The sequence below is a fragment of the Streptomyces sp. NPDC023541 genome (genome assembly GCF_055559995.1).
In genome coordinates this window covers 144,311-257,107 of sequence record NZ_JBVHJO010000007.1, presented here as the reverse complement: position 1 = coordinate 257,107, position 112,797 = coordinate 144,311, and the positions used below count along the sequence as shown (strand labels likewise).

At 73.1% G+C, this 112,797-nt stretch carries 101 protein-coding genes and 1 tRNA gene (2 of these 102 only partly in view); 52 read left to right on the top strand and 50 right to left on the bottom strand.

What is annotated here, in order from left to right; all coding sequences use genetic code 11:
* From ACZ3X1_RS19690 to ACZ3X1_RS19665, 6 genes are all read right to left on the bottom strand, one after another.
* On the bottom strand, window positions 1–2,888 hold the 5' portion of the coding sequence (locus ACZ3X1_RS19690) for a type I polyketide synthase (RefSeq protein ID WP_467280430.1). The gene continues 3,565 nt to the left of window position 1, outside the view; the window shows 2,888 of its 6,453 coding nt (coding positions 1–2,888); it begins with the start codon at window positions 2,886–2,888; its stop codon lies beyond the left edge, outside the window.
* 53 nt (window positions 2,889–2,941) lie between these two features.
* Window positions 2,942–3,337, bottom strand: coding sequence for an acyl carrier protein (locus tag ACZ3X1_RS19685; protein WP_356812701.1), 396 nt, complete (start codon window positions 3,335–3,337; stop codon window positions 2,942–2,944).
* Window positions 3,334–3,861, bottom strand: coding sequence for an FcoT family thioesterase (locus ACZ3X1_RS19680; RefSeq protein WP_356812700.1), 528 nt, complete (start codon window positions 3,859–3,861; stop codon window positions 3,334–3,336). Before ACZ3X1_RS19680 ends, ACZ3X1_RS19685 begins: the two co-directional genes overlap by 4 nt.
* A gap of 2 nt (window positions 3,862–3,863) precedes the next feature.
* A complete protein-coding gene (locus tag ACZ3X1_RS19675; protein ID WP_467280428.1) occupies window positions 3,864–5,060 on the bottom strand; it encodes a cytochrome P450 family protein in 1,197 nt (398 codons plus the stop codon).
* Between the two features lie 54 nt (window positions 5,061–5,114).
* The gene (gene scoE, locus ACZ3X1_RS19670; protein WP_390076406.1) at window positions 5,115–6,005 is read right to left on the bottom strand and encodes a (3R)-3-[(carboxymethyl)amino]fatty acid oxygenase/decarboxylase; all 891 of its coding nucleotides are present in this window, start codon (window positions 6,003–6,005) and stop codon (window positions 5,115–5,117) included.
* Window positions 6,006–6,070: 65 nt separating this feature from the next.
* The gene (locus ACZ3X1_RS19665; protein WP_467280427.1) at window positions 6,071–6,781 is read right to left on the bottom strand and encodes a lysophospholipid acyltransferase family protein; all 711 of its coding nucleotides are present in this window, start codon (window positions 6,779–6,781) and stop codon (window positions 6,071–6,073) included.
* A gap of 188 nt (window positions 6,782–6,969) precedes the next feature.
* On the opposite strand from ACZ3X1_RS19665, the gene ACZ3X1_RS19660 reads away from it, so the two are divergent.
* Window positions 6,970–7,221 (top strand): acyl carrier protein, encoded by a 252-nt coding sequence (locus ACZ3X1_RS19660; protein WP_030649152.1) that lies wholly within the window; start codon window positions 6,970–6,972, stop codon window positions 7,219–7,221.
* A gap of 75 nt (window positions 7,222–7,296) precedes the next feature.
* Here the strand turns inward: ACZ3X1_RS19660 and ACZ3X1_RS19655 are convergent, their stop codons facing one another.
* From ACZ3X1_RS19655 to ACZ3X1_RS19610, 10 genes are all read right to left on the bottom strand, one after another.
* Window positions 7,297–9,057, bottom strand: coding sequence for a beta-ketoacyl synthase N-terminal-like domain-containing protein (locus ACZ3X1_RS19655; RefSeq protein WP_467280425.1), 1,761 nt, complete (start codon window positions 9,055–9,057; stop codon window positions 7,297–7,299).
* A 2-nt stretch (window positions 9,058–9,059) separates the two neighbouring features.
* Window positions 9,060–15,293 (bottom strand): type I polyketide synthase, encoded by a 6,234-nt coding sequence (locus ACZ3X1_RS19650; protein WP_467280424.1) that lies wholly within the window; start codon window positions 15,291–15,293, stop codon window positions 9,060–9,062.
* Between the two features lie 105 nt (window positions 15,294–15,398).
* Window positions 15,399–16,583, bottom strand: a complete 1,185-nt coding sequence (locus ACZ3X1_RS19645; protein WP_467280423.1) for a beta-ketoacyl synthase N-terminal-like domain-containing protein — start codon at window positions 16,581–16,583, stop codon at window positions 15,399–15,401.
* The gene (locus ACZ3X1_RS19640) at window positions 16,580–17,809 is read right to left on the bottom strand and encodes a beta-ketoacyl-[acyl-carrier-protein] synthase family protein (RefSeq protein WP_467280422.1); all 1,230 of its coding nucleotides are present in this window, start codon (window positions 17,807–17,809) and stop codon (window positions 16,580–16,582) included. Before ACZ3X1_RS19640 ends, ACZ3X1_RS19645 begins: the two co-directional genes overlap by 4 nt.
* Window positions 17,810–17,821: 12 nt before the next feature.
* Window positions 17,822–18,568, bottom strand: coding sequence for a 3-oxoacyl-ACP reductase FabG (fabG, locus tag ACZ3X1_RS19635; protein ID WP_356815916.1), 747 nt, complete (start codon window positions 18,566–18,568; stop codon window positions 17,822–17,824).
* Window positions 18,568–18,834, bottom strand: a complete 267-nt coding sequence (locus ACZ3X1_RS19630; protein ID WP_467280421.1) for an acyl carrier protein — start codon at window positions 18,832–18,834, stop codon at window positions 18,568–18,570. The genes fabG and ACZ3X1_RS19630 overlap by 1 nt, the downstream gene beginning before the upstream one ends.
* Window positions 18,835–18,879: 45 nt before the next feature.
* Window positions 18,880–19,674 (bottom strand): SDR family oxidoreductase, encoded by a 795-nt coding sequence (locus ACZ3X1_RS19625; RefSeq protein WP_356815915.1) that lies wholly within the window; start codon window positions 19,672–19,674, stop codon window positions 18,880–18,882.
* Between the two features lie 9 nt (window positions 19,675–19,683).
* A complete protein-coding gene (locus ACZ3X1_RS19620; RefSeq protein ID WP_356815914.1) occupies window positions 19,684–20,640 on the bottom strand; it encodes a beta-ketoacyl synthase N-terminal-like domain-containing protein in 957 nt (318 codons plus the stop codon).
* A gap of 11 nt (window positions 20,641–20,651) precedes the next feature.
* Window positions 20,652–21,857, bottom strand: a complete 1,206-nt coding sequence (locus tag ACZ3X1_RS19615) for a beta-ketoacyl-[acyl-carrier-protein] synthase family protein (RefSeq protein ID WP_467280420.1) — start codon at window positions 21,855–21,857, stop codon at window positions 20,652–20,654.
* Between the two features lie 3 nt (window positions 21,858–21,860).
* Window positions 21,861–22,664, bottom strand: coding sequence for an alpha/beta fold hydrolase (locus ACZ3X1_RS19610; RefSeq protein ID WP_467280419.1), 804 nt, complete (start codon window positions 22,662–22,664; stop codon window positions 21,861–21,863).
* Between the two features lie 234 nt (window positions 22,665–22,898).
* Here ACZ3X1_RS19610 and ACZ3X1_RS19605 point away from each other — a divergent pair, with 234 nt between their 5' ends.
* The 7 genes from ACZ3X1_RS19605 (at window position 22,899) to ACZ3X1_RS19575 (ending at window position 32,348) form a co-directional block, all read left to right on the top strand.
* Window positions 22,899–23,843 (top strand): sterol desaturase family protein, encoded by a 945-nt coding sequence (locus ACZ3X1_RS19605; protein WP_467280418.1) that lies wholly within the window; start codon window positions 22,899–22,901, stop codon window positions 23,841–23,843.
* Window positions 23,840–25,489: an MFS transporter gene (locus ACZ3X1_RS19600; protein ID WP_362625600.1), complete on the top strand. Its 1,650-nt coding sequence runs from the start codon at window positions 23,840–23,842 to the stop codon at window positions 25,487–25,489. Before ACZ3X1_RS19605 ends, ACZ3X1_RS19600 begins: the two co-directional genes overlap by 4 nt.
* Before the next feature lie 23 nt (window positions 25,490–25,512).
* Window positions 25,513–26,160, top strand: a complete 648-nt coding sequence (locus ACZ3X1_RS19595; protein WP_467280417.1) for a 4'-phosphopantetheinyl transferase family protein — start codon at window positions 25,513–25,515, stop codon at window positions 26,158–26,160.
* Between the two features lie 95 nt (window positions 26,161–26,255).
* A complete protein-coding gene (locus tag ACZ3X1_RS19590; RefSeq protein WP_467280416.1) occupies window positions 26,256–27,851 on the top strand; it encodes an isocitrate lyase/phosphoenolpyruvate mutase family protein in 1,596 nt (531 codons plus the stop codon).
* Window positions 27,848–28,975, top strand: coding sequence for a phosphonopyruvate decarboxylase (aepY, locus tag ACZ3X1_RS19585; protein WP_467280415.1), 1,128 nt, complete (start codon window positions 27,848–27,850; stop codon window positions 28,973–28,975). Before ACZ3X1_RS19590 ends, aepY begins: the two co-directional genes overlap by 4 nt.
* Window positions 28,972–30,087: a 2-aminoethylphosphonate aminotransferase gene (locus ACZ3X1_RS19580; RefSeq protein ID WP_362625595.1), complete on the top strand. Its 1,116-nt coding sequence runs from the start codon at window positions 28,972–28,974 to the stop codon at window positions 30,085–30,087. The genes aepY and ACZ3X1_RS19580 overlap by 4 nt, the downstream gene beginning before the upstream one ends.
* A gap of 62 nt (window positions 30,088–30,149) precedes the next feature.
* Complete coding sequence (locus ACZ3X1_RS19575) at window positions 30,150–32,348, top strand: FAD/NAD(P)-binding protein (RefSeq protein WP_467280413.1); 2,199 nt, start codon at window positions 30,150–30,152, stop codon at window positions 32,346–32,348.
* A gap of 73 nt (window positions 32,349–32,421) precedes the next feature.
* Here ACZ3X1_RS19575 and ACZ3X1_RS19570 read toward each other — a convergent pair whose 3' ends face one another.
* The 4 genes from ACZ3X1_RS19570 to ACZ3X1_RS19555 form a co-directional block, all read right to left on the bottom strand.
* Window positions 32,422–32,883 (bottom strand): hypothetical protein, encoded by a 462-nt coding sequence (locus ACZ3X1_RS19570; protein WP_467280412.1) that lies wholly within the window; start codon window positions 32,881–32,883, stop codon window positions 32,422–32,424.
* A gap of 72 nt (window positions 32,884–32,955) precedes the next feature.
* Window positions 32,956–37,074: a golvesin C-terminal-like domain-containing protein gene (locus ACZ3X1_RS19565; protein WP_467280411.1), complete on the bottom strand. Its 4,119-nt coding sequence runs from the start codon at window positions 37,072–37,074 to the stop codon at window positions 32,956–32,958.
* 217 nt (window positions 37,075–37,291) lie between these two features.
* Window positions 37,292–37,831, bottom strand: coding sequence for a hypothetical protein (locus ACZ3X1_RS19560; RefSeq protein WP_356811824.1), 540 nt, complete (start codon window positions 37,829–37,831; stop codon window positions 37,292–37,294).
* A gap of 314 nt (window positions 37,832–38,145) precedes the next feature.
* Window positions 38,146–39,423 (bottom strand): M6 family metalloprotease domain-containing protein, encoded by a 1,278-nt coding sequence (locus tag ACZ3X1_RS19555; RefSeq protein WP_356811825.1) that lies wholly within the window; start codon window positions 39,421–39,423, stop codon window positions 38,146–38,148.
* A 273-nt stretch (window positions 39,424–39,696) separates the two neighbouring features.
* Here ACZ3X1_RS19555 and ACZ3X1_RS19550 point away from each other — a divergent pair, with 273 nt between their 5' ends.
* The 3 genes from ACZ3X1_RS19550 to ACZ3X1_RS19540 all read left to right on the top strand — a co-directional run bounded on the left by ACZ3X1_RS19550 (window position 39,697) and on the right by ACZ3X1_RS19540 (window position 42,965).
* Window positions 39,697–40,449 (top strand): TetR/AcrR family transcriptional regulator, encoded by a 753-nt coding sequence (locus ACZ3X1_RS19550; protein ID WP_356811826.1) that lies wholly within the window; start codon window positions 39,697–39,699, stop codon window positions 40,447–40,449.
* A 39-nt stretch (window positions 40,450–40,488) separates the two neighbouring features.
* Window positions 40,489–42,027 (top strand): MFS transporter, encoded by a 1,539-nt coding sequence (locus tag ACZ3X1_RS19545; protein WP_356811827.1) that lies wholly within the window; start codon window positions 40,489–40,491, stop codon window positions 42,025–42,027.
* 119 nt (window positions 42,028–42,146) lie between these two features.
* Window positions 42,147–42,965, top strand: coding sequence for a dioxygenase family protein (locus ACZ3X1_RS19540; protein ID WP_467280410.1), 819 nt, complete (start codon window positions 42,147–42,149; stop codon window positions 42,963–42,965).
* On the opposite strand, the gene ACZ3X1_RS19535 is transcribed toward ACZ3X1_RS19540, so the two are convergent.
* Window positions 42,962–43,606 carry a Uma2 family endonuclease gene (locus ACZ3X1_RS19535; protein ID WP_467280409.1) on the bottom strand — a complete coding sequence of 215 codons (645 nt, stop codon included), beginning with the start codon at window positions 43,604–43,606 and terminating at the stop codon, window positions 42,962–42,964. The genes ACZ3X1_RS19540 and ACZ3X1_RS19535 overlap by 4 nt on opposite strands.
* 576 nt (window positions 43,607–44,182) lie before the next feature.
* On the opposite strand from ACZ3X1_RS19535, the gene ACZ3X1_RS19530 reads away from it, so the two are divergent.
* Window positions 44,183–45,160, top strand: coding sequence for a sigma-70 family RNA polymerase sigma factor (locus ACZ3X1_RS19530; RefSeq protein ID WP_356811830.1), 978 nt, complete (start codon window positions 44,183–44,185; stop codon window positions 45,158–45,160).
* Between the two features lie 100 nt (window positions 45,161–45,260).
* On the opposite strand, the gene ACZ3X1_RS19525 is transcribed toward ACZ3X1_RS19530, so the two are convergent.
* A complete protein-coding gene (locus tag ACZ3X1_RS19525; protein WP_467280407.1) occupies window positions 45,261–46,229 on the bottom strand; it encodes a helix-turn-helix transcriptional regulator in 969 nt (322 codons plus the stop codon).
* A gap of 63 nt (window positions 46,230–46,292) precedes the next feature.
* Here ACZ3X1_RS19525 and ACZ3X1_RS19520 point away from each other — a divergent pair, with 63 nt between their 5' ends.
* Complete coding sequence (locus tag ACZ3X1_RS19520; RefSeq protein WP_467280406.1) at window positions 46,293–47,855, top strand: MFS transporter; 1,563 nt, start codon at window positions 46,293–46,295, stop codon at window positions 47,853–47,855.
* Window positions 47,856–48,117: 262 nt separating this feature from the next.
* On the opposite strand, the gene ACZ3X1_RS19515 is transcribed toward ACZ3X1_RS19520, so the two are convergent.
* Entirely contained in the window at window positions 48,118–48,888 is a 771-nt protein-coding gene (locus ACZ3X1_RS19515; protein WP_467280405.1) for a DUF6227 family protein, read from the bottom strand.
* Between the two features lie 192 nt (window positions 48,889–49,080).
* Here ACZ3X1_RS19515 and ACZ3X1_RS19510 point away from each other — a divergent pair, with 192 nt between their 5' ends.
* The gene (locus ACZ3X1_RS19510; protein ID WP_467280404.1) at window positions 49,081–49,722 is read left to right on the top strand and encodes a vitamin K epoxide reductase family protein; all 642 of its coding nucleotides are present in this window, start codon (window positions 49,081–49,083) and stop codon (window positions 49,720–49,722) included.
* 116 nt (window positions 49,723–49,838) lie between these two features.
* On the opposite strand, the gene ACZ3X1_RS19505 is transcribed toward ACZ3X1_RS19510, so the two are convergent.
* On the bottom strand, window positions 49,839–50,249 hold the full coding sequence (locus tag ACZ3X1_RS19505; RefSeq protein WP_467280403.1) for a rodlin: 411 nt from the start codon (window positions 50,247–50,249) through the stop codon (window positions 49,839–49,841).
* Between the two features lie 277 nt (window positions 50,250–50,526).
* Between ACZ3X1_RS19505 and ACZ3X1_RS19500 the strand changes: the two genes are divergently transcribed.
* A complete protein-coding gene (locus ACZ3X1_RS19500; RefSeq protein WP_467280402.1) occupies window positions 50,527–50,973 on the top strand; it encodes a hypothetical protein in 447 nt (148 codons plus the stop codon).
* A gap of 144 nt (window positions 50,974–51,117) precedes the next feature.
* On the top strand, window positions 51,118–51,357 hold the full coding sequence (locus ACZ3X1_RS19495; RefSeq protein WP_356811837.1) for a chaplin: 240 nt from the start codon (window positions 51,118–51,120) through the stop codon (window positions 51,355–51,357).
* Between the two features lie 109 nt (window positions 51,358–51,466).
* Here ACZ3X1_RS19495 and ACZ3X1_RS19490 read toward each other — a convergent pair whose 3' ends face one another.
* From ACZ3X1_RS19490 to ACZ3X1_RS19465, 6 genes are all read right to left on the bottom strand, one after another.
* Window positions 51,467–51,814: a hypothetical protein gene (locus ACZ3X1_RS19490; protein WP_356811838.1), complete on the bottom strand. Its 348-nt coding sequence runs from the start codon at window positions 51,812–51,814 to the stop codon at window positions 51,467–51,469.
* Between the two features lie 176 nt (window positions 51,815–51,990).
* On the bottom strand, window positions 51,991–53,091 hold the full coding sequence (locus tag ACZ3X1_RS19485; RefSeq protein ID WP_467280401.1) for a chaplin: 1,101 nt from the start codon (window positions 53,089–53,091) through the stop codon (window positions 51,991–51,993).
* Between the two features lie 121 nt (window positions 53,092–53,212).
* Window positions 53,213–53,446, bottom strand: coding sequence for a chaplin (locus ACZ3X1_RS19480; RefSeq protein WP_467280400.1), 234 nt, complete (start codon window positions 53,444–53,446; stop codon window positions 53,213–53,215).
* Between the two features lie 240 nt (window positions 53,447–53,686).
* Window positions 53,687–54,097 carry a rodlin gene (locus ACZ3X1_RS19475; protein WP_030031071.1) on the bottom strand — a complete coding sequence of 137 codons (411 nt, stop codon included), beginning with the start codon at window positions 54,095–54,097 and terminating at the stop codon, window positions 53,687–53,689.
* Window positions 54,098–54,215: 118 nt separating this feature from the next.
* Window positions 54,216–54,335 (bottom strand): chaplin, encoded by a 120-nt coding sequence (locus ACZ3X1_RS19470; RefSeq protein WP_467280399.1) that lies wholly within the window; start codon window positions 54,333–54,335, stop codon window positions 54,216–54,218.
* Window positions 54,329–54,466: a hypothetical protein gene (locus ACZ3X1_RS19465; protein ID WP_467280398.1), complete on the bottom strand. Its 138-nt coding sequence runs from the start codon at window positions 54,464–54,466 to the stop codon at window positions 54,329–54,331. The genes ACZ3X1_RS19470 and ACZ3X1_RS19465 overlap by 7 nt, the downstream gene beginning before the upstream one ends.
* 176 nt (window positions 54,467–54,642) lie before the next feature.
* Here ACZ3X1_RS19465 and ACZ3X1_RS19460 point away from each other — a divergent pair, with 176 nt between their 5' ends.
* The 9 genes from ACZ3X1_RS19460 (at window position 54,643) to ACZ3X1_RS19420 (ending at window position 66,024) form a co-directional block, all read left to right on the top strand.
* Entirely contained in the window at window positions 54,643–55,731 is a 1,089-nt protein-coding gene (locus ACZ3X1_RS19460; protein ID WP_467280397.1) for a DUF3344 domain-containing protein, read from the top strand.
* Window positions 55,732–55,750: 19 nt separating this feature from the next.
* Window positions 55,751–56,938 carry a glycosyltransferase gene (locus ACZ3X1_RS19455; protein WP_467280396.1) on the top strand — a complete coding sequence of 396 codons (1,188 nt, stop codon included), beginning with the start codon at window positions 55,751–55,753 and terminating at the stop codon, window positions 56,936–56,938.
* Complete coding sequence (locus tag ACZ3X1_RS19450; protein ID WP_467280395.1) at window positions 56,935–58,470, top strand: exopolysaccharide biosynthesis polyprenyl glycosylphosphotransferase; 1,536 nt, start codon at window positions 56,935–56,937, stop codon at window positions 58,468–58,470. Before ACZ3X1_RS19455 ends, ACZ3X1_RS19450 begins: the two co-directional genes overlap by 4 nt.
* The gene (locus ACZ3X1_RS19445) at window positions 58,470–59,840 is read left to right on the top strand and encodes an O-antigen ligase family protein (RefSeq protein ID WP_467280394.1); all 1,371 of its coding nucleotides are present in this window, start codon (window positions 58,470–58,472) and stop codon (window positions 59,838–59,840) included. The genes ACZ3X1_RS19450 and ACZ3X1_RS19445 overlap by 1 nt, the downstream gene beginning before the upstream one ends.
* 254 nt (window positions 59,841–60,094) lie before the next feature.
* Entirely contained in the window at window positions 60,095–61,963 is a 1,869-nt protein-coding gene (murJ, locus tag ACZ3X1_RS19440; RefSeq protein ID WP_467280393.1) for a murein biosynthesis integral membrane protein MurJ, read from the top strand.
* Window positions 61,953–62,729, top strand: coding sequence for a polysaccharide deacetylase family protein (locus ACZ3X1_RS19435; RefSeq protein WP_467280392.1), 777 nt, complete (start codon window positions 61,953–61,955; stop codon window positions 62,727–62,729). Before murJ ends, ACZ3X1_RS19435 begins: the two co-directional genes overlap by 11 nt.
* A gap of 5 nt (window positions 62,730–62,734) precedes the next feature.
* On the top strand, window positions 62,735–64,045 hold the full coding sequence (locus tag ACZ3X1_RS19430) for a glycosyltransferase (protein ID WP_390076451.1): 1,311 nt from the start codon (window positions 62,735–62,737) through the stop codon (window positions 64,043–64,045).
* Between the two features lie 72 nt (window positions 64,046–64,117).
* Complete coding sequence (locus ACZ3X1_RS19425; RefSeq protein WP_467280559.1) at window positions 64,118–64,885, top strand: YveK family protein; 768 nt, start codon at window positions 64,118–64,120, stop codon at window positions 64,883–64,885.
* Window positions 64,882–66,024 (top strand): GNAT family N-acetyltransferase, encoded by a 1,143-nt coding sequence (locus tag ACZ3X1_RS19420; RefSeq protein WP_390076453.1) that lies wholly within the window; start codon window positions 64,882–64,884, stop codon window positions 66,022–66,024. The genes ACZ3X1_RS19425 and ACZ3X1_RS19420 overlap by 4 nt, the downstream gene beginning before the upstream one ends.
* A gap of 74 nt (window positions 66,025–66,098) precedes the next feature.
* Here ACZ3X1_RS19420 and ACZ3X1_RS19415 read toward each other — a convergent pair whose 3' ends face one another.
* Both ACZ3X1_RS19415 and ACZ3X1_RS19410 read right to left on the bottom strand, forming a co-directional pair.
* A complete protein-coding gene (locus ACZ3X1_RS19415) occupies window positions 66,099–67,673 on the bottom strand; it encodes a glycoside hydrolase family 26 protein (protein ID WP_467280390.1) in 1,575 nt (524 codons plus the stop codon).
* A gap of 51 nt (window positions 67,674–67,724) precedes the next feature.
* The gene (locus ACZ3X1_RS19410; RefSeq protein WP_356811848.1) at window positions 67,725–67,940 is read right to left on the bottom strand and encodes a hypothetical protein; all 216 of its coding nucleotides are present in this window, start codon (window positions 67,938–67,940) and stop codon (window positions 67,725–67,727) included.
* 27 nt (window positions 67,941–67,967) lie between these two features.
* Here ACZ3X1_RS19410 and ACZ3X1_RS19405 point away from each other — a divergent pair, with 27 nt between their 5' ends.
* The 5 genes from ACZ3X1_RS19405 to ACZ3X1_RS19385 all read left to right on the top strand — a co-directional run bounded on the left by ACZ3X1_RS19405 (window position 67,968) and on the right by ACZ3X1_RS19385 (window position 73,242).
* The gene (locus ACZ3X1_RS19405) at window positions 67,968–69,221 is read left to right on the top strand and encodes a carboxylate--amine ligase (RefSeq protein WP_467280387.1); all 1,254 of its coding nucleotides are present in this window, start codon (window positions 67,968–67,970) and stop codon (window positions 69,219–69,221) included.
* Window positions 69,222–69,298: 77 nt separating this feature from the next.
* On the top strand, window positions 69,299–70,603 hold the full coding sequence (locus tag ACZ3X1_RS19400) for an NAD(P)-binding domain-containing protein (RefSeq protein ID WP_467280558.1): 1,305 nt from the start codon (window positions 69,299–69,301) through the stop codon (window positions 70,601–70,603).
* 25 nt (window positions 70,604–70,628) lie between these two features.
* Complete coding sequence (locus ACZ3X1_RS19395) at window positions 70,629–70,898, top strand: hypothetical protein (RefSeq protein WP_356811850.1); 270 nt, start codon at window positions 70,629–70,631, stop codon at window positions 70,896–70,898.
* Between the two features lie 12 nt (window positions 70,899–70,910).
* The gene (locus ACZ3X1_RS19390; RefSeq protein ID WP_467280386.1) at window positions 70,911–72,998 is read left to right on the top strand and encodes a SpoIIE family protein phosphatase; all 2,088 of its coding nucleotides are present in this window, start codon (window positions 70,911–70,913) and stop codon (window positions 72,996–72,998) included.
* A gap of 70 nt (window positions 72,999–73,068) precedes the next feature.
* Window positions 73,069–73,242: a hypothetical protein gene (locus ACZ3X1_RS19385; RefSeq protein ID WP_356811851.1), complete on the top strand. Its 174-nt coding sequence runs from the start codon at window positions 73,069–73,071 to the stop codon at window positions 73,240–73,242.
* 42 nt (window positions 73,243–73,284) lie between these two features.
* Here the strand turns inward: ACZ3X1_RS19385 and ACZ3X1_RS19380 are convergent, their stop codons facing one another.
* Window positions 73,285–73,722, bottom strand: a complete 438-nt coding sequence (locus tag ACZ3X1_RS19380; protein WP_467280385.1) for a DUF6299 family protein — start codon at window positions 73,720–73,722, stop codon at window positions 73,285–73,287.
* A gap of 155 nt (window positions 73,723–73,877) precedes the next feature.
* Here ACZ3X1_RS19380 and ACZ3X1_RS19375 point away from each other — a divergent pair, with 155 nt between their 5' ends.
* Complete coding sequence (locus ACZ3X1_RS19375; protein ID WP_356811853.1) at window positions 73,878–74,480, top strand: DUF4352 domain-containing protein; 603 nt, start codon at window positions 73,878–73,880, stop codon at window positions 74,478–74,480.
* 57 nt (window positions 74,481–74,537) lie between these two features.
* The gene (locus tag ACZ3X1_RS19370) at window positions 74,538–75,032 is read left to right on the top strand and encodes a DUF5949 family protein (protein WP_356811854.1); all 495 of its coding nucleotides are present in this window, start codon (window positions 74,538–74,540) and stop codon (window positions 75,030–75,032) included.
* A 106-nt stretch (window positions 75,033–75,138) separates the two neighbouring features.
* On the opposite strand, the gene ACZ3X1_RS19365 is transcribed toward ACZ3X1_RS19370, so the two are convergent.
* Together ACZ3X1_RS19365 and ACZ3X1_RS19360 are read right to left on the bottom strand one after the other, a co-directional pair.
* Window positions 75,139–76,386 (bottom strand): cytochrome P450, encoded by a 1,248-nt coding sequence (locus tag ACZ3X1_RS19365; protein WP_467280384.1) that lies wholly within the window; start codon window positions 76,384–76,386, stop codon window positions 75,139–75,141.
* 98 nt (window positions 76,387–76,484) lie between these two features.
* Window positions 76,485–77,639, bottom strand: coding sequence for a low temperature requirement protein A (locus ACZ3X1_RS19360; RefSeq protein WP_467280383.1), 1,155 nt, complete (start codon window positions 77,637–77,639; stop codon window positions 76,485–76,487).
* A 196-nt stretch (window positions 77,640–77,835) separates the two neighbouring features.
* Between ACZ3X1_RS19360 and ACZ3X1_RS19355 the strand changes: the two genes are divergently transcribed.
* Both ACZ3X1_RS19355 and ACZ3X1_RS19350 read left to right on the top strand, forming a co-directional pair.
* Window positions 77,836–78,165 carry a hypothetical protein gene (locus tag ACZ3X1_RS19355; protein WP_467280557.1) on the top strand — a complete coding sequence of 110 codons (330 nt, stop codon included), beginning with the start codon at window positions 77,836–77,838 and terminating at the stop codon, window positions 78,163–78,165.
* A 42-nt stretch (window positions 78,166–78,207) separates the two neighbouring features.
* On the top strand, window positions 78,208–78,420 hold the full coding sequence (locus tag ACZ3X1_RS19350; protein WP_356811857.1) for a hypothetical protein: 213 nt from the start codon (window positions 78,208–78,210) through the stop codon (window positions 78,418–78,420).
* A 22-nt stretch (window positions 78,421–78,442) separates the two neighbouring features.
* Here ACZ3X1_RS19350 and mscL read toward each other — a convergent pair whose 3' ends face one another.
* The 8 genes from mscL to ACZ3X1_RS19310 form a co-directional block, all read right to left on the bottom strand.
* Window positions 78,443–78,937: a large conductance mechanosensitive channel protein MscL gene (gene mscL / locus ACZ3X1_RS19345; RefSeq protein ID WP_362625529.1), complete on the bottom strand. Its 495-nt coding sequence runs from the start codon at window positions 78,935–78,937 to the stop codon at window positions 78,443–78,445.
* A gap of 123 nt (window positions 78,938–79,060) precedes the next feature.
* Window positions 79,061–79,681: a hypothetical protein gene (locus ACZ3X1_RS19340; RefSeq protein ID WP_390076466.1), complete on the bottom strand. Its 621-nt coding sequence runs from the start codon at window positions 79,679–79,681 to the stop codon at window positions 79,061–79,063.
* 126 nt (window positions 79,682–79,807) lie between these two features.
* Window positions 79,808–80,593, bottom strand: coding sequence for an orotidine-5'-phosphate decarboxylase (gene pyrF / locus ACZ3X1_RS19335; protein WP_467280382.1), 786 nt, complete (start codon window positions 80,591–80,593; stop codon window positions 79,808–79,810).
* Window positions 80,594–80,609: 16 nt separating this feature from the next.
* Entirely contained in the window at window positions 80,610–81,170 is a 561-nt protein-coding gene (locus tag ACZ3X1_RS19330) for a carboxymuconolactone decarboxylase family protein (protein ID WP_467280381.1), read from the bottom strand.
* Between the two features lie 123 nt (window positions 81,171–81,293).
* A complete protein-coding gene (locus tag ACZ3X1_RS19325; protein ID WP_356811861.1) occupies window positions 81,294–82,127 on the bottom strand; it encodes an S-methyl-5'-thioadenosine phosphorylase in 834 nt (277 codons plus the stop codon).
* Window positions 82,128–82,200: 73 nt separating this feature from the next.
* Window positions 82,201–82,515, bottom strand: coding sequence for an FmdB family zinc ribbon protein (locus ACZ3X1_RS19320; RefSeq protein ID WP_030662497.1), 315 nt, complete (start codon window positions 82,513–82,515; stop codon window positions 82,201–82,203).
* Between the two features lie 67 nt (window positions 82,516–82,582).
* Window positions 82,583–83,959 (bottom strand): MFS transporter, encoded by a 1,377-nt coding sequence (locus tag ACZ3X1_RS19315; RefSeq protein WP_467280380.1) that lies wholly within the window; start codon window positions 83,957–83,959, stop codon window positions 82,583–82,585.
* A gap of 367 nt (window positions 83,960–84,326) precedes the next feature.
* Window positions 84,327–85,829, bottom strand: a complete 1,503-nt coding sequence (locus ACZ3X1_RS19310) for a potassium/proton antiporter (protein ID WP_356811864.1) — start codon at window positions 85,827–85,829, stop codon at window positions 84,327–84,329.
* Window positions 85,830–86,140: 311 nt separating this feature from the next.
* Between ACZ3X1_RS19310 and ACZ3X1_RS19305 the strand changes: the two genes are divergently transcribed.
* Window positions 86,141–89,020: a penicillin acylase family protein gene (locus ACZ3X1_RS19305; RefSeq protein ID WP_390076472.1), complete on the top strand. Its 2,880-nt coding sequence runs from the start codon at window positions 86,141–86,143 to the stop codon at window positions 89,018–89,020.
* Here ACZ3X1_RS19305 and ACZ3X1_RS19300 read toward each other — a convergent pair.
* Window positions 89,015–89,629: a 5-formyltetrahydrofolate cyclo-ligase gene (locus ACZ3X1_RS19300; RefSeq protein WP_467280379.1), complete on the bottom strand. Its 615-nt coding sequence runs from the start codon at window positions 89,627–89,629 to the stop codon at window positions 89,015–89,017. The genes ACZ3X1_RS19305 and ACZ3X1_RS19300 overlap by 6 nt on opposite strands.
* Window positions 89,630–89,720: 91 nt before the next feature.
* On the opposite strand from ACZ3X1_RS19300, the gene galU reads away from it, so the two are divergent.
* The 7 genes from galU (at window position 89,721) to ACZ3X1_RS19265 (ending at window position 95,219) form a co-directional block, all read left to right on the top strand.
* The gene (gene galU / locus ACZ3X1_RS19295) at window positions 89,721–90,623 is read left to right on the top strand and encodes a UTP--glucose-1-phosphate uridylyltransferase GalU (RefSeq protein WP_356811867.1); all 903 of its coding nucleotides are present in this window, start codon (window positions 89,721–89,723) and stop codon (window positions 90,621–90,623) included.
* A 4-nt stretch (window positions 90,624–90,627) separates the two neighbouring features.
* Window positions 90,628–92,007: a molybdotransferase-like divisome protein Glp gene (gene glp / locus ACZ3X1_RS19290; RefSeq protein WP_467280378.1), complete on the top strand. Its 1,380-nt coding sequence runs from the start codon at window positions 90,628–90,630 to the stop codon at window positions 92,005–92,007.
* 123 nt (window positions 92,008–92,130) lie between these two features.
* Window positions 92,131–92,610 (top strand): cyclic pyranopterin monophosphate synthase MoaC, encoded by a 480-nt coding sequence (gene moaC / locus ACZ3X1_RS19285; RefSeq protein ID WP_045321795.1) that lies wholly within the window; start codon window positions 92,131–92,133, stop codon window positions 92,608–92,610.
* A gap of 38 nt (window positions 92,611–92,648) precedes the next feature.
* Complete coding sequence (locus tag ACZ3X1_RS19280) at window positions 92,649–93,200, top strand: MogA/MoaB family molybdenum cofactor biosynthesis protein (protein ID WP_356811882.1); 552 nt, start codon at window positions 92,649–92,651, stop codon at window positions 93,198–93,200.
* Between the two features lie 17 nt (window positions 93,201–93,217).
* A complete protein-coding gene (locus ACZ3X1_RS19275; protein ID WP_356811869.1) occupies window positions 93,218–93,826 on the top strand; it encodes a GNAT family N-acetyltransferase in 609 nt (202 codons plus the stop codon).
* A gap of 191 nt (window positions 93,827–94,017) precedes the next feature.
* Complete coding sequence (sepX, locus tag ACZ3X1_RS19270) at window positions 94,018–95,067, top strand: divisome protein SepX/GlpR (RefSeq protein ID WP_467280377.1); 1,050 nt, start codon at window positions 94,018–94,020, stop codon at window positions 95,065–95,067.
* A 78-nt stretch (window positions 95,068–95,145) separates the two neighbouring features.
* Window positions 95,146–95,219 (top strand) — tRNA-Ala (locus tag ACZ3X1_RS19265).
* Window positions 95,220–95,619: 400 nt separating this feature from the next.
* Here ACZ3X1_RS19265 and ACZ3X1_RS19260 read toward each other — a convergent pair.
* Window positions 95,620–96,132: a GNAT family N-acetyltransferase gene (locus tag ACZ3X1_RS19260; protein ID WP_467280376.1), complete on the bottom strand. Its 513-nt coding sequence runs from the start codon at window positions 96,130–96,132 to the stop codon at window positions 95,620–95,622.
* 38 nt (window positions 96,133–96,170) lie between these two features.
* Here ACZ3X1_RS19260 and ACZ3X1_RS19255 point away from each other — a divergent pair, with 38 nt between their 5' ends.
* On the top strand, window positions 96,171–96,974 hold the full coding sequence (locus ACZ3X1_RS19255; protein WP_467280375.1) for an exodeoxyribonuclease III: 804 nt from the start codon (window positions 96,171–96,173) through the stop codon (window positions 96,972–96,974).
* On the opposite strand, the gene ACZ3X1_RS19250 is transcribed toward ACZ3X1_RS19255, so the two are convergent.
* Entirely contained in the window at window positions 96,956–97,630 is a 675-nt protein-coding gene (locus ACZ3X1_RS19250) for a MerR family transcriptional regulator (protein ID WP_356811883.1), read from the bottom strand. The genes ACZ3X1_RS19255 and ACZ3X1_RS19250 overlap by 19 nt on opposite strands.
* 180 nt (window positions 97,631–97,810) lie before the next feature.
* Between ACZ3X1_RS19250 and ACZ3X1_RS19245 the strand changes: the two genes are divergently transcribed.
* From ACZ3X1_RS19245 to ACZ3X1_RS19235, 3 genes are read left to right on the top strand one after another with little or no spacing between them, the layout of a single operon-like run.
* Entirely contained in the window at window positions 97,811–99,439 is a 1,629-nt protein-coding gene (locus ACZ3X1_RS19245) for a flavin-containing monooxygenase (protein WP_467280374.1), read from the top strand.
* Entirely contained in the window at window positions 99,436–100,362 is a 927-nt protein-coding gene (locus tag ACZ3X1_RS19240) for an alpha/beta fold hydrolase (protein WP_467280373.1), read from the top strand. Before ACZ3X1_RS19245 ends, ACZ3X1_RS19240 begins: the two co-directional genes overlap by 4 nt.
* Window positions 100,359–101,243, top strand: a complete 885-nt coding sequence (locus ACZ3X1_RS19235; RefSeq protein WP_467280371.1) for an SDR family oxidoreductase — start codon at window positions 100,359–100,361, stop codon at window positions 101,241–101,243. Before ACZ3X1_RS19240 ends, ACZ3X1_RS19235 begins: the two co-directional genes overlap by 4 nt.
* A gap of 73 nt (window positions 101,244–101,316) precedes the next feature.
* On the opposite strand, the gene ACZ3X1_RS19230 is transcribed toward ACZ3X1_RS19235, so the two are convergent.
* Window positions 101,317–104,586 carry a S41 family peptidase gene (locus tag ACZ3X1_RS19230; RefSeq protein WP_467280370.1) on the bottom strand — a complete coding sequence of 1,090 codons (3,270 nt, stop codon included), beginning with the start codon at window positions 104,584–104,586 and terminating at the stop codon, window positions 101,317–101,319.
* A gap of 152 nt (window positions 104,587–104,738) precedes the next feature.
* Between ACZ3X1_RS19230 and ACZ3X1_RS19225 the strand changes: the two genes are divergently transcribed.
* Together ACZ3X1_RS19225 and ACZ3X1_RS19220 are read left to right on the top strand one after the other, a co-directional pair.
* A complete protein-coding gene (locus ACZ3X1_RS19225) occupies window positions 104,739–105,329 on the top strand; it encodes a TetR/AcrR family transcriptional regulator (protein ID WP_030027812.1) in 591 nt (196 codons plus the stop codon).
* A 132-nt stretch (window positions 105,330–105,461) separates the two neighbouring features.
* Window positions 105,462–107,660, top strand: a complete 2,199-nt coding sequence (locus ACZ3X1_RS19220) for an MMPL family transporter (protein WP_467280369.1) — start codon at window positions 105,462–105,464, stop codon at window positions 107,658–107,660.
* A 79-nt stretch (window positions 107,661–107,739) separates the two neighbouring features.
* Here ACZ3X1_RS19220 and ACZ3X1_RS19215 read toward each other — a convergent pair whose 3' ends face one another.
* Window positions 107,740–108,132: an SsgA family sporulation/cell division regulator gene (locus tag ACZ3X1_RS19215; RefSeq protein WP_356814685.1), complete on the bottom strand. Its 393-nt coding sequence runs from the start codon at window positions 108,130–108,132 to the stop codon at window positions 107,740–107,742.
* A gap of 167 nt (window positions 108,133–108,299) precedes the next feature.
* On the opposite strand from ACZ3X1_RS19215, the gene ACZ3X1_RS19210 reads away from it, so the two are divergent.
* The 4 genes from ACZ3X1_RS19210 (at window position 108,300) to ACZ3X1_RS19195 (ending at window position 112,243) form a co-directional block, all read left to right on the top strand.
* Window positions 108,300–109,361 carry an energy-coupling factor ABC transporter permease gene (locus ACZ3X1_RS19210; RefSeq protein ID WP_356814686.1) on the top strand — a complete coding sequence of 354 codons (1,062 nt, stop codon included), beginning with the start codon at window positions 108,300–108,302 and terminating at the stop codon, window positions 109,359–109,361.
* Window position 109,362: 1 nt separating this feature from the next.
* Window positions 109,363–110,124, top strand: a complete 762-nt coding sequence (gene cbiQ, locus ACZ3X1_RS19205) for a cobalt ECF transporter T component CbiQ (protein ID WP_356814687.1) — start codon at window positions 109,363–109,365, stop codon at window positions 110,122–110,124.
* The gene (locus ACZ3X1_RS19200) at window positions 110,112–110,897 is read left to right on the top strand and encodes an energy-coupling factor ABC transporter ATP-binding protein (protein ID WP_356814688.1); all 786 of its coding nucleotides are present in this window, start codon (window positions 110,112–110,114) and stop codon (window positions 110,895–110,897) included. The genes cbiQ and ACZ3X1_RS19200 overlap by 13 nt, the downstream gene beginning before the upstream one ends.
* 182 nt (window positions 110,898–111,079) lie before the next feature.
* Window positions 111,080–112,243: a serine hydrolase domain-containing protein gene (locus ACZ3X1_RS19195; protein WP_356814689.1), complete on the top strand. Its 1,164-nt coding sequence runs from the start codon at window positions 111,080–111,082 to the stop codon at window positions 112,241–112,243.
* Here ACZ3X1_RS19195 and ACZ3X1_RS19190 read toward each other — a convergent pair.
* Both ACZ3X1_RS19190 and ACZ3X1_RS19185 read right to left on the bottom strand, forming a co-directional pair.
* The gene (locus ACZ3X1_RS19190) at window positions 112,232–112,354 is read right to left on the bottom strand and encodes a hypothetical protein (protein WP_356814690.1); all 123 of its coding nucleotides are present in this window, start codon (window positions 112,352–112,354) and stop codon (window positions 112,232–112,234) included. The two genes, ACZ3X1_RS19195 and ACZ3X1_RS19190, sit on opposite strands and share 12 nt — an antisense overlap.
* 56 nt (window positions 112,355–112,410) lie before the next feature.
* Window positions 112,411–112,797 carry the 3' portion of a penicillin-binding transpeptidase domain-containing protein gene (locus tag ACZ3X1_RS19185; protein WP_467280368.1) on the bottom strand. The gene runs 1,239 nt beyond the window's last position, so 387 of the gene's 1,626 nt are visible here — the last part of the coding sequence; the start codon falls outside the window, past its right edge; it ends in the stop codon at window positions 112,411–112,413.

The following is a 112,797-nucleotide window of genomic DNA, read 5'->3' as shown; positions in this document are numbered from 1 at the left end:
ACCACCTGGCCCATGACCACGTGGTCCGCGAGCTGGGCCGGGCGGTCGGGGGCGATGGTCGCGGCGAACTCGCGCAGGCCCTTCTCCCGGCCCGCGGCGTCGGTGATCTCCTGGCCGAGCAGCGGGTGGTGGACGCGCGAGGCGTCGGCCACCAGCTCCTTGGAGTGCCGGACGCCGTTGATGGGGAGCCAGTAGCGCTTGCGGTCGAAGACCGTGCGGGGCAGCGGGACGCGGCGGTGCGGGCGGCCCGCGTGGTAGCCGGCCCAGTCCACGTGCAGGCCCGCGGCGTAGACGTCGGCGAGCGCCTTGCGGGCCGTGGAGCCGGCGGTGTCCTCGGCGCCGGTGCTCGCCACCCACACGTGGTCGCGGGCGTCGAGGATGCGCCGGCCCAGGCCCAGCAGCGTCGCGGCGGGCCCGACCTCGATGAAGGCGTGGCGGCCGCGGGCGCCGATGGTGGCCATGCCCGCGCTGAAGTCGACCGGCTCGCCGATGTGGCGCACCCAGTACTCGGGGGTGGCCAGCTCGGCCGGGTCGGCGACGGCGCCGGTCAGGTTGGAGACCAGGGTCAGCTCGGGCACCCGGAAGTCGATCGTGGAGACGACCTCGCGGAAGGCGTCGAACACCTCGTGCATCAGGGGAGAGTGGAAGGCGTGCGAGACCGGCAGGGCCTTCGTCTTCACCCCGCGGGTGGTGAGCGCGGCGGTGATCTGGGCGAGCGACGCTGTGCCGCCCGAGATCACGCACTGGCCGGGGGCGTTGAACGCGGCGAAGGAGACGTCCGCGTAGGACTCCAGCAGCGGCGCCACCTCCTCGGCCGGCGCCGTCACGGCGACCATGCCGCCGGGGGCGGTCACCGACTGCATCAGCCGGGCGCGGGCGGCGACCAGCCGCACGGCGTCCTCCAGCGAGAACAGCCCGCCGATCGCGGCGGCGACGACCTCGCCGATGCTGTGGCCGATCAGGACGCTCGGCTCGATGCCCCAGCTCAGCCAGAGCTTCGCGGTGGCGTACTCCAGGGCGAACAGCGCCGGCTGGGTGTAGCGGGTCTCGTGGATCACCTCGGCGTCCTCGGCGGTGCCGAGGACGAGGGCCTTCACCGACCGGCCGATGGCCTGCGAGAACAGCTGGTCGCAGGCGTCCAGCTGCTCCCGGAAGACCGGGTGGGCGTCGTACAGCGAGCGGCCCATTCCCGGGTACTGAGAGCCCTGCCCGGTGAAGAGCAGCGCGACCTTGCGCAGGTCGGACGCGGCCGCGGGGGCCTTGTCCAGGAGCGCCTCCAGCTCGGCGCGGTCACGGACCACACCGGTCAGGCGGGTGCCGAAGTGGGCGCGGCCGATGTTGCCGGTGTAGCAGAGGTCGGCGAGGTCGGCGTCCGGGTTCTCGGCGAGGAAGGCGCGGTAGCTCTGCGCCTGGAGGGCCAGGGCCTTCTCGCCCTTGGCCGAGAGGGTGAAGACGTGCCCCGCGCCCTGCGGCGGGTCCTGGTCGGGGTGCTCCTGCCCGGCGGGTGCGGGCGGCTGCTCCAGCACGGCGGAGGCGATGGTGCCCTGGAAGCCGAAGGAGTTGATCAGGGCGCGGCGGACCGGAGCCTTCCAGGCGCGTCCCTCGGTCGGCACCTCGACGGGCATGTTCGCCCACGGGATGTGCGACGAGGGCCGGTCCGCGTGCAGGTGCGGGTAGATCTCGCCGTTCTGCAGCTGGAGCGCGGCCTTGACGACACCGCCGATGCCGGCGGCGGCCTCCATGTGGCCGATGTTGCTCTTGAGCGAGCCGACGACGAGCGGCGCGTCCGCGGTGTGGGAGCGGGAGAACACCCCGTTGATGGCGCCCATCTCGATGGGGTCGCCGAGCGAGGTCCCGGTGCCGTGCGCCTCGACGTAGGAGACGTCGCCGGGCTCCAGCATCGCCGCCCCCAGCGCGGCCCGCATCACCTGTTCCTGGGCGGAGCCGTTGGGGACGGTCAGGCCGCCGCTCTCGCCGTCCTGGCGCACCGCCGTGCCGCGGACCAGGGCGATCACCCGGTCGCCGTCGCGCAGGGCGTCGGACAGGCGCTTGAGGACGACCATGCCGCAGCCCTCGGCACGGCTGTAGCCGTCGGCCGAGTCGTCGAAGGTCTTGCACATCCCGTCGGGCGAGAGCATGCCCGCCTGGGAGAAGACGATGTGGTTGCGCGGATGGTGGATGGCGTTGACGCCGCCGCACAGCGCGATCTCGCACTCGCCGCGCCGCAGCCCCTCGACCGCGAGGTGCAGGGCGACCAGCGAGGAGGAGCAGGCGGTGTCGATCGCCATGCTCGGGCCGCGCATGCCGAGGAAGTAGGAGATGCGGCCGGCCGCGACGCTGTGGGCCGTACCGGTGCCGACGTTGGCGTCCAGCTCGTCGTAGGCCAGGTCGTCGATCTCGATGGTGTAGTCGACGCACGAGATGCCGACGTAGACGCCGCCTTTGCCGCCGCGCAGGCCGGTCGGGTCGATGTTCGCGTGCTCCAGCGCCTCCCAGGCGGTCTCCAGCACGAGCCGCTGCTGCGGGTCGATGTACTGGGCCTCCTTGGGGGAGATGTTGAAGAAGCGGGGGTCGAACCGGTCGATGCCGTCCAGGAAGCCGCCGCTGTGCGGCAGGATCTTGCCCTTGGCGTTCTCACCGCCGGACGCGAACTCCGCCACGTTCCAACGCGATTCGGGAATGGGCCCGGTCCCGACACCGCCGGCGCGCAGGAACTCGGTGAAGCCCTCGGGGGTGTCGTTGCCGCCCGGGAACCGGATTCCGGCCCCGACGATGGCGACGGGTTCGTACTTCTCCAGCATCAGCTCCTTGAGGAGCTGCTTGTGCTGCTGGAGAGCCTCACGGGACGCCTCCAGCTCATCCTGCTCACGCGCGGGCGTGTTGGGCACGGTCTTTCCTCCAGATCCGGCAGGGCCGCGAGGACCCTGCCGGAGAGACGTGGTCAGGCCTGGTAGAGGTCACTCAGCAGGTCGTCCACCAGGGACTTGCGCAGGTCGGGTGCGGCGGGCGCGGCGGGGACCGCCGGGCCGGGTGCCGGCGCACCGTCCAGGGGCTGCGTGAGCAGGTGGTCCAGGAGCCGGTCGACCGTCGGGCTGCCGAAGAGCACGGACGTGTCGATCGTGACGCCGAGACCGGCCTCCAGCCGCTGCTTGATCTCGGTGGCGCGCAGCGAGGTCAGGCCCAGGTCGAAGTAGTTCTCGTCGAGCGGAACGGTTTCGTCCCCGGTCATCAGCAGGGCCGTACGGAACTCCCGGACCACGAGGGCCTCCAGCTCCGTCCGCCATTCCGACCGGGGGAGCCGCCGGAAACGGTCGGCCGCACGGGGGTCGATGGTCATCGTTGCACCGCAGTCGTCGGATGGGTGATGGCGATCTTCACTTCGCCGTGGCAGTTGCCGCCGCTCGCGTCCCAGTACCGGCAGGCGGTGTGGACGACGAGCAGCGGCTCGCGGATGTCGCTGCCCTCCCACTCCACGACGTCCAGGATCTGGATCTCGCCGGAGAAGTGGCGGCCGCGCATGGCCCGCTTGAAGGTGCTGCGGAAGTCGGTGATGAGGAAGTCGGCCAGCTGGCGCTGCCAGTAGTCCTCCATGGACCAGTGCGCGAAGGACTCCAGGAGCCCGTCCTGCACCGACTTCGCGATGACGTAGTACAGCATCTGGTTGTAACAGATGTTGAACTCGACCGAGTTGAAGTGCCCGGTGTCGTCGATGTAGCACGACTCGGGGATCTCGAACTCGCAGCGGGCCGACACCAGCCCGGCCGGCCCGTCACCCCCTACCGCCACCTCGCACGACTTCAGGTACTGGCAGTGCTCCCGGTAGGGCTTGAGCACCTGCGCCAGCAGTTCGGTGTCGGTCATGGTCAGTAGCGGATCGGAATGGCCTTGGGGGCGCGGATGAGGTACGCCTCGCGCCACTGGACGGAGTCGGCGGGCGCGGCCAGTTCCAGGTTGGGCAGGCGGCGCAGCAGGGTCTCGATGGCGATGGCGATCTCCATGCGGCCCAGCTCCGATCCGGGGCAGTAGTGCGGGCCCTGGCCGAAGGCGATGTGCGTGAGGTTGGGCCGGTCGAAGTCGACCTCGTCCGGGTTCTCGAAGCGCAGCGGGTCACGGTCCGCGGCACCCATGGAGCACAGGACGACGTCGCCCTTCTTGATCTCCACGCCGCCGATCGCCATGTCCTCGGTGGCGAACCGGCGAACACCGGTGTGGGCGGTGCCGTACAGGCGCAGCAGTTCCTCGACGGCGTCCGGGATCTGCTCCGGGTGGGCCCGCAGCCGCTCCAGCTTGGGCCGGTCGTCCAGCAGGGCGAGCATGCCGCCGCCGATCATGCCCACGGTGGTGTCGTAGCCGCCGAGCAGGACCATGAAGCCCAGGCCGATCAGCTCGTGGTCGTCGAGGTGCTTGCCGTCGTCGTCCGTCCAGGCGATCCAGTCGGAGAAGATGTCGTCGCCCGGGTTGGCGCGCTTGTCGTCGATGAGGCGCTTGAGGAAGCCCAGCATCGTCGCGCCGGCCTCGCGCACGACCTCGGTGTTGATGCCCAGCATCGAGTCGGTCCAGTACTGGAAGTTCGCGCGGTCCTCGTCGGGGACGCCCATGATGTCGCCGGTGATGGTGATCGGCAGGGGCAGGGCGATCGCCGTCATGAGGTCGGTCTCGCCGGACTCGCCCATCGCGTCGATGTAGCCGTCGGTCAGCTCGACCACGCGCTTGCGCAGCGCGCGCACGCGCTTGATCGCGAACGACTTGTTCATGAACTTGCGCAGCCGCATGTGCTCGGCACCGTCTTCGGTGGCGACGGTCTTGGTGCTGAACTCGGCCGGGAGCGGGAGCGTGCGGTAGTCCTCCCCGGCGTGTTCGATGCTGCGGGCGAGCCGGCGGTCGGCGAGCGCGTCCCGGGTCTCCTCGAAGCCCGTGACCAGCCAGGCCGGGAAGCCCTCGGGGGTCATGACGCGGTGGACGGGCCCCTTCTCGTGCAGGGACGCATAGGTCCCGTAGGGGTCGCGCATGTACTGCTGGTCGAACACCTCATGGGCGACCGGGCACTGGGGAGCGGTCATTCTTCACCTCTGTAGAGCGGGACTCGTGGGGGGCCGGCGGGAGGGTGCACCGCGTCAGGCGCCGATGCCCTCGTAGAAGGGGTACTGGTCGTACACGGTCACGCGGTGCGAGACGGCGGGCTCCGCAGTGGCGGTGTGCAGTGCCCGGTGGACGAGGCTGCGGTTGTCCCAGACGAGGAGGTCGCCCTGCTCGAAGGTCTGCAGGTGGATGTTCTCGTGCTCGAACGTGTCGTCCAGCTGGCCGCTCGACTCCAGGAGGGCCGTCAGCAGGGACTTGTCCAGCGCGTTGCCGTCCGCGTCGATCAGACCGGTGGTGAAGCCCTCGCTGATGTAGAGGACGGTCTCGCCGGTGGCGGGGTGCTTGAAGGCGGTCGGGTGGGGCGACGGGGGCGTCTTGGCCTGGATCTCGTCGACCAGCTCCCCGACGGGGCGGTAGACGTCCTCGGGGCGGATCTTGAAGTAGCGGCTGACGTTCTGGACCGCGCGGGTGCCCTCGACGGCGTGCTTCAGCTCGTCGGACAGGCCCTCGTAGGCGCGGCCCATGTCGATGAAGAAGGTGCCGCGGTTCTTCTTGGGGACGACCTGCGGGTAGATGAGGGTCAGGCCGAAGGGGTGCGGCATGAACTGGTAGTCCGCGTGCCAGAACTTGCCCGTCTTCGGGACGCCGACCTGGGTGCCGTCCGAGCTCGTCACGTTCGAGGACACGAAGATCTCGGAGACCTCCGGGTGCTGGTACATGGGCTCGTAGTACGTCTCCACGGTGCCCAGGCGGCGGCCGAGCTCGGCGAATTCCGGGGAGGACAGGTGCTGGTTGCGCAGCACGACGATCTTGTCACTGTAGACGCGGTTCTTGATCTCTTCGAAATCCGCTTCCGTGGCGGTGCTGAGATCGAATTCCTCGACGGTTACGCCGAACTTCTTGTCTTCTTGGCGGAGAATCTTCACGAGAACCTCTCTCGGTGGTCGAGTCGCGCTCGAATGGAGACTATCGGCGGAGACTAAAGCCCTTCTTATTCCGCGCTTGCTGCCGATGTGGTCCGGGATTCCTCCGCCGCCCGGCTCTTGACCGTGGCGGCATAGGTGTCCACGTATTCCTGGCCGGTCAGAGCGGATATCTCCTGGGTGATCCGATTCGTGACCGTCCGGCGCACGCGGCGGTCGTCCTCGCGCCCGGCGTGCTCGGGGAAGGTCATGGGGGTGCCGAAGCGGACCTCGAAGCGGGAGACGTAGAGCCGTTTGGCGCCGGCCGGGTGCACCCGCTCCGTGCCGGTCAGCCCGCACGGGACCACCGGCGCCCCGCTCCGCAGCGCGATCCACGCCGTGCCCGTGTTCCCCTTGTACAGGCGGCCGTCGGGCGACCGGGTGCCCTCGATGTGGACGCCGACCCCGTGCCCCTCGCGCATGATCCGCAGGGAGGTCTCCAGGCCCGCCATGGTCGCGGAGCCGCTCGTGCCGTCCACGGAGATCATCCCGACGGAGCGGAAGAACAGGCCCTGCAGCCGGCCCTTGAGGCCGGGCATCTCCAGCCAGCCCTGCTTGCCCACGAAGTAGAGGTGCCGCGGGACCAACAGCGCGATGAATATCGAGTCGAAAAAGGACAAGTGGTTCGCCGCGATGATGAACGGGCCGGATTTCGGCAGGTTGTCGACGCCGCTGACGCGGGGCCGCAGGACGAGCTTGAGCGGAATGAGGAGAAGCCGCCTCAGCAGCATCCGGAGCATGTGCACGTCTCCATCTCTGAACGTCTCGGCCGAGCGTTCACCGGGAATATAGGAGGGGTCGACGGGGTGGGCAAGGCTGATTTAGTGCCGCGGACAGCCGGATGAAAGGGTCGCTTTAGCCGGGTGCAGTCCGCTTCTTGTTAGGCTGCTGCGCGTTTCACTGCTCAGGATTCAGAGACGAGGATGTCGTGCCCCAGCCCGCCGATCTTGCTTCCGTCCGTGCCTTCGTCGAGCGCGAACTCGTCGACTTCGGGGCGGAGCCCGACGCGATCACGGACCAGGCCAGGCTGGAGGAGCTGGAGATCGACTCGCTCGGCGTCGTCGAGCTCACCGCTTCCGTCAAGCGCGAGTTCGCCGTCGACGTCCCCCTCGAAGCGCTGACCAAGGACCTGACGGTCGCTGCGGTCGTCGCCCTGATCCAGGACGCGGCAGCGGCCTGACCGGACGGCGCCGCGCAGGCAGGGCCGGTCCCGGACCACCGTCCGGGACCGGCCCTCGCGCGTACCCGCCGGCGGTCAGGCCGCGGGCGGGCGCTCCGCGTCGAACGGGGCGTAGCGCCGCCGTTCCCACGGGTACGCCGGCAGGTCGACGACGCGCCGGGGCAGGTCCGCGAACCCGGGTGCCGTGTCCGCCGCGACCTCCCGGACCTCCGGCGGGGTCAGGCCCCCGGCGACGGCGTCCAGGGCGGCCGCCGCCCGGTGCCGGTCGGACGCCTCGACCCGGATGCGGGTGGCCAGGGCCGTACGGCCGTGCGTGACGGTGTAGGCGAAGGCGGCGTACTCCTCGTCCTTGATGCCGGCCAGGCGGGCGGCCAGCCGCCCCGCGTAGGACCGCAGCGCGGCGGGGGTCCGGGCCGACACCTCGAAGCCGGTCACGGCCACGGGGCCAGCAGCGGCCGGGCCCGTGGCCGTCCCCGGGGCCGGTGCGCCGAGCACGACGTGCGCGTTGGTGCCGCTCATGCCGAAGGAACTGACGCCCGCGTACGCGCCGGCTCCGGCAGGCCACGGCTCCAGTTCGGTCGGGATGCGAAACCCCGTCCCCGACAGGTCGATGCGCGGGTTCAGGGTGGTGAAGTGCGGTACCGGCGGCACCGCCCGGTGCCGCAGGCTCAGCATGGCCTTGATCAGGCCCAGCACACCCGCCGCCGACTCCGTGTGGCCCAGGTTCGCCTTGGCCGAGCCGAGCAGGACCGGCGCCCCCGCGCCGCCCGGCCGGCCCAGGGCCGCCGCCAGCGCCTCCACCTCGATCGGATCGCCCAGCGAGGTACCGGTGCCGTGGGCCTCCACATGGCCGATGTCGGCCGGGCCCAGGCCCGCCTCCGCCAGCGCCCGCTCCACCAGACGGGTCTGCGCCAGCACGTTGGGCGCGGTGAAGCCGGAGGCCCGCCCGTCGTGGTTGACCGCCGAACCGTGGATCACCGCGTGCACCCGGTCGCCGTCGCGCACGGCGTCCGCCAGCCGCTTGAGGACCACGATGCCGCAGCCCTCGGAACGGGTGAAGCCGTTGGCCCGCGCGTCGAACGGACGGCACACCCCGTCCGGGGACAGGGCGCCGGTGCGCGCCGCGAGCGCGGTGGCGTGCGGGGACAGCACCAGGTTCACCCCGCCGGCCACCGCGATGTCGCACTCCCCGCTGCGCAGCGCCTGCCGCGCCAGGTGGATGGTCACCAGCGAGGAGGAGCAGGCCGTGTCCACGGCCATGGCCGGGCCGGTCAGGCCCAGCGTGTGCGCGAGCCGCCCGGCGGAGAAGCAGTGCCCGTTGCCGGTCGCCCAGTACGAGTCGGGCCCCTCGCGCATCCACTCCCGGTAGTCCTGGCCGGTGATGCCCACGTACAGGCCCGTCGCGGCCGCCGCCGCCCGGCCGGCGGGGATGCCGGCGTCGTCCAGGGCCTCCCAGACCACTTCGAGCAGCATCCGGTGCTGCGGGTCCAGGGAGCGCCCCTCGCGGGGCGCGACACCGAAGAACGGACCGTCGAACTCCAGTACCTCGTCCAGGAACCCGCCCCGGTGCGGCACCTCGTCCCAGGCCTCCCCGAAGGGGGCCCGCCGCGACTGCGGGATCGGACGCACCGCGTCCGTCCCCGACGCCAGTGCCGACCAGTAGCCGTCGAGGTCCTCGATGCCGCCGGGGGCCCGCAGGCCGACGCCGACCACGGCGACCGGCTGGGCGCCCCGCAGCGCCGCCAGCTCTTCGCGCAGGGCGCGGATCGTCTCCATGGCCCGGCTGACCGGGGTGGCGCGGACCGCGCCCGCCGCCTTGCCGCTGTCCTGTTCCACCGTCAGGCCTCCTGTTCCGCGAGCCGCGCCACCAGCGCGCCGGCCAGCGGCCGCAGCGCCCCGTACGTCCACAGGAGCGTCGGCGACAGCCGCAGCCCCAGGTCGGCCTCCAGCCGGTTGCGCAGCTCCAGGCTCATCAGCGAGTCCAGTCCGAGCGACTTGAGCGGCGTCTCGCGGTCGATGGAGTCCGCGGACAGCCGCAGCACCCGGCCGGCGAGCTGCCGTACGCGCTCCTCGACCACCGCGTGCCGCTCCTCCTCGGGACAACCGCCCAGCAGCTGGCGGAAGTCGCCGCCCGAGCCGGCGCCCGGCTCCTTCGTCGTGCGCAGCAGGCTCCAGCTGGGCAGGCCCGCCGCCGCCGGGTACGTCTCGAACCAGCGGCGCGGGTCCAGGGCCACGTACCCCACGACGCTCTCACCGTCCGCGAGGAACGACTCCAGCGCCCGCCAGGCCTCGGCGGCCTCGAAGCCGTCCATGCCGCGGTCCGCGAGGCGCTCGCCGCGCTCGGCGGACCGGGCCGCCAGGCCGATCCCGTCGAAGGTGCCCCACTGGACGCTGAGCGCGGGCCGGCCCGCGGCCCGCCGGGACGCGGCCAGCGCGTCCATGTACGTGTTGGCCGCCGCGTAGGCGGACTGGCCGACGTTGCCGACGAGCCCGGCGGCCGAGGAGAACAGCACGAAGAGGTCCAGCGGATCGTTCGCCGTCAGCCGGTCCAGTTCGGCGGCGCCGTCGACCTTCGGCGCCAGCACCCGGGCCAGGTCGTCCGCGTCGAGGTTGCGCACGACGGCGTCGGAGAGGACGCCCGCCGCGTGGAACACGCCGCGCAGCGCCGGGAGTTCTGACCGCACCCGGGCGAGCGCCAGGTCCAGGGAGGTGGCGTCGGCGACGTCCGCGTGCACCACCGCGACCCGGGCGCCGGCCCCGCGCAGCGCCGCGATGCGGTCCGCGGCCTGCTGGGACGGCGCCGAACGGCCCAGCAGGGCCAGGGCGGTGGCCCCGCGCTCCACCAGGTGCTCGGCCAGGGAGAGTCCGAGGTCGCCCAGGCCGCCGGTGATCAGATAGGTGCCGTCGGCGCGGAACCGGCCGTACGGCAGCGGGTCCGCCACCACCCGCTCGACGCTCTGCGGTCCGTACAGCACGAACTTGCCGATGTGGTCGCCGTGCGACATGGCGCGCAGCGCCTCGGCCGCGTTGTCGAAGGTGTACTGGGTGACGGGCAGGGCCGTGAGCCGGCCCGCCTCCACCTCGTCCCAGACCGCGCGGAAGAGGCGGGCGAACCGCTGGGGCCGCCGCATGACGAGCCCCTCCAGGTCCACGGCCGCGAAGCTGACGCCCTTGCGGAAGGGGGCGAGGCCCAGCGTGCGCTCGCCGTGGATGTCCTTCTTGCCGACCTCGACGAACCGGCCGTCCTCGGCGAGCACCTCCAGTCCGCGCGCGATGGCCGCGCCGGTCAGCGAGTTGAGGACGACATCGACGCCCCGGCCGCCCGTGCGCTCCAGCACGGCGTCCGCCCAGGACAGGTCGCGCGAGTCGAAGACGTGCTCGACGCCCAGTTCCCGCAGGTAGGCGCGCTTGGCGGCGCTGCCCGCCGTCGCGATGACCTCGGCGCCCAGCATCCGGGCCACCTGGACGGCGGCCAGGCCCAGGCCGCCCGCCGCCGAATGGACCAGGACGGTCTCGCCCGGCTCCGTGCGGGCCAGGTCGTGCAGCGCGTACCAGGCGGTCGCCAGGACCAGCGGCAGCGCGGCGGCGTCCTCCTGCGTCATCCCCTCCGGCACCGGCCGTGCGTGGTCGGCGCGGACGGTCACGTGCGAGACGATCGCGCCGAAGATGCACGCCACCACCCGGTCGCCGACGCGGAACCCGGCCGTGCCGGGGCCCACCGAGACGACCCGGCCGGAGCAGTCCCCGCCGAGCAGGTCCTTGCCGCCGGCCTCGTCGGGGTAGGTGCCCACGGCCTTCATCACGTCGATGAAGTTGAGGGAGGCCGCGTCCACCTCGATCTCGATCTCGCCCGGCCCCGGCCGGCGGCGCACCAGCGGCAGGTAGCGCAAGGACTCCCACAGGCCGGGCCGCGGGCCCGGGTGCAGCCGGAACGGCTGGCGGCCCGTGTACGGCAGCGGTGCGGCGGAGTCGTCCGGGCGGTGCCCGCCGCGCTCCAGCCGGCCGGCCAGGCGCCGCTCCCCGCGGCTGAGGACCTGGTCCTCGCGCTCGGCGTCCAGCAGTTCCCGTACGACGCCGGCCGCCCACCCGTCATCGCCCGCGGTGTCCACCAGCCGCGCCGCCAGCCCCGGGTGCTCGCCCTGCAGGACCCGTACGAAACCCCAGTACAGAGCGGCTCCCGGGTCGGGCGCCTCGGTGGCCGAGGCGGCCTGGGCCCGCGTGGTCAGCACCGTCAGGCGGGGCGCCACCGGCCGGTCCGCGCAGGCCCCGGCGAGCGCGCCGAGAGACGGCAGGCCCGCCCGCTGCTCCTCCTCGCCCGCCGCACGGTCCGGGGCGACGAACACGACCTCCCCGCCGTCCGCGGCCCGCAGCGCCTCGGCCCAGGCCTGCGTTCCGTCGGCCCAGGCCCGCGGCAGCGTCACCGCGGTCCCGCCCAGCGCACCGGCCAGTTCGACGACGGCGGCGCGGGCCGAGTCCGGTCCGCACACCAGCCAGGGCCCCTGCTCCGCGTCCGGTCCCGGTCCCGCGTAGGGGCGTTCGCGGAAGCCGAAGCGGTGCACGCGCTCGGGGGCCGGTCCGGACCGCTCGCCCGTGCGCAGGCGGCGCAGCTCCAGCCCGCTGACGCGGGCCACCGGCTGGCGGTCCGGCCCGTACAGGGCCAGGTCGAAGAGCCCGTCGGGGCGGCGCACCGCGTGCACCCACAGCTCCGTCAGGTCCGAGGGCCGCCCCGGCAGCAGCGCGAGCCGCTCGATCGCGACGGGCACCACGGTGTCCTCGTGCCCGCACAGCGCGAGGGAGACCTGGAACGCCCCGTCCCACAGGGCGGGGTGCAGGACGAACCGGCGGGCGCCGGGCCGGCACTGCTCGGCCAGGGTCACCCGGCCGAGGGCCGCGTCGCCGTGCACGCGCAGTTCGGTCACGCCCTGGAAGGCCGGGCCGTAGCGCAGCCCGCGGGCGGTGCAGGACCGGTAGAACGCGGCTCCGTCGACGGCCGGTTCCCTCAGCAGGTCGGTGGGGAAGACCGGCGGGGCCGCCTGCTCGGAGCGGTAGGAGGCGTGCGCCGTCATGTGCCGCGTCCAGCTGTCGGCGCCGTCGGGCAGCGACAGCACCTCCAGGCCGGCGCCCTCGCCGGCGTCCTCCCGCCAGACGCCGCCCAGGTGCAGCCCGCCGTCCGTGAGGGTCATGTCGCTGAGGAAGGACAGGCCGCGCAGCGACTGCGGGACACCGCCGGTACGGGCGGCGGCCGTGCCGAGGCACAGTTCGATCGAGGCCGCGGCGGGCACGACGACGGCGTCGTGCACCTGGTGGTCGGCCAGCCACGGATGGGATCCGGTGCCGATCTCCGTGGTGCCGTGCCAGGTGCCGGCCTCGGTCGGCAGCGGGGCGAGCGGGAAGGCGAACGCGGCCGAGCGGCCCGCTCCGCGCTGCGGCGCACCGACCCAGTAGCTCTCGCGCTGCCACGGGTACGCGGGCACCCCCGCGTCGCGCGAGGTCGGGCGCGGCCCGTACGCCGTCAGGCCCGCGACGTGGCCCTGCGCGAAGCTCTCGGCGAGGTCCTCGGGGGCGCCGCGGTCGCGGTGCAGGGTGCCCAGCACGGCCGGGGGCTCCTTGCGCAGCGCGCCGATCTGCTCCAGCGCCGGTACCAGGACCGGGTGCGCGCTGACCTCCACGACATGGGTGACGCCCTCGTCGAGGAGCGCGTCCAGGGCCTGTGCGAAGCGCACCGGGCGGCACAGGTTCTCCACCCAGTACGCGCCGTCCATCTCCGGGCCCGCCAGTTCCGCGGCGCGCACCGTGGACATGAGGGGGATCGAGCCCTCGCCGGGCCGGACCGGGGCGAGCACCTCGTGCAGTTCGTCGGTCAGGTCCAGCATGAGCGGGCTGTGGGACGCGTAGTCCACGTTGATCAGACGGCAGTACGTGCCGTCCGCCTCCAGGAGTTCCTTCAGCAGCAGCACCGAGTCACCGTCGCCGGAGAGCACGCAGGAGCTGGGGCCGTTGTGCACGGCCAGCGCCACGCAGTCCTCGAAGCCCTCCAGGGCGGCGGCGGCCGCGTCGGCGTCGAGGTCGACGGCGAGCATCCGGCCGGTGCCCGCGGCGGTGCGCAGCAGCACGGCGCTGCGCCGGGCCACGACGAGGGCGGCGTCCTCCAGGGAGAGGATCCCGGCCACGGTGGCGGCGGCGATCTCGCCCTGGCTGTGCCCGACGACGACGTCCGGTTGCACACCGGCCGCGCGCCAGGCGGCGGCCAGGGCGACGGAGACCGCCCACAGCACCGGCTGGACGATGTCGACGCGGCCCATCCAGGCGTCGCCGTCGCGGCCGGTGAGCACCTCGGTCAGGGACCAGTCGGTGTGCGGGGCGAGGGCCGCGGCGCACCGGTCGATCACCGCGGCGAACCCCGGGTCCTCGGCGTACAGCCGGGCGCCCATGGCGGCCCACTGCGAGCCCTGGCCGGGGAAGACGAAGGCGGTACGGCCGCGGTCGCGGGCCCGGCCGCCGACGGTGCCCGACGAGGTGGCCTCCGGGTCGGCGGCGTAGGCGTCGAGCGCCGCGCGCAGGCCCTCGCCGTCCGTGGCGACGAGGCCCGCCCGGAAGGGGAACTGGTCGCGCTGCCAGCCGAGGGTGGCGGCGATCTCCCGCGGGTCGGCGCCGGGGACGTCCAAGGCCTCGCGGACGTCGCGGGCGCGCTGGACGAGGGCCGCCTGGCTGTGGGCGCTCAGCGGCAGGACGAAGGGCGCCCTGCCGCGGCCTTGCGGCACCGGTCCGTCCGCCGCTTCGGTGGCCGGGGGCGCCGCGGTGATCACGGCGTGGGCGTTGGTGCCGCCCCAGCCGAAGGAGCTGACGCCCAGGTAGACCGGACCGCCGTCCGAGGGCAGCGGCAATGGCTCCCGCACCACCTCCAGGCCCAGTTCACCGAAGGGGATGTCCGGGTTGAGCTCGGCGGAGTGCAGGCTGGGCGGCACGACGCCGTGCTTCAGCGAGAGCACGGCCTTGAAGAGACCGGCGAGCGCGGCCACCGGTTCGAGGTGCCCGATGTTCGTCTTCACCGACCCGATGCCGAGCGGCCGGCCCGCCCGCTCGGGGGCCTGCCCCAGCACCCGGCCCAGGGCGGTCGCCTCGACGGGGTCGCCCGCCCGGGTGCCGGTGCCGTGCGCCTCCACGTACGCGACCCGGTCGACGGGGATGCCGGAGTCGGCGTAGACGCGGCGCAGCAGGTCCTCCTGGCCGGCCAGGCTGGGCGTCACCAGGCTGGTGCCGCCGCCGTCGTTGTTCGAGGCGGTGCGCACGATCACGGCGTGCACGCGGTCCCCGTCCCGGCGGGCCCGCTCCAGGGTCTTGAGGTAGACGGCGGCCACACCCTCGCCGCGTACGAAGCCGTCCGCGCCGGCGCCGAAGGCGCTGCACCGGCCCTTGGGGGAGAGGCCGCCGAAGTGGGTGAGGCCGATGGTGACGTCCGGCGTGAGCATCAGGTTGGCCGCGCCGACCAGCGCGCCGTCGACGTCGCCGGCCCGGATCGCCTGGCAGGCCAGGTGCAGGGCGACGAGGGACGAGGAGCAGCCGGTCTCCAGGGTCAGGCTGGGGCCCGTGAGACCGAGGAAGTAGGAGATCCGCGCGGACAGCATGTCGAGGGCGTTGCCGGATATGGAGTGCTGGGTCGGGCGGGCGCCGCGGTCCTCGCGCAGCCGCTCGTAGTCCTGCCACAGGCCGCCGAAGTAGACGCCGGTCCGGGTGCCGCTCAGGCTCGCCGTGGGCACTCCGGCGTCCTCCAGCGCCAGCCAGCTGGTCTCCAGCATCAGCCGCTGCTGGGGGTCGAGGACCTCCGCCTCGCGCGGCGAGACCCCGAAGAAGGCCGCGTCGAACTCGTCGATGCCGTCGAGGAAGCCTCCGTGGCCCTGGATCTCCTTCTCCGGGTCCAGGGGCTGGTCGGTCTTCCAACGGGCCGACGGGATCGGGCGGATCGCGTCGCCGCGGTCCATGAGCAGGTCCCAGAACCGGTCCGTGTCGGGAGCCTCGGGGAATCGCCCCGCCATCCCCACGATGGCGATCAGCTCAGCCGGGTCGTGATGCACTTCCTACCTCCGTACGGCAGGGGGCCGGAGCTCCGGTTCTCCCTGGTTCGTTCATGGGTTCTAGTACGCGCCGGGCGGGCGGCGGCCCGACCGGCGGGACACGGCCTACGGGGTGCGCAGCACCACGGCCGAGGCCTGGCCGTGCGCGTCGGTCGTCAGGACCAGCGCGGGTCCGCCCGGCAGGGCCCGCGGGCCGTCCGCGGTGGCGACGGCGGGCAGCTCCGGATCCGGGGCGCCCCGGCCCGCGGTGGGCGGGGCGCACCGGTCGGCCAGGGCCCGCGCGGTCAGCGCGACCTGGAGCAGGGCGGTGGCGCCCGCGCAGTCCCCGAGGGCGCCGAAGGGGCTGTGGACGGGGGTGCCGGATCCGACGGCGCCGTGCACGGCGAAGGCCTCGGCGCGGTCGGTGTGCGGGTCGCCGGCGGCGGAGGAGCAGACGAGGGAGAGGTCCCCGGCCGGGACCCCGGCCTCGGCCAGGGCCGCCGCGAGGGCGGGAGCGGCGGCGCTCGCGCCGTCGGCGCCGCCCCGCAGGGCGCTCACGCCCGCGATCTCGGCGTGCACCCGGGCACCCCGGGCCCGCGCCCGTGCGGCGTCCTCGACGACGAGCACGACGGCCGCCTCGCCGGGCGGGGCGCCGGCCCGGGCCGCGCCGAACGGCCCCGGTGTGCCCGCCCGTTCACCCGCGGCCAGCCGCAGCGGGTCCAGCACGTCCACGGCCGCCACGAGCACGGCCTCCGCCTGGCCCGTACGGACGTAGTCGGCGGCGACGGTCAGCGCGTGCGCTCCGGAGCAGCGGCCGGCCGTGACGGTGACGATGCTGCCCTGCGCGCCGGCGGCGATGGACAGGTCCGAGGCCGCGGCGTTCAGGCTGCCCTGCGGGCCGGCGTACGGGCTGACCAGCTCCGGGCCGAGGGTCAGTCCGTCGCGCATCACCTGGAGGTAGCCCGTAAGGCCGCCGCCGGCGGTGCCCAGGACCACGGCGGTCTCCTCCGGGTCCGGGGCCGTCCCCGGTCCGAATCCGGCGTCCTGCCAGGCGAGCATCCCGACCCGGGAGACCAGCAGGGACTCGCGGCTGAGCGCGCGCAGCCGCTTGCGGCCGAAGGCCGGTACGTCGGGCAGGTCGTCGGCGAGCGCGCCGGCCGTGGCCTTCACCACGCCCGGGTACAGGCCGTCGGCGGCGGTGGCCCGTGTGAAGCCGGTCCGTCCGGCCAGCAGCGCCTCCCAGGTCGCGTCGAGGCTGCCGCCGAGCGGACTGGCCAGGGCGATGCCGGTGACGGCGGCCGTGGGGCTCATCGTGCGCTCCCTGCTGTGCTCGGGCGGGTGAAGACGGTGCATGCGGTGTTGCCCCCGAAGCCGAAGGCGTTGTTGACGGCGACCCGCACCGGCGTCTCGCGCGCCTGGCCGCGCACGACGTCGACGTCGCACTCCGGGTCCAGGTCGACCAGGTTGGCCGTGGGCGGGACCACCCCGTCGCGCAGCGCCAGGACGCACGCCACGGCCTCGATGGCGCTGGCCGCGCCCTGGGTGTGCCCGAGGGCTCCCTTCAGCGAGGTCACGGCGGGTGTGCGGGCTCCGAAGACGTCCCGCAGGGCCTGTGCCTCGACGCGGTCGTTGGAGGGGGTGCCGGTGCCGTGGGCGCTGACGTGGTCGACGCGGTCGGGGGAGATCCCGGCGGACTTCAGGGCCCGCAGCATGGAGCGGCGGGCGCCGCTGCCCTGCGGGTGCGGGGCCGTCATGTGGTGGGCGTCCGACGCCGAGGCCCAGCCCGCCAGTTCGGCGTGGACGTGCGCGCCGCGCCGGCGGGCGTGCTCGTAGGACTCCAGGACCAGCGCGGCCGCCCCCTCCGAGACGATGAGCCCCGCGCGGTCGCGGTCGAAGGGCCGCAGGAAGTCGGGGGCCAGTGAGCGCAGGCTGGAGAACATCATCATGATGCCGCTGGACAGTTCGTCGACCCCGCCGGCGATCATCACGTCGGCGCGGCCCGCCCGGATGGTGTCGGCGGCGTGGGCGAGCGCGCTGTTGCCCGAGGCGCAGGCCGTGGCGACGGCCAGGCCCGGTCCGAGGAAGCCCAGTTCGCGGGCCACCGCGTCCGTGAGGTCCGGCGCCGGCCGCGGCCCCGGGTACGGCGCCCCGTGGGGGCCCGCGCCGCGGTGGAAGCCGGTCACGGCCGGTTCGAGCCCGGCGCGGCTGCCGAGGAGCGTGCCCAGGCAGACGCCGGCCCGGTACGGGTCGCCGGTCCACCGGGGGATCCCCGCGTCGGCCGCCGCCGCGGCGGCCGCGGCCCTGGCGAGCGCCAGGCTGCGCTCACCGCCGGCCCGCGGCGCGTCGAAGCCGGGCACCTCGCCGGCCAGCGCGGCCGGGAAGTCGGCCGCGTCGGGACGCGTCAGCGGGCCGGTGCCCACCACTCCGCGGACCGCGGCGTCCCAGAAGCCCGCCACGGTCGTGCCGATCGGCGTGAGCACGCCGAGCCCGGTCACGACGACCCGCGCGGGTCCCGTCTGCGCTGCCATCGCTGCCATCACCGCGCTCCCTCAGTTGCTGATGCCGCCATCGACCCGGATCACCTGTCCCGTGATGTAGGCGGCGCGGTCCGACGCGAGGAACGCCACGGTGTCGGCCACCTCCCCTGCGGTGCCGATCCGGCGGAGCGGGATCGTGGCGATGACGCCGTCGCGCGCCTTCGCCGTCATGCCGTCGGTCATGTCCGTCGCGATCAGGCCGGGCGCCACCACGTTGGCGCGGATGCCGAAGCGGGCCACTTCCTTGGACAGCGACTTGGTGAAGCCGATGATCCCGGCCTTGGAGGCCGCGTAGTTGGTCTGCGTGGCGCTGCCGTGGACGCCCGCCACGGACGACACGGTGACGATGCTTCCCCGGCCCTGCTTGATGAGGGCGAAGACGGCGGCGCGGCACACGTTGTAGGTGCCGGTCAGGTTGGTGTCGATGACGCTGTTCCAGGCGTCCTGGCCCATCGTCACCAGCGGGCCGTCGTGGACGATGCCCGCGCTGGTGACGAGTGCGTCGATCTGCCCCAGCCGTTCCTGCGTCCGCTCCAGGAAGCCGCGTACGGCGTCGGCGTCGGTCACGTCCACGGACGCGTCGAAGACCCGGCCGCCGTGCTCGGCGGCGAGGCGCTCGACCGCGTCGGCGTCGGCGGGCCGGGAGCGGTAGCAGTAGCCGACGTCGTACCCGTCGGAGAGGAACCGCTCCACGACGGCCCGGCCGATGCCGCGCGACCCGCCGGTGACGACCGCGACCCTGCGCGTGTCGTGCGGCATCAGGCGGCGAGCTTCTCGGCCAGCAGGTCGTGGACGACCTTGAAGGACCGCATCAGCTGGAGGTTCGACTCCTCCATCTTCACCTGGTACTTGCGCTCCAGGGTGACGAGGATCTCCAGCGCCAGGAGGGAGTCGACGTCGAGGTCCTCCTTGAAGTCGGCGGTGTCGGTCACCTCGGAGGGGTCGACGTCCAGGATCTCCGCGATGGTGGAGCGCAGGTCCTCGGTGTCCAGTACGGCGGCGGCGCTGGTGGTCTGCTCGGACATGATCGTTTTCTCCTGGGATGGGTGTGCGGGTGGTGCGGGGGAGGGTCAGACGAGGCCTTCGCCGCCGTCGACGTCGATGACGTTGCCGGTCATCCACGAGGAGTCGGTGGCCGAGAGCATGACGACGGCCTCGGCGACGTCCTCGGGGACCGTCAGGCGGCCGTGCGGGTTCGACTCCGTGGCGTAGCGGGCCAGTCCCTCGCTGCCGGGGATGCGCAGCAGCGCCGGGGTGAGGGTCAGGCCGGCGCGCAGGGCGTTCACCGAGACGCCGGAGGGAGCCAGCTCGACGGCGAGCTGGCGCACGTGCGAGGCCAGGGCGGACTTGGCGGCGGACACGGCGCCGTAGCTGGGCATCACCCGGCCGTCGCCGCGGCTGGTGAGCGCGAACACCTTGGCGCCGGCCGGCAGCAGGCCGGCGACGTACAGGTCGCGCACCCAGTACACGAGGCTGTGGCCCATGACGTCGACGGTCATGTCCATCTGGCGCGGGGTGATGACGTCCTCCTGGCCCTCCTGCGGGAGGAAGGGCAGCAGGCTGCCGAAGGCGAGGGAGTGCAGCAGCACCCGTACGCCCCCGGGCCCGGCCAGCTCCTTGAGGACCGGCACCAGTTCGGCGCGGGTCTGCTTGCTGGCGGCGTTGCAGTTGTGGAAGGACACCTGCACGCCCGTGGCGCGCAGCTCCGCCACCAGCTCGTCGGCCTCCTCCTGCTGGGCCGCCGTGCCGAAGTGGACGCCGAAGATGTTGGCGCCCTCCTTGGCCATGGCCAGGGCGGTGGCCCGGCCCATGCCGCTGGAGGCGCCCAGGATCAGGCACCAGGAGCCCTTGAGGGATGTCAGCATGCGTACCTCTCAGTCGGTGTGTTCGGGGGTGTGTGCCGTGGCGAGCGCGACGTTGCCCGCGCGGGAGGCGGTGACGACGAGCCGGCGGCCGGCGCCCGCCGGGAGGGGGCGTGCGGCCAGCCGGACCACCGGGGCCAGGGCTCCGGCCCGCGCCCCGGACCGGCGCGTGGACACCGGTGCGCGGTCGGCGCACCAGGAGCGCAGGGCGTCGGCGACGGCGTCGCCGACCGGCGAGGGGTCGGCCAGCAGCTCGACCTCGTCCGGTGCGGGCCCGTCCGCGCCCAGCGCGTCCAGGGCCTGCCGTACGGAGTCCCGGGCGCGGCGGCGGCCCTCCGCGGCGGCCAGGGCCGGCGGCGGGACGAAGCGCAGTACGGTCCGCAGGACCGCCCCGCCGGCCGGTACGGGCCCTCCGCCCGGGCGGAGCACGAACAGCGCGGCGCCCGCCTCCGGTTCGGCGTCGCCCGCCCGCGGGTCGGGGGCCTCGGCGGCCCCGGCCAGCGTCACGGCGGCGCGTCCCGCGGCCAGTTCGAGGGCGGCCAGGTGCAGGGCCTCGACGCCGGCCACCCGCGGCGAGGTCACGGTCAGGTTGAAGCCCTTGAGCTGGTGCTCGGCCGACAGGCGGCCGGCGACGAGGTTCACCGCGAAGTACGGCACGCTCATCGGGCTCAGCGCGGAGGCCCCCTCGCGGCGGACGGTCTCGTCGATGGCCGCGTGCAGGGCCGCCACGGCGCTGTTGGTGCCGACGACGGCTCCGCGCAGCTCCGGGGCCGCGGTGTGCGGGTCCGCGTGCGGGCCGGAGTCCTCCAGGGCCGTCCGGGCCGCGGCGAGCAGGTACTGGCAGGCGGGCGGCAGGTACTTGTACCCGCGGCCGAGCCGCGCCCGGTGGTCGAACCAGGGCTCCGCCGGGCCGGTCCCCTCCGGCGGCAGGACCAGTCCCGCCCCGTGGACGACGGACTCTGCCACCACGACACGTACCGTCACCGCGCCCCGCCCCCGAACACCATCGTGAAGTTGCTCCCGCCGAACGCGTAGGCGTTGACCAGGACGTTCGGCTGCCGCAGCACGGTCGGTCCGTCCTGTGGCAGCCAGACGGGACACTCCGGGTCCTGCTGCGCGAGCGCGGTGTTCGCCGGGATCTCCCCGTGCCGGACCATCAGCGCCGCGGACACGGCGGCGAAGGCGGCGGCGGCGCCGGCGGTGTGCCCGATGAAGGCCTTCAGGCTGAACAGCGGGGTGTGCGCGGCGCGGTCGGCGAGGAGTTCGCGCAGGACCTGGTACTCGACCACGTCGTTCTGCCGGGTGCCGGTGCCGTGCGGGACGACGCACCCGATGTCGCCGGGACCGCGCCCGGCCTCCGCCAGGGCCGCGCGGGCCACCCGTACCAGCTGCTCGCCGCCGGGATCGGGCGCGGTGGGGTGGTGGGCGTCGCAGCTCCACGCGGTCCCCAGCACCCGGCCGTAGACGGCCCGGCCCGCCGCGGCCCGGGCGGACTGCAGGACCAGCACGGCGGCCCCCTCGCCGAAGACGGTCCCCCGGCGGCCGGCGTCGAAGGGCCGGCAGGTCTCGGGGTCGGCCGCGCCCAGCCGGCTGAAGCTCGCCAGGGGCACCCGGGAGATGCCCTCCGCACCCCCGAGCAGCACGGTGTCGGCCTCGCCGCGGCGGATCAGGTCCACGGCGACGGACAGCGCGTAGCCGCTCGCGGCGCAGGCGTTGCTGACGCTGATGTTCGGCCCGAAGGCGGTGAGTTCGGCGCCGACCGTGGATGCGACGGAGAACATGGGCTCCCAGGACCCCGCCGCCGGAGCCGTCCCGTCCCCGGCGCCCTCGCCGCCCGGCCCTTCCTCGCGCCCGCCGCTCTCGCCGACGGCCGTACCGATCACCACGGCGGCTTCCGAGACCTCGTGCGCGCCCAGGCCGGCGTCGGCGATCGCCTCGCGGGCGGCGGTCAGCGCGAACCGCGCGGCACGGCCCGGGGCGCCGGAGGGCGCGTCCGCCGTACCGGTCCCGTCGTCGGGCACCTGGTAGGCGAGTACGTCGGGCACGTGCTCGGTCAGACCCGGTACGGGGGTGGGCCGCGAGGCGGCGGCCTTCAGCCCGGTCCAGAACGCGTCCGCGGTGGCGCCGAGGCAGCTGACGGCGCCGATTCCGGTCACGAAGACGTCGGGGGTGGCAGAGGGGCGCAAGGGTCAACTCACTCTCGTGGGAGCCGCGGAAGGCTGCGCGGCCGACCCGGCGATCAGCAGGCGGACGGCGTCGGCGAACGGCCGGGGCCGCTCGGTCATCGGGAAGTGGCCGCAGCCCCGCAGCAGTTCGAACCGCCCCTGCGGCAGCGCGGCCGCCAGCAGCCCGGCCTCCCGCGGCGGCGCGAAGCGGTCCTGCTCCCCGGCCACGACGAGCACCGGCAGGTCGAGGCCGCCGACGTCGACGAAGGGGCTGCGCAGGTAGCTCTCCCAAAAGCGCGTCCAGCCGTACGGGCCGACGCGGTCGCGCACGAGCAGGGCCATGTCCCGGCGGGTCTGCGGTGACAGCCGCCGCGCCGAGGCGACGCCCAGCGCCTCCTCGAACACCTCCTGGAAGATGCCGAGGTAGTGGCCGGCGTCGTCCCAGTGGAAGTCGGCCGGGTCGCGTCGGTGGAAGGGCGACACGGCCACCAGGGCGCGGGGCCGTCCGGCGTGCGGGACGCGGGCGAGGTGCTCCACGGCGAGGACGGCGGAGAAGGAATGGGCGACGAGGACGTCGGCCCCGCCGGGGACCGCGTCCAAGGCGCGGCCGATCCACTCGGCGGGGTCGCCGCGGTGGCTCCACGAGGTCGGGCCGCCGACTCCCCACGGCAGCTCGGCCGTCCACAATTCGACCTCGTCCGCGGCGTGTTCACCGAAGGCCGTCCAGGTGGTCGCGCTCGCGGCCAGCCCGTGCAGGGCGAGCACGCGCACCGCGCCACCGCCGCGGGCGGGCCGCCCCATTCGGACCGCGAGACCGTTCCCGCCCATTCGCACCCCGTTCCTGGATCTTTGCGGCCAGTTCCTCGAAAAAGTGGCGACGATCCGGAAATTGCGATTTCCTGCCAAGCCGACGGCGAGCGTACCCGGGGGATGCTAAAACGCCACTAAACAGTTCTGCCCGCAGGGCCGTCGTCCTGGTGAAGCAAAAGTTAAGGCGGGCTTTAGGGGGCTTTTTAGGGAGCGTGTTTAGGCTTTTGCGGAAGTCGAAACGAGGAGAGAGCGATGCTCGATAAGGTCATAGACCGGCTGCACGATCCAGCGGTCTACGCCCTGCCCGCCATGGCGTTGCTGATCGTGATCGAGATGCTGGCGATCAAGTTCGGTGACGACCACGACGAGCGGCCCGGATACGACCTGCGCGACCACCGCGCGAGCATCCTCACGGGCTTCGGCGCGCTGTTCTCGTCCACCATGCTGCGGACCGTGGCGCTCGCGCTCTACCTGCTCGTGTACGAGTACGTGGCGCCCTGGCACCTGTCGTCCTCGTCCTGGACCACATGGGTCGTCCTCTTCTTCGGCGTGGAGTTCCTCCTCTACTGGTACCACCGCGCCGCGCACGGCATCCGGCTCATCTGGGCCGGTCACCAGGTGCACCACTCCAGCCAGTACTTCAACCTCTCGACCGCGCTGCGCCGCAAGTGGGCCCAGTGGTTCGAGAAGATGATCTGGCTGCCGCTCCCGCTGCTCGGCGTGCACCCCGCGCTGGTCTTCACGATGCATTCGGCCCACCTCGTGTACGGGCTCTTCGCGCACACCGAGAAGATCGGAAAGCTGCCCCGCTGGTTCGAGTACGTCTTCGTGACGCCCTCGCACCACCGCGTGCACCACGGCAACGACCCGGAATACCTGGACAAGAACTTCGGCAGCATCCTCATCCTCTGGGACCGGATCTTCGGGACCTTCCAGCCCGAGGTGCAGCGCCCCACGTACGGCCTGACCAAGCAGATCGAGACCTTCTCCATCTGGAAGATCCAGGTCCACGAGTTCGGCAACATGTTCCGCGACGTGCGCGGCGCGAGCACGCTGCGCCACAAGCTCGGCTACGTCTTCGGCCCGCCCGGCTGGAAGCCCGCCGAGGACGGCTCCGGCCGCCGTGACGGCGCCGGCAAGCGCGACGGCGCCGGCCGGACGGCCGCCGCGGGACAGCCGGGTGAGCTCCTGACATGAGCGGGGCGACCGGACACACCGCGGCCGCGGAGGGGCAGGGCGGCCCGCCCTCCCCGCCGCGCCGCGGGGTACGGGGCCACCCCTGGCTGACCCTGCTGACCCTGTCGGTCGGGGCCATGATGGTCTCGCTCGACGGCACCATCGTCACCGTCGCCCAGCCGGCCATGCAGGCCGACCTCGACGCGAGCCTGACCGGCATCCAGTGGGTGACGAACGGCTACCTGCTCGCCGTCGCCGCCCTGCTCATCGCCGCCGGCAGGCTCGGCGACCGCTACGGCCACCGCACCGTCTTCCTCATCGGCGCCGCCGGCTTCACGGCCACCTCGGTGGCCATCGGCGCCTCCGACAGCCTGGGCCGGGTCATCGCACTGCGCGTCCTCCAGGGCGTGTTCGGCGCGCTGATGCAGCCCGCCACCCTCGGCCTGCTGCGCACCGCCTTCCCGGCCGACCGGCTCAACATGCCGATCGCCGTGCGCAGCGCCGTCATCGCCGCGTCCACCGCGGCCGGCCCCGTCGTCGGCGGCCTGCTCGTCGAACACGCCGCCTGGAGCTGGGTGTTCTACCTGAACGTGCCGCTCGGCGCGGTCGCCCTGGCCCTCGGCGTCACGGTGCTGCGCGACGTGCGCGGCGAGCGGCCGCCCGGCCGCCCGGACCTGGCCGGCATGGCCGTCCTGGGCGCCGCGCTGTGCCTGTTCGTCGGGGGCCTGGCCACGGTCGCCGACCAGGGCCGCCCCGACGCCCGTACTCTGGCGCTGCTGGCCGCGGCGCTGCTCCTCGGTGCCTTCTTCACCTGGTGGGAGCGGCGCACCGCCGACCCGCTGGTCCCACCCCGCATCTTCCGGTCGGTCCGCTTCACCGTCGGAATCCTGGCCATGCTCGCCATGTCCTTCGTGATGTTCGGCGCGCCGTTCGTCCTGATCTTCTACCTGCAGAACGTGCTCGGGCTGACCCCCGCCGAGTCGGGCGTCCGCGTCCTGGGGCTGACCCTGCTGATGATCGTGGGCGCGCCGTTCGCGGCGATGTGGATCAGCAGGTCCGGGCCCCGGGCCCCGGTGGTCGCCGGACTGCTGGTGACCGCGGCGGCCATGTGCGCCCTGTCCCGTCTCGACGCGCAGTCCGGGACGCTGGAGACGACGCTGTGCTTCTTCCTGCTCGGGCTCGGCTTCAGCCCGGTCATGGTCGGCGCCACCAAGCTCGTCATCAGCAGCGCACCGGTCGAACTGTCGGGTGTCGCCGGCGGCATGCAGCAGACGGCCATGCAAGTGGGCGGAAGTCTGGGCACCGCCACCGCGGGCGCCCTCGTCGCGGCCCACGCCGCTTCCGCCCTGCCCGGCCGCCTCGCCGCGGAGGGCGTCGAGATCGCCCCCGGCGCCCTGGACGCGGCCGTACGCGCGGTGGCCGTGGGCCTCGCGCCCGATCCGGGGACGGTGGACGCGGCGCGCTCCACCCTCACGGACATCGCCCGGGCCGTGTTCCTGGAGGGCATGCAGCACGCCCTGCTCGCCACTGCGGCGGTGGCCGCCCTCGGCGCGGTGGCCGGCCTCTTCGCGGGCCCCGGCCGGGCGGGCGCGGAGCACGCGGACCCGGAGCACGCCGACTCGGAGCACACCGACCCGGAGCACGCGAGCGGGGGGCGCACGAAGTGATCGAGCGGATCCTGCCCGCTTGCGTGGCCAGTTCGGCGGAGTACGCGGACCCACCCGGCGCCGTCTCCCGCCTCCACCCCGAGGAACGCGCGGCCGTGGTGCGCGCCTCGGAAGGACGCAGACGGACCTTCGCCACCGGACGGCTCTGCGCCCGCCGCGCACTGGACCGCCTGGGCGTGCCCGCCGGGCCCGTCGCCGTGGGCGGCTCCGGAGAACCGCTGTGGCCCACGGGCGTGGCCGGCGCCATCACCCACTGTGACGGCTACCGGGCGGCGGCCGCCGCCCGGTCCGCCGATCTGACGGGACTCGGCATCGACGCCGAACCGCACGTCCCGCTGCCCCCGGGAGTCCTGGAGGCGGTGGCGCTCCCGCACGAGCGCGTCCGGCTCCGGACGCTGGCCCGGTCCAGGCCGGGTCTGCACTGGGACACGGTCCTCTTCAGCGCCAAGGAGTCCGTCTACAAGACGTGGTTCCCGCTCACCGGGCGCTGGCTCGACTTCACCCAGGCCGAACTGCGGTTCCACCCGGAACCCGGCCCGGCCACCACCGACGGCGAGTTCCACGCACGCCTCCTGGCCGACGGCCCGGAGGTGGCCGGCCGTACCGTCCGGCATTTCGACGGACGCTGGCTGGTGGCCGACGGCCTGGTATTCACGGCCGTCACCGTTTGACCGACCAATTTGAATTACCGGCAATTGCATTATGTGGGCCGCCCCGATGATGCTGCGCCCCCTCACGCACGAATGCGGACAACAGGAGAATCGGCATGACTACTGGGACGACAGAGGCACGCGGGGACCACAGGACGACCGGAGCCCGGCAGCTCCGCGACCTCTTCGCCCGCCCGGGCACCGTACGCATCATCGGCGCGCACAACCCGCTCGGGGCGCGCCTCGCCGAGCGGGCTGGCTTCGACGGCGTCTGGTCGAGCGGCCTGGAGGTCTCCGCCTCCCAGGGCGTGCCCGACACCGACATCCTGACCATGAGCGAACTCCTCGCCACCGCCACCTCGTTGGCGGCCGCCGTCGATGTTCCCGTGGTCGCCGACTGCGACGCCGGCTACGGCAACGCCCACAACGTCATGAACATGATCCGCCGCTACGAGGCGGCCGGGATCGCCGGCGTGTCCATCGAGGACAAGCGCTTCCCGAAGGTCAACAGCTTCATCCCGGGCCGTCAGGAACTGGCTCCCATCGCCGAGTTCTGCGGCAAGCTGCGCGCCGCCAAGGCCGCCCAGAGCACCCCGGACCTCATGGTCATCGCCCGCATCGAGGCCCTCATCGCGGGCTGGGGCATGGACGAGGCACTGCGCCGCGGCGAGGCCTACGCGGCGGCCGGCGCCGACGCCGTACTGATCCACGCCAAGGGCAGCTCCCCGGAGCCGGTCCTGCGCTTCCTCGAACGCTGGACCCTGCCCACCCCCGTGGTCGTCGTCCCCACCACCTACCACACCATCACCGCCACCGAACTGGCCGAAGCCGGCGCCAAGATGGTCATCTACGCCAACCACGGTCTGCGCGCGGGCATCGCCGCCGTCAGCGAGACCTTCGCCTCGATCCTGCGCGACGACCGCACCACCGGCATCGAGGACCGGATCGCACCCCTGTCCACCGTGTTCGACCTCCAGGGCATGGCCCTCCAGAAGCGCCACGAGGCCGAGTTCATCACCCCGTACGCCGGCCGCGCCCGGGCCGTCGTCGTCCCCGGCCGGCCCACCGCCCCCGCCGCCGGCCTGCTCGCCGAGCAGAGCGCCGCACTGCGCCGGGCGGACATCGAATCGGTGTCCGCCACCGCGGGCGCCGACGCCGCGCGGGCCCCGCAGGACGTCACGCTCCTGCCCGCCCAGGCCGACGCCACCGGCGCCGTACTCGCCCTGGACGACGACGCCCTGAGCGGCACCGTGCTGGTCTCCGGCGACGTCTTCGTCGAGGGCGAGCCGCTGCGCCGCCTCGTCGCCGCGGGCGGCGACATCGCCGTGCTCGTCGACGTGTCCGGCGGACCCGGCGCCGAGCGCCGCGCCGACGCCCTGCCGCTGACCCTCGACTCCACGCTCCGCGGCGGCCGCCGGCTCGGCGGCGCCTCCGGCAGCGAGGTCCTCGCCGTCGCCGGTACCGAGGCGGACGGCGAGTTCGCCGGCGCCGCGGCCTTCTCCGCCCAGGGCTTCGCCGCACTGCGCCAGGTCGCCGAGAAGCGCCGCGCCGACGGCAGCGAGGGCACCCTGGCCGACCTGCTCACCGACCTGCTCGCCGCCGGGCACCGGGTCGGCGCGGTCGAGATCGGCTCCGGCTGGCTGGAACTGCGGACCGCGCAGGACATCGCCCGCGCCACCGAGCTGTTCGCCACCCGGGAGGGCGGACAGTGAGCACCGGACCCCTTCAGGCGCGCACCCTGGTCGAACTGCTCCGTCAGCAGGGGCACGGCCCGTTCACCGGCGTGCCCTGCTCCTTCCTCGGCCCGGTCATCTCCTGCTTGGAGGCCGAGCACCCGCAGGAGTACGTCATCGCGGCCAACGAGGGCGAGGCCGTGGCCCTGGCCGCGGGCGCCGTCCTCGCCGGACGCCGCCCGGTGGTCATCCTCCAGAACTCCGGCCTCGGCAACACCGTCAACCCGCTGACCTCCCTCTGCCACACCCTGCGCCTGCCGGTCCTGCTCCTCGTCACCTGGCGCGGCCGTCCCGGCCGGCCCGACGAGCCCCAGCACGAGCTGATGGGCCGGATCACCCAGGACATGCTGACGTCCATGGGCGTGCGCAACGAGGTGCTCCCCGACGACCCCGCGCTCCTCGCCGAGCGCCTCGACGTGGCCGCCGAGCACATGGACACCACCGGACTGCCGTTCGCGTTCATCGTGCCCAAGGGGGCCGTCGCCCCCTACGAGGCCCCCGCCGCCGCGGCCCCCGTCCCGGCAGCCGGCCCGCAGCTGATGAAGCGGGCCGAGGCGATCGGCCACATCGTCTCCGCCATGGACCCCGACACCCTGCTCGTCGCCACCACCGGCAAGACCGCCCGGGAACTGGAACACGACTGGGACCGCCCGCAGAACCTGTACGTCGTCGGCTCCATGGGTTGCGCCTCCAGCGTGGCCCTCGGCGTCGCCCTGCACACCCCCGACCGCCGGGTCGCCGTACTCGACGGCGACGGTGCGGCCCTGATGCGGCTGGAGGCCATGGCCACCATCGGCCGCCACGCCGACACCGACCTGTGCCACCTCCTGCTGGACAACGAGTCCTACGAGTCCACCGGCGGGCAGCCCACCGCCTCCGCCGGGGTGGACTTCGCGGCGATCGCCGCGGCCTGCGGCTACCGGGCCACCCACGACGTCCGCGACGCCGGCGCCCTGCGCGCCGCCGTCCTGCGCGCACAGCAGGACGGGGGAGCCCACCTGGTCCGCGTCCGCATCGCCCCCGGATCGGACCCGAACCTCGGCCGCCCGGCCCTCGCCCCGCCCGCCTCGGCGGCCCGATTCAAGGAAGCGATCGCCCGATGAACGACAGCACGCCGCCGCGCCCGGAACGCCTCGTCCTGATGAACCCCGGCCCCGTCATCACCGACGACCGGGTGCGCACGGCGCTCGCCGGACCCGACATGTGCCACCGCGAGCCGGAGTTCTCCGACCTCCTCACCCGCGTCCGGCACAAGACCACCCTCGCCGCGGGCGGCGACGACCGGCACACCTCCGTCGTCCTCACCGGCTCGGGCACCGCCGCCGTCGAGGCCGCCGTCAGCTCGGCCGTGCCCCACGACGGAGGCCTGCTGGTCATCGACAACGGCCACTACGGCGAACGGTTCCGGCACATCGCGGACGCCCACGGCATCCGCGCCCACCGGCTCGAACTGGGCTGGGCCACACCCGTGGACCTCGCCGCCGTCGACCGGGCCCTGGCCGCGGACCCCGGACTGACCCACGTGGGCGTGGTCCACCACGAGACCAGCAGCGGCATGCTCAACGACGTCGCCGCCGTGACCCGGATCGCGCACGCCCACGGCCGCGAGGTCGTCGTGGACGCCGTCAGCAGCATCGGCGCGGAACGCATCTCCCTGGCCGCCGACGGCGTCGACTGGCTGGCGGGCTCCGCCAACAAGTGCCTCGAAGGAGCCCCCGGCCTCGGCTTCGTCAGCGCCGCCAGGACCTCCTTCGAAGCCCTGGCCGGCCACCCCCGCCGCGGCTACTACCTCGACCTGCACCGGCACTACGCCGCCCAGGAGAAGGCCCAGGCCCCCGCCTTCACCCCGGCCATCCCCGGCTTCTACGCCTTCGACGCCGCCCTCGACCTGGCCCTCGCCGAGGGCTGGGAGGCCCGCCACGCCCGCTACACCGCCCTCGCCCGGCGGCTGCGCGACGGCCTGGAGGCGCTCGGCCTGGAGATCCTGCTCCCGCCCGGGCAGCGCGCCGCCTCCCTGACCGCCGTCCGCATCCCGGCCGGCTGCCGCTACGCCGAGCTGCACGGCGGCCTGCGCGCGGAGGGCTTCGTCATCTACAGCGCCCAGGAACAGCTGGCGGCGGACTTCTTCCGGCTCTCCACGATGGGGCAGATGACGGAGCAGGACATCGACCGCTTCCTCGCCGCGCTCACCCGGATCCTGACGGCCCGCGGCTGACGGCCCGCCACCGACGGCCCCGAGCCCCGGCAGATCTCCTCCGACCCCTGAATGAGGTGCCCGTGACCACCCCCCGAGCTGACGCATCCGGCCGACCCGCGGCGACGCCAGAGCCTTACCGGCTCACCGTGGTGGGTGGCGGGCCCAGGGCCACGTACGCCCTGGAGCGGCTGTCGGCGACGATCGACCGGCTGGGGGAGGGGCACCGCCTGGAGGTCCACCTCTACGAACGCACCGGCGCGTTCGGCGCGGGCCGCGCGCACGCCCCCGACCAGGCACGCACCAGCTACCTCAACCGCATCGGCGCCCAGGTGGGCTTCGCCGCCGACGAGACGGTGACCGGCGCCGGACCGCTGCGCCCGCCCGCCGAGCGGCCCACCCTGCACGAGTGGTGCCGCCGCCGCTTCGAGGAGACGGCAGACCCGGACCTCGACCTCGGCCCCGAGGACTGGCCCAAGCGCTACGTCCACGGACTGGCCCTGCGCGACATGTTCGACGCCTTCGCCGCGGACCTGCGCCGCCACCCCGGCGCCGAACTCCACCTGCACCACGCCGAGGTCGTGGACATCGCCCCCGCCGCCGGCGACCGGCTGGAGGTCGTCACCGCCGACGGCGACCGCCGCACCGCCGACGAGGTGCTCCTGCTGACGGGCCACTCGTACCACGACCCGGAGCGCTCCGCCGCGGACCGCCCGGCCACCGGCGGCGCGACCCGCCACGTACCGCACCCGTACCCGCTGGAGGAGGAGCTCGGCGCGGGCAGCTGCGGACCGGACACGGTCGTCGGCTGCGCCGGCATGGGCCTCACCGCCATCGACACGATCCTGCACCTCACCGAGGGCCGCGGCGGCACCTTCCACCAGGACGGACCGCGCCTGGTCTACCGGCCCTCCGGCCGGGAGCCCGCGGCCGTCGTCGCGTTCAGCGGCTCCGGCCTGTTCACCTTCGCCCGCCCCGACAACCACAAGCCCAGCGACGGCGGCGGCGACCACCCCGGCACCTTCCTGACGCGCGAGGCCGTCGACCAGCTGCGCGCCCACGTCGGCCGGCCCCCGGGCGGCGACGGCACGGGGCGCCGGCAGCTGGACTTCGAGCGCGACCTCCTGCCGCTGGTCGTCCTGGAGATGGCCCACCTGCACTACGTCACCCTCTTCGGGCCGGCCGTCGCCCTGCTGCTGACCCAGCGCGCACTCCCCGGCCACCTGGCCTTCGTGACCGGCACGCCCGCCGACGGGCCCGGCGCCCTGACCGCCCCGCTGGAACGCGCCGTGGACGAGATCGCCGACGTGCTGGAGGGCGTACTGCGCGGCAAGTGCTCACTGTTCGGGGCCCAGGCCACCGTGTCCTGGCCGGTCCGTGACGTGCTGCTGCACTGGACGAGGACCGTGTACGGGCCCACGGCCGAGGCCGAGGTCCGCCGGTGCGTCGACCGGTCCGTGCCGCCCGGCTCCGTGACCGACCCCCTCGACTCCGCATGGGGGCTGGAGACCTACCTCCACGGCAACCGCTTCGACTGGCACCGCGCCGTCTCCCCGGTCCCGCCCGCCGCCTCCCCCGAGGAGTTCCGCGCGTCGGTCGCCGCGTTCATGGCGCGGGACCAGCTGTGGGCCCGCCAGGGCAACCTGAGGAACCCCCACAAGGCCGCCGCCGACGGCGTCTGGCGCGACCTGCGCCAGGTCATCTCGTACGCCGTGGACCACGCGGGCCTGACCCCCGCCTCCCAGCGCCACTTCCTGGGGACCTACGTACGCCACCACAACCGGCTGGCCAACGGGGCCGCCGCCGAGATCATGGCCAAGATGGCCGCCCTGGTCGACTGCGGACTGCTCGACGTCGGCGCCGGACCGGGAGCGCGCACCCGGGTCGACGAGGCCAGCGGGAAGACCGTGGTCGAAGGCCCGCACACCGGCCTGTCCCGGCCCGTCGACGTCCTGGTCGAGGCCCGCATGCACGGCTTCGACCCGCGGCTCGACGTCCTCCCGCTCTACCGCAACCTCCTCGACCGGGGCGTGGTCCGGCTGTGGCGCAACGAGTCGGCGGACGGCGAGGTCTTCCAGCCGGGCGGCCTCGACCTGAGCCCGCGGTTCCACCCCGTCGCCCCGGACGGAACCCCGGACCCGCGGTTCACCGTCCTCGGGGTCCCCTCCGAGGGCGCCCGCTCCTTCCTGCTCTCCGCGCTGCGCCCGAACGCCGACCACTACGTCATGCGGGACACCCTCGTCTGGCTGGACGCCTTCTGGCCCAGAGCCACGGGCCGCTGACCCCTCCCGGCGGCCTGCGGAAACACCGATGGGCCCCCGCGCGAAGCGGGGGCCCATCGGTGTTTCCGCGCGTCTAGAACAAGTCGTCGACGACGCCCAGGGTGATGAACGCCGCCACCACCAGCACGGCGACGGTGATCAGTCCGGCGCGTCGCCAGGCCGGCACCGAGCAGACGGCGACGAGCGCCGGGCCCAGCGCCAGGGCGATCAGGTTCGGCGCGTCGGTGTCAGGGACGTCGTGCGGCGCGAGCGGGCCGATGATGGCCAGCGCGTACGCCTGCAGGGTGAGGGCGGCGGCCGTCACCGACTTCCGGGGCCGTACCCCCAGCAGCGGCAGGACGACGGCGAGGACGACCGCGGCCAGGGCCACCCATGTGAGGATGCCGATCAGCGGATGGAAGGTGATGCAGACGGACTGGCTGTCCGCGCAGGTGCGCTTCTCCTCGGCGTCGGCCCACTGCCACAGGGCGAGCGCCAGCCACCCTGTGAGGGCGCCGGCGAGGGCGGAGCCGAGAACACCGAAGGCCTTGTTCATGGGGGAAGCCTTTCAGAGGAACGGGCAGGGGCCCTGAGTACGGATACTCAGGGCCCCTTCAGCCGGAGGCTGTTACTTCATTTCCGGACTGTTGAGCGTGCTCTGCAGGGAGTTCGCGTACAGCCGAGCACCGGCGATCTTCGGGTGGAAGGACTGGGCGGAGGTCGGAGCATCCTCGTCACCCGGGGTCTTGTCCGTCACGATGCCGTGGATCGTCTCGGGCTTTCCACAGATCGCCTGGCCCTTGAAGTCGTCCGTGGGGTCGGAGAACCAGGCCTTGACGCCCGCGGCCCGCGCATCCGCGGCGGCGCCCGTCATCTCCTTGACCAGCAGGGCGCCGATCTCGTTGATCCAGGGCTGCTCGTCTCCGTTGATGCCCGGGATGCAGACGCTGCCCTCAAGGAGGGGCGGGTAGCCCATCAGCACGATCTTGGCGTTCGGCGCCCGCTCGGCGATCTCCTTGAGCGTCGTGACGATGGAGGGCCGGACCTTCTCCTTGATCAGCCGGGGTTCCGTGACCTTGAGATCCTCCGACTCGCCGTCCAGGCTCGCGCTCTGGCAGTTGAGGAGGACCGCCTTGTAGATGCACTCCTTGATCACGTCGGTGAAGCGGGCGTCGTTTCCGCCGATCGACATCGTCACCAGGGTGGTGTTCTGGTCGAGGTAGCCCTTGTCGAGCTGCGGGAGCTCGCCGTAGGAGGGCTGGCCGTACTGGCCTTCGGCGTTCTTGGCCTTGACCGAACCGATTCGGTCGTCCTTGGAGAGGATGTTCTCGGTCTGCGCACCGGAGCAGGCGATCAGGTGGTAGTCCATGTTGCCGTCACGGTCGTCCGACATGGCGCCGATCGACTTGGAGTAGCCCGGCAGTGTGGCCTGACGCGACCACGCGTGCTTGGACCGGTGGCAGGCGTTGCGGAGTTTTTTGTCCTTGCCGAGGAGGTCCGTCTCCTTGTAGTAGTCGCCGCCGCCCGAGACGGAGGCGCCTTCACCGGAGGAGTACGAGTCGCCCATGGCGACCACGAAGTTCGCCGGCTTGGCCCCGAGGGGTTGGAAGCCCACGGCGTCCCAGGCGATGTCCTCGGTGCCGTCACCGTCGATGCTGTGACTGTCGAGGACCACCTGGGGCGTGGCGGTGAAGTTGAAGACGCCGAGGTCCGCCCACTTGTTCTCCAGCACGCGCTGCGGCTGTACGCGCACGGGGCTCCTGGAGTCGGTTCCCTTGACCTGGTAGGAGGCCTGACGGGTGTGCGCGCCGTGGTCCGGGATGTGGACCCAGACGCGCATCCAGCCGCGGTTGGGCTTGTTCAGCGTCCAGGTACCGGAAGCGGCGAGCCTGGTGCCCTCGGCGGTGTTCTTGTCACGCGTGTGCGTGAACCAGAAGTGGTTGCGGAAGCCCGCGCCGATCTGGTGCGTGTCGATCTTGCTGGGGTAGACCCCGCCCGAGCCGCTGAAGGTGAACTGGAACGATCCGGCGGACTCGGCGTTGGCGCAGTTGCGCGCCCCGCCCGCGGGGTAGGTACCGTTCGGCATGTCGTCGACGACGAGCGTGCCCTCCGGCAGGCCGATGGTGCAGCGCGGCGGGTACGAGGCCTCGTCGGGCTGCTCCGGGTAGGTGTCGTTGAACCGGTGCACCGGGGTGCCGCACTGGGCGTCCTTGCAGTTCTTCCACGTGGCCGGCTTGTTGTACCAGCACTTCAGGTACAGCGGGTTCTTGCTGTCCGGGTCACCCGGCAGCAGGCAGGCGCCCTGGCCGGTCTTGTTCGAGTCGTTCTCTGCGATCTTGGACCTGTCGCAGTCGTTGGAGGCGTCGCAGAACAGCCCGATCGGAGGCATCGCGCGGGTGCGCTCGCCCGGGTTGAGCCACCAGGCCTCGCGGTAGCCGGCGCCGAAGGCGCCCGGCTTGGTCATCGCCTCGATCGGGCGCGCCGCCCAGCCGATCACCTTCTCCTGGTACGGCCAGTGCTGCGGGTTGGCGGCGTGGTAGTACGCGTTCCCGCCGCTGGCGTCCTCCAGGAAGGGAGTCCGGTTCGCCTTCCACAGCGGGTTCGCCGGGTTGTTGGTCCAGCCCACGCCCCACTTGCCGCTGTTGGCGCCCGCGGTCGACTTCGGGTGGTAGCCCGCGTTGTAGGCCCAGAGGGCGTACGTCCAGTTCTCGATCCACTTCGGGTGGCCGTCGTTGATGACCAGCCCGTCACGGCGAGTGGAGTTCCACTTCTCGATCAGGATGTTCACGCCGGAGGCGATGTTGGCCGCGTAGTCCAGGGCGACGGCCTCCTGCTGGACGGCCGTCTTGGGCTTCTCGTCCTTCTTCTCCTTGCCGTGCATGCGCATGCCGTCGGTCACCTGGGTGATGCCGTAACCGCAGTCGGCGTCCGCCCAGTCGATGGCCCAGGGGTCCTGCTGCTGGCCGTTGGAGGCGTACTTGACGCCGTAGAAGTTGCCGATCAGGGAGTTGGCGGTGACACCCGGGACGGCGTAGCGCGTGGCCTGCCACATGTTGGACTCCTGCGCGGTGATGCCGAGCATCACCTGCGAGGGCACGTGCCACTCGTCACCGCGGTCGGGAGTGCCGTTGGGGTCGCCGTCCAGCACCGTGAGCGGGAAGAGGGACTGCGGCGCGTACGCCGCCATGCCCGTGTTCTTCCAGTTCGCCGGACGGCTGGCGCCCTTGTTGAGCTGGCCGATGACGGTCTGGTTGACCGCCCACTCCACCTGCCGCGGTGTCGGCTGGAAGGCCTGCTTGCGGGGGTCGTTGCGCGGGACGGAGCAGTACCGGTCGGCGTCGACGGTGTCGTTGGCCGGAGCCGCCGCCGCGGCCGAGGAGACGGCGGAGGGGGCGTTCTTCGCGGCCGGCTTCGCGGCCGGGGCCGAACCGCCCGCGGCGTTCTCCAGGGCCGGAGAGGTGGCCTGGCCGTCCTTGAGGGACTTCTCGCCGCCGATCGGGTCCGAGGTCGGGAGGGCGTCGAGCTCGACGGTCCTGCCCGTGTCCAGGGCCTTGAGCGAGGTGCGCGCGGCGCGGGCGCTCAGCGTGTCCTCGGGACGCAGACGGGAGTCCTTGCCGTCGGCCCAGCGGGTCATGACCGAGGCCTGGCCCTCGCTGGAGACCGAGGACTCCTTGGCGATGCCGCCCGGGTTCTTCACCGCACCCGGCAGGTTGCCGGTGGTGGTGGCCGTACCGGTGACGAAGACGGTGCCGGACGGGGTGCGGGCCAGGTCGAAGGCCTCCAGCCGGCCGGTGGCCACCTGGGTGCCCGCGGCCGTGCCGTCGGCCTTCTTCACGTCGTCCGCGGTGACCCGGGCGACGGCGCCGGTGGGCTCGGGCGCGGCGGGACCGCCCTTCGCCGAGGGGGCGAGCAGGCTGCTGCCGGGCTTGGCGGCGTTCTTCGCGCCGGGCTCGACGCGGTCGATGTACGTGACGCCGCCCTCGGCGTCCGCCATCAGCTGGAACGGGACGGCCGAAGTCTTCTTGATCGGCAGGACCTTGGCGTCCTTGGCCACCTTGACCAGCGTCGGTCCCTGCGCGGCGACGATCTCGCCGTTGACCGGGATGGCCGAGGTCACCTGGCCGGGCACGGTCAGGACGTCCGACTTGGCCGTCGGGGCGTCGACCTTGACCAGGCGCGTCTCGTTCTTCGGGGCCGTCTCGTCCGCGAACTGCGAGAAGACGGCCGTGTCGCCCGTGCCGCAGCCCGGGGAGAAGTAGCCGAGGCTGGCCTGCACCGGCAGCTTGGTCACCTGACCGGTCTGCAGGTCGACGATGGCGGTGAAGGCACCGCGCGCCATGAGCTCCGGCTTGTTGGTGAAGGTGCGCGGCGCGTACGCGACGGCGGCGTGGTTGCCCGACCGGGTCAGGCAGGCGTTGCCGATCCAGGTGTCGGTGTCGAAGCCGGGCTCGGCCAGCGTGGCGGCGGTGCGCCACTTGTAGCCGTCCTTCTCGTCGGCGAGCAGGACGTGGAAGCCCGTGCCGTCGCCGGAGGTGGTCCACGCGCGGTCCTTGGACCCGCGGTAGTCCTTCCCAAGGGTCGCGGAGCGGTCCTTCTCCGGAACTGCCTCGGGTTTGGGCGCCTCGGCGCCGGGGGGTCGGGCGGCCGGGTCGGCCGTCGCGTTCGGGGGCGGCGTCGGGGCCGGGGCCGAGAAGGCCTGCGACGTCGAGACGCCGGCGGCCAGGGACAGGGTGATGGCGGCGGTCACGGGTATCCGCGCACGCCTCAGGCTACTTCGGTTCACTCTTCGCTCTCTCGCGGTGGAGCCGGCGGCAGGATCCGACCGGGCCACGGGGACGGACACCAGTGGCCAGGCTTGTAATGCTCATGTCAGATCAGTGCACGCCGGGGGTCCCGGTCTCCCGGCCGGCGGGACGCCGGGACGGAGGTGCCGGGTGGTGGCGGGTCTTGAGGCGCCGCTGCGGTCAGTTGCAGGAGCCGACGACGCGCATGTGGTCGACGACGACCTTGCCGGACTTCTTCATGTACGAGTACACGTGGCCGCAATAGCCGCGGTTCTGGTAGACGGGGCCGGCGTAGGACGTGTAGGTGCCGAAGTCCTGGGTGTCCGGGGTGGAGGTGTAGTTGTCCTTCAGACGGACGCCCATGTACTGGGCCGAGCCGGTCTCGTTGTGCAGCACGGCACAGGTCGGCTGGTCGTAGATCTGCGGGCCGGTCTCCTTGCCGTTGGTGTAGACGTACACCGTGGCGTAGCGGGTGGTGGCGCTCGGCAGGCGCTCCGCCAGGAGGATCTGCGTGTAGCCGGCGCCGCAGGCGGTGGCCCCCGCGGCGGCCGCCTGCCGGTTCGCCGCCACGAGGCTCTGGGTCGAGGCCGGTGCCTGGGCGGCGACGGTGAAGTGGCGCCCGGGGGTGTCGGCCACGGCGGCCTGCGGGGCGGCGACGCCCAGCGCCGCGAAGGTGGTCGCGGTGGCCAGGGTGATGCGCAGGGTGGTCTTCATCGACATGGGGTGGTCACTCCTCATGAACGTCCCGTAAGTGATGCGGGTCAGGAGGAGCGTCCGCCGTACGACTCGGATGGCCGGCCCCCCTCCGACGATCGCTTATGGGGAAGCTACCAATGTCGATTCCGGGAGAATGTACGCATAGCGGTCATATCGCCGCCAGGCGTCCGGAATTTAACCAGCGTGCACGAACCGGCTTTAGCCAAAGCTTAGTTGCACGCACCATGCGTCTTCCGGCGCGGGCATGCGGAGGAGCCGGGGCCACGCCGAGCGTGGCCCCGGCTCCGGAGCGCGATCCGTACCCGCCCGCACGGGCGTTACGGGCGGGTGACGCGGATCTGGTAGCCGCCGTCGCGCAGTTCGCCCACCACGGAGATGCTGATGCCGGCCTTCTCGTCGGTGAAGGTCTCACCCGGCCGGAACGGCGCGTCCGACAGCTCGGCGTGCACATTGGGCCGGCGGGTGCAGCCGCCGCTCGCGTCCGAGCTGTCCGAGACGGTCACCGGCCCGTTCCCGGTGTCCACGTCGGAGTCCACCTTGTAGATGAGGACGCCGGGCCGGCAGACGGCCTCGTCGTTGCCGGCCCGGGTCCGCACCTCCACGGCGTACCCGACGCTCTCCGACAGCGGCACGAAGGCCAGCTTCATGCCGCCCTCCACCGCCAGCGGCGTCAGTACGTGGTCGCTGGTGCCCGACTTCGACGCGCAGGAGATCTGCGTGCCGTCCAGCCAGCCCAGCTTCCACTTGTGCCAGCCCATCAGGTCGTTGTTGGCACCCCAGTCCTCGCTCATGATGTCCCAGTGCCCCACCGTGTTCCCGCCGTCGGAGGTGTAGAGGTCGGGGAGCCCGAAGACGTGCCCGTTCTCGTGCGGGAGCACCCGGTAGCCGGTCTCCCGGTAGGTCCCGGACCCGTCGTCCTGCCGGCTGTAGACGAAGGACGTGTTGGACAGCGGGACCCCGTCCGCAGTCGGCGCCTCGCCGTTGCCCGAGAAGGTCACCGACAGGACGGTGTCCAGGGCGGAGGGCCCGGCGTTCGGCGTGACCAGGATGTTGATCAGGTCGTACCGGCTGAAGTCCACCTCGGCGTCGGCGGCCTTCGCGATGTGCTCGACGAGCTGCCGGTAGCCCGGCTCGTACGAGGACCCGCGCTCGATCCCGTACGCCGCGAAGGGCATCGGCATCCGCAGCCAGGTCCTTATCGGAGCCTCGGCCCGGTAGGCCAGCCGGCCGTAGGAGCTGGTGCGGAACCAGTCGGAGGTCTGGGGGAAGAACTCCGCCAGCCGGTCCAGGGCCGTGCCCTCGCCCTTGGCGTCGGGGAAGTCGATCATCAGGTTCAGTGCCCGGACCTCACCCGTCGAGCGCGAGTACCCGGGCGGGGTCGGCATGCCCTCGGACATCTGCACGCCCATCGTCCCGGCGATCCGGCAGGGCGCGAGAGCCGATTCGACGGTCGTGGCCACCGGTCCGGCCGCGGACTGGCCCCGGCCGGATGTCCCCGTGCTCGCGGTCGCGCTGACGCCGATCGCCAGCGCGGTCAGGCCGATGTACGCGCCGGTGAGGCGTGGTCTGCGTATCCGGTGGCGGGTCTGCGTCATGGAGATCGCCTTCGGGTCCGCGGCAGCCGGCCCTCTCCGGTCTGCGCCCTGTGCGCTCACCCTCCGCCGGGCGCGCCGCGCCCGCGCGTCGGAAGAGGCCAAACGGTGAAGGGCGGCCCTCGGCAGCGTGACCCGGCTCACACGGAAGGGTGAAATAACCGGGGAGCCGTTCCCCGTTTGTACGTGAGTCCCGCCAAGCGGGGAGCGGCTCCCCGGTTGGCGAGTCGGCCCGCCCGTCCGATCCGTTCGTCACCGCCCCGGAAAGGCCCCGCGATGAAGCGCACCACCACGACCGCCGTGGCGGCCCCGCCCGCCCCGAAGGCGGCCGCGGGTCCGGCGGTCCCGGAGGCCGGCCGCTCCCGCGCCTCCCGCGAGGGCGCCGTTCCGCGACCTCGCGCGGACGCCGTCCGCAACCGCGAGCGGATCCTGGCGGCGGCCCGCGAGGCCTTCGTCGAATTCGGCTCGGCGGCCCCCCTCGACGAGGTGGCCCGCCGGGCGGGCATCGGCAACGCCACCCTCTACCGGCACTTCCCCGACCGCGACACCCTCGTCCACCACGTCGTGCTCTTCACCACGGAGCGGGTCACGGCCTCGGCCGAAGCCTCCCTCGCCGAGGAGCCCGACGCCTTCGCCGCGCTGTGCCGGTTCACGCACACCGCCGCCGACGAGCGGATCGGCGCCCTGTGCCCGATGCTCGCCGACGGCTTCGACCGCGACCACCCCGAACTCCTCGCGGCGCGCACCGCCTTGGCGGCGGCCGTCGGCACCCTGCTGGCCGCCGGCCAGGAGGCCGGACTGGTCCGCGCGGACATCGGCGCCGGCGACCTGATGGTCGCCCTGTCCCAGCTCAGCCGCCCCCTCCCGGGCACCGCCTGCTTCGACACCGACACCTTCGCCCACCGCCATCTCCAGCTCTTCCTCGACGGGCTGCGGGCCCCGGCCCACTCCGAACTCCCCGGTTCGGCGGCCACTTTGGAAGACCTGACGCTGAAAAACCCTGTGACACCGCCAAAGCTTACGAACTAGCCTTTTTCAGTCATTCCGCACAGTGAAGTGGGTATCCCCATGCCGAAAACAGCCGCGACACCCCCGTCGGCTGCCGATCCCAGCCGCTGGAAGGCGCTCGTCTTCATAGCCCTGGCCCAGCTGATGGTCGTCCTCGACGCGACCATCGTGAACATCGCCCTCCCCTCCGCCCAGACCGACCTCGGCATCTCCGACGGCAACCGCCAGTGGGTCATCACCGCGTACGCGCTGGCCTTCGGCGGACTGCTCCTCTTCGGCGGCCGCATCGCCGACAAGTGGGGCCGCAAGAACGCCTTCGTCGTCGGTCTCATCGGCTTCGCCCTGGCCTCCGCGCTCGGCGGCGCCGCGAACGGCGAGGCCATGATGCTCGGCGCCCGCGCCCTGCAGGGCGCCTTCGGCGCGCTCCTCGCACCGGCGGCCCTCTCCCTGCTCGCGGTGATGTTCACCGACGCCAAGGAGCGCGCGAAGGCCTTCGGCATCTACGGCGCGATCGCGGGCGGCGGCGGCGCCGTCGGCCTGATCCTCGGCGGCGTCCTCACCGAGTACCTCAACTGGCGCTGGACCTTCTTCGTCAACATCCCGTTCGCGATCGTCGCGGCCGTGGGTGCCTGGATGGTCATCCGCGAGCCCGCAGGCTCCCGCAACAGCGCCCCGCTGGACATCCCCGGTGTGGTCCTGTCCACCACCGGTCTCGTGGCCCTCGTGTACGGCTTCACCCGCGCCGAGTCGGCGGGCTGGTCGGACGCGGTCACCGTGGTCATGTTCGTCGCCTCGGCGGTCCTGCTGGCGGCGTTCGTCCTCGTCGAGTCCAAGGTGAAGTCCCCGTTGCTGCCGCTGCGCGTCCTGCTGGAGCGCAACCGCGGCGGTGTCTACCTCTCGCTCGGCCTGGCCGTCATCGCCATGTTCGGCCTGTTCCTCTTCCTCACCTACTACCTGCAGGTCGTCAAGGGCTTCTCGCCCGTCAAGACCGGCTTCGCCTTCCTGCCGATGATCGCGGGCATGATCCTGGGCTCCACCCAGATCGGTGCCCGCCTGATGACCCGCGTCGCACCGCGCCTGCTGATGGGCCCGGGCTTCCTGGTCGCCGCAGCCGGCATGCTGCTGCTGACCCAGCTGGAGGTCGGCTCCTCGTACCCGGCGCTGATCCTGCCGGCGCAGCTGCTGCTCGGCCTCGGCATGGGCACGGCCTTCATGCCGGCCATGTCCCTGTCCACGCACGGGGTGAACCCGGCCGACGCCGGTGTCGCCTCCGCCATGGTCAACACCTCGCAGCAGGTCGGCGGCGCCATCGGTACGGCGCTGCTGAACACCATCGCCGCATCGGCCACCACGGCGTACCTGACCGACCACGCCGCCGAGGCCGCCGGCGGCGGCGCCGCGGCCCAGCTGGTGCAGGCGCAGGCCATGGTCGAGGGCTACGCCTCCGCCATCTGGTGGGCGGTCGGCATCCTGGCCGCCAGCGCGGCCATCGCCCTGACGCTGATCAACACCGGCCGTCCGGGTGCGGGCGACCCGGTGGCCTCCGGGTCCGGCTCCGCCGAGGACGCCGGGTTCAAGGTCCCGGTGATCGCCCACTGAGCCCCTGAGCTCCGGCCGCGGGCCCGCGGGAATGACTGGACACCCCGCTTGGTTCAAATTTGAACCAAGCGGGGTTAGTCTTTTCGAGGCAGCCCTGTACGACGACGGAGGAGCGCCCCATGACCCCGGCCCCCGCACCCCAGGCCCCCATGGCCACCGGAGGGACGCGCATGCCGGCGCTGTACCTCAGCCACGGGGCGCCGCCGCTCGCGGACGACCCGCTCTGGCCGGGCGAGCTGGCCGCCTGGTCGGCGCAGCTGCCCCGCCCCACGGCGGTCCTCATGGTCTGCGCCCACTGGGAGGAGGCCCCCCTGGCCCTCGGTGCCACCGAACCCGCCCCGCTGGTCTACGACTTCTGGGGCTTCCCCGAGCACTACTACCGGGTCCGCTACGACGCCCCGGGCGCCCCGCGGCTCGCCGCCTCGGTCCGGGCGCTGCTCCGGGCCCCCGGCACCCCGGTCCAGGACATCCCGGACCGCGGCCTGGACCACGGCGCGTACGTCCCGCTCGTGGAGATGTTCCCGGAGGCCGACATACCGGTCCTCCAGATATCCATGCCGACGCTGGACCCGCGCCGCCTGATGGACATCGGCCGCAAGCTCACACCCCTGCGCGACGAGGGCGTCCTCATCGTCGGCAGCGGCTTCTTCACCCACAACCTGGCCGCGCTGCGCCACACCGGCCCGGGCGTCCCCGCCTGGTCCGCGGAGTTCGACGCGTGGGGCCGCGAGGCACTGGCCGCCGGCGACCTGGACTCGCTGCTCGACTTCGAGGCCAAGTCCCCCTCCGGCCGCCTGGCCCATCCCCGTACGGAACACTTCGCCCCGCTCTTCGTCACCCTCGGCGCGGCCGAAGCCGCCGGCGACCTCACGACCCGCCGCGACCCGGTGGAAGGCTTCTGGATGGGCCTCTCGAAGCGCAGCCTCCAGTTCGGCTAGTCCGCCCGGCCCGGTCCGGTGATCTCCTCCCCGATGGTGAACCCCTTGGCCGGCCCGTCCGAGAGGGTCACGCCCGCGCGGTATGCGGCCCGGACCTCGTCGGCGTAAACGGCCGCTTCCGGGTCGGGAGAGGACAGTACGGTGATGGTGCCGCCCTCGTCGAAGTCGTCGATGAGCACGTAGACGGGAATGCCGGCCCGGGCGTATTCGCGCCGCTTGCGGGTGCGGTGGCGGGTGATGCCGTCGCTGCCGGGGGAGACGACCTCGACGATCAGCCGGACGGCGGACGCGTCGATGCCCAGCCCGTCCTCGGTGACGTGCTCCTCGGCGTCCTCCCGCGCCACGAAGAGGTCCGGGATCCAGACCTTGCGACGGCGGATGACGTTCGTGTCCTGCCAGGCGGCGAACTCGCTCTGGGCGAGGTGGAGGACGAGCCGGTCCCGCAGGCGATTGACGATCCGGCTGTGTGCGTAGCGCCCCGTGGGTGACACCTCGATGAACCCCTCGACGATCTCGGCGTGGTAGCCCTCGGGGAGTTCGATGGCCTTCCACGCCTGCCACAGGGCGTCGTCGAGGTCCGACGGGGAAGTCGTGACCTTCGACATCGCAGCCTCCTGCGTCTCGTGTGCGAGAGCGGTCATGGTTCAGCACCTCCTCATCAGTGTGGGCGTCGCCGACCGGGCGGCACAAGCGACGCCCGGACGCTACGGAAATGGTGTCCTGTGCCACCGGGATATGCCCGCGTGTCACCCGGGCGGGTGGCCGACTCCGCGCGGTTGTGGGCGTAAAAAGCCGGTTCCGGGGTATTCGGGCACTCGATCGTCAGTCCAGGCAACCGGAAGCCGGTGGGGGTCGTCTTCAGGGTGGGAGTGCAGTCGGGAACGATGCTGTCCCGGAGTGAACGCGGTGCGCCGAGCGTGACGGCCGTCTCACGGACTGGTGGCCGCACGAGTCCTGGAGGTGGCGTCGGATCGGCCCTCGTTCCGGGTCTGACCTGCACCTCTTCGAGGACCCGCGGTATACGACCCCGTCTCGTGGCGGGGCAGCATACTGCAAGATCTCGAAAAAGAGGGACCAGCGTGGGAATTCTGTCCCGTTTCCAGTCGTTGTTTCCTTCGGAAGCGGGCACTCGGGAGAGTGTCCGAGGGCGCACCACCGCAGCACCGGTGGCCGTCCGGCAGCCGCACCGCGACCGAACTCATCGCAAGGGAGCACGCATGGCAACCCGCGCCGTCGCCCGCCGTCAGTCCACGAGCAGCGCACGCGCTGTGGGCGGGGAGATCGCAGACCGCGACCTGGTCGGCATGTACCTGGACGAGATCGCGCGCACCCCGCTCCTCGACGCCGCCAAGGAAGTGGAGCTCTCCCAGATCATCGAGGCCGGTGTCTACGCCCAGCAGATCCTCGAAGGCGCGGCAGAGCGCGACGGGGACACCCCCACCCGCGAGGAACTGGAGGCGCTGGCCGCCGAAGGGGAGCGGGCCAAGGAAGTCTTCATCCGCTCCAACCTCCGCCTCGTCGTCGCCGTCGCCCGGCGCTATCCGCGCAGCGGCCTGCCCCTCCTCGACCTGATCCAGGAGGGCAACGCCGGCCTGGTCCGCGCCGTGGAGAAGTTCGACTACACCAAGGGCTTCAAGTTCTCCACGTACGCCACGTGGTGGATCCGCCAGGCGATCACCCGGTCCATCGCCGACCAGTCGCGCACCATCCGCCTCCCCGTCCACCTCGTCGAGGAGCTCGGCCGGATCCGCCGGATCCAGCGCGAGTTCAACCGCGAGAACGGCCGCGAGCCGGAGCACGCCGAGATCGCCGCCGAGCTGGACTCGACGGAGAAGCGCGTCGGCGACGTACTGGACTGGGCGCGAGACCCGGTCAGCCTGAACATGTCGGTGGACGACGAGGGCGACACGCAGTTCGGCGACCTCCTGGAGGACACCTCGGCGATCTCCCCCGAGCAGTCCGTGCTCTCGCTGCTGCGCAGCGAGGAGCTGGAGGACCTGCTCGGCAAGCTCGACCAGCGCACCGCGTCGATCATCAAGATGCGGTACGGGATCGACGACGGCCGCGAGCGGACCCTGACGGAGGTCGGCAAGCAGCACGGCCTGACCCGCGAGCGGATCCGCCAGATCGAGAAGCACGCCCTGCTGGAGCTGAAGCGGATGGCGCGCGACACCGGCTTCGACGCGGTCGCCTAGCCACCCGCCGTCGAGCCCCCTGTACGAGCCCCGGTGCCTATCCCCCCCAGGCGCCGGGGCTCCCCCTGCCCGGTGGCCCGGCCCGCCACTGCACGTCCCGCTACCCGTCCGCCCCCGCGAGGGAGCCGGCCCCGCTCAGCCGTGCCCCCAGCGTGCGGGCCGCCTCCGCCAGGGATCTCGGCTCCCGCACCGTGAAGGCCAGGCCCGTCAGGGCCAGTCGGGCCGCCAGCCACTCCGGCGCGTCCCTGCTGTCGAAACGGACCACGGTCGGCGTCCCCCCGCCCGGCACGGCGTCCGCCCGCAGCCACTCCGGCAGCTCCGCGGCCCCCGCCTCGAAGGCGACCTCCACCGCGTACGCCTGCGTGCCGTGCGAGCCGAGCCCCCGCCGTACGAACTCCTGCGCGTCCATCGGCAGCTCCCGCGGCGCGAACCGGGCGCCCGTCGCGAACGCCTCGGCCACCCGGTCCACCCGGAAGGTCCGCCAGTCCTCCCGCTCCATGTCGTAGGCGACCAGGTACCACCGGCTGCCGGTACTGACGAGCCGGTACGGCTCCACCAGCCGCCGCGACTCGGCCCCGTCGCGCGCCCGATAGGCGAACCGCAGCCGCTCCGGTCCCGCCACCGCCGACGCCATGGTCGTCAGCGTCCGGGGGTCCACGCTGGCCCCGTCCCCGCGCGTCAGCGCGATCGTGGCCGACTGCAGCGCCCCCACCCGGTACCGCAGCCGCGACGGAAGGACCTGCTCCAGCTTCGCCAGGGCCCGTACGGAGGCCTCCTCGACCCCCTCGATCGCGTGCCCGGCACCCGCCCGCAGCCCCACCGCGATCGCGACGGCCTCCTCGTCGTCGAGCAGCAGCGGCGGCATCGCCGCACCCGCCACCAGGCGGTAGCCGCCCTCGGCGCCGAGCGTGGCCTCCACCGGGTAGCCGAGCTCCCGCAGCCGCTCGATGTCGCGCCGGATGGTCCGCGAGCTCACCCGCAGCCGCTCCGCCAACTCGCTCCCGGGCCACTCGCGCGGGGTCTGGAGGAGGGACAGCAGGGACAGCAGCCGTGCCGGTGTGTCGGTCATGTGATCCAGGTTGCCAGCGAAATAGGACACTCACTGACCTACATCCCGTCTAGGTTTCTCCTCATGACCACCGAGACGTCCAAGACATCGCCCGAAAGAGAGAACGGGCCCGTACAAGAAGAGCGGAACGACGTAGCCCACGACGCACCCAGCTCACCCCCCGACCGCCGCCGCTGGCTGGCGCTCGCCATCGTGATGACCGCGGCCTTCATGGACCTGGTCGACGTCACGATCGTCAACATCGCGATCCCCACCATGCGCCAGAACTTCGGCGCCTCCACCAGCGCGATCCAGTGGATCACCGCCGGCTACGCGCTCGCCTTCGCCGCGGGTCTCATCACCGGCGGCCGTCTCGGTGACATCTACGGGCGCAAGCGCCTCTTCCTCATCGGCATATCCGGCTTCACCGCCGCCTCGCTGCTCTGCGGAATCGCGGCCGACCCGGCCATGCTCGTCGCCTCCCGCATCCTCCAGGGCGCCATGGCCGCCATGATGGTGCCGCAGGTACTGGCCATCATCCACGTCACCTTCCCGCCCCAGGAGCGCGGCAAGGTCTTCGGGATGTTCGGCGCGATCGTGGGCCTCGGCGCCGTCTCCGGCCCCATGCTCGGCGCGCTGCTCACCGAGTGGAACCTCTTCGGCCTCGAATGGCGCCCGATCTTCCTGATCAACCTGCCCGTCGGCATCGCGGGCGTGATCCTGGGCCGCAAGTTCATCAGCGAGTCCAAGGCCCCCCAGGCCCTGCGGCTGGACCTGGTCGGCGTCGTCCTCGCGACGCTCGCCCTCGTCATGCTGATCTTCCCGCTCACCCAGGGCCGGGAGAACGGCTGGCCGCTGTGGGGCTTCGTCTGCATGATCGCGTCGCCGTTCGTCTTCGCCGCGTTCATCGCGTACGAGAAGTACAAGATCAAGAAGGACGGCTCCCCGCTCGTCGAGCTCTCCCTCTTCAAGGTCAAGAGCTTCGCCGGCGGCATCGCGGTCCAGCTGACGTTCGGCATCGCGACCGGCATCTTCTTCCTGGTCTGGACGCTCTACATGCAGATGGGCCTCGGCTGGAGCGCCCTGCGCGCGGGCACCACCGGCATCCCCTTCTCCATCGCCGTCTCCGTGGCCGCGGGCCTCTCGGTCGAGAAGCTCGTCCCGCGTTTCGGCCGCAAGGTCCTCCAGGCGGGCGCCCTGGTCATGGCCGCCGGCCTGATCCTCTACATCTGGGAGTCCGAGCACTACGGCATGGAGATAGCCTCCTGGCAGATGGCCGCCCCGCTGGTCCTCATGGGCGTCGGCATGGGCCTGATCGTCGCTCCGCTCAACGACACCACGCTGTCCGAGGTGCCGCGCCGTGACGCGGGCTCGGCCTCCGGCCTGATCAACACCACCGGCCAGATGGGCAACGCGCTGGGCCTCGCCCTGACCTCCGTCGTCTTCTTCGGGCTGATCGAGGACGACATGGCCTTCGGCTCCCCCTACGTCGAGGCCTTCCGCGGCGCGCTCTGGTGGGTCGTGGGCGTGCTGGTCGTGATCTCCGTGGTGATGTTCATGCTGCCGCGCAAGGCGATCCCGATGGAGGAGCGCGAAGGCGCCGCCGAACACACGGGCAGCACCCCGGAGAAGGTGCCCGCCCTCTAGGTCGTGTCCGCCCAGGCCCCGGCCTCGCCTTCTTCCACGGACATGCCCGCCCGCCAGGGGCGGGCATGTCCGCTTTTCTTTGGCCGCCCGCGAAACGGTGGGCTCGGGCGCAGCCGCCCTGGCCGGCTTCCTGATCGCCGGCGGCCGACGGACCCGGCGCCCTCTGCTCCGGCCTGGCCCACGGCGCGGGCCGCGGACCGGCTGCCCGGACCGGTTCGCCGAACCCGGGACGCCCTGACGCGGCCGGGGGCGGGGAGGGGGCTCAGCCGACGCGGGCGCGCAGCTCCATCGCCCCGCGCGCGGCGGCCTCGTTCTCGTACACCTCGCACATGTGCCGCCCGTCGGGCGTCGCCGTGTGCTCGACCTCCCACAGGCTCAGCTCGGTCCCGTCCAGCAGCACGAAGGCGTGCTCGTACAGGTGGAAGCCCGCGCCCCGCCCGTTCGGTAGGAACTGCCGCGTGCCGAACGCCTGCGTGATGTGGTGCGCGTACGCCGACCGCAGCAGCGCCGCCACCTCTTCGCCGGGCCGGTCCGGGTTCTCCGCGCGGCGCAGCACCCGCCGGGCGTGGTCGGCGGACTCCTCCACCGCGTACTCCCAGGGCCGGGCCGGCGGCTCCGGGGCGGCGAACAGCGAGCCGAGCACCGCCGGGTCGTCGTCGTGCTCCTCCTCACCCGGGAGCGGCAGCGGATCGGGGACCGCCCCGGCGGCGGCCTCGCCGAACAGCCGGGCAACCGCCAGGCAGGTCTCCGCCCTGCCCGCGAACACCTCGTGCCGCACGGTCCGGTCGCCCTCCAGCCGGTACGACAGCTCCCACAGCGAGACCGAGCCGCCGTCGGCCAGCAGATAGGTGTGCCGGCGCGTCTCCCGCCAGACGCCCGCCGCCGGGTTGTGGTGGGTGGTGCAGAGCGAAGAGCTGTGGGCGAGCGCCGTGCCGAGGCGCTCGACCAGCCGGTCGGGCAGGTCGAAGGAGTTGAGGGCGCGGCCGAGGAGTCGGTCGAGGTGCGCCTCGGTTGTCTCGTACGGATCGCTCAAGGTGGGTCTCCAGGCCGTCGCAGCTTGTCACTTCGCGGAAGCTCAACGTAACCCCTGGCTCTGACATCACGTCCGGGGTTCGGTAAAACGTCCGGGAAGCATCGGCGGTTCCCGCCACACCTTCAGGTCAACTTGCGTACGGCTGGGCATGGTTGGACCCGCTCTGGGTGGAAGCGGGGGACTATGGGCCACATGGCAACGAATACAGTGGACGTCCCGCGCCAACAGAGTCGGCCCCGAAGCGGCCACGAGGACCAACGGGACGCGGCCCCAAGGGGCTTGGCGTGGCTGCTTGCCGTCACCGGGGGGGCCGGGGTGCTGGCGTCCTGGGTGATCACCCTGGACAAGTTCCTCCTGCTGGAGGACCCCGACTTCAAGCCCGCCTGCAGTCTCAACCCGGTGGTCTCCTGCGGCAGCGTGATGCAGAGCGAGCAGGCACAGGCCTTCGGCTTCCCCAACCCCATGCTGGGACTGGTCGCCTACGCCGTCGTCGTCTGCGTCGGCGCGGGCCTGCTGGCGGGCGCCCGCTATCGCGGCTGGTTCTGGCTCGGACTGAACGCCGGGACGGTCCTCGGCGTGGGCTTCTGCAGCTGGCTGATGGTCCAGTCGCTCTACGAGATCAACGCGCTCTGCCTGTGGTGCTGCCTGGCCTGGGTCGCGACCCTGCTGATGTTCTGGGCGGTCACCGCGCACAACGTCCGTACGGGCGTGCTCCCCGCCCCCGGCCCGCTGCGGGTCTTCTTCACCGAGTTCGGCTGGGCCCCGCCCGCCCTGCACATCGGGGTGATCGGGATGCTGGTCCTCACCCGGTGGTGGGACTTCTGGACCGGCTGACCGCCGCGTGCGCGGCACGTGCGGGGGCCCCGGCAGCTGGACGCTGCCGGGGCCCTGTCACATCACTGGGCGGGCTCGTCGGCCCGGACCCCCGCGCGGGGCGGGGGGAGCGGAGATCAGCTGCCGACGGAGCCGTTGCCGGACAGGATCGGGATGTTGTCCAGGATGTGGGAGAGCGGCTCGTCGCCCTTGGCCTGGGTGGAGTTCTCGGTGCACTGCTGGTTCTGCGGGTTGGACAGCACGTTGATGTCCTGGACGCCGATGTTGAGCGCGGCGATCAGCGACTGGGCGTTGACCTTCGCCGGCAGGCCGATGCAGGGCTTGTTCAGGGAGCCCTGGACCAGGCTGAGCTGGGGGCTCTGGTCGCCGTGGGTCTTCTGGTTGCCGTAGATCTGCTGGGCACCATTGCCGTTGACGGTGTTGACCCCGTTGTCGTTGCCGATGGCCATGGCCGGGGCCGCGGCAGCAGCGCCCGCGCCGACGGCAACGGTGGAAACCGCGGCGGCGGTCATGAACTTCTTGAACATCTTGATCCTTTTGTCGCACGAGTGCCCGCTGATGGAGCGCCCTGATCAACTGCCCGGTCAGGAGGTTGGTTCCGCTGCTTCACTCAAACGGCCCGCGCGCCGCGAAGTTTTCCCCACCCCGGGTGAGCCGCCTGCGGACACGTGCGCGAAGCCCGTACGCGACCCCAGCCGCGCCGGCTCCTGTTGCGCTCCGAAAGAGGTGTTCGCACGGTGAGTGAGGGGCGGCCCGTCCGGGTCCGTCCCCGTGTCCCCCGTGTCCCCACGCGAAGGAACCCCCATGCACCGCACCAAGCCGTCCCGCGCCCGCCTCCTCGTCCCCTCGGCGCTCGCCGTCGTCATATTGACCGGCGCGGCGGCCCCCGCGAGCGCCGTCGACTCGGGCTCCGGCGCGGTGTCCAAGGCGGCGCCGGCCGGCCCGATCGACGACCTCGTCAACGGCCTCCTGGAGCAGATCAAGGCGCTGCTCCCGGCGGGCGTGACCCTGCCGGACATCAGGATCCCGGAGATCAAGCTGCCCGAGATCAAGCTCCCGGAGATCAACCTGCCGAGCGTCCCGGGGGTGCAACTGCCCGAGATCCCGGGGGTCGAGGTCCCGCAGCTGCCTCCGCTCACGCCGCCGGCGCTGCCCGATCCGGCGGCTCCCGTGGAACTCGTACCGGAGGTCCCCGACGTGGAGGTCCCCGAGGTCGAACTCCCGGACTTCCAGCTCCCCGCCGTCCCGTAACGGCCCCGAACGGCAACACGGTGACGGCGATTGAGCCGAACAGGTCAGATCGTGCGCAGAACCGTGTCGTCTGGGAATGTGGACCGTTTCGCTCGGTGTGAGCCCCGGAGCGGGGCGGAACGTCGAACAGAAGGTGCACTTCCCATGAACTCTGCCAAGAAGGCCGCCCTGGTCCTGGCCACCGCTGGTCTCGCCGCGGCCGGTGCCGCCGGCTCCGCCGTCGCCGACTCGTCGGCCGAGGGCGCGGCCGTGGGTTCCCCCGGCGTCCTCTCCGGCAACCTGGTGCAGGTCCCGGTCCACGTCCCGGTCAACGTCTGCGGCAACACCGTGAACGTGATCGCCCTGCTGAACCCGGCGTTCGGCAACACCTGCGTCAACACCTGAGGTCGGTTGCACAACTGACCGTGGGCGCCCCGGCCTTGCCGGTGGCGCCCACAGTCGTGTCGGCAGGTGCCGGACGAAACCCGGCCGGCCGGAGCCTGGCCGGGGCGGTTCAGCCCTTGCCGCCGTTGAGCTGTACGCCGCCCAGCATCGGGGACGCCTGGGTGGCGCCGTTGGCGAGGCCGAGAACGGTGCCGGGCACGTCGTTGCGGGCCTTGTTGACCTTCTGGGCCGTGCCCACGACCCCGTTGACGGTGTCCCCCTGCTCGGCCAGCCCGTTGCCCACCGTCTGCGGAAGGTTCTCGGTCACGGGCGCGACGGCATCCAGGGTCTGCGTCACCCCGCCGGTCAGGCTCATGGGGGGCATCGCGGCGGCCGGCTCGGCGGCGAACGCGGTACCGGAGGCGCCGAGGGCGGCGACGGAGCCGACGACGACGGCGGCGACCTTCGTGAGCTTCATTATCGAAATCCTCTTCTTTCGTGGACAGAGGCGTCAGCGGCGACCGGCGCGCCGCTTTCGCCATGCGTAACGATTACCGGGCGCCGTGGAAACGGAGCGCGGGTACATGACAGCGGCCGGAGAATCCGACGAGGGATTCTCCGGCCGACATTTCTTCCGATTACCGGTATCGCCGGTCAGGCGACGCGCGAGCGCCGGTACAGAATGGCGCCGCCCAGGATCAGGGCCGAGGCGAGCACCGCCGCGGCCGCGGGCTGGCCCGCGCCGGTCTCGGCCAGCACGGGCGCGCCGACGTGGGCGGGGGCCGGAGCAGGAGCCGGCTGCGGCGCGGGCGCGGGCGCCGGCGCCGCAGCCGGCGGCAGGTGTACGGGGGTGTCGCCGCCGGGGGCGGCCGGCGGCTGGTCCGCGGGCGGGGCGGCCTCCGGGCCGGAGGCCGGAGCCGGGCGCTCCACGGGGTGGCTGCCGCGGGGCGGCGCGGGCGGCGCCCCCTCCTCGACCACGGGGCCCGGCCCGGGCGCCGGGGCGGGGAGCGTGTGCGGGACCTCCTCCGCCGGGGGCTGCGGGGCGGGTGCGGGCGCCGGGAGCGGTACGGGGTGTTCGGCGGGCGGTGCGGGCGCCTCCTGGACCGGCCCCGGGCCGGGCAGCGGGACCGGGTGGTCCTCCACCGGCTCCGGCATCGGATGCGGGTGCTCGGGCGCGGGCGGGGCGTGGTGCGCCGGCGGGGGCGGTGCGGGGTGGTCGTCGCACTCCTCCTCCGGGCCCTGCTGCTGCTCGCCGGATCCGCCGGGGCCGCCCTCGTGGCGCGGCTCCTCGTGGCGCGGCTTGGCGTGGCGTGGCCCCTCCTTCCGGGGGGCCTGCTGCTGCGGCACCTCCTGCCGCGGCACCTCGTAGCGCCGCGGTTCCTGGCGCTGCTCCGGGACGGCGTGGCGGCCCGGGCGCTCGTCGAGGTAGCGCTCGAAGGCCTCGGCGTGCTCGGGGCTCAGGTAGCGCCCGTAGTCGTGGCCCTCGTCGGTGTGCGCGCCGGAGCCGGTGGCGCAGGTGTTCCCCATCGCGGGATTGAGCGCCGCGCCCCCGTCCACGCTGTTGCCGCACACGTTCGGCGAGAGAGTGATCGGTACCGAGACGCTGTTGCCGGCGAGCACGCCCGGCGAATGCGAGACCTCGGCCGTCCCGGAAGCCGCGCAGGCCGCACCGGTCGCGATCGACAGCAGGCTCGAGGCGGCTGCCGCCGTGAGCATGCCCTTGCCCAGAACCTGTCGGCTCAGTACCTGTCGCATGGGTCCTTACCCTGTCTACCGGCAGGCGCCGGTGGTGAATCGGAGGTGGCCTCGGAGTGCACCGCCGTGCACTGCGAGGCCGCCTCTGAGGAGGTCTGCCCTTCCGGGCGCACGCACTGCGTCAGGCGTTGACGCACGTGTTGCCGAACGCGGGGTTCAGCAGCCCGACGATGTTCACGCTGTTGCCGCAGACGTTGACCGGGATGTTGACGGGGACCTGGACGGCGTTGCCGGAGAGGACACCCGGGGAGCCCGCGGCCGTGGCGTCGGCCGTGGCGTCGGCCATGGCGGGGGAGGCGGCACCAGCTGCCATCAGAGCGCCGGCGGCCAGCACAACTGCCTTCTTGTACGTCATTTCGTTTCGATCCTTTCCGCAGAGGCGTCTCCGCTGCAGAATCAACAACGAGCCGCCGGGGCAAAAGAAACCGCGCCTTTTCGGCGGCGGTCCGGTAATTCACCCCGATGCTCCGCACGAATTCCGGCGGCCGGTCTTCTGGCTATTTGCGCCGCCAATTCCCCTGATGCGGTCCCGCCCGATATGCGGCGAGGCCGCCGCGACCCGAAGGTGCGACGGCCTCGCGTGCGCGGGGAGCGGTCAGCTGCCGGCGGAGGCGTTGCCGGAGAGGACCGGGATGTTGCTGAGGATGTGCGAGAGAGCCTCGTCGCCCTTGGCCTGGGTGGAGTTCTCGGTGCACTGCTGGTTCTGCGGGCTGGACAGGACCGGGATGTCCTGGACGCCGACGTTGACCAGGGCCAGCACGGACTGGACGTTGGCCTTCGCGGGGAGCGCGATGCAGGGCTTGTTGAAGGAGCCCTGGATGAGCGCCATCTGCGGGCTCATGTTGCCGTAGGTGGCCTGGTTGCCGTAGATCTGCGCGGAGTTGTTGCCGTTGACGGTGTTGATGCCGTTGTCGTTGCCGACCGCCATCGCCTGCGGCGCCATCGCGGCACCCATGCCCACGACCGAGGCGGCAACCGCGGCCGAGGCCATCATCTTCTTGATCATTGTCGTCCCTTTTTTGCAGGATTGCCCGGTAGCGGAGCATCTGGATCAACGGCCGAGACCCGGCTCGGGTTGCGTGGCTTCACTCGGATGCAGCCGTTTCGGGGGGCGCGATTGACGTTCAGGCGTTCACGCAGGTGTTGCCGAACGCGGGGTTCAGTGCGCCGACCACGTTGACGGTGAGGGCGCAGACGTTCACCGGCACGCGGACCGGGAACTGGCCGAGGTTGCCGCTCAGCACGGCCGGGGAGCCGGCGGCGAGGCCGTCGGCCGTCGCGCCGCCCCGTGCGCGGAAGCGAGGTCCGCGCCGCCCGTCAGCACGGCGACACCCGCGGCGGCGACGGTGGTGCCGCGCGCCGGCCCCTTCTTCATCTGCGTATTTCCTTTCGGTTCGAACAATGGTGCACCTCATAACGACCCGCCCGTTGTGAGGGTGTGCGCCATCGCCCAAAAGGCCGTACGGGCGAGTCCGGCGTGATTTCCAGCCCGATTTCTGACAAAGTTCACTCCTGTTTTGTCCCCCTTGATCGAAAAATGGAGACGGGGTCATGGGTTCCTCCGGCAGAATCCTCGGGGCGTTCGGCCTGCTGTCCTGCCTCGCGCTTTCCGTGAACGCTCCCGCGGCCGCCGCCGCGCCCGCCCCGAAGGAGCTGCCCCGGGTCCCGTTCACCCAGCGTTACCAGGCCGTGCAGCACGGCGGGCTGGTCCGCGCCTCCAACTCCGGCATCAGCTGCCGGAAGGAGAAGTCCCCGCAGGCGGAGCCGTGCGCCGAGGTCAAGCGGGGTGCGGCAGGGGTCAACAGCGAGTTCGAGATGTTCTACAGCGAGGTCGACAAGGACCCCGACACCTACAACTCCACCCGGGCCGAGCTCAAGGTCCCCCAGGGCGCGAAGGTCTCCTACGCCCGGCTCTACTGGGGCGGGAACCTGCGGGTGGGCGAGCAGAAGCCGCCGGAGGACAACGGCCGGGTGCTGGTCGCCGAGCCGGGAGGGGCGTACAAGGAGGTCCTCGCCGACACGGTGATGGGTCACCGCACGGACGCGGGCAGCGATGCCTACCAGGCATCCGCGGACGTGACGCCGCTGGTGCGCAAGGGCGGTGCCGGGATGTGGACGGTCTCACAGCTGAACATCGCCATGGGCCACTCCGAGGTCGGCGCCTGGGGCGGCTGGACGCTGGTCGTCGCCTACGAGCACCCCCGGGAGCCGCTGCGCCGGATCTCCCTGTGGGAGGGCTTCGAGTCGCTCGCCGCCCGGGCCGGCGACGCGGCGGTCGGGATCGAGGGCCTGGACGCGCCGGCCGGCGCGGCGGGCAAGGTCGGAGTGGTCGGGTACGACGGGGACCGCGGAACCCTCGGGGACTCACTCATCGTGACGGCCGACAGCGGGCGCCGAGTGAGCCTCAACGACGCAGAAAATCCTTTCAATGATGTTATGAATTCCTCGATCACGGAATTCGGAGGTCAGCCGTTCGTACGGCAGCCAGATTATATGAACAATCTCGGATATGACGCGGACATCTTCGACCTGAGTCCCGCCCTGTCCGGTGGCGCCCGCAGCCTGAACTTCACGTTCACGGGCGAAAGTCAGGGTCATTTCCTCGGTGTGCTCTTCGTTCAGACAGACGCGCGCCGCTGAACGCAGGAGACCACTCCACGTGCCCACGTACTCCCGGGCGGCACAGCCCACGACCGTCCTCCATCTCGTCCAGCCCGTCGACGGCGGTGTGGCCAGGGTCGTCACCGACCTCGTCCGCGCACAGACCGCCGAGGGCATCCGCACCGTCGTCGGATGCCCGCCCGGCGGCACGCTCGGCGGCGCGGCCCGGTCCGCCGGGGCGGAGGTGTTCACCTGGCGGGCCGGCCGGTCCCCGGGCCCCCGCCTGCCCGCCGAACTCGCCGGCGCCCGCGGGCTGCTGCGCCGCGTCCGGCCCGACCTCCTGCACGCCCACAGCGCCAAGGCCGGACTGGCCGGACGGCTCGCCGCGCGCGGGTCGCTGCCCACCGTCTTCCAGCCCCACGCCTGGTCCTTCGACGCCGTCGGCGGAGCCACCGCCGCTCTCGCCCTGCGCTGGGAGCGGTACGGGGCCCGTTGGGCCGACCGGGTGCTCTGCGTCAGCGAGGCCGAACGCCGCGCGGGCGAGACCGCGGGCATCACCGCCCACTGGACGGTGATCCGCAACGGGGTGGACCTCGCCCACTTCCGGCCCGGCGCACCCGACCCCGGCCGCGACCGGGCCGAGTCCCGCGCCGCCCTGCCGCTGCCGTCCTCCTTCCCGGCCGACGGGCCGCTCGCGGTCTGCGCCGGCCGGATCTGCGCGCAGAAGGGCCAGGACACCCTGCTGCGGGCCTGGCCGGAGGTGCTCGCGACCGTCCCCACGGCCCGCCTCGCCCTCGTCGGCGACGGCCCCGACACCGAACGGCTGCGGCGCGCGGCCCCGCCCGGAGTGCACTTCGCGGGCGCCGCCGCCGACATCCGACCGTGGCTTCGGGCCGCCGATCTCGTTGTACTGCCGTCGCGGTGGGAAGGCATGGCGCTCGCCCCGCTCGAAGCCATGGCCTGTGGCCGACCGGTCCTGGTCTCCGACGTCAGCGGAGCCCGGGAGAGCCTGCCGCCCGGCCAGGGACGCCTGTGCCTGGTACCGCCGGACGACCCGACGGCACTGGCCAAGGCCCTGGGGCGGCTGCTCTCCGAGCCGCGGCTCCTCGCCGAACTCGGGGACCAGGCCCGGCAGCACGCCCGGACCGACTTCGACGTGCGGCGGACCACGGACGCGGTCAGCGGCCTGTACCACGAACTGCTCAGCAGGCCCCGGCCCTCGAACCAGGAGCGCATCAGCCGATGACGATGGACAGCGCACCCGCCCGGCACACCGGGCAGGGCGGCACAGGGCCCGGCGGCAGCGCCTTCGCGCCCGCGCCCCACGCGGCAGCCCGCCGTTCCGCGACCGCCATCCACCCGCCGCGCGGGCCCAGGGCCGAGCAGGCCCGGTCCGCCGCACGTCCGCGGCGCGTCCGCCGCCGCAGCCGGGTGCTGCCCCTGCTCACCGCCGACACGCTGGCCGCCGTACTCACCGCGGCCACCCTGCCCGCACCGGCCCTGCCCGCCCTGGCGGCCGTGCCCGCCGTCGCCGCGCTGCCCGCCCTGCTCGTCGCACTGCACGCGCAGGCCGGCCTGTACCGGCCGCGGCTCGCCCCCTCCGCCCTCCTCGAACTGCCCGCGCTGGTGGCGCGCTCCGCTGTCCTGTGGTGCGCGGCGGCCGCCGTCACGGCGGCCCTGGCCCCCGCCCGCGCCATGGGCTGGAGCGCGCTGCTGACCGCCGTGTGCCTGCAGGCCGTACTGGTCTGCGCGGGCCGCGGCGTCGCCAACCAGCTGCACCGCCGCGCGGCCCTGCGCCACCCCGCCTCCACCCTCGTCGTCGGACCCGGCGCCGGGGCGAGCGCGGTGGCCGCAGCCCTGCACAACCGCCCCGAGTTCGGTCTGCGCCCGGTAGGGCTCGCCGACACCGCGGCCGCGGCCGACGCGGGCACCGGCGCCCTACCGCTCCTCGCCACCCACGAGGACATCCGGCGCGCGGTCATCCAGAACTCCGTCCGGCACGCGGTGTTCACCCGGCCGCCCGAAGCCGACGAGCGCACCGCCTCCCTGGTCCGCCTCTTCCACGACCACGGCTGCCGGCTGTGGCTCGCGGACCCGGCCGGCACCGCCAAGGTCACCGGCATGCGGCTGGCCCACCCCGCCGACCAGCTGTGGGGGTACGCCGTCCAGCCGCTGCTGCCGCGCCCGGCCCGGCCGCTGGAGCGCTGGGCCAAGCGCGTGATCGACTCCGCACTCGCCCTCGTCGCCCTGGTCGCCGCCGCGCCCGTGATGCTGCTCTGCGCGGCGGCCGTACGGCTCTGGGACGGGCCGGGGGTGATCTTCCGTCAGGAGCGGGTCGGCCTGTACGGGCGCCCCTTCACCCTGCTGAAGTTCCGGACGCTGCGCGCCGACGCGCACGAGGCCGCCACCCGCTGGACGGTGGCGGGCGACCGCGGCATGAGCCCGGTGGGCTCCTTCCTGCGCAAGTCCTCCCTCGACGAACTGCCGCAGCTGTGGAACGTCGTCCGGGGCGACATGAGCCTGGTCGGCCCGCGCCCGGAACGGCCCTTCTTCGTCGCCAAGTTCTCCACCGTCCACCCCGGCTACGAGGCCCGCCACCGGATGCCCGTCGGCATCACCGGCCTCGCCCAGATCAACGGCCTGCGCGGGGACACCTCCATCGAGGACCGGGCCCGCTTCGACAACCACTACATCGACACCTGGTCGCTGTGGCAGGACCTGTGGATCCTCGCCCGCACCGCGGCCTCCTTCTTCCGCTTCCGGCTGGGGGGCAGCTGATGAGCCTCGCCGCCCCCGGCCACTGGGCCCGGCCGGACGTACCGGACATGCTGCGACGGCACTGGCCGCTGCTGCCGCTCGCCGCGACCGTGCTGTTCCTGCTGGCCCCGCTCCCGGCCGGGGACGCGACCGCCTCCGGCAAGGTCGGCCCGGCCGACGCCGCCTCGCTGCTCCTCGTCCTCGTCTGCGCCGTGCAGGCGCTGCGCGGCCGGGTACGGGCACTGACCCCGCTGGGGGTCCTCGTCCTCGGGGCGCCGGCCGTCGGCCTCGCGGTCGCGACGGTGACCGCGGGGGACCCGTACGCCGCCCTCCCGGGTTTCGTCCGCTACCTCCAGGTCTTCGTGCTCGTCCCGGCCGCGGTGGTGCTGCTGGTCCGCGACGCGCGGGAGTTCCGGATCGCGGCCGGCTGCTTCGTGGTCCTGGCGCTGGTCCAGGGCGCGGTGGGGGTCGTGCAGTACGCGACCCACACCGGCGCCTCCTACCAGGGCGAGGACATCAGGGCCGTCGGCACCTTCGGCCCCGGCGACGTCATGGGCATGGCCACGGTCGTCGCCTACGGGCTGGTCGTCGCGGCCGCGGCCGCACTCGCCCCCGGACTGCCGCCCCGCCTGCGGCGGATCGCAGCGGGCTGCGCCCTGGTGCTCGTCCTGCCGCTGGTGCTGTCCTTCAGCCGGGGTGCCTGGATCGCCACCCTCGGCGCGGCGCTGCTGGTGATGGCGCTGGCCGGGATCCGGCGGGCCCTCACCGTCCTCGCCGCGCTGGCCGCCGCCGGGGTGGTCCTGGTGGCCGGGCTCGGCGTCGGCTCCGAGATGGTCGCCGAGCGACTGACCTCCATCACACAGGTCTCCAGCGCCCCCGACCAGTCGGTGACCGACCGCTACACGATGTGGGCCGCCGCCGAGTCGATGTGGCGCGAACGGCCGGCGGCGGGCGTGGGGCTCAAGGGCTTCCCCGCCCACCGCGACGGCCACGCCTCGCTCGGGCTCTCCTCCGGCAGCGACACCGCCGGCGCGGGGCAGGCGTACATCCGCCAGCCGCTGCTCTCCCCGCACAACATGTACCTGCTGATCCTCAGCGAGCAGGGCCTCATCGGGCTGATCGCGCTGGTGGGCGCCTGGGCGGCGCTGCTGGTCGCCGGGCTGCGGAGGCTCGCCTCCGGCGCCGGGGCGCGGATGCGGGACTGCGGGCTGATCGCGACCGGGCTGTTCGTGTGGCAGCTGACCGACTTCCTCTACGCGGACATCGGCGGCCCGTCCACCGTCCTGACCGGCGTGATCATCGGCCTGGCGGCCTGGTGGGCGCTGCCCTCCCCGGGCGATGCGGGTCCGCTGCGCGGGGGCCCGGCCCCCGAGAGCCCGAGCGGCCGGTGACGGGCACCACGCCCTGGCGGCCCGCCCCCGGCCCCCCGGCCGGGGCGGGCCCCACCCGTGTCCCGCCGCCCCCGCCCGGCGATCCGCGCCCCTTCGGCTCCGCCGGGTACGCGCGCAGTGCCCCGGCCGGCCAGGGGCCGGACCGGACCGGCCCCGGTTTCGCCGCTGCCGCCGGGCCGGGCAGGCGCCCCGCCGTGCCGGTGCCGGCGGATCCAGGGTTCGTGGCCGGACGCCTGCCGGGAGGTGCGTCCGCCGTGCCGGCCCCCGTAGTCGGCTCCGCCGGACATCCGGGCAAGGTCCCGGAGCGGCACAGCGTGCGGGTGGCGGCCCGAGCCGCCCGCGGCTCCGCCGGCCTGTCCGGGGGCCTGGGACCGACGGCCGGCGGGGCCGGCCGTGCCCGCCCCGCGGGGGAGCACGCCGCGCCCGACCGGGGCCGCTCAGGACGCGGCCGCCGCCGCGGCGTACCCGCCGTACCCGCCGTCCCCGTCGTGCCCGTCGAGCCCGCCGCAGGAGGAGGGGCACCGCTGGGGCGGTTCCTGGCCAAGGCCGCCGCCGTCACCGCCGGGCTGACCGCCGCCGGGTCCCTGCTGGGGCTGGTGCGCGACCAGACCATCGCGCACCTCTTCGGCGCCGGGCACGCCAGCGACGCCTTCCTCATCGCCTGGACCCTCCCGGAGATGGCCTCGACGCTGCTGATCGAGGACGCCATGGCGCTGCTGATGGTCCCCGCCTTCAGTCACGCCCTGGCCCGACGGGCCGCCGGCCGGGCCGGGCTGACCCGCAGCGAGGCCCGCGCGCAGGACCCCGTACGGCTGCTGGTCGGGGCGACCCTGCCGCGGCTCGTCGTGCTCCTGGCCGTCGTCGCCTCCGTCCTCGCCGTCGCCGCGCCGGCCGTCGTCTCCGTGCTCGCCCCCGGCCTGCCCGACCCCGGGCTGGCCGTCGAATGCACCCGCCTGACCGCGCTGACCGTGCTCTCCTTCGGCGTCGCCGGCTACTTCAGCGCCGCCCTGCGCGCGCACCGCTCCTTCGTACCGCCCGCCGCGATCTACGTCTCGTACAACATCGGCATCATCGCCACGATGGTGGCCCTCCACACCCTGTGGGGCGTGCGGGCCGCCGCCGCGGGCGTCGCCGTCGGCGGCCTGCTGATGGCGCTCGTCCAACTCCCCGCCTTCATCCGCAACGTGGGCTTCGGGCGGCCCCGGGCCAAACGGGTCACCGCCCCGCGCAGCCAGCGCGACCGCGACCGCCCCACCCTCATCGCCTTCGGGGTCATCGCCCCCGTCGTCCTCTTCGCCGTCTTCCGGCAGTCGCAGGTGCTCGTCGAGCGGTTCCTGGCCGCCTCGCTCCCGGCCGGGGCGATCTCCCACCTCAACTACGCGCAGAAGGTCGCGCAGATGCCGATGGTGCTGTCGCTGATGATCTGCACCGTCACCTTCCCCGTCGTCGCCCAGGCCATGGCCGGCGGCGAGCGGGAGAAGGCCCGCCGACGGGTGGAACGGGACCTGGCACTGGCCTCCCTCGCGGTCCTGATGGGCACCGCGCTCGTCATCGGCTACGCCCCCCAGATCATCCAGGTCCTCTTCGAACGCGGCGCCTTCACCCACCGGGACACCCTCGCCACCGCCTCCGTCATGCGGGTCTACGGACTCGGACTGCTCGGCCACTGCCTCGTCGGGGCACTGTCCCGGCCCTTCTTCTCGACCGCCCGGCCCACCTGGTTCCCGGCGCTCGCGATGGGTGCCGGACTGCTGGTCAACATCGTGGCCGGAGCCTTCGCCGTCCGCTGGTGGGGCACCTACGGGATCGCCGCCGCCAACGCCGCCGGCATCTCCACCGCCGCCGCCCTGCTGCTCACCGGCCTCGGCCCGCGGATCATCGCCATCCACCTCCGCCGCGTCGCCACCGGCATCGGACGGCTCGCGGTGGCCGCCGGTGCCGCCTGCGCCACCGGGTGGATCGCCGGGCCGATGATCCCCGACCCCCTGCTCAGCGCCGCCCTCGGCTGCCTGCTGGTCCCGGCCATGTTCTGCGCCACCGGCACTGCCGTACGCGCCCTCGAAGTCACCGCCCTGCCCGCCCAGATCGCCCAGTTCACGCAGAGGTTGCGCAATGTCCGCTGACACCGACACGGCCCCCGCCGCCGTGATGGTCCCCGCCCGCCGGACCGCTCCGCCGTGGGTCCTGATGTACCACTCGGTCGCCGAGTTCACCGACCCCGCCGAGGACCCGTACGGGATCACGGTCACTCCCCTCGCCCTGGAGGCCCAGCTGCTGTGGCTGCGCTCCCGGGGCCTGCGCGGGGTGTCGGTCGGCGAGCTGCTGCGGGCCCGGGCGGCCGGCCGGGGAGCCGGGCTGGTCGGACTCACCTTCGACGACGGCTACACCGACTTCCTCACCCACGCGCTGCCGCTGCTCCAGCGCCACGACTGCACCGCCACCCTCTTCGTACTGCCGGGGCGGCTCGGTGTGGACAACGTGTGGGACCCGCTGGGGCCGCGCAAATCCCTGCTCACCGCCGAGGGCATCCGCGAAGTCGCCTCCGCCGGTCAGGAGATCGGTTCGCACGGCCTGCTCCACCAGGACCTCACCGCGGCCGCCGACGACGTGATCCAGCAGGAACTGCGCGGCAGCCGCGACCTGTTGCGCGAGCTGACCGGAACCCTGCCCGAGGGGTTCTGCTACCCGTACGGGCACCTCGACGCCCGGGTCGTCGACGCGACGCGGGCGGCCGGCTACGGCTACGCCTGCGCCATCGACCCCGGGCGGCTCGCCGGCCCGCACGCCCTGCCGCGCACGCACGTCAGCCAGGCCGACGGCGGTGTCCGGCTGCGGGCCAAGCACCTGCGCCACCAGGTCCGGGAGCTGCGGCGGGCGGTGCTCCGGTGAGGGCGATGGAGTCGGTCAGGGCGCTGCACGTCATCACCGGCCTCGGCGTCGGCGGTGCCGAACAGCAACTGCGGCTGCTTCTGCGGCACATGCCGATGCGGTGCGACGTGCTGACGCTGACCAACCCCGGCCCGGTGGCCGAGGGGCTGCGCGCCGACGGGGTACGGGTCGTGCACCTGGGCATGCGCGGCAACCGGGACCTGGGGGCGCTGCCCCGGCTCGTGCGGTTCATCCGGCGCGGCCAGTACGACCTCGTGCACACGCACCTGTACCGGGCCTGCGTGTACGGGCGCGTCGCGGCCCGCCTCGCGGGCACCGCGGCGACCGTCGCCACCGAGCACTCCCTCGGCGAGGGCGAGATCGAGGGCCGCCCCCTCTCGGGCGGGGTCCGGGCCCTGTACCTGGCCAGTGAACGGCTGGGCGCGGCGACCGTTGCGGTGTCGGACACCGTCGCCGCCCGGCTGGAGGGGTGGGGGGTGCCGGCCGCGCGGGTCCACGTCGTACCGAACGGCATCGAGGCCGTCCGCTTCCGTTTCGACGAGGGCGTCCGCCGGGCCACCCGCGCGCGCACCGGCCTGCCCGAAGGGGCCTTCGTGGTCGGCGGGGTCGGCCGGCTGGTCCCGGGCAAGCGCTTCGACGTGCTCGTCCGGGCCGTGGCAGCGCTGCCGGGCGCGCACCTGCTGCTGGCCGGGGACGGTCCGCAGCGGGCGGGGCTGCGCCGGCTGGCCGCAGAGCTCGGCGCGCAGAGCCGGATCCACCTGCTGGGGGAGCGGGACCCGCTGGGCGACAGCACGGACGGCCGTACCCCGGGCATCCCGGCCCTGCTGGCCGCCATGGACGTCTTCGTCTCGCCGTCGCGGGAGGAGGCCTTCGGGCTCGCGGTCGTGGAGGCCCTGGCCGCCGGGCTGCCCGTCCTGCACGTGACCTGTCCGGCCATCGACGACCTGCCCGCCGCCCAGGCCCCCGGAGCCCGCCGCATCGGCACCGGCACCGAGGAGCTGATCGCCGCGCTGCGCGGGCACATGGAGGCGGGCGCGCGCCGGCTGCCCCCGCCGCCGGTCGTGCGCCGTTACGACATCGCCGGCAGCGCGCGCCGGCTGCTGGACGTGTACGACCTCGCCCTCTCGGCCGCGCCGCGCGGGTCGGGGACGGGCCGGGGCTCCGAGCCGGACCCGCAGGCGCCGGCCCCGCAGGCACCGGAACCCTCAACGGGCCCCGCACCGGGTCCCGCACCGGGCCCCGCGCACCGACCGCCGGCGGGGCTGACGGTGCCCGGGCCCGGCTCCCCCCGGCAGGCGCCCGGCGCCGGCGGCTGACCCCCCATGCCCGAAGGGGTCCCGGCCGGGACCCCGCAGGAACCCACCTCCCTCCAGGAAGCGAGCACGACCATGGCCGACAGCGCCGAGAAGAAGTCCGAGAAGCCGGAGAAGAAGGCGGACCACCGCTCCGGGAAGAGGCCCAGGCGGCGCTTCACCCGGCCACCCGTGTGGTGGCCACTGCCCGCCTGCGCCGTGCTGGGGCTCGCCGCGGGCGGGGCGTACGGGGTGCTCAAGGCCCCCGAGTACGCCGCGACCAGCTATGTCGTCGCCGTCCCCGACGACACCACCGAGCCCGCCACCGCCCTCGGCTTCGCGCAGGCGTACGCCCGTATCGCCACCAGCAGTTCCACCCTCGCCTACGCGCAGCCCCGCGCGGGCCTCACCGCGCGTCAGCTGCGTACCCAGGTGCGGGCCGAGACCTCCCCCGAGTCCCCGATGATCGCCATCACCGGGACCTCCACGAGCCCCGCCGAGGCCGCCGACATCGCCAACGCGGTCGCCGACGCCCTGTCGCTGAGCAGCAACCAGGCCGCCAAGAGCACCGGCGTCCAGCTGCTCCTCTTCAACCAGGCCGTGGCCCCCGCCGAGCCCGCCTCCCCGTCCGCCGCCATCAGCGGTGCCGTGGGGACGTGCGCCGGCGGGCTGCTCGGCGGCCTGTGGCTGCTGGCCCGGCCAGGCCGCGCGCGGCGCCCCGAGGGCGGCGTGGCCGCACCCGCCGCCGCTCCGGTGGCCCGGCCTGCCGCGGAGCACGTGGCCGCGGCCCCGGCCGAGGAGTACGCCACGCTCCCCGCGCAGGGTGAGCCGGCCGCGACCAAGGGGAAGGAGTCCGTTCGATGAGCTCGGGCTCCGCCGGCGCCCTGACGGTGACGCTGTGCCGCGACCCCCGGCAGTTCGCCGCGCTGGAGGAGCCGTGGAACCGGCTCGTCCGCGCCTGCCCCAGCGCCACCCCCTTCCAGAGCCACGCCTGGCTTCACTCCTGGTGGCTGACGTACGGCAAGGAAGGCCGGCTCCGGATCGTCCTCGTCCGGCGCGGCGGTGAACTGGTCGGCGCGGCCGCCCTGATGCTCGTGCACCGGCCGCTACCCCTGCTGGTGCCCCTCGGCGGTCGGATCACCGACTACTTCGACGTGCTGGTGGCCGCCGAACACGCCGGCCAGGTCGTCCCGGCGCTGGCCCACGGGCTGCACCGGGCGGCCCGCGGCGCGGTGGTCGACCTGCGGGAGGTCCGTCCCGGGGCCGCCGCCGAGGAGCTGTACCGGCAGTGGCCCGGGATCGGCAGCAGGCTAGCCGACTCCACGTGCATGGAGCTGCCGACCCTGCCGTTCGACGAACTGGTCAAGCGGATGCCCGCCTCCGGCGCCCAGCGGGTGCGGGCGAAGCTGCGCAAGACCGACGCGGCCGGGATCGAGGAGCACGAGGCCACCGAGCAGGAGGTACCGCGCGCGGTACGGAACCTGCTGCGGCTGCACGAGAAGCAGTGGCGCGGGCGGGGGGTGACGCCGGAGCACCTGCGGCCGCGCTTCGCCGAGCACCTGACCCGGGCCACCCGCCGGATGGTGCGGGCGGGAGAGGGCCGGCTGACGGAGTTCCGGCTGGACGGGAAGGTGGTGGCCGCCAACGTCACGCTGCTGTCGGCGGGACTGAGCGGCGGCTACCTCTACGGGGCGGACCCGGACCTGCGGGCGCGCAAGGTGGACGTGGCGACGCTGCTGCTGCGCCACGAGGCCGGCCGGGCGCTGGAGGAGGGCCGGCCCGTGGTCAGCTTCCTGCGGGGCAACGAGCCGTACAAGAACCACTGGCGGCCGGCGACGGTCGTCAACCAGCGCTTCCTGATGGCCACCAGCGCGCTCGCGCCCCTGCTGCGGCTGCACGAGTCGCAGGTGACGGGGCGCGAGCGGGCGGTGGACGCGCTGCGGGAGGCGCTGCCGGCCGCCAGGGACTGGCGGGCGCGGCTCAACGAACTGCGGGTGCGATGACCCGTGCAGGTCGTGTCCGCAAAGCCCCGCCGCGCCCGCCCTGCGGCCGGCCGGTGCTGCCTTGCGGACACCCGCTAGAAGGGCCAGAAGCCGGAGCCCTCCCCCAGGTCGATCTTGACGCAGACCGACTGCTTGCCGACGAGCTTGGACAGCCACTCGCCGAAGTTGATCGGTACGCACCACTGCATGCTGTTGAGCGGCGGCTGCTGCGGCAGCGGCTTGGCCGGCGTGGGCTGGGGCTTCGGCACTTCGGGGCTCGGGGTGCCGGGCTCCGGGACCTCGGGGCTCGGCTCGGGCTCCGGCTCCAGCGGGCTGGGGCTGGGGTCGACGGGTGTCGGGACCTCGGGGCTCGGCAGGACAGGGCTCGGTTCGGCCGTCGAGGGCTCGGGGAGCGGCGTCGGCACCTGCGGGGTCGGCACCTGGGGTGTGGGGACCTGTGGTGTGGGGACGGTCGGGGTCGGGACCTGGGGCGTGGGGACGGTCGGCGTCGGGACCTGCGGGGTCGGGACTGCCGGAGTCGGGACTTCGGGGGTCGGGACCTGGGGCGTCGGGATCTGCGGCGTGGGCACGGACGGCGTGGGAACGACCGGGGTGGGCACCACGGGGGTCGGCACCACGGGCGTGGGCACGACGGGCGTCGGCACGACGGGCGTCGGGATCACCGGGCCGGGCACCTCGGGCGTCAGCGCCGCCCGGAAGGCCTTCGTGGACTGCGGATTCTGCTTGCACTGCCACACGCCGTGCGGGCAGTAGTCGGTGATGGTGTGGTAGAGCGGCTTGTTCTGCTCGATCCACCGCAGCATGCGCCGTACGTACTCCGGGTTGTCCCCGCGCCGGAACAGCCCCCACTCCGGGTACGAGATCGCCTTGTGGTGCGCCCGCGCGAAGTCGACGTGCTTCTGGAGCCCGTACGGCTGGGAGATCTGGTCGTCGAAGGTCTGTCCGGGACCCTGGTCGTACGAATCCATGCCGATGATGTCGACGAAGTCGTCGCCCGGGTAGCACTTCGTCCAGCCGATCGCGTCCGTACCCCTGTTCGGCGCGAAGTCGAACTTGAACTTCTGGCCGGGCACGGCACGCATCACGTCGACGATGCGCCGCCAGTACACCTTCCAGTTCGCCGGGTCGGGGCGGCAGCGGTGGGTGTAGGTGACGCCGTTCATCTCCCAGCCGAGCACGATGACGGTGTCCGGGACACCCAGCGACACCAGCCGCTCGGCGAGCCTGCGGAAGTGCTCGTCGTACCAGCCCTGCGCGCCCGCCCGGATCAGCCGGGCCACCTGCTGGTCGGGTACCCGCGCCTCGTTGCGCGCCTGCATGGGCACGTTCAGGACGAACATCCGGTCGTCGTCCGCGCGACGCCACCGCGCCCAGTCCTCCAGGAAGGAGACCCGGCCCTCGATGCCGGCCCACTGGTCGCCGGGGAGGTAGGTGTGGCCGACCCGGATGTCCTTGCCGCCCAGCCAGCGCGAGAGGTACGGGATGCGGGCCACCCCCCTCGGCCCGTAGTCGAGATAGGCGCCCATGGCGATGCCGGAGTCTTCGGCACGGTTCTCGTCCGGCGCCGCGAGGGCGGCACCGGTGGCGAGCAGTCCGGCCGTGACCGTGCCGATGCAGGTGCTCGCCAGTCGGCGACTTGGTCTGGGCATGGCGTCTCCCGAGCTTTCCCGAATCGGTGTGCTTGCCAGAGACGTTAGGCATCACATCTGACGAACGGCCTGTTCGGTGACCGCCGCGTAGGCCATTAGCAGCTGAGCATCACCCCCGCTTGGTCCGACTAGGTGAAAGACACCGTTGCCATGCACGCGTTCGCCAACCATGTGCCCGCCGTTGTGCTCAGACTCGACCGCAATCCGTTCCACCACGGAACCCTCGGCGCCGTCAGATCCCTTGGCCGCAAAGGCGTCGAGGTCCATGCCGTCGTCGAGGCCGGGGGAGGTCCCATGGGGCGTTCGCGGTACCTGCGCGCCGCCCATCCCGGCCCTGCCGGGGGGCTGGACCCCGAGGCGCCCGAGGCCCTGCTGGAGTGCCTGACCGGGGTGTCGGAGCGGATCGGCCGCCCGGCCGTGCTCGTCGCGATGGACGACCTGAGCGCCATCGCCGTGTCCCGGCTCGCCCCGATGCTCCGCGACCGTTTCCGCATCCCCCATCAGCCCGACAACCTGCCCGCCCGCGTGGCCGACAAGGCCGAGCTGTCGCGGCTCTGTTCACGGTGGGACGTCCCCCACCCGCAGACCGTGGTCCCGGCGAGCGGAACGGATGCGGCGGAGGCCGCCTGGCGGCTGGGCCTGCCCGTGGTCGCCAAGTGGAGCCGGCCCTGGCTGCTGCCCACCGGGGCGGCCGGGCTGCGCAGCACCACACTCGTGCACACCACCGCCGAGGCGCGCCGGCTGTACGAGCGCTCCGCCGAGGCGGGGAGCAGGCTGCTGCTCCAGCGGTTCCTGCCGGCCGGCCCGGACACCGACTGGTTCTTCCACGGAGCCTTCGCCCGCGGCGGACGTCCGCTGCTCGCCGGTTCGGGCCGCAAGGAGCTGTCCTGGCCGGTGCGCACGGGCCTGACGGCGGTGGGGCGCTGGCTGCCGGACCCCGCGGTGGAGGAGGCGGGGCTGAAGCTCGCCGAACGCCTCGGCTACCAGGGGATCCTGGACCTGGACTTCCGCCGGGACGAGCGCGGGGTCTTCCGGCTGGTGGACTTCAACCCCCGCCCGGGCGCGCAGTTCAGGCTGTTCACGGACGCGGCCGGGCTGGACGTGGTCCAGGCGATGTACCTGGATCTGACGGGCCAACGGGTCCCGAAGCCCTCGGGCGCCACGGGCCGGGTGTTCGTCGCCGAGAACTACGCGCTGCTGGCGGCGGTCCGGGGCCGGTCCCTGCCGCGCCGCCGCCCGGCGGCGGACCCCGCGTCCCCCACGCCGGGACCCGCCGCCGAGCGGGGCCAGGTCGAGGCGGCCTGGTTCGCGGCCGACGACGTCCGGCCGTTCCTGGCCATGCTCGCGGCGTTCCTGGGACGCGGCGCGGCCAAGGGGGCGAGGGCTCTGCGGGGCGTCCCGGCGCAGGGCCGCCGCACCGCGCGCGCGGTCGTACGCGCGCCCCGGCAGCGCGGGCGGGAGCAGCCGGGGGTGACCTCCGCCGGGTCGGTGTCCCGCCCCGCGCCGCCGGAGGCTCCGGCCGAGCCGGACGAGCTGGTGAGCCGTTGACCGGGCGGGCCCGGCGGGCGGGGCCGGGCAGGTGACCCGCAGGTGACGATCGAGGTGGAGGAGCGGCCGTGACGCGGATCGACGATCTCGTGGTGATCGGCGCGGGCCCGTACGGGCTGTCGATCGCCGCGCACGCCGCCGGCGCGGGTCTGGGCGTCCGGCTGCTGGGGAGGCCCATGGCCTCGTGGCGCGACCACATGCCCGACGGCATGTACCTGAAGTCGGAACCGTGGTCGTCCAACCTGTCCGCGCCGGACGGCCGGCACACCCTCGCCGAGTACTGCGCCTCCCTCGGAACGGTCGCGGAACACGGCACTCCGCTGCCCATCGGCACGTTCAGCGCGTACGGGATGTGGTTCGCCCGGCACGCCGGGCCGGAGGTGGAGGAGGTGACCGTCACGGAGGTGACCCCGCGGGGCGACGGCTTCCGCGTCCGCACCGCCGAGGGACCGCCCCTGCTCGCCCGTACGGTCGCCGTCGCGGTCGGGGTGATGCCCTTCACCCAGTACCCCGAGGCGCTGCGCGGGCTCCCGCCCGGCCACTACTCGCACAGCAGCGGCCACCGGGACCTGTCCGGCTTCGCCGGCCGCGACGTCGCCGTGCTCGGTGCCGGGCAGGCGGCCCTGGAGACCGCCGCCCTGCTGGCCGAGCAGGGTTCCCGGCCGTGCCTGGTCGCCCGGCGCTCCCGGCTGAACTGGAACAGCGTCCCGCAGCCGCTGAGCAGGCCCCCGCTGCGCGCGCTGCGCGATCCGCACAGCGGACTCGGCACGGGCTGGCGCAGCTGGGTGTGGTCGGAGCTGCCCTGGGCGGTGCGCCGGCTGCCCGCGCACACCCGGGAGCGGATCGCGGCGACCGCGCTGGGCCCGGCCGGCGCCTGGTGGCTGCGGGACCGTTTCGAGCGGCGCGTGCCCGCGCTGCTCGGGCACCGGCTGCACCGGGCGGCGGCGGTGGGCGGACGGACCCGGCTCGGGCTGACCACACCCCAGGGCGAAGCGGTGGTCATGGACGTCGCCCACGTCATCGCGGCCACCGGCTTCGCCCCGGACCTGCACCGGCTGGAGATGCTCGACGCGGGGCTGCGCTCGGCGCTGACGACCGTCGGCGGCGGCAGGGCCCCGGAGCTGGGCCCGGCCTTCGAGTCCTCGTGGCCCGGGCTGTTCTTCGCGGGGCTGCTGGCGGCTCCCTCATTCGGCCCTTCCATGCGATTCGTGCACGGTGCGGGCTTCACGGCGGGGAGACTGGTGAGAGGAGTCCGCAAGCGCCTCGGTGCCCGGGGGCCGCGGCCGGGCTCCTCCGGTGCCGCCCGGCTCGTCCGGGCTGCTTCCCCCGGGCCGGGTCCGGGGGTACAACCCCCGGGGCATCCGAAGACGTACCTGCGGTGAGATCCGCGGGGAGAAGGGGTCCGTGATGAGCGCGGAGCGAGCACAGGGCCGCGGCTGGGTACGCATTCCCGCCAGCCGCGGCGAACAGTCCGCCACGGCCCGGACCGCCGGGCACGAGCGGCCCCCGTACGCGGCGCCGTATGCGGCCCCGTACGGGGCGGCGTCCGCCGGCGACCAGCCCACGATCTACCTTTCCGTCGTCAAGCGCTGGCGGGAGGCCGGGCGCACCCTTCCGGGGCATCCCGACGAGGAGTGGGAGCGGCTGATCTCCCAGCCGTGCTGGCCCGGCCGTTAGGGGGTGCGCAAGGTGGCAGCGGCGGAGCGCGACGGACCCGGCCCGGCCCGGCGGACCCCCGTGACCGACGCCGGGGAGCGGCTCGCGCTGAACGGCATGGGCAGCTTCGAGTGGGACCTGGGCTCGGGGACGGTGGCCCTGGACCCGGCCGCCATGGCGGTGTTCGACCTGGAGCCGGCGGAGTACGACGGCACCGCGGAGGGCGCCGCGCTGCGCGTGCGGCCCGAGGACGCGGCCCGGCTGCGCGATACCATCGCCGGTGTCCTGGCGGAGGGCGGGGAGACGTTCGGCGCGTACTTCACGGTGCACCGGCGCGACGGCCGCGACCAGTGGACGCACACCACGGGCCGGGTGGTGCGGGACGCCGGGGGCCAGGCGCTGCACATCGCCGGGATCGTCCGGGACGCGGCGGCGGAGCTGGCCCACGCGACGCTGCTGCGCAAGCTGGAGGCGGCGCGCGCGCAGCAGACGACGATCGTGCAGCGGACCACCGAGGCCCTGTCGCGGGCGGTGACCGTCGACGACGTCACGGCCGCGCTGACCGGGGCGGGCGCGCTGGAGCGGCTGGGGGCCGACGGGCTGGCCCTGGGGCTGGTCGAGGGCGGCACCATGAAGATCATCGCGTTGAGCGGTGAGTCCCTGGAGATCCTCAGTGAGCGCCGCTTCACCCGGATGGACGGGTCGCTGCCGCTCTCGCACGCCGTGCTGACCCGGCAGGCACGTTTCGTCACCTCGCTCACCGAACTCGGCGGCGAGTTCCCGCTCCTCGCGGAGTACCTGGGCCGCATCCGGTTCGACGCCGCCGCCTACCTGCCGCTGATCGCCCAGGCCAAGGCCATCGGCGGGCTGGTCCTCTTCTACCGGCACCGCGAGGAGTTCAGCCCGGAGGAGCGCAACCTGTGCCTGGGCCTGGCGGGCATCGTGGCCCAGTCGCTGCAGCGGGCGCTCCTCTTCGACCAGGAGCGGGAGTTCGCGACGGGCCTGCAGGCGGCCATGCTGCCGCGCCGGATCCCGGAGATCTCCGGCGGGGAGATCGCGGTCCGCTACCACGCCGCGTGGAGCGGGCGGGAGGTCGGCGGGGACTGGTACGACGTGATCGCGCTGCCCCGCAACCGGGTCGGCATCGTCGTGGGCGACGTACAGGGCCACGACACGCACGCGGCGGCCATCATGGGCCAGCTCCGGATCGCGCTGCGGGCGTACGCGGGGGAGGGCCATCCCCCGTCCACCGTGCTGGCGCGGGCCTCGCGCTTCCTCGCCGAGCTCGACACCGAGCGGTTCGCCACCTGCATGTACGCGCAGGTCGACCTAGAGACGGGCGGGGTGCGCGCCGTCCGCGCGGGACACCTCGGCCCGTTGATCCGCCACACGGACGGGCGAACGGGTTGGCCCAACGTGCGCGGCGGCCTGCCGCTGGGACTGGCCTCGGTCTTCGCGCAGGAGGAGTTCCCCGAGACCCAGCTCGACCTGGTCCCCGGCGAGACGCTGGTGCTGTGCACCGACGGCCTCGTGGAGGAGCCCGGTACGACCATCACCGCGGGCATGGACGCCCTCGCCCACGCGGTGCGCAGCGGCCCCCAGGGCGCGGGGGCGCTCGCCGACCACCTCTCGGACCGGCTGTGGGAGCGCTGGGGTTCCGGGGACGATGTCGCCCTGCTGGTGCTGCGCAGGGCCCCCGACCCCGGCACCCACCGGGCGCCGCGCATCCACCAGTACATCCACCAGGCCGACCCGGAGGGCCTCTCCGAGGCCCGCTACGCCCTGCGCCAGGCCCTGCGCGACTGGGGCGTGCCGGAGCTGGCCGACGACGTGGAGATCGCGGCGGGCGAGCTGCTGGTCAACGCCCTGCTGCACACCGACGGCGGAGCGGTGCTGACCATGGAGGTGCTGCCGGAGCCGGTGCGGCGGATCCGGCTGTGGGTCAAGGACCGCTCCAGCGTGTGGCCGCGCCGGCGCAGCCCGGGCGAGGCGGCCACCACGGGGCGCGGGCTGCTGCTGGTGGACGCCCTGGCCACGCACTGGGGCGTGGAGTCCCGGGGCGACGGCAAGGCGGTGTGGTGCGAGTTCGACGTCGGCGGCGGCGGCCGGCGCACGGCGTGAGCGGTCGGCCACGCCGAGTTGTGGGCGGCGGGGGCCGGGGTGATGATGCCGCCATGGAACGGAACGTGCTGTGCGCAGGCTGAACAAGGGCGCCGTGACCGGCATCCTCGCCGTGCTCCTGCTGGCCGCCGGGGTGCCGACGGTCGTGGACTGGACGACGGGGCGGCCGCACGCGGACCCCGGCTGCCAGGCGGTGGCCTTCATGTCGATGACGGGCGTCGCCCCCGAGTGCCGGTCCCGGTAGCGGGGGCTACCGGGATGGCGCGTGCCGCGTGTCCTGCACTGCTCAGTGCTCGCGGACCTCGACGTCCGCCGTGGCCTCGGCGACCGTGGCGACCGATTTCGGCATCAGGCCCGAGAGGCGGATCTCCTGGAGTTCGGCGGTGACCACCGCGTGGCCCGGGCGAACGTGCACCCAGCGGCCCGGGGCCGTTGCCACCCACCGGCGCTCCTTGCCGTCGCAGACGGGCTGCTCCGCGCCGATGCTCAGCTTGCCGCCCCCGTGCTCGACGGTCGCCTTGATCTGCATCGCCCCCGTGGGTGACGCCTGCTCGCAGTGGTACGAACCGGAAAGGGTGACGGTGCCGTCCGCCGCGACGTACGCGTGGTGATGTACGGAAATACCTTGGTCGAAAACGGTCGCGCCGGCCGGAGCGCCGAACAGCGTGGTGGCGGCCAGTGCGGAGAAGGCCGCCAGGGCCATTCGGCGGGCGGGGATGCGCATTCTTCCTCCAGGGGGTGCGGGCGGCGGGATTCCGCCGGAACGCATTGTGCTGGCAGGTGGCCGCGGGCACTCACTCCGCACACTCGTGTCGCTGGGTGCAATTGCCGGCCCGGGCGCGTGAAACTGGCCGAAATACGTGCCCGAAGGGATCTCGCATGCGCCAGCCCGCCCTACCCGCCCTCTCCGCCCTCCCAGCCCTCGCCCTCCTGTCGTCGCTGCTGTTCGGTGCCACCGCCTGCCAGGGCGTCCCCGACGGGGACGCCCTCGCCCCGGCCGCGGCGCCGGCCGTCCCGGTGGACGACGGGGCTCCGGGGGGCGAGGGCGCCCCGGTCCGGCCCGGGGCGGGGGATGCCCATGTGGGTGACGTCGTACGGGTGCACGGCACGCAGGTCGGCCGCCACCTGGAGGTCGTGCTCGGCGCCTTCGTGAACCCCGCGATCAGCGCGGACAAGCACTTCGCCCCGGCCGCCGGCAAGCGCTGGGTGGCCGCCTCGATGTCCTTCGTCAACGTGGGCGGTGCCTCGTACGGGGCGCTCGGACGCATGTGGGCGCACGACGGCGCGGGGCAGCGCCACCCGGTGGTGCCCACCGGTGAGCTGACGACCGGCAAACCGATCGTCTTCGATTCCCTGGAGGTCGGTGAGCGGGCAGAGGGGTGGGCCGTGTTCGAAATCCCGGAAAACGCGCGCATTGTGCGGCTCGAATACCAGGACGCGAACATCCGGGCGAATTCCGGAGAGGGATTCTGGGCGGTCTAGCCCGCCCGGGTGAAAGGCCGTGAAAGGCCCGGGCGCGCGACCACTAGGGTGCGGCGCATGACTTCTACTCAAGCCGAAATCGACCGGTCCCAGCTCGGCACCCTTTCGGTGCTCGCCTGGATCGGCGACCCCGCCGAGGCGCACGACATCCCGTACCTCCTCGCCTACACCCTGGGCGACGGCCCGGGTGGCCGGGAGGCCGGTGAGGCGGCAGCCCGCGGGCTGCTGGAGGAGATCGGCCTGCCCATCGGCGACGTCGTCATGGACGGCACCCGCAACCCGGCCGGCTTCCCCGTGCAGATCCTTCTGGAGGGCAACCAGATCGCGCTCACCCTGCCCGGGATGAACGCGCAGTGCACCGCCCCCGACGAGTGGGTCGCCGCGGCGGACGAGAGCGGGCAGGCGTACTTCCTCTTCGCCACGCGCGCCTGGCCCGAGGCGGTCCCGGGGCGGCCGGTCGACGCGAAGACCCTGCAGGCCTTCGCGGGCGACGAGGAGGTCCTCACGGGCAGCGCCCACTGCGTGCTGTCCGTGCGGCGCCTGCAGAAGTAGCCGCTCGCGCGCCGGGCGCCCGCCCCACCCGCTCCGGCCGCCGGGCTCCCAGCCAGCCCGGTGGCCGGGTCCCCCCTCCCCCGGGGGCGCCCCTCGGCGTCGCCCTTCAGGGCCGCTCGAAGGCGAACCTGAGCGAGCGCACCCGGTTGTCGAAGTTCGAGCCCGCCAGGTCCGGCAGGCCCACCGCGCGCAGCCCGACCGGCCGGGTCAGCAGCTCGCGGAAGAGCGCCTTCATCTCCACCCGGGCCAGGTGTGCGCCCAGGCAGAAGTGCGGCCCGCCGCCGCCGAAGCCCAGGTGCGGATTGGGCGAACGGGTGATGACGAAGGCGTCGGGGTCGGCGAAGACCGCCTCGTCGCGGTTGGCGGAGGCGTAGTAGAGGACCACCTTCTCGCCGGGCCGGAAGTCGCGTCCGCCCAGGGCGTGTTCGGCCACCACCGTCCGGCGGAACTGGATGATCGGCGTCGAGTGCCGGATCATCTCGTCCACCGCGCCGTCCGCGTACTTCTCGAAGTCCGACAGCAGCAGGTCCCGCTGGTCCGGGTGGTCGGTCAGCAGCGTCAGCCCGTGCGTGATGGCATTGCGGGTGGTCTCCACCCCGGCGACCATCAAGAGCGAGAAGAAGGCGCCGAGTTGGCGCGCGCCGAGGGCCTGGCCGTCCACGTTCGCACAGACCAGCGCCGAGATCAGGTCGTCGGTGGGGTGCTTGCGCCGCTCCCGGCCGATGCCCGCCACCATCCGCTGCATCCGGGCGAGGGCGCGCAGTCCGCGGCCGGGCATCCGCAGCCGGGAGGCCAGGCCGCGCTCCACGCCGATGTTCTCGGAGGCGTGGTTGACCCGGTCGGCGATCTCGGCGCGGTGGCGCTCGGGGATCCCCATCATGTTGCAGATGACCTCCAGCGGCAGCCGGGAGGCCACCGCCGAGACGAACTCGTCGGGCCGGTGGGCCAAGACGTCGTCCACGATGCGGGCCGCGACGGCGTGGATGTCGGCCTCGGCCGCCGCCAGCAGGCGCGGGGTGAAGGCCCGCTGGACGATCTTGCGCAACTGCGCGTGGTCCGGTCCGTCCAGATTGACCATCGAGTCCCCGAACAGGGCGCGGACCCAACGGGCCGGCTCGGGGGTGGTCACGCCGGGGGCGCTTGCGAAGACCTTGGGCAGCCGGCTGGCCTCCTGGACATGGGCGTGCCGGACGAGGGCCCAGTGCCCGGCCCCTTCGGGCACGAACACGGGGCCTTCGGCGGCGCGCAGGCGGGCGAAGGCGGCGAGCCGGTGGGCGGGCGGCTGCTGCCAGAAGCCTGGCTCGGCCAACTCCCGCCCGGGGTCGGTGCCGTGGCGTTGTGCCGGGAGTGTCATGGCCGGGCCTCCAGTCGATGCGGTTCGTCCTGCTCGTTCTGTGCTGGAGAACGGCGGCGGGGCCGCGGGAGTGACGGTCTGTCCCGCCGCCCCTGCCGCTAGGCCGTCGCGCCCGGCCGCTCGGCCAGGATCACGCCGACGGTGACCGCGACCACCCCGACGAGACCCGCGTAGAGGACGGCGTAGGCACCCGTCCAGGTGCAGGCGAGGGTGACCAGGGCGGCCACCGGCAGGACCAGCTGCTGGGCGATACCGCGCTTGAAGTGGCGCGAGTGCAGGAACCACACCATGAACAGGAAGGCCGCGGCCGGGACCGTGACGGCGGCGTTCGCCGAGACCTGGGAGATGTGCGCCTTGCCGACCGCGTGCTCGACCGCGACCTCGATGCCCGCACCGATCGCCGCACCGGACGCGAAGACCAGCAGGTGGCCGTAGCCCCACGGGATGGCCTCCCGGTTGGACGTCAGGTGCTCGTGCATCGGTACGGCGAAGTAGATCCACCACGCGGCGAAGACGATCAGCAGCCCGCCGGCGGCGATGGGGAGCAGCAGGCCGAGGGCCTCGTGCTCGTCGAGCGCCGACTTCACGGCCACCGTGCTCGCCGCGATCGTCTCGCCGAGCACGATGATGGTGAACAGTCCGTACCGTTCGACGATGTGGTGGGCGTGCCAGGGTGTCTGGTGGCCGCGCTCCGCGATCACCGGAACCATCAGCTCGGCCGCGACCAGCACCAGGAACAGCCACCCCTTGGCGTCGTCGGGTGCGAACAGCAGTGCCACCCAGCCGGCCTGGCAGACCACCAGCCCGGCCGCGTACTGCAGGGCCGCGGTGCGGGCGGCGCCGCTCTCCCCGGCGGCGGCCCGCAGCCACTGTGCCGTCAAAGCGACGCGCATGATGATGTAGCCGATGACGGCGACCGTCCAGTCCATCTCGTCGAAGGCCTCGGTGACCCCGGCCGCGTAGACGAGGACGCCGGCGATCTGGACCAGGGTCGCGATCCGGTACGGGACGTCGTCGCAGTCGTAGGCGGAGGCGAACCACGTGAAGTTCATCCACGCCCACCACACGCCGAAGAAGACGAAGAAGTAGCCGATCACCCCGGTCCCGGGATGGCCCTCCGCGAGCGCGTGCACGAGCCGGGCGCCGGCCTGGGCGATCGCGACGACGAAACAGAGGTCGAAGAACAGCTCCAGCGGTGTCGAGGTGCGGTGGTCCTCTTCGCGGCTGCGGGCGGTCATGGGGGAGTAGGCCATAGCGGCCAGAAGACCAGAGGAACCGGCTTCCGGCAGGTCGGGCGCGCTGTCCGGGCGCCGGCTGTGCCCCGGGCGGCCGCTGTGCCGCTGTGCCCCGGGCGCCGCCCGGACCAACGCGCCGCACAGGACGGGACCTTGTTCCGGCGAAGGCGCGGCAGCTCGGCGACTCCCGCCCCGAGATGACCCGGCAGCTCGGCTGCCCGGGCGCCGACCGGGGCTGAACCGGCCGGTGCGCCGAACGCTGTCCGCCGATCCGCCCGCCAGCGGATACGGCGATCCGCGGATCCGGCACACGGGCCCCGGCCCGGGCGCCGCCACCGAGCAGGAGCCGGAGCGGTCCTCGAAGCTCAACGCCCGTCCGGTGGCGGCCCTCACCGTCGTCGTCGCACAGCTCCGGGCGGGACCCGTCACGGTCGACGAGCGGATGGACGGCAACACCGGGGCGGCCTGGTGGGGAGCGGGATTCCCGCGCCTGTCGTTTCTCGTGGTGATCGGCCCGTGGCTCCTCGGCCCGAAGCACCGGTGATCATGGCCGGGCCGCCACCACCGGCGGCCGTACCCTGGAGGCATGAGCAGCACCCCCGCCTCCGACCCGCAGCCCCAGAGCCCCGCCCCCGAGGCCCGCCGGCCCAGGCCCAAGCCGCGGATCGACTTCGACGACCCGCTGGACCAGCAGTCGTCCGACGACACGGACCGCGGCTGGGGCGAGCGGCCGCCCACGGGCGGAAGTGCGGCCGACCTGGCCCGCTTCCTCGACGAGAAGCCACCGCACCACATCTGACCGGCCGGGGCGGCCGGCCCGGTCAGAACCCGTCGCGCGAACCCGCCTGGCCGCCGACACCGCCGCCCGCGCGCTGCGCGACCAGGGTGTCGCGGATCTCCTTGAGGACCTCCAGCTCGGTGATCTCGACGATCTCCTGGGCCCCTTCGCGGGCCTTGCGGCGCTCCTCCTGACGCGCCAGGTACTTCGCCATCGGCAGCACCATGAGGAAGTACACGACCGCAGCGGTGATCACGAAGGTCAGCGTGGCGTTCAGCACCGACCCCCAGAGGATCTCGACCCCGGTCGGCTGGCCGTCGGGGCCGATGGCGCAAGGCGACTTCAGACAGGACTTGTAGCCGTCCAGGCTCTTCGTGCCCACCGCGCCCACCACCGGGCTGATGATCCCCTTGACCACCGCGTTCACGATGTTCGTGAACGCGGCGCCGATCACCACGGCCACCGCCAGGTCGACCACGTTGCCGCGCATCAGGAAGGCCTTGAAGCCCGCCAGCACGCTTTCCCTCTTCTCGCTCATCGCTGAGCCCTTCTTCACAGGAGCCGAACACGGAGCCAACGGTTCCGAAAGTTACGGCAGTCCGGGCGCGGTGTGTCCAATCGGCCGTCACTTTGAGGTGAATTGACCGATCGTGCGTGCAGGTCAGCACAACGTCACCGCCAGTCGCGTCAGCGCGCCCGCCCCCACCAGGGCCCGTGCGGTTTCCCGCGGCACGGACAGGACGACCAGCGCCCCGCCGTCCCCGACACCCTGCTCCGCGACGGGGACTTCGGCGACCCTGGCCCCCGCCGCCACCACCCTGGGCGGCTGCGCCCGCTCCGCCGCGACCACGTCCACCCGGTCCCCGGGCCGCAGCAGCCGCACCGTAGCGGCATCCGCGATGCGCACGGGCGCCGAGACCATCCGCACCGCCGCCGGCGGCGGTTTCACCACGGGAGGCGGCGCGCCCCGAGAGGCCTGTGCCTCGGTGCCCCCCACGGCCAGTGCCGCCGCCACGACGGCCAGGGCGGCCGAGACGGCCCGCCGCCGACGCCGCACGGCCCGGCGCAGCCGGCCCGACCCGCGGCCCACCCGCAGCGGCGGGAACGGCGGGACGGGACGCAGGGGAGGACAGGTGGTTGAGGTCGCGCACCCGGAGAGGGAGCGGGAAGGCAGGCCCGCAGGGGCTGCCGGGGCCGGGGCCACGGCCGGGGCCGGGGCCGCGCAGGAGGACCGGGGGGAGGCTGCGGAAGAGGACGAAGACGTCGCGGACGTACGGGACATGACGAGCACCACCAGACGCAGTGAGTTCCTGTGCCCGGACCCACCGCCCGGACACACCCCACGATCCGGCCTCCCCCCGGATCCCGCTCACGCCTGTGGACGGTCCCCAGCCTGTGGAAAACCCCCTCACCCCCCGGAGTGACGGACCCCGGCCCCCGAGGCCTCGCCCGCGGCCTTCCGGACCTGCCGCAGCGCGGCCACCGGGTCGGCCGCCCGCGCGACCGACCGGCCCACCACGACGTGCGACGCCCCGGCCGCGAAGGCCGCCCCGGGCGTCCCAGGCCGGGCGTGCCCGCCCAGGTGCACGCCCGCCCCGCCCTCCGCGGGCCCCAGCGTCACTCCCGGCGTCACGATCAGCGGCTGCGGCCCCAGCAGCGCACGCAGCGGCCCGGCCTCGCGCGGTGAGGCGATGACGCCGTCGCAGCCCGCGCCCATCGCCAGCCGGGCCAGCCGCAGCACCTGCTCCTCGGCGCCCGCCCCGACGCCGATGTCGGCGAGATCGGTTGCGGTCATGCTGGTGACCACCGTCAGCGCGAGCACCCGCAGCCGCGGAAACTCCCGGGCCGCCTCCACCGCCGCGGCCATGATCCCCGTACCGCCCATGCCGTGCACCGTGACCATCGACGCGCCCAACGCGCCCGCGGCCCGGACGGCGCCCGCCACCGAGTTCGGGATCTCGAACAGCTTCAGGTCGAGGAAGACCTCGCGCCCCCGCGCGACCAGGTCCCGCGCGAGTCCGGGGCCCGCGGCGGTCAGCAGCTCCAGGCCGATCTTGTAGGAGCCGCACGCGTCCCCGAGGCGCTCCACGAGCACCTCGGCGGACCGTCGGTCGGCGAAGTCGAGAGCCACGATGACCCGGTCGTCGCCGGCGCGGCCGGAAGAACCGCAAGATGCGGAGAAGTCGGTGTTCACGCCGTCATTGTCGGCGTCACCGGCCCCCGGCAGGCAGCTGGCAGGACTCCGAGAAGCCCTGGCTGGTCAGGCCGAAGGCGCTGTTGACGCGCGAGCGCCAGTTCTCCAGCGCGACCACCGCCGTGAGTTCGACGAACGCCGCCTCCCCGAGCCGCGCGACCAGTGCCGCGGCGAGCTCGTCCGTGACCGCCGGCTCGGTCTCGGTCATGGCCTCGGCGTACTCCATGACCAGCTGCTCCAGCTCACTGAACATCTCGGGGGCCTCCCGCCACTGCGGCACCCGCTCGATCTTCTCCGCCCCCATCCCCTGCTGACGGCCTTCCCAGTAGCCGAAGTCCAGGCACCACGAGCAGTTGATGCGGGCCGCCGCCGCCATCACGGCGAGGTGCTTCAGACCGGCGTCCAGCGCGTTCCACTTCGCCGCCCGCTGTTCCAGGCGGACGTACGAGAACAGCACGCGCGCGTTGTGCCCGTAGGCCTGGCCGGGGTCGAGCACCTTGCCGTAGGTGCGTCGCGAGTACCAGGCACCGATGCGCGTCAGCAGGGTGCGGGGCCGGGTGAGCGAGATACGAGGCACGACTGTCATCTCCCGGAGCTGTCTGTCCCGACTGGGCCTTCACAGAGGAAGACAGGACAGCCGTCCCGGATGTGACAGCCCACGACCGGGCGCGCCGGCCGCCCCGGCCGGCCCGGCTCCGGACTACGGAAGCTCGATGCCCAGGTCCCAGCCGTCGTGCGCGTGCGTGCACAGGCAGTCGCGGGTCTCCGCGGGCGGCAGCGCCGCCACCGCGTCGAAGAGGACCTCGCGCAGGCGTCCGACGTTCTCGCCGAACACCTTCAGCACCTCCGTGTGGGAGACGCCCTCGCCGGTCTCGGCACCCGCGTCCAGGTCTGTGACCAGCGCCATCGAGGTGTAGCAGAGCCCCAGCTCACGGGCGAGGACCGCCTCCGGGTGACCCGTCATGCCGATCACCGACCAGCCCGCCGAGGCGTACCAGCGGGACTCGGCGCGCGTGGAGAAGCGCGGCCCCTCCACGACGACCATGGTGCCGCCGTCGACCGGCTCCCAGTCCCGCCCGCGGGCCGCGGCCACCGCCACCGACCGGCCCACCGGGCAGTACGGGTCGGCGAAGGTGGTGTGCACGACGTTCGGGACGCTCCCGTCCGGCAGCGGAACCCCGTCGAAGAAGGTCTGTGCGCGGCTCTGCGTACGGTCGACCAGCTGGTCGGGAACGAGCAGCGTGCCCGGCCCGTACTCGGCCCGCAAGCCCCCGACCGCGCACGGGCCGAGCACCTGGCGGACACCGACCGAGCGCAGGGCCCAGAGGTTCGCCCGGTAGTTGATCCTGTGCGGCGGGACCGTGTGGCTGCGCCCGTGCCGGGGCAGGAAGGCCACCGACCGGCCGGCCAGCTCGCCCACGTACAGGGAGTCGCTCGGAGGCCCGTACGGGGTCTCCACCTGGACCTCCGAGACGTCCTCCAGGAAGGAGTAGAAGCCCGAGCCGCCGATGACACCGATCTCTGCGTTCACCATGCCGCTCACCCTAACCGGGCATGCCTGAGGCCCCGCTGCCCGGTGGGGCGGGCGGGGCCTCGGGAAGGAGCGGTCAGGCGGCCGACGTGGAGCTGCTGCTCGTGCTCGACGACGTCGAGGAGGACGACGCGGCGGGAGCGGCGGCGGTCGACGTCGAGGACGACGACGAGCTGGAGGCGGGCTTCGAGGCAGGGGTGCTGCTCGACGAGGCGCCACGGCTGTCGTTCCGGTAGAAACCGGAGCCCTTGAAGACGATGCCGACCGCGGAGAACACCTTCTTCAGGCGTCCGTCGCAGTTCGGGCACACGGTCAGCGCGTCATCGGTGAACTTCTGCACGGCCTCAAGGCCCTCACCGCACTCGGTGCACTGGTACTGGTAGGTCGGCACGAATTTCCTCCTGGCACTCTCACTCAATGAGTGCTAACGACGCTCCATGGTGACGCATTCCGGCGGATCAGTCCACCGCCACCGGCACGCGGTGACCCATCCCACGCTCGTTCACCCGGTTACGGGGGGCCTGCGAGGGGGTGGCGGCGGGGGTGGCCCCGACCGTGACGGCAGCGGCGGCCGCGGCCTCGCCGTCCGGCGCGGACGAGTTCACGATCCGGCTCGGGGCCTTCGGGGCGAGCTTCGCCCGCAGCGCCAGCAGGGTGGCCAGCGCCAGCGCGGTGGCCGCCATCGGCACCAGGAAGCCGTACGAGGACCCGTGCGCGTCCGTCAGGCGGCCGGCCAGGATGACCGCTACGGCCTGCCCGAAGGCGATCGAACCGGTCAGCCAGGTGAAGGCCTCGGTCCGGGCGTTCGCGGGGATCAGCTGCTCGACCATCGTGTAGCCGGTGATCAGGGCGGGGGCGATGAACAGGCCGACGACCAGGCCGAGCGCGCCCAGCAGGATCACCGAGTTCGCGGCCCACAGGACGGACGCGGCGGCGGTGAGGCCGATGTAGCCCAGGATCAGCCGTCGGCGCGGGCCGATCTTCCACGCGACGGCGCCCATGGCGATGCCCGCGATCATGTTGCCGGCCGCGAAGACGCCGTACAGCAGGCCGTTGGCGCCGGGGTTGCCGATCTCGTTGGAGAAGGCGGCGAGCGAGACCTGCATGCCGCCGAAGACGGCGCCGATCCCGAGGAAGGCGAAGATCAGGACGCGCAGACCCGGGTATGACAGTGCGAACGCGCGCTTCTCGCCGGTGGCCGACGGGGCGTGCGTCGTGGGTTGGGAGGCCCGCCGGGCCGCGAAGAGCAGACCGCCGAGCAGGGTCAGCGTGGCCTCGGTGACCAGGCCGGCCGCCGGGTGGACACCGGTGCACAGCGCGGTCGCCAGGACCGGGCCGACGACGAAGGTGAACTCGTCGGTGACGGACTCGAAGGCGGCGGCCGTCGGCAGCAGCGGCGAGCCCTCCAGCCTGGCGGCCCAGCGCGCCCGGACCATCGGTCCGACCTGCGGGACCGAGGCGCCGGCCGGGATCGCGGCCAGCGCCAGGAGCCAGACGTCGGCGTCGGCCAGCGCCAGGGCGGCGAGGCCGGTGACGGCGGCGGCGTGCGCGAGGACGACGGGCACGAGCACGGCGCTCTGGCCGAACCGGTCGGTGAAGATGCCCATCAGCGGGGCGGAGAGGGCCATCGAGATGCCGGTGACGGCGGCGACGATGCCGGCGCTGCCGTAGGAGCCGGTGGTGTGCTGGACCAGGAGCAGGATGCTGATGGTCAGCATGCCGAAGGGGAGCCGGGCTGCGAAGCCGGGGAGTACGAAGCCGAGGGCGCCCGGCGTGCGCAGGAGCTGCCCGTAGCCGGGGCGGGCGGACTTGTCGGTCGTGACCGCGGATGTCACGGCCTTGCCTTTCCGCTGCCTGGTAGAGCATCCCCGTCTGCGGACGGTGCCGTGCTTTGTGAGCGGTCGCACCCGTACGTGTTGGGAGCCCCGAGAGCTGTCCTCTTGCGCATAACCGAGTGATACCTGGGCGCCCACTGCGGGGGGTGCCACGGCCGCTTTGCGGTCGCGCCAGCTCTGCGTCAGGCAGAGTTGGTTCGATCTGTTGTGCCTTCATCGTACAGGGGAACCCGTTATCACGCCCTGTGATTGTGCCGACAACCCGTGTCTTCACCTGCGATTAACGAGAGCTTCGCATTCAAAAAACCGCATATGTCCGCATAGGGGCGGGCAGATCTCGCCGAATCCGGCCGATTAGAACGCCGCTCTAATGCGGCGCGGATCCGTTGCCGGTCCCCAGCCAGCCCGCCAGCTTGCCGCCCCGGGCCACCGCCCGCAGCCGTGCCTCCGCCGCGTCCCGGACCGGGTCCGTGGCCACCACGAGCAGTTCGTCCCCGTGCTGCAGCACCGTCGTCGGCGCCGGTACGAAGCTCTTGCCGTCCCGGACGACCAGCGTGACCGAGGCCCCGGGCGGCAGCCGCAGCTCGCTCACCTCGACGCCGTGCATCCGCGAGGCCGACGGGATGGCGAAGGACAGCAGGTGCCCGCGCAGCTTCTCCAGCGGCGCCGACTCGATGCCGAGGTCGGACGCGGTCTCCATGCCCTGCCCGAGGTCCAGCTTGCGCGCCAGCCAGGGCAGGGTCGGCCCCTGCACCAGGGTGTAGACGACGACCAGCACGAAGACGATGTTGAAGACGCGGTCGCTGCCCTCGATCCCGGACACCATCGGGATGGTCGCCAGGATGATGGGCACGGCGCCGCGCAGGCCCGCCCACGACATCAGGACCTGCTCCTGCCACGGGATCCGGAAGGGCAGCAGGCTGAGGAAGACCTCCAGGGGCCGCGCCACCATCGTCAGCACCAGGCCGATGACGACCGCGGGCCAGAAGTCGCGGACCAGCTCGTGCGGGGTGACCAGCAGGCCCAGCAGTACGAACATGCCGATCTGGGCGATCCAGCCGAGCCCGTCGGCGAAGCCGCGCGTGGCCGGCCAGTGCGGGAGCTTGGCGTTGCCCAGGAGCATCGCCGCCAGGTAGACCGCGAGGAATCCGGAGCCGTGCGCCATCGCGCCGGCCGCGTACGCCACGATCGCGATGGCCATCACGGCGATCGGGTAGAGGCCGGAGGCGGGCAGTGCCACGTGCCGCAGGCCGTAGGCGCCGAGGAAGCCCACGGCCAGGCCGATCGCGGCGCCGATGGCGAGTTCCAGGGCGATCTTGCCCAGCAGGACGTACCAGTCGTCCACCGGGCCGACCGTGGAGAAGGCCACCACCAGGATGACGACGGGTGCGTCGTTGAAGCCGGACTCGGCCTCCAGGACGCCCGTGATCCTGGAGGGCAGCGGGACCTTGCGCAGCACGGAGAAGACGGCCGCCGCGTCCGTCGAGGAGACGACCGCGCCGATCAGCAGCGCCTGGCGCCACTCCAGCCCCACGAGGTAGTGCGCCCCCGCCGCCGTCACGCCCACGCTGATCGCCACGCCCACCAGTGACAGCATGATCGCGGCCGGCAGCGCCGGTCTGATCTCTTTCCACTTGGTGCCCAGACCACCCTCGGCGAGGATCACGACGAGGGCGGCGTAGCCGATGACCTGGGTCAGCTCGGCGTTGTCGAAGACGACGTTCCCGATGCCGTCCTGGCCTATGGCGACGCCTATGCCGAGGTAGATGAGCAGGCTGGGCAGGCCGCTGCGTGACGAGACCCGCACCGCGGCCACGGCGACGAGCAGTACGAGCGAGCAGACCAGCAGGAGCTCATTGAGCGTGTGCACAGTCAGCGGGCGGCCCTCCTCAATGCGCCCGGCGGATCGATCCTCCCGGCGACAAGTTCGGCAAGTAGTTCGTTACCTTACCTAATCTTTGACGCGCCCTTTACGCGATAACCACATTGTGAAACGGCTGTCCGCCCCTGTCCTCGGGACCGCCGGAGCCGCCGGTAGATCGTTTTCCGGCCGCCTCCGGGACCGTCGCGGAATACAGGCCCTCCACACGGCCTCCACCCCTGGCGGATCAACGGAGTCGGTCCTGCGCCTATGGTTGCTCCCAGCACTCCCAGGACCACCCTGCCCCTCTAAGGACAGCGATGCCCGCCAACGAAACCGCTCCTCCCGTCAAGAAGAAGGGACGACGCGCCCGTCTGATCGTGCTCGTACTGGTCCTGGGACTCGTCGCGGGCCTCGGCTACGGGGCGTACTGGAGCGTGGACGGCGTGCGCGCCTCCTTCCCCCAGACGACCGGCTCCCTCGACGTGCCCGGCCTGACCGGGACGGTCGAGGTGAAGCGCGACGCCAACGGCATTCCCCAGCTCTACGCGGACAACGACGGCGACCTCTTCCGCGCGCAGGGCTTCGTGCACGCGCAGGACCGCTTCTGGGAGATGGACGTACGCCGCCACATGACCTCGGGGCGGCTCTCGGAGATGTTCGGCGCCGGCCAGGTCGAGACCGACGCCTTCCTGCGCACGCTGGGCTGGCGCCAGGTCGCGCAGGAGGAGTACGACACCAAGCTCTCCGCCGAGACGAAGAAGAACCTGCAGTCCTACGCCGACGGGGTCAACGCGTACCTGAAGGGGAAGTCCGGCAAGGACCTCTCCGTCGAGCACGCCGCCCTGGGGCTCAGCGACGGCTACGCCCCCGAGAAGTGGTCGCCGGTGGACTCGGTGGCCTGGCTCAAGGCGATGGCCTGGGACCTGCGCGGCAACATGCAGGACGAGATCGACCGCGCGCTGATGACCGGCAAGCTCTCGCAGGCGCAGATCGCCGAGCTCTACCCGCCGTACCCCTTTGACCGGAACAAGCCGGTCGTCGAGGGCGGCAAGGTCGACGGCGGGAAGTACACCCCCCAGGGCCAGACCGGGAACTCCGGCAGCGGCTCCGGCAGCGGCTCGGGCAGCGGCTCCGGATCCGGCAGCGGCTCGGGCGGCGGCCCCGCCGCGTCCCAGGCCTCCACCGCCGCGGGTGCCGGCGACCCCACCGGCCTCGCCGGCAACGCCACCGCCCAGGGCGCGACCGTGGGCCTGCGCACCCAGCTGAGCGCCCTGGCCGACACCCTGGAGAAGGTGCCCGCGATCCTCGGCCCCAACGGCAGCGGCATCGGCTCGAACTCCTGGGTCATTTCGGGCAAGTACACGACCACCGGCAAGCCGCTGCTCGCCAACGACCCGCACCTGTCGCCGCAACTGCCCTCGGTCTGGTACCAGATGGGCCTGCACTGCCGCACCGTCTCGGCCCAGTGCAAGTACGACGTGGCCGGCTTCACCTTCTCCGGCATGCCCGGCGTGGTCATCGGCCACAACGCCGACATCGCCTGGGGCATGACCAACCTCGGCGCCGATGTCACCGACCTCTACCTGGAGCAGATCAAGCCCGAGGGCTACGTCTACGACAACCGGGTGATCCCCTTCGGCCTGCGCGAAGAGGTCATCAAGGTCGCGGGCGGCGCCAGCAAGAAGATCACGGTCCGCACCACCAACAACGGCCCGCTCGTCTCCGACCGCAGCGAGGAGCTCGGTACGGTCGGCACCCGCGCCCCCGTGGACGTCTCCGCCCCCGACCGCGGCGACGGCTACGCCATCGCCCTGCGCTGGACCGCGCTGGACCCGGGCAGGACCATGGACGCGGTCTTCAAGCTCGACCAGGCCAAGAACTTCGACGACTTCCGCAAGGCGGCCGCCGACTTCGACGTCCCCTCGCAGAACCTGATCTACGCCGACAACAGGGGCCAGAGCGGCAACATCGGCTACCAGGCCCCCGGCCGCATCCCGGTCCGCGGCCAGGGCGACGGCCGGATGCCCGCCCCGGGCTGGGACTCCAAGTACGCCTGGAAGGGCGGCCGGGACGGCAACACCGGCTACATCCCGCAGAACGAGCTCCCCTGGGACCAGAACCCCTCGCGCGGCTACATCGTCACCGCGAACCAGGCCGTCGCGGAGGGCGGGACCGGCGCGGGCAAGTACCCGCACCTGCTGACCACCGACTGGGGCTACGGCGCCCGCAGCCAGCGGATCAACGACCTCATCGAGGCGAAGATCAAGGACGGCGGCAAGATCTCGACCGACGACATGCGCACCATGCAGATGGACAACAGCAGCGAGATCGCCGCGCTCCTGACCCCGATGCTGTCGAAGATCCAGATCTCGGACCCGGGCGTGCGCGCCGCACAGAAGCTGCTGGACGGCTGGAACTACACGCAGGAGTCCGACTCGGCGGCCGCGGCCTACTTCAACGCGGTCTGGCGCAACATCCTCAAGCTGTCCTTCGGCGACAAGATGCCCAAGGAGCTGCGCATCGAGGGCAGCTGCATGAACGTCCTCGGCAACGGCACCGGCCCGGCCGACGACCTGTCCAAGACGGTCCGCGAGTGCGGCACCCGTGACGCGGACTCGGCGCAGCCCGACGGCGGCGACCGCTGGTTCGAGGTGGTCCGCCGCCTGGTCAAGGACGAGAAGTCGGCCTGGTGGAGCGCGCCCGCCAAGGGCCTGAACAAGCCGGCCACCACCACCCGCGACGAGCTGTTCGCGCGGGCCATGGCGGACGCCCGCTGGGAGCTGACCGCCAAGCTCGGCAAGGACCAGTCCACCTGGAGCTGGGGCCGGCTGCACCAGCTGAACCTGAAGAACCAGACGATCGGCACCGAGGGCCCCGGCTTCATGCAGTGGCTCCTCAATCGCGGCCCGTGGAACGTGGGCGGCGGCGAGGCGACCGTCAACGCCACCGGCTGGAACGCCTCCAGCGGCTACGGGGTCACGTGGGTGCCGTCGATGCGGATGGTCGTCAACCTCAACGACCTCGACAAGTCCCGCTGGATCAACCTCACGGGCGCCTCGGGCCACGCGTACAACTCCCACTACACGGACCAGACGCACATGTGGGCCAAGGGCGAGCTGCTGGAGTGGCCCTTCGGCAAGGACGCCGTCGACAAGGCCACGGTCGACACCCTGACCCTCAGGCCGGCCGCCTCATGAGCTGAAGCGGCGCACCCCCGAGGGGGTGGCCACCGCCTGTACGGGGTGGTCGTGCGGTTCCTCCGGGACCCGCGCGACCACCTCGTCGTCGTAGAGGAGCACGACCAGCGCCGGATGCGCCCCGGCCCGCTCCAGCCGCTGGAGCACCCGGTCGTAACTGCCTCCGCCGCGGCCCAGCCGCATGCCGCGCCCGTCCACCGCGAGCCCGGGCAGCAGCACGGCGTCGGCCCCCGTCACCGCGTCCGGGCCGAGCGCCGGGCCGGACGGCTCCAGCAGCCGCATCCTGCCCGGGTGCGCCACCTCGGCGAGGCTGCCCGGGCCCTCGTACGCCGCCCAGTCGAGGTCGTTGTCGGGCAGCAGGAGGGGCAGCAGCACCCGCTTTCCGGCCGCGCGCAGGGCGTCGAGGAGTGCGCGGGTACCGGGCTCGCCGCCGACCGAGACGTACGCCGCGACCGTGTGCGCACCGGCCAGTTCGGGCAGTTCGAGAGCGGTCACGGCGAGCGCCGCGGCCGCCGTGCTGCGGGCGTCGGGGGACAAGGCGCGACGGGCCGCGAGGAGTTCCCGGCGCAGCTCGGACTTGGCGGACGCCGTGGGCGGTTTCTCTGCCACGAGAATCAAATTTCCTTCGAATCAGGGCATATATGGACCTACTGACCGCGGACTCGTCGGGCGTTCGGCAGGACCCACTATCGTTCTGGCCATGACTATGTTGCACCCCGTGATCAAGAAGGCCGTCATTCCGGCCGCTGGCCTCGGCACCCGCTTCCTTCCGGCGACCAAGGCGACCCCGAAGGAAATGCTCCCGGTTGTGGACAAGCCGGCCATCCAGTACGTGGTGGAGGAGGCCGTCGCGGCCGGGCTCGATGACGTCCTCATGATCACTGGGCGTAACAAGCGGCCCCTGGAAGACCACTTCGACCGCAACTACGAGCTGGAGTCGGCCCTCATCGCCAAGGGCGACGACGACCGGCTGAAGAAGGTCCAGGAATCCAGCGACCTCGCGACCATGCACTACGTCCGCCAGGGCGACCCGCGGGGCCTGGGCCACGCGGTGCTGTGCGCCGAGCCGCACGTCGGCCGCGAGCCCTTCGCCGTCCTCCTCGGTGACGACCTCATCGACCCGCGCGACCCGCTGCTGCGTCAGATGGCCGACATCCACGCCCGCACCGGCGGCACCGTCATCGCCCTCATGGAGGTCGACCCGGCCAGCGTCCACCTCTACGGCTGCGCCGCCGTCGAGGCCACCGACGAGGCGGACGTGGTCCGCATCACCGGCCTCGTGGAGAAGCCGGAGCCCCAGGACGCCCCCAGCAACTACGCGGTCATCGGACGCTACGTCCTCAACCCCGCGATCTTCGACATACTGCGGGAGACCGAGCCGGGCCGCGGTGGGGAGATCCAGCTCACCGACGCCCTGCAGAAGCTGGCCGCCGACGAGAGCGTCGGCGGCCCGGTGCACGGCGTGGTCTTCCGGGGCCGTCGCTACGACACCGGGGACCGCGGCGACTACCTGCGGGCCATCGTCCGCCTCGCGTGCGAGCGCGAGGACCTGGGCCCCGAGTTCCGCACCTGGCTTCACCGTTACGTCACGGAGGAGATGTAGCACCTTGAGCAGTTCCGCACCGCAGCATCCACGACCGGCGGGCGGCCACCGTCTGTGGTCCGTGGACGAGCACCTCGCGGACGTCCTCGGGGCCGTCCGGCCGCTGGAGCCGATCGAGCTCCAGCTGCTGGACGCCCAGGGCTGTGTCCTGGTCGAAGACGTCACCGTGCCCGTCGCCCTCCCGCCCTTCGACAACAGCTCCATGGACGGCTACGCCGTCCGCACGGCCGACGTCCAGGGTGTGAGCGAGGAGTTCCCCGCGGTGCTGACGGTCATCGGGGACGTCGCGGCGGGCAGCGGCGAGCTGCCCACCGTCGGCCCCGGCGAGGCCGCGCGGATCATGACCGGGGCCCCGCTGCCGCCCGGTGCGGAAGCCGTCGTACCGGTGGAGTGGACCGACGGCGGCACCGGAGGCGGCGCCGCCGCCGGGATGACCCCGGCCAGCGCCGCCCCCGAGCAGGCGGGCGGCGAGGTACGGGTGCACCGCGCGGCCGAGGCGCGGGCGCACGTCCGCGCGCGTGGCAGCGACGTCCAGGCGGGCGACCTGGCCCTCGCCGCCGGCACGGTGCTCGGCCCGCCCCAGATCGCCCTGCTCGCCGCCATCGGGCGCGGCACCGTCCGGGTGCGCCCGCGCCCGCGCGTGGTGGTCCTGTCGACCGGCAGCGAGCTGGTCCAGCCCGGCGAGCCGCTCACCGGCGGCACGATCTACGACTCCAACAGCTTCGCCCTGGCGGCGGCCGCGCGGGACGCCGGCGCCATCGCCTACCGGGTGGGCGCCGTGGCCGACGACGCCGACACCCTGCGCTCCACCATCGAGGACCAGCTGATCCGGGCCGACCTGCTCGTGACCACGGGCGGCGTCAGCGTCGGCGCCTACGACGTGGTCAAGGAGGCCCTCTCCTCGGTCGGTTCGTCCGGCTCGTCCGGTACGTGCGACAGCGACGCGGACGTGGACGTGGACGCGACCCGGATCGACTTCCGCAAGCTCGCCATGCAGCCCGGCAAGCCGCAGGGCTTCGGCACGATCGGCCCGGACCACACCCCGCTGCTGGCGCTGCCCGGCAACCCGGTCTCCTCCTACGTCTCCTTCGAGCTGTTCGTGCGCCCCGCGATCCGCGCCCTCATGGGGCTGCCGGAGTCCGAGGTCCGGCGGCCGAGCGTGCGGGCCGTGCTCAAGGCCGACGAGGCACTCGGCTCCCCGGCCGGCCGCCGCCAGTTCCTGCGCGGCAAGTACGACGCCGAGACCGGCACGGTCAGTCCGGTCGGCGGATCGGGCTCCCACCTGATCGCCGCACTGGCGCACGCCGACTCGCTGATGGTCGTACCGGAGGACGTCACCTCGGTGGAGCCCGGAACCGAGCTGGAAGTGGTCCTGCTCGGCTGAGCCGCGTCGTCGCCGCGGGCGGGCCCGGAGCCGTTCCCCCGGGGCGCCCCTCCGGCGGCCCGTGCGGGTAGCGTGTGTCGCACCACACAGGCCCCCGGGGGCCCCGAGCGGAGCGGCACAGCAATGAGTACCGAGAGTAGGCTCACCCACATCGACGAGGCCGGTGCGGCCCGGATGGTCGACGTCTCCGCGAAGGACGTCACCACCCGGACGGCGCGCGCCAGTGGACGCGTACTGGTCTCCCCCCGGGTGATCGAGCTGCTGCGCGGCGAGGGCGTGCCCAAGGGGGACGCCCTCGCCACAGCGCGCATCGCCGGGATCATGGGGGCGAAGAAGACCCCCGACCTGATCCCGCTGTGCCACCCGCTGGCCGTCTCGGGCGTGAAGGTCGACCTGTCGGTCGCCGACGACGCCGTGGAGATCCTCGCCACGGTGAAGACGACCGACCGCACGGGCGTCGAGATGGAGGCGCTGACCGCCGTCGCGGTCGCCGGACTCACCGTGATCGACATGGTGAAGGCGGTCGACAAGGGCGCCGTCATCACGGACGTCCGGGTGGAGGAGAAGACCGGCGGCAAGTCCGGCGACTGGACGCGCTCGTGAACGCCCCGCGCGGCGGGGAGGTGCACAGCCACCAGGCGGTGGCGGCGCCGGAGGCCGGCGCGGCCCCGGCCGGGGCCGCGGAGTCCCTCGGGAGGGCTCTCGTCGTCACGGCGTCCAACCGGGCCTCGCAGGGCGTGTACGCCGACAAGGGCGGCCCGCTGCTGGCCGAGGCCCTGGAGAAGCTCGGCTTCACGGTGGACGGCCCGCGGGTCGTCCCGGACGGCGACCCCGTCGAGCGGGCCCTGCGCGAGGGCGTGGCCGCCGCGTACGACGTCATCCTGACCACCGGCGGCACCGGGATCTCGCCGACCGACCGCACCCCGGACGCCACCGCGCGGGTGCTGGACTACGAGATCCCGGGGATCCCGCAGGCGATCCGCGCCGAGGGCCTGGCGAAGGTGCCGACCGCGGCTCTGTCCCGGGGCCTGGCGGGCGTCGCCGGGCGCACCCTCATCGTCAACCTCCCCGGTTCCACGGGCGGGGTGCGCGACGGCCTCGCGGTTCTGTCCCGCATCCTGTCGCACGCGGTGGACCAGATCCGCGGCGGCGACCACCCCAGACCGGCGGGACCCTCCGGGAGTGCGAGCTGAACGGCCCCACCTGGCCCGTGGTCCTGACCGACGGCGATGTCACGCTCCGGCCGATAAAACTGCGCGACCAGAAGGACTGGCGCGAGGTCAACCAGCGCAACCGCGACTGGCTCCGGCCGTGGGAGGCCACGATCCCTCCGCCCGCGCCGTGGGGGCCGGTGATCCAGCGGCCCACGTACCGCCAGATGGTCCGCCACCTGCGGGCGGAGGCGAACGCGGGCCGGATGCTGCCCTTCGTCATCGAGTACCAGGGGCGGCTGGTGGGCCAGCTGACGGTCGCCGGGATCACCTGGGGGTCGATGTGCGCGGCGCACATCGGCTACTGGGTGGACCGCGACGTGGCGGGCCGCGGCGTGATGCCGACGGCGGTCGCGATGGCGGTCGACCACTGCTTCCGCAAGGTCGGCCTGCACCGGATCGAGGTGTGCATCCGCCCCGAGAACGGGCCGAGCCGACGGGTCGTGGAGAAGCTGGGCCTGCGCGAGGAGGGACTGCGTCCGCGCTACCTCCACATCGACGGCGCGTGGCGCGACCACCTCGTGTACGCGATCACGGAGGAGGAGGTGCCGGAAGGGCTGCTGCGCCGCTGGCACCGGTCGCGCCACTCGCAGTCCCCGCCGAAATAGGGATGACGAACCGGCCGTGCCCGGACACAGCGGTAAACGAATATGTGTTCGAATTAATGGCCCGGGGTAACCGATTCGCCCATAACCTGATCCGAAGAATCACAAAAAAAGTCCGTGATATCAGCGAGAACGCGCGACACACCGGCCCAATTGGCCGATCCCCTCGCCCGCGCCCCTCTACGGTGTGAGGTGTGAGCAGCAGCGGCCTCATCTACGCAGTCATTGTCGGGGCCTGGGCCGCCTACTTGGTGCCCATGTGGCTCCGGAGGCAGGACGAGCTGAACGAAGTCCGTCCGACGGAACGCTTCTCCACTGCCATTCGGCTGCTTTCCGGCCGGGCGGGAATGGAGCGCCGTTACGCCAAGGGGCTGCGTGAGCGCGGTGACGAGGAGGCGGAGCCCGAGCCCCACGCGGACCCGGACGCCGCGACGGAAACGGTGAATTCCGTCGACGCCGACGCCCGGGCCTTCGGCGTGTCCCCGACCAGGGCGGAGCCGCGCTCGGCGGCCGCCGAGCGGGAACACCGGGCGGAGCGGGCCCGGCGGGAACAGCGCCTCCAGGTCCTCGCACGCCGTCGGCGCACGACCGCCCTCCTCTTCCTGGTCTTCACCGCCGGCGCCGTCGTAGCGGCGGTGGGCGGGCTGCGCTACCTGTGGGCCCCCGCCGTGCCCGCCCTCCTGCTGAGCGCGTACATCGCGCACCTGCGGGTCCAGGAGCGGCGGCGCTACGAGTTCACCATGGACCGGCGGCGCGCCGAGGCCGCCGCGCGGCAGCTGCGGGAGGCCCGCCCGCGCCGCCGCCACCCCGAGGAGGGCGCGGAGGCGGGCAGCGAACCGGACCCTGCCCCACCGGTCTCCCCGCAGGAGGCCGGACGGCGCGCGCTGGTCGAGCAGACCGACCACGCCGAGTGGGTGGACCAGCAGCGCGAGCGCGAACGCGGCCCCGTCCGCGGTGACAGCTGGGAGCCGGTCCCGGTCCCGCTGCCGACGTACGTGACGGCCCCGGTCGCCCCCCGCGCCACCGGCCCCCTGACCCCGGACGCCTGGAGCGCGACCCGCTCCAGCACGGCCGAGCCGACGGAGCCCCGCCTGCGCGCCCAGCCGGCGGTCCCCGCCCCGGCCACCGGCGAGGACGACGCGCAGGACCGGACCGCCCAGCGCCCCCGCGGCCAGGGCCGCGGCCGCACCCCGCTCTTCGACCAGTACGAGAGCGAGGACCGCCCGCGGGCGGCGAACGAGTGATCGGTGACCTGCGCGGACCCTGGTGCATACGCGTTTTGGAGCACCGGCGCGGGGGTGCTAATGTTTCACACGTCGCAAGGGCCTGTGGCGCAGTCTGGTAGCGCACCTCGTTCGCATCGAGGGGGTCTGGGGTTCAAATCCCCACAGGTCCACAGACGACAGTTCGCGAGTAGCTCTCGTGAACGTCACGAGATCCCGCCCGGTCGAAAGACCGGGCGGGATCTCGGCGTTTCCGGGGGCGGTTGGGACTTCGGGCCGGCCCGGTCCAGGGGGGCGCACCGGAGCTCGTCGGACGGGTGCGGTACGCCGCAAGCGCCGATGTCGGGAAGGGCCGCTCCCGATGCGGGAGTTGGCGCGCGCGGCCGGAGCGGTCCGCGGACCGCCGACGGCCGGGTCCGCAGGCACGCCAACTACCCGCACCACGAAGCCGCGCTGGTACGGGCGCTGCGGCTGCCGTCCCCGACACCGGAGGCGCCTGGTCGGCGGAGCCGTGGCTGCGGGAGACGGGTCGGTGGCGCCGTCGCCGGGGGCGCCGCCCAGGGCCCCCGCGCCTCAGACGCCGGCGGGGCTGTGTGCCCGGAGGGGTTTGGCCATGCAGCGGCTGGAGTCGTAGAAGCGGTAGAAGCCGAATTTCGGCGACGGGGTGTAGCCCGCGGAGAGGTAGAGGGCTATCGCCTCCGGCTGCCGGTCGCCCGTTTCGAGGACCATGCGCAGGCGGCCCGCCGCGCGGGCGTCCTCCTCCAGGGTCGCCAGGATGCGGCGGGCCAGGCCCAGGCCGCGGGCCTCCGGGACGACGTACATCCGCTTGAGTTCGGCGTCGCCGTCCGAGTAGCCCTCGTCGTTCTGCTCCTGGCTGCGCCAGCCGCCGGTCGCCACCGGGGCGCCCGTGGTGTCGTACGCCACGATGTACAGGCCCTGCGGCGGGACGAACATCGCCGGGTCCAGATGGGTGGCGTCGCCCTCGCCCTGGTACCGCACCTGGTATTCGAGCTGGACCTGGTCGTTGAGCTTGACCGCGTCCGGGTGGTCGTACGGCACGGTGCGGAGGTCGATCCCATGAGACATCCGAACATCGTACGGAACCATCCCGCTATGGTGCTGGGATGCTCACTGTGACCTCCGTGAATGTGAATGGGATTCGGGCCGCCGCCAAGAAGGGCTTCGGGGCGTGGCTCGCGGGATCCGACGCCGACGTGGTGTGCCTGCAGGAGGTACGGGCCGAGGAGGGGCAGATCCCGGACGGGGTGCGCTCTCCCGAGGGCTGGCACACCGTCTTCGCTCCGGCCGCCGTGAAGGGGCGCGCCGGGGTCGCGCTGTACACGCGGCGCGCGCCCGAGCAGGTGCGGGTCGGGTTCGGCAGTGCGGAGTTCGACGCCTCCGGGCGGTACCTGGAGGTCGACCTGCCCGGTGTGACCGTGGCCAGCCTCTACCTGCCCTCCGGTGAGGCGGGGACGGAGAGGCAGGACGAGAAGTACCGGTTCATGGGGGAGTTCCTGACCTACCTCGCCGAGCTGAAGGTGCGGGCCGCCGCCGACGGGCGCGAGGTCGTCGTCTGTGGTGACTGGAACATCTGTCACCAGGAGGCCGATCTCAAGAACTGGAAGACCAACCGCAAGAACGCCGGCTTCCTCCCCGAGGAGCGCGAGTGGCTGGGGAAGGTCTACGCGCAGGCCGGCTACGTCGACGTGGTGCGCGAGCTGCACCCCGACACCGAGGGCCCGTACTCCTGGTGGTCCTACCGCGGACGCGCCTTCGACAACGACGCCGGCTGGCGCATCGATTTGCAGGTGGCGACCCCGGGGCTGGCCGCGAAGGCCGTGAAGGCCTTCGTCGAGCGGGCCGAGACGCACCCCGAGCGCTGGTCCGACCACGCGCCCGTGACGGTCGTCTACGAGCTCGGCGCCTGACCCGGCCCGGAAGCCAGCAGGCGGTCCATCGCCATCGTCAGCTCCGCCTCGACCACGCTCTTGGCCAGTGGGCGCAGCCGCGTGAGCGCCTCCGGCGAGATGTGGTCCGAGATCAGCTCGGTGAACAGCAGCGCCATCGCGTCCGCGTGCTCGCGGACGCGGCGCCCCGTCTCCAGGACCGCCGCCAGCGGCACCCCTTCGCGTACCAGCGCCGAGGAGACGTCCAGCAGGCGGCGGCTGACGTGCACGATCGTGTCGCCGTCCACGGCGAGGTAGCCCAGGTCGAGGGAGGCCGCCAGGTTCTCCGGGGTGACCTCGCCCTCGAAGTAGTCGGCCAGTTCCTCCGGGGTGAGCCGCACCGGGGTCTCCTCCGACCAGCCGATGCCGAGCAGCTCGCCCAGCTGGCCGACGTCGCGGCCCTTCTCGAAGGCGGCGGTCAGCTCCGCGATGCCGCCGAGGGTGTGACCGCGTTCCAGCAGGCCGGCGATGGTGCGCAGCCGCGCCAGGTGGTGGTCGTCGTACCAGGCGATGCGGCCCTCTCGGCGGGGCGGCGGGAGCAGTCTGCGCTCGCGGTAGAAGCGCAGGGTGCGCACTGGTATGCCGGCCGCTTCGGCCAGCTCCTCGGTGCGGTACTCGCGCACCGTCTTCGCTTGCATCTCATCCTTCGCCACGGATGCAGCCTATGAGGTACCGGCGGTAACTTTCCGGGTCCGCCCCCTACCCATGAGTACGGGGCTGCTCTACCCTCCCGATTGTGCCAGTGATTGCTGGCAGTGTTTCGATGTTGTGTGCGGCGTTGCGTGGCTGGGACTGCGATGAGGTGGAAGGCGGCGGACATGGGTGACACGGGCGGTAGGGGGCGGGCGCGCGAGCACGTGCGCGTGGCGGTGATCGGGTCCGGGTTCAGCGGACTGGGCGCCGCCGTACGGCTGCGGCGCGAGGGGATCACCGACTTCGTCGTGCTGGAGCGGGCTGGCTCGGTCGGCGGCACGTGGCGGGACAACAGCTATCCCGGGTGCGCCTGCGACGTGCCGTCGCACCTGTACTCCTTCTCCTTCGCGCCAAACCCCGACTGGCCCCGGTCCTTCTCCGGGCAGCCCCACATCCGGGCGTACCTGGAGCACGTCGCCGACACCTTCGGACTGCGCCCGCACATCCGGCTGGACTCCGAGGTCCGGATGATGCGCTGGGACGAGTCGGAACTGCGCTGGGAGATCGAGACGGCGCAGGGGGAGCTCACCGCCGACGTCGTGGTGTCGGCGACCGGCCCGCTGTCCGAGCCGAAGCTCCCGGAGATCCCGGGTCTGGTGGGCTTCCCCGGCAAGGTCTTCCACTCCGCGCGCTGGGACCACGGCTACGACCTGCGCGGCAAGCGCGTCGCCGTGATCGGTACGGGCGCCTCCGCCATCCAGATCGTGCCCGCCGTCGCCCCCGACGTGGAGCGCCTCACCCTCTTCCAGCGGACCCCGGCGTGGGTGATGCCGCGCACCGACCGGGCCATCACGGCGGTGGAGCGCTGGATGCACCGCCGGCTGCCCTTCACCCAGGCGGCGCGCCGCGGGCTGACCTGGGCGATCCGGGACCTCCAGGTCGGCGCCTTCACCAAGCGGCCGAACCAGCTCGGCTTCGTCGAGGCCCTGGCCAAGGCCAACATGGCCCGGTCGATCAAGGACCCGGCGATGCGCGCCAGGCTGACGCCCTCCTACCGGATCGGCTGCAAGCGGATCCTGCTCTCCAGCACCTTCTATCCGGCGCTGGCCCGGCCCAATGTGGACCTGGTCGCCTCCGGGCTGAAGGAGGTCCGCGGCTCGGTCCTGGTCGCCGCCGACGGAACCGAGGCCGAGGTCGACGCGATCGTCTTCAGCACCGGCTTCCACGTCACCGACCTGCCGATCGCCGAGCGGGTCGTGGGCGTCGACGGCCGCTCCCTCGCGGACACGTGGAAGGACGGGATGGCCTCGCTGCGCGGTGCGACCGCGGCCGGCTTCCCCAACTGGATGACGATCATCGGCCCGAACACCGGGCTGGGGAACACCTCGATGATCCTGATGATCGAGTCGCAGCTCAACTACATGGCCGACTACCTGCGCCAGCTCACCGTGCTCGGCGGGAACGGCACGGCGGACGGGGCCGGGAGGGTCGCCCTGGCCGCCCGCCCCTCCGCCGTGAAGGCCTGGAACCGCATGGTGCAGGCGCGGATGGAGCGGACCGTGTGGAACACCGGCGGCTGCACCAGCTGGTACCTGGACGAGAACGGGCGCAACACCACCGTCTGGCCCGGCACGACCGGTGAGTTCCGCCGCGAGACCCGGACGGTCGACCTCGCCGAGTACGAGGTCGTACGGGTACGGGGGCGCGAGCGCGACCGGATCACGGCGCCCGCACCGCTGCCGTCCCGCGATCCGGCGCCGCTGCCCGCCGCCGATCCCGCACCGCTCGCCGCGCAGGCGGAGGGCGCCGCGTGAGCCGGCCCGCGCACGTCACCTCCGGTCCCTACGCCCCGCCCGCCGCGCGGCGCGAACTCGTCGCCGTCTCCGCCGACGGGGCCCGCCTGCACGTCGAGGTGCACGGGGACGAGGGGGCGCCGCCCGTGGTGCTGTCCCACGGCTGGACCTGCTCCACCGCGTTCTGGGCCGCGCAGATACGGGCCCTGGCCGTCACCCACCGGGTCGTCGCCTACGACCAGCGCGGACACGGGCGCAGCCCCGCCGCCCGGGAGCACAGCACCACCGCACTCGCCGACGACCTCGTGGCGGTGCTCGGCGCCACCCTCGCCCCGGGGGAGCGCGCGGTCGTCGCCGGGCACTCCATGGGCGGCATGACGATCATGGCGGCCGCGGCCCGGCCGGAGTTCACCGAGCACGCCGCGGCCGCGCTGCTGTGCAGCACCGGCAGTTCCGCCCTGGTCGCGCAGGCGCGGGTGCTGCCGGTCCGCGCCGGGCGTGCCCGGACCCGTGTCACCGGCGCGTTCCTCGGATCGCGCGCCCCGCTCGGACCGGTCACGCCCGTGGCCCGTTCGATCCTGAAGTACGCCACCATGGGCCCCGGTTCCGCGCCCGACAAGGTCGAGGCGTGCGCCCGTATCGTCCATGCGTGCCCCACCGGGGTGCGGCACGCCTGGTCCCGGGTGCTGTCCGGGCTGGACCTCGACGCCGACGTGGCACGGCTGACCGTCCCCACCACCGTGATCGGCGGCACCGCGGACCGGCTCACGCCGATCGTGCACGCCCGAGGACTCGCCGCGGCGCTGCCGAACTGCGTGGGCCTCACCGAGCTCACCGGCATCGGGCACATGACCCCGGTCGAGGCTCCCGAGGCCGTCACCCGTGCCCTGTGCGAGCTGACCGCGCACTATCTCGACACCACCGAGAAGGAGAAGACACCGTGAGTGCTCGCAGGAGTCTGGAAGGCCGGGTCGCCGTCGTCACGGGGGCCGCCCGCGGGGTCGGCGAGCTGCTCGCCCGCAAGCTGTCGGCCCGGGGCGCGCGGATCGCGCTCGTCGGCCTGGAGCCGGAGGCCCTCAAGGAGGTCTCCCAGCGCCTGCACACCGACAGCGAACACTGGTACGCCGACGTCACCGACCACGAGGCGATGGCGCGCGTGGCGCAGGAGGCCAAGGAGCGCTTCGGGAAGGTCGACATCGTCGTCGCCAACGCGGGCGTCGCCGCGGGCGGACCGTTCGCACACTCCGACCCCGACGCCTGGCGCCGGGTGATCGAGGTGAACCTGATCGGCGGGGCCGTCACCGCCCGGGCCTTCCTGCCCGTGCTGACGGAGAGCCGCGGCTACTTCCTCCAGATCGCCTCGCTCGCCGCCATCACCCCGGCGCCGATGATGACCGCCTACTGCGCGTCCAAGTCCGGCGTCGAGGCCTTCGCACACTGCCTGCGCGCCGAGGTCGCCCACAAGGGCGTGGGCGTCGGCGTCGGCTACCTCTCCTGGACCGACACGGACATGGTGCGCGGCGCCGACCAGGACGAGGTCATGCGGGAGCTGCGCCAGAGGCTGCCGTGGCCGTCGAACCGCACCTACCCGCTGGGGCCTGCCGTCGACCGGATCGTCGCGGGCATCGAGCGGCGCTCCCCGCACGTGTACGCGCAGTGGTGGCTGCGCGGGATGCAGGGGGTGCGCGGCTACCTGCCCGGGATCATCGCGACGGTCGGGCAGCGGGAGATGAAGCGCTTCGAGCCCCGGCTGTCCGGTGTCTCCAGGGGGCTCGTCGGGGCGGGCGGCGCCGCGGACGAGCAGGAGCGCACCCGGAGCCGCTGATCGACCGGCACCGGACGCCCGGAAGGGGCGCGGCCGTCACGGACGGCCGCGCCCCTAGCGTCCGGTCCGCCGCTCACTCCCGCGGCGGCAGCTTCGGACGACGCCGGTCCGGTACGTCCGTGTAGCCGGGCGGCATCGCGGCCGGGTCCTGTTCGAGCAGCTCCAGCGCCAGGTGCACGGCGTCGTCCATCTGGGCGTGCCGCCCCTCCGCCCAGTCGAGCGGGGTGCGCAGGATCTCGAAGTCCGGCTCCACGCCGTGGTTCTCCACCGACCACCCGTACTCGGGGAACCAGGCGGCGTTCATCGGCACCGTGATCACCGTGCCGTCGCCGAGGGTGTGCCGGCCCGTCATGCCGACCACCCCGCCCCAGGTGCGCTGCCCCACCACCGGGCCCAGCCCCAGCAGTTTGAAGGCCGCGGTGATCATGTCCCCGTCGGAGGAGGTCGCCTCGTCGGCCAGCGCCACGATCGGGCCGCGGGGCGCGTTGGAGGCGTAGCTGACGGGCTGGGCGTCGCGCGTCAGGTCCCAGCCGAGGATGGAGCGGGTGAGCTTCTCCACCACCAGCTCGCTGATGTGGCCGCCCGCGTTGCCGCGTACGTCCACGATCAGCGCGGGCCGGGACATCTCCATGCGCAGGTCGCGGTTGAACTGCGCCCAGCCCGAGCCGCCCATGTCGGGGATGTGGAGGTAGCCGCACCGGCCGCCGCTGAGCTCCCGGACCACCTGGCGCCGCTTGGACACCCAGTCCTGGTAGCGCAGCGGCCGTTCGTCGATCAGCGGGACGACGGCGACCCGGCGGGAGCGGCCCGAGCCGTCCGCCGGCTGGAAGGTCAGCTCGACCGTGGTGCCGCCCGCTCCCGCCAGCAGCGGGTAGGGGCCGGCGACCGGGTCCACGGGGCGGCCGTCCACGTGGGTGAGCACCGCGCCCTCCCGGATGCCGGTTCCGGCCAGCGGGGAGCGGGCCTTGGAGTCGGAGGACTCGCCGGGCAGGATCTTGCTGACCACCCATGTCCCGTCGCGGGGGACCAGGTTGGCGCCGAGCAGGCCGATGGCCCGCTGGTAGTGCGGGGGGCCCTCGTTGCGGCGGGCGGGGGAGACGTAGGCGTGCGAGGTGCCGAGCTCGCCGAGGACCTCGCGCAGCAGGTCGGCGAACTCGTCGGGGGAGGCGACCCGTTCGACCAGGGGGCGGTACTGGCGCAGTACGCCGTCCCAGTCGATGCCGCACATGTTCGGCTCCCAGAAGTACGCGCGGATGATCCGCCCGGCCTCCTCGAAGGCCTGGCGCCACTCGGCCGCCGGGTCCACCTCGTGCAGGATGCGCCGCAGGTCCAGGTAGACCGTGGAGTCGCCGTCGCCCGACTCGGTGGCGGGGACCGCGCGCAGGTCCCCGTCGTCGTTGATGACGAGGCGGGTGCCGTCGCCGCTGACCGCGAACCAGTCCAGCCCCGAGGCCAGTTCGCTCTTGCGGGCCTTGGTCAGGTCGAAGTGCTCCAGTGTGGGCTTGCCGCTGATGTCGTTGGGGTTGGCGAAGGTCTCGCCGAGCGCGCCCGAGATCGGCCAGCGCAGCCAGACCAGTCCGCCGCCGCTGACCGGGTACAGGGCCGAGTACTTGGAGGCGCTCACCGGGAAGGGGGTGACCCGGCTCTCCAGCCCTTCCACCTCCACGGTCACGGCGCTGCCTTCGCCCGAGTTCTCCGAGTCGCCCTCGGCCGGGTCCAGTCCGCCCGCAGCCGGCCGCCCCTCGGCCGAGAGGGCGAAGGGCGAGGGGGTCGCTGAGGACAGCGGCACCAGGTACGGGCGGCAGCCCAGCGGGAAGGACAAGTCGCCGGTGTGCACGTCGTAGACCGGGTCGAAACCGCGCCAGGACAGGAAGGCCAGGTAGCGCCCGTCGCGGGTGAAGACCGGATTCTCGTCGGCGAAGCGGCCGTTGGTGACGTCGACGACGGTGCGCGCGCCGGGCCCGGAGATGCGGGCCATCTTGATCTGCCGCAGCGAGCGCCCGATGCCCGGGTGCGACCAGGTCAGCCAGGTCCCGTCGGGGGAGAAGGCCAGGTCGGTGACGGGCCCGTTGATGGACCGGATCAGCTCGGTGACCTCGCCGTCGGACTCGTCCGTCGCGTCGACGAGCAGCAGCCGCCCGTCGTTCGAGGCGATGGCGAGGCGCTCCCCGTCCGGGTCCGAGAGCAGCTCGGTCACGCGGCCCAGCTCGCCCGACGCCAGCCGGCGCGGCTGCCGTTCGCCGGAGGCCCGGGGCAGGTAGGCGATCTCGATGGCGTCCTCGCCCTCGGCGTCGGTGACGTAGGCGACCTGTCCGGCGCTGCCGAGCATCTCCGGCAGCCGCACCCGCACGCCCGGGGTGTCGGCGATGGTCCGGGCCGGCCCGTCGCGGTGGGTCAGCCAGTACAGGCTGCCGCGCACCACGACCGCGCTGGCCCGCCCGGTGGCGTCCACGGAGAGCGAGTCGACGTGGCTGGCGGCCGGCACCTGGTAGCTGCGCCGGCCGGCGCGCGGACCGCCGAGGCGGACCTGGAGCTTGCGCGGGGTGGCGTCGGGGGTCAGGGAGTCGACGAGCCAGAGGTCCCCGGCGCACTGGTAGACGACCCGGGAGCCGTCGCTGGAGGCGTGCCGGGCGTAGAACTCGTCGTGGTCGGTGTGGCGGCGCAGGTCGGTGCCGTCGGGCCGGCAGGAGTAGAGGTTGCCGATGCCCTCGTGGTCCGAGAGGAAGGCGATCCGGCCGCCCACGAACATCGCGGCGTCCAGGTGTCCTTCGAGGTGCTCCAGGAGCTGGCGCCCGTGGAGCCAGAGGCGGCCCATGGCGCCGCCCCGGTAGCGCTTCCAGGCCGCGGGCTCGTGCGGTGGCTTGCCGGTGAGCAGCAGGCTGCGGTGCTCGCCGTCGATGTCGGCGACCTGGATGTCGGACACCGGCCCCCAGGGCAGGCGCCCGCCGGGGCTGCCGTCGGTGGGCAGTTTGTAGGCCCAGGAGAAGTACGAGAACGGCTGTTCGTGCGACGAGACCGCGAGGATGTTGCCGTCGGGGTCCCAGCCGCAGACGCGGGTGTCGGTGGCGCCCCAGTGGGTCAGCCGGCGGGCGGGGCCGCCGTCGACGGGCGCCAGGTGGATCTCGGGATCGAGGCTGCGCCAGGTGGTGAAGGCGATGTGGCGGCCGTCGGGGGAGAAGCGGGGGTGGCCGACCCGGGTCCGGTCGACGGTGACCCGCCAGGCACGTCCGGGGGTCTGGCCGTCGGGGACCAGCGGGGCGACCCAGAGGTCGTCCTCGGTGGCGAAGCACAGGAGGTCGTCGTGCAGGTGCGGGAACCGGAGGTACGCGACGTCGTGACTCACCCCCCAATGCTTTCCGCGTGGAGGGCCCGCGGCAACTCGTACTGGTGATCCACGCCACCCCTTTCAGCGAAACGGAACGGTTTCGTTTCGCTTGCGAGAGGGGTATCGTCTTGAACGTACGGAACAGTTTCGTTCGGATGGAGGGCACGGAGATGACCGAGGCGATGGCGGCCCGGCGCAGCCGGATCACCCCCGAACGGCAGGCCGAACTGCACGAGGCGGTCCTCGACCTCCTGCGTGACGTCGGCTACGAGGCGCTGACCATGGACGCGGTCGCCGCCCGTACGAAGTCCAGCAAGGCCACCCTCTACCGCCAGTGGGGGAGCAAGCCGGAGCTGGTCGCCAAGGCCCTGCGGTGCACGCAGCCCGTCTCGCTGCGCGAGATCGACACGGGCAGCCTGCGCGGGGACTTCGCGCTCATGGTGGAGCACTCGGACGACGCGCAGATGGCCAAGGACACCGCGCTGATGCGGGGTCTGGCCCATGCCGTCCACGAGAGCCCGGAGCTCCACAAGGCGCTGCGGGACCTGTTGGTCGACCCGGAGATCACCGGGCTGCAGGTGATGCTGCAGCGCGCGGTGGACCGGGGCGAGATCGCCCCGGGGTGCCCGGCCCTGGGCTTCGTACCGCACATGCTCATCGGGGCGTTCATCGCGCTCCCGCTGATCGAGGACCGGCCGGTGGACCGGGCGTTCCTCGGTGACTTCATCGACGCCGTGGTCTTCCCCGCCCTCGGCGTCTGAGCCCCCCGTCCCCAGTCCCCGGCACCCCGTGCCGGCTTGCTGCTCCTGACACGCCGCTCTCGTCGTCGGGCCGGCTCCCCACGCCCTGATCCCTCCGGATCCATCCCACGACCTGAACGGGAGAACCACGACGTGGCCACCTTCCTTTACCGACTCGGCCGGGGCGCCTTCAGGCGCCGCGGGCTCGTCGCCCTCCTCTGGGTGGCGCTGCTGTTCGCCGCCGGATTCGGCGCGGCCTCCGCCGCCGCCCCGACCTCCGGCTCCTTCTCCATACCCGGCACGGAGGCCCAGAAGGCCTTCGACCTGCTGGACAAGAAGTTCCCGGGCATGGCCGCCGACGGCGCCACCGCGCGCATCGTCGTCAAGGCCCCCCAGGGCGCGAAGGTCACCGACCCCGGCCCCAAGGCCGAGGTCGAGAAGATCGTGGGCGGGCTGAAGACCGGTCCGGGCGCGGAGCAGATCTCCTCCGTGACCAACCCGTACGAGACGCAGGCGGTCAGCCAGGACGGCTCCACCACCTACATCAGCGCCAAGTACACCGTCAGCGGCATGGAGCTGAAGGACGTCACCCGCGAGGCGCTCAAGGAGTCCGGCGACGGCGCCAAGGCCGCGGGCCTGAACGTCCAGATCGGCGGTGACGCCCTGATGGCGGCCCCCGAGACCGGTTCCGGCGAGATCATCGGCATCCTCGTCGCCGCGATCGTCCTCGTGATCACCTTCGGCTCGCTGGTCGCGGCCGGTCTGCCGCTGCTGACGGCGATCATCGGCGTGGGCATCGGCGTCTCCTCCATCACCGCGCTCGCCAACGTGCTGGACCTCGGCAACACCACCGCCACCCTCGCCACGATGATCGGCCTCGCGGTCGGCATCGACTACGCCCTCTTCATCGTCTCCCGCTACCGCGCGGAGCTCGCCGAGGGCCGCGCGCGGGACGAGGCCGCCGGCCGGGCTGCCGGAACCGCTGGTTCCGCTGTGGTCTTCGCCGGTCTGACCGTGGTCATCGCCCTGGTGGGCCTGGCCGTGGTGAACATCCCGATGCTGACCAAGATGGGCGTCGCGGCCGCGGGCACGGTGGTCATCGCCGTGCTCGTCGCGCTCACCCTGGTCCCGGCCATCCTCGGCTTCGCCGGCAAGAAGGTCCTGCCCGCGGGCGAGAAGAGCAAGCTGTTCGGCAAGGGCAAGCCCGCCGGCACCGAGAAGAAGGCCAACGGCGGTACCCGATGGGCCCGGTTCGTCCTGCGCCGCCCCGTCATGGTGCTGCTGGCCGGTGTGATCGGCCTCGGCGTCATCGCCGTCCCGGCGAGCAAGCTGGAGATGGGCCTGCCGGACGACGGCGCCCAGCCGGTCTCCACCACCCAGCGCCAGGCGTACGACCTGCTGTCCGAGGGCTTCGGCCCGGGCTTCAACGGCCCGCTGATGGTGGTCGTCGACGGGAACAAGGCCCTGGCAGACTCCACCGTCGACCGGATCAAGGGCCTGGAGGGCGTTGCCGCGGTCACCCCGCCGACCCCCAACGAGGCCGGGGACGCCGCGGTGATCACCGTCATCCCGAAGGACCGCCCCTCCTCCACCCAGACCGAGGACCTGGTCCACGAGATCCGCGACGGCAGCGGCGACGACGTCCTCGTCACCGGCGCCACCGCGATGAACATCGACTTCTCGCAGAAGATGAACGACGCGCTGCTGCCCTACCTGGCACTCGTCGTCGGCCTCGCCTTCCTGCTGCTGATGCTCGTCTTCCGCTCGGTCCTGGTCCCGCTCAAGGCGGCCCTCGGCTTCCTGCTCTCGGTCGTCGCGGCCCTCGGTGCGGTCGTCGCGGTCTTCCAGTGGGGCTGGCTCGGCTCGGTCTTCGGGGTGGAGCAGACCGGTCCGATCATGTCGATGATGCCGATCTTCATGGTCGGCGTGGTCTTCGGCCTGGCCATGGACTACGAGGTCTTCCTCGTCACCCGCATGCGCGAGGCGTACGTCCACGGCGAGCGCCCGGGCCAGGCGGTCGTGACCGGCTTCCAGTACAGCGCGCGGGTCGTCGTGGCCGCCGCCGTCATCATGATCGCCGTGTTCGCGGGCTTCATCGGGGCCAGCGAGCAGATGGTCAAGATGATCGGCTTCGGTCTGGCCGTCGCGGTCTTCTTCGACGCCTTCGTGGTCCGCATGGCCATCGTCCCGGCGGTGCTCGCGCTGCTCGGCCACAAGGCCTGGTGGCTGCCCAAGTGGCTGGACCGGCTGCTGCCGAACGTGGACGTGGAGGGTGAGAGCCTGCGCAAGCACCTCGCCGAGTCCGCGCAGGGCGAGGGACCGGACAAGGACCGCGAACTGGTCAACGCCTGACCGCCGCGTCAGGACGGCCCGGCCCCGTACCCCCCGATCGACAGGGGAGTGCGGGGCCGGGCCCGTTGCGCCGGGCGGGCTAACGCGGGGCGGAGGCGGCGTACGTGCGGCGCAGGAAGCGGCGCAGGGCGGCGATGTCGAACTGCACCACCGCCACGCCCTCGGGGGAGTGGAACTCCACGATCGCCTGGACGCGGCCGCAGGGCCAGACGCGAACGTCCCCGGTCCCCGTCGGAGCCTGGAGGCCCGCTTCGAGCAGCGCCCGGGGGAAGACCCACTCGTTGTCGGTGCCCTCGGGGGACAGGTCGGCGGGGAAGACGATCCGCACGGCCAGGGGCTCGGCGGGGGTGAAGCGCAGGGCTACGGGGATCGCCCGGTAGAGGGGGTCGTCCGTGATCACACGGGCGCGGACCCGCTCTTCGACGGGGGCCGCGGTCGCGGTCGCTGGGAGATTCTCGGCGGGGGCTGACATCGACCAGACTCCTCGAATCGGAACGTATCCGTCCGTTTACCCTCCAGCCTCGCACATTCCCACGAAAACGCGCGACGCTATTTGTGGTGCACCCGCTCTTGCCAACGGTTTGCAACTGGGCATTACTCTTGAACGGTTAAAGACCGTAAAGAAGCGGAGCCCACTCCATGCATGTGCCCGACGGATTCATCAACGCACCCGTCTCGGTGGCCGCCGGAGTGGCGGCGGCCGCGGCGGTGGCCGTCAGCCTCCGCGGCGCCCGCCGCGAACTCGACGAGCGGACCGCGCCGCTCGCCGGACTCGTCGCCGCCTTCATCTTCGCCGTGCAGATGCTGAACTTCCCCGTCGCCGCCGGCACCAGCGGCCACCTGCTGGGCGGCGCGCTCGCCGCGATACTCGTCGGCCCCTACACCGGCGTGCTCTGCGTGTCCGTCGTCCTGCTGATGCAGGGCATCCTCTTCGCCGACGGCGGCCTGACCGCCCTCGGCGTGAACATCACCGTCATGGGCGTCGTCACCGTCGTCACCGCGCACCTGGTCTTCCGCGGCCTGCTCCGCGTCCTGCCGCCCACCCGCCGCTCCGTGACCGTGGCCGGCTTCGTCGCGGCCCTGCTCTCGGTGCCCGCCGCGGCCGCCGCCTTCACCGCCGTCTTCGCCGTCGGCGGCACCACCGACGTGCCCCTCGGCAAGGTGCTCGCCGCCATGGTCGGTGTACACGTCCTCATCGGCATCGGCGAGGCCCTCATCACCGCAGCGACCGTGGGCGCCGTGATCGCCGTACGGCCCGACCTGGTGCACGGGGCCCGCCGGCTGACCACGCCGCTGAAGCTGCGCGTCGACGGCGCGCTCGTCGACGCGCCTGCCGCGACTCCGACGCCCGCGGCCGGTGCCGCGGCCGGCTCGACGAAGAAGGTGTGGGCGACCGGCCTGGTCACCGCCCTCGTGCTCGCCGGGTTCGTCTCCTTCTACGCCTCCGCCAGCCCCGACGGCCTGGAGAAGGTCGCCGCCGACAAGGGCATCGACGAGAAGGTCGAGGAGCACGCCGCCGCGGGCTCGCCCCTCGCCGACTACGCCGTCGAGGACGTCGACGACGCCCGCCTGTCCGGCGGACTCGCCGGCGTCATCGGCGTCGGCGTCACCGTCGTCGCCGGCACCGGGATCTTCTGGGCCGTGCGCCGCCGCCGCACGGACGACATGACCGCCACCGCCACCTCCACCCCGGTCGCCTGACATGGGCGCCGGCCACGCCCACAGGCTCTACCGCCCGGGCCGCTCGCCGGTCCACGCCCTGCCCCCGCACTGCAAACTCGCCGCGACCTTCGGCTTCGTCCTGGTCGTCGTGTCCACCCCGCGGGAGGCGGTGTGGGCCTTCGGCCTGTACGCACTCCTCCTCGCCGGCGTCGCGGCCGTGGCCCGGATCCCGGCAGGCCTCCTGCTGCGCAGGCTGCTCATCGAGGTCCCCTTCGTCGCGTTCGCCGTGCTCATGCCCTTCGTGGCCGAGGGCGAGCGGGTCGAGGTGCTCGGCATGTCGCTCAGCGTCTCCGGCCTGTGGGGCGCCTGGAACGTCCTCGCCAAGGGAACCCTCGGCGTGGCCGCGTCCGTCCTGCTCGCCTCGACCACCGAGCTGCGGGCCCTGCTGCTGGGCCTCCAGCGGCTGCGGCTCCCGCCCCTGCTCGTCCAGATCGCCTCCTTCATGATCCGCTACGGCGACGTGATCGGTGACGAGCTGCGCCGGATGTCCGTCGCCCGCCGCTCGCGCGGTTTCGAGGCGAGCGGAATCCGGCACTGGGGAGTGCTGGCGAAGACCGCCGGCGCGCTGTTCATCCGCTCCTACGAACGCGGCGAGCGGGTCTACCTGGCGATGGTCAGCCGCGGCTACGCCGGTTCCATGCCGGTGATCGACGAGGCCGTGGCCACGCGCGGCCAGTGGGCGTACGCGGCCGTGCTCCCGGTGACGGCCCTCGCCGTCTGTCTGATGGGATGGACCCTGTGACCGCTACCCCCGCCCCCGCCCCCTCGCTCGAAGTCGCCGGGCTGGCGTACGCCTATCCGGACGGCCACCAGGCCCTGTACGGCGTCGACCTGACCGTCGGGCGCGGCGAACGCGTCGCCCTGCTCGGTCCCAACGGCGCCGGCAAGACCACTCTCGTGCTGCACCTCAACGGCATCCTCGCCGGCGGGGTCGGCTCGGTGGCCGTGGCCGGGCTCCCGGTGGAGAAGCGGAACCTGGCCGAGATCCGGCGCCGGGTCGGGATCGTCTTCCAGGACCCCGACGACCAGCTGTTCATGCCGACCGTGCGGGAGGACGTGGCCTTCGGACCGGCGGCGGCCGGCATGCGGGGCCCGGAGCTGGAGGAGCGGGTCAGGGCCGCACTCGACCAGGTCGGCATGGCCGACTTCGCCGACCGGCCGCCGCACCACCTGTCCTTCGGGCAGCGCCGCCGGGTGGCCGTGGCGACCGTACTGGCCATGCGGCCGGAGATCCTCGTCCTGGACGAGCCCTCCTCCAACCTGGACCCGGCCTCGCGCCGCGAGCTCGCCGACATCCTGCGCTCGCTCGACGTGACCGTGCTGATGGTGACCCACGACCTGCCGTACGCGCTGGAGCTGTGCCCGCGCTCGGTGGTCCTCAGCGAGGGGGTCATCGCGGCGGACGGCCGCACGCAGGACCTGCTGTGCGACGAGAAGCTGATGCGGGCCCACCGGCTGGAGCTGCCCTTCGGCTTCGACCCCCGTACGCCCCTTCTGGCGCACCCCTCGCACTGATCGGCGCCGGGACGCCTCGCGGCCTTCGGGCCGCTGCGGCGGACTCCGTCCGCCGACCTGTATGCCGGGCCCCACGGGTCGCTCCCGGGACCCGGGAAGCAGGACCGTCCGGTCAGCGTTGCTCTGTGGCGTAGGGGTAGACGTAGGCGCCCTCGGCGTCGCGGCAGGTGGTGGGAGCAGACGTGGATGTCCGCGGGACGGTGGCGGAGGGCTTCGAGCCCGTCAGGGACGCGTTCGTACGCAACTTCGAGGTGCTCGGGGACCGGGGCGCGGCCGTGGCCGTCTACCGGGACGGGCGCAAGGTCGTCGACCTGTGGGGCGGCACCCGGGACGCCGACGGCACCGAGCCGTGGACCGAGGACACCGCGCAGATCGTCCGCTCCGCCACCAAGGGCGTGGCCGCCGCCGTCCCGCTGCTCCTGCACCAGCGCGGGCTGCTCGACCTGGACGCGCCGGTCGGCTCGTACTGGCCGGAGTTCAAGGCGGGCGGCAAGGAGAGGATCCTCGTACGGGACCTCCTCGCGCACCGCGCGGGCATACCGGCCCTGGACCGGGGGCTGACCCCCGCCGAGGCCGCGGACGGGGTGTCCGGGCCGCGCGCCGTCGCCGCACAGCGCCCCTTCTGGGAGCCCGGCGCCGGACACGGCTACCACGCGCAGACCTACAGCTGGCTGCTGTCCGAGCTGGTGCTCCGGGTGACCGGCCGCACGCTGGGCTCCGTCCTGGCGGAGGACATCGCCGAGCCGCTCGGTGTGGACTTCTGGATCGGCCTGCCGGAGGCGGAGGCCGAGGCCGGCCGGGTGGGCCGGGTGGCCCCCGTCGACCCGCCGGAGAGCGCCGGGATGCTGAGGACCCGGCCGCGCAGGAACGTTTCGGAGGCGTACGCCGACCCCGGCTCCCTCACCCGCCGCGCCTTCGCCGCCATCGACCCGCTGCCCGACGAGAACGCCCCCGCGTACCGGGCCGCCGAGCTCCCCGCCTCCAACGGCATCGGCACGGCCCGCGCCCTGGCCCGCTTCTACGGGGCCACCATCGGCGTGGTCGAGGACGGCGCGCGGATCTTCACCCCGGCCACCACCGGACTCGCCGCCCGCGAACACTCCTCGGGCCCGGACCGGGTACTGGTCGTCAACACCCGCTTCGGCGCCGGCTACATGCTGCACGGCCCCGCCTCGCCGCTGCTCTCGCCCGCCTCCTTCGGCCACCCCGGCCGCGGCGGCTCCCTGGCCTTCGCCGACCCGGAGGCCGGCATCGGCTTCGGCTACGTCACCAACGCCCTGGCCAAGTCGGTCACCGCCGACCCCCGCGCCCAGGCCCTGGTCCGGGCCCTGCGGTCAGCCCTCTGACCGGCCGGGGACCTCGCGTACGGCGGCCACGGCGGCGCCGGCGTGGCCGACGAGTTCGCCGACCCAGGCGCTCAGCGCCTCGGCGAAACGGGGGTGCGCGGTGGTCGACATGCCCTGGGCGCCAGCCCGGGCGGGGCGTCTCGCCCGCCCGGGACCGGGCCCCGGCGTCAGCGCGCGTTCAATACCGCCGCGACGATCGGGCCGGCCGCCTCGCCGCCGTGGCCGCCGCCTTCGACCATCGCGGCCGCGGCCACGTCGCCGCTGAAGCCGGTGAACCAGCTGTCCGGGCTGGCGTCGGCGCCGCCGACCTCCGCCGAGCCGGTCTTCGCGCCCTTGTCCGAGCCGCGGACCGGGGCCATGGCCTCGCGGGCGGTCCCGCTGGTCGCCGTCAGCTTCATCATGCCGACGAGCTGTTGCTGGACGGAGGACTTCATCCGGCGCTCGGCCGTCGCGATCGTCCGGCCGTCGAGCTCCGGCGAGACCAGCAAGGGCTGGCGGAACACACCGGTGCGGGCGGTCGCGGTGATGGACGCGACGTTCAGGGGGTTCATGGT

Excerpts from the sequence above, each read along its gene's own strand:
- ACZ3X1_RS19685 (WP_356812701.1), bottom strand. The coding sequence starts at position 3,337 with ATGACCATCGACCCCCGTGCGGCCGACCGTTTCCGGCGGCTCCCCCGG.
- ACZ3X1_RS19680 (WP_356812700.1), bottom strand. The coding sequence starts at position 3,861 with ATGACCGACACCGAACTGCTGGCGCAGGTGCTCAAGCCCTACCGGGAG.
- ACZ3X1_RS19675 (WP_467280428.1), bottom strand. The coding sequence starts at position 5,060 with ATGACCGCTCCCCAGTGCCCGGTCGCCCATGAGGTGTTCGACCAGCAG.
- ACZ3X1_RS19665 (WP_467280427.1), bottom strand. The coding sequence starts at position 6,781 with ATGCTCCGGATGCTGCTGAGGCGGCTTCTCCTCATTCCGCTCAAGCTC.
- ACZ3X1_RS19645 (WP_467280423.1), bottom strand. The coding sequence starts at position 16,583 with ATGAGCCCCACGGCCGCCGTCACCGGCATCGCCCTGGCCAGTCCGCTC.
- ACZ3X1_RS19640 (WP_467280422.1), bottom strand. The coding sequence starts at position 17,809 with ATGGCAGCGATGGCAGCGCAGACGGGACCCGCGCGGGTCGTCGTGACC.
- fabG (WP_356815916.1), bottom strand. The coding sequence starts at position 18,568 with ATGCCGCACGACACGCGCAGGGTCGCGGTCGTCACCGGCGGGTCGCGC.
- ACZ3X1_RS19630 (WP_467280421.1), bottom strand. The coding sequence starts at position 18,834 with ATGTCCGAGCAGACCACCAGCGCCGCCGCCGTACTGGACACCGAGGAC.
- ACZ3X1_RS19625 (WP_356815915.1), bottom strand. The coding sequence starts at position 19,674 with ATGCTGACATCCCTCAAGGGCTCCTGGTGCCTGATCCTGGGCGCCTCC.
- ACZ3X1_RS19610 (WP_467280419.1), bottom strand. The coding sequence starts at position 22,664 with ATGGGCGGGAACGGTCTCGCGGTCCGAATGGGGCGGCCCGCCCGCGGC.
- ACZ3X1_RS19605 (WP_467280418.1), top strand. The coding sequence starts at position 22,899 with ATGCTCGATAAGGTCATAGACCGGCTGCACGATCCAGCGGTCTACGCC.
- ACZ3X1_RS19600 (WP_362625600.1), top strand. The coding sequence starts at position 23,840 with ATGAGCGGGGCGACCGGACACACCGCGGCCGCGGAGGGGCAGGGCGGC.
- ACZ3X1_RS19590 (WP_467280416.1), top strand. The coding sequence starts at position 26,256 with ATGACTACTGGGACGACAGAGGCACGCGGGGACCACAGGACGACCGGA.
- ACZ3X1_RS19580 (WP_362625595.1), top strand. The coding sequence starts at position 28,972 with ATGAACGACAGCACGCCGCCGCGCCCGGAACGCCTCGTCCTGATGAAC.
- ACZ3X1_RS19570 (WP_467280412.1), bottom strand. The coding sequence starts at position 32,883 with ATGAACAAGGCCTTCGGTGTTCTCGGCTCCGCCCTCGCCGGCGCCCTC.
- ACZ3X1_RS19560 (WP_356811824.1), bottom strand. The coding sequence starts at position 37,831 with ATGTCGATGAAGACCACCCTGCGCATCACCCTGGCCACCGCGACCACC.
- ACZ3X1_RS19555 (WP_356811825.1), bottom strand. The coding sequence starts at position 39,423 with ATGACGCAGACCCGCCACCGGATACGCAGACCACGCCTCACCGGCGCG.
- ACZ3X1_RS19550 (WP_356811826.1), top strand. The coding sequence starts at position 39,697 with ATGAAGCGCACCACCACGACCGCCGTGGCGGCCCCGCCCGCCCCGAAG.
- ACZ3X1_RS19545 (WP_356811827.1), top strand. The coding sequence starts at position 40,489 with ATGCCGAAAACAGCCGCGACACCCCCGTCGGCTGCCGATCCCAGCCGC.
- ACZ3X1_RS19540 (WP_467280410.1), top strand. The coding sequence starts at position 42,147 with ATGACCCCGGCCCCCGCACCCCAGGCCCCCATGGCCACCGGAGGGACG.
- ACZ3X1_RS19535 (WP_467280409.1), bottom strand. The coding sequence starts at position 43,606 with ATGACCGCTCTCGCACACGAGACGCAGGAGGCTGCGATGTCGAAGGTC.
- ACZ3X1_RS19530 (WP_356811830.1), top strand. The coding sequence starts at position 44,183 with ATGGCAACCCGCGCCGTCGCCCGCCGTCAGTCCACGAGCAGCGCACGC.
- ACZ3X1_RS19525 (WP_467280407.1), bottom strand. The coding sequence starts at position 46,229 with ATGACCGACACACCGGCACGGCTGCTGTCCCTGCTGTCCCTCCTCCAG.
- ACZ3X1_RS19520 (WP_467280406.1), top strand. The coding sequence starts at position 46,293 with ATGACCACCGAGACGTCCAAGACATCGCCCGAAAGAGAGAACGGGCCC.
- ACZ3X1_RS19510 (WP_467280404.1), top strand. The coding sequence starts at position 49,081 with ATGGCAACGAATACAGTGGACGTCCCGCGCCAACAGAGTCGGCCCCGA.
- ACZ3X1_RS19505 (WP_467280403.1), bottom strand. The coding sequence starts at position 50,249 with ATGTTCAAGAAGTTCATGACCGCCGCCGCGGTTTCCACCGTTGCCGTC.
- ACZ3X1_RS19500 (WP_467280402.1), top strand. The coding sequence starts at position 50,527 with ATGCACCGCACCAAGCCGTCCCGCGCCCGCCTCCTCGTCCCCTCGGCG.
- ACZ3X1_RS19495 (WP_356811837.1), top strand. The coding sequence starts at position 51,118 with ATGAACTCTGCCAAGAAGGCCGCCCTGGTCCTGGCCACCGCTGGTCTC.
- ACZ3X1_RS19490 (WP_356811838.1), bottom strand. The coding sequence starts at position 51,814 with ATGAAGCTCACGAAGGTCGCCGCCGTCGTCGTCGGCTCCGTCGCCGCC.
- ACZ3X1_RS19485 (WP_467280401.1), bottom strand. The coding sequence starts at position 53,091 with ATGCGACAGGTACTGAGCCGACAGGTTCTGGGCAAGGGCATGCTCACG.
- ACZ3X1_RS19480 (WP_467280400.1), bottom strand. The coding sequence starts at position 53,446 with ATGACGTACAAGAAGGCAGTTGTGCTGGCCGCCGGCGCTCTGATGGCA.
- ACZ3X1_RS19475 (WP_030031071.1), bottom strand. The coding sequence starts at position 54,097 with ATGATCAAGAAGATGATGGCCTCGGCCGCGGTTGCCGCCTCGGTCGTG.
- ACZ3X1_RS19465 (WP_467280398.1), bottom strand. The coding sequence starts at position 54,466 with ATGAAGAAGGGGCCGGCGCGCGGCACCACCGTCGCCGCCGCGGGTGTC.
- ACZ3X1_RS19460 (WP_467280397.1), top strand. The coding sequence starts at position 54,643 with ATGGGTTCCTCCGGCAGAATCCTCGGGGCGTTCGGCCTGCTGTCCTGC.
- ACZ3X1_RS19450 (WP_467280395.1), top strand. The coding sequence starts at position 56,935 with ATGACGATGGACAGCGCACCCGCCCGGCACACCGGGCAGGGCGGCACA.
- ACZ3X1_RS19445 (WP_467280394.1), top strand. The coding sequence starts at position 58,470 with ATGAGCCTCGCCGCCCCCGGCCACTGGGCCCGGCCGGACGTACCGGAC.
- ACZ3X1_RS19435 (WP_467280392.1), top strand. The coding sequence starts at position 61,953 with ATGTCCGCTGACACCGACACGGCCCCCGCCGCCGTGATGGTCCCCGCC.
- ACZ3X1_RS19430 (WP_390076451.1), top strand. The coding sequence starts at position 62,735 with ATGGAGTCGGTCAGGGCGCTGCACGTCATCACCGGCCTCGGCGTCGGC.
- ACZ3X1_RS19425 (WP_467280559.1), top strand. The coding sequence starts at position 64,118 with ATGGCCGACAGCGCCGAGAAGAAGTCCGAGAAGCCGGAGAAGAAGGCG.
- ACZ3X1_RS19420 (WP_390076453.1), top strand. The coding sequence starts at position 64,882 with ATGAGCTCGGGCTCCGCCGGCGCCCTGACGGTGACGCTGTGCCGCGAC.
- ACZ3X1_RS19415 (WP_467280390.1), bottom strand. The coding sequence starts at position 67,673 with ATGCCCAGACCAAGTCGCCGACTGGCGAGCACCTGCATCGGCACGGTC.
- ACZ3X1_RS19410 (WP_356811848.1), bottom strand. The coding sequence starts at position 67,940 with ATGGACCTCGACGCCTTTGCGGCCAAGGGATCTGACGGCGCCGAGGGT.
- ACZ3X1_RS19405 (WP_467280387.1), top strand. The coding sequence starts at position 67,968 with ATGGGGCGTTCGCGGTACCTGCGCGCCGCCCATCCCGGCCCTGCCGGG.
- ACZ3X1_RS19395 (WP_356811850.1), top strand. The coding sequence starts at position 70,629 with ATGAGCGCGGAGCGAGCACAGGGCCGCGGCTGGGTACGCATTCCCGCC.
- ACZ3X1_RS19380 (WP_467280385.1), bottom strand. The coding sequence starts at position 73,722 with ATGCGCATCCCCGCCCGCCGAATGGCCCTGGCGGCCTTCTCCGCACTG.
- ACZ3X1_RS19375 (WP_356811853.1), top strand. The coding sequence starts at position 73,878 with ATGCGCCAGCCCGCCCTACCCGCCCTCTCCGCCCTCCCAGCCCTCGCC.
- ACZ3X1_RS19370 (WP_356811854.1), top strand. The coding sequence starts at position 74,538 with ATGACTTCTACTCAAGCCGAAATCGACCGGTCCCAGCTCGGCACCCTT.
- ACZ3X1_RS19365 (WP_467280384.1), bottom strand. The coding sequence starts at position 76,386 with ATGACACTCCCGGCACAACGCCACGGCACCGACCCCGGGCGGGAGTTG.
- ACZ3X1_RS19360 (WP_467280383.1), bottom strand. The coding sequence starts at position 77,639 with ATGGCCTACTCCCCCATGACCGCCCGCAGCCGCGAAGAGGACCACCGC.
- ACZ3X1_RS19350 (WP_356811857.1), top strand. The coding sequence starts at position 78,208 with ATGAGCAGCACCCCCGCCTCCGACCCGCAGCCCCAGAGCCCCGCCCCC.
- mscL (WP_362625529.1), bottom strand. The coding sequence starts at position 78,937 with ATGAGCGAGAAGAGGGAAAGCGTGCTGGCGGGCTTCAAGGCCTTCCTG.
- ACZ3X1_RS19340 (WP_390076466.1), bottom strand. The coding sequence starts at position 79,681 with ATGTCCCGTACGTCCGCGACGTCTTCGTCCTCTTCCGCAGCCTCCCCC.
- ACZ3X1_RS19325 (WP_356811861.1), bottom strand. The coding sequence starts at position 82,127 with ATGGTGAACGCAGAGATCGGTGTCATCGGCGGCTCGGGCTTCTACTCC.
- ACZ3X1_RS19305 (WP_390076472.1), top strand. The coding sequence starts at position 86,141 with ATGCCCGCCAACGAAACCGCTCCTCCCGTCAAGAAGAAGGGACGACGC.
- galU (WP_356811867.1), top strand. The coding sequence starts at position 89,721 with ATGACTATGTTGCACCCCGTGATCAAGAAGGCCGTCATTCCGGCCGCT.
- moaC (WP_045321795.1), top strand. The coding sequence starts at position 92,131 with ATGAGTACCGAGAGTAGGCTCACCCACATCGACGAGGCCGGTGCGGCC.
- ACZ3X1_RS19260 (WP_467280376.1), bottom strand. The coding sequence starts at position 96,132 with ATGTCTCATGGGATCGACCTCCGCACCGTGCCGTACGACCACCCGGAC.
- ACZ3X1_RS19255 (WP_467280375.1), top strand. The coding sequence starts at position 96,171 with ATGCTCACTGTGACCTCCGTGAATGTGAATGGGATTCGGGCCGCCGCC.
- ACZ3X1_RS19250 (WP_356811883.1), bottom strand. The coding sequence starts at position 97,630 with ATGCAAGCGAAGACGGTGCGCGAGTACCGCACCGAGGAGCTGGCCGAA.
- ACZ3X1_RS19245 (WP_467280374.1), top strand. The coding sequence starts at position 97,811 with ATGGGTGACACGGGCGGTAGGGGGCGGGCGCGCGAGCACGTGCGCGTG.
- ACZ3X1_RS19225 (WP_030027812.1), top strand. The coding sequence starts at position 104,739 with ATGACCGAGGCGATGGCGGCCCGGCGCAGCCGGATCACCCCCGAACGG.
- ACZ3X1_RS19215 (WP_356814685.1), bottom strand. The coding sequence starts at position 108,132 with ATGTCAGCCCCCGCCGAGAATCTCCCAGCGACCGCGACCGCGGCCCCC.
- ACZ3X1_RS19210 (WP_356814686.1), top strand. The coding sequence starts at position 108,300 with ATGCATGTGCCCGACGGATTCATCAACGCACCCGTCTCGGTGGCCGCC.
- cbiQ (WP_356814687.1), top strand. The coding sequence starts at position 109,363 with ATGGGCGCCGGCCACGCCCACAGGCTCTACCGCCCGGGCCGCTCGCCG.
- ACZ3X1_RS19200 (WP_356814688.1), top strand. The coding sequence starts at position 110,112 with ATGGACCCTGTGACCGCTACCCCCGCCCCCGCCCCCTCGCTCGAAGTC.
- ACZ3X1_RS19190 (WP_356814690.1), bottom strand. The coding sequence starts at position 112,354 with ATGTCGACCACCGCGCACCCCCGTTTCGCCGAGGCGCTGAGCGCCTGG.